Below are 89,284 nucleotides of genomic sequence, written 5' to 3'. Positions count from 1 at the left end.
GACCACCGCAGCGCCATCGACCTCCAGCCGATGCGCCAGCGAGTGACTCCAGCCAAACCCCAGCCCGACATCGATCTCGACCGCACTGGTGCGATACAAGCGGCTGAACTCAAACGGCAGCAGCCCGTCGAGCACACCATCGGTCAGCGTCAGCAGCTCTTCGCCGGTGACCATCGACACCGGACACCCGTTGGTGCAGGTTCGGGATGCACAATCGGCGCTGTCACCGTTGGGATTTTTCGCCTGATCCGAAGCCTCATCGCGAGGCTCATGCCGTTCCATTCGCGTCATGCCGTGGGACTTGTCACGGGCAATGGCCGCCGGATTGGGTACCGTCAGCACCAGCGCATCCACCGTGCGAACTTCAAGCGGAATAGCCGGTGTCGGCCGCAACGGTGCCGGACCTGCATTGACCATCAACGGTTTCAAAGCGCTCGCATGTCGGGTCAGGTCAGGCGCCGAGGTCAGCTCCGCCAGCCGCAACGCCGAAGCCGCCAGCCATTCCCGCGCACGCGGCGACTTGATCTTGCCCAATACCTGGGTGCTTAACCGCAGCGGCACGCCCATGCCACCCGACACACACATCAGCAGAAAACTGACCAGCAGCTCAGCGCGAACCTCGGCCACCACCTCGGCCAGATACTGCGGCGGCAGCATCTTCAGCCAACTGGTAAAGGCCGCCAGATAAATGAACAGCAACGGCTCATCGCTGAGCATCAGCAGACCATTGGCGATGGCCTCGGAGGACGCCTCAAGCAAGGCATCCAGTTCAGCGCTGGACAGATACTGCAGAAGCTTTTCGCTGTTGGCCTGCAAATCGGCGAGCAACGCGAACAGTTGCTTCACGTCATCCCAGACACCATTCAGGGCAGTTTCAAAACCGTGCCAGTCAGCCCGTTGCAACTGCCCGTAACGCTCGGTGAAACCGGCGCTGGAAAACTCCGTCCACTGCGGTTGAAACCCTTTCCATTCCTCACGCAGCCAGCCTTCCAGACCATCAAGAAGACCCTGATACGAGGCGTACAACGTCTGGACATGCGCGGTGGAAACATCGGGAAAGAAGGTGATGCGATAACGCTGGCCCCGGTCGCAATCGTCGACCTTGAGAATGCCGCTGGGGCCGATGGTGTAATGCAGCGGTTCGCCGAAACCCAAAACACCGTCGACATCGGAAATGACCGGTTCAAGAATCACCGGCGTATCACCGATCGGCACAAACCGCGCGGCTTCGAACATGTGCACCAGTGTCAGGGAGCCGCTGGCGGAACACATGGCGACAGAGGAACTGATGGGCTTGCGGCTGGCAACCGGTGCACTGAGCCGGACATCGTTGCCGACCTGGAACACCTGTTCGACATCCAACGCGGTGCCCGTCCAGAACTGCTCGGCCCAGGCGTCATAGTTGTTGAGGCAGAGGCGAAACTCCTGAAACAGTTTTTCGACGTCGGGCTGATCAGGGGGCAGCGCAGCGACCACCAGCAAACCAATGCTGTTGTTCAGTTTCAGGAGTTGGTCAGGTGGAAGCATTCGCAGTCACTCGCGCGCATCAGGGGAATGGCGCGAAACTTTGCGGGGGATCAAACAGGAAAGAAGTCAGCCGAGTAGGCGATGTCTGTAGGGCGATTCTCTAAATGTGGAGGAGGGCGTTCGGCGGACAACCGACATTGCCCGTTGCTCAACCTTGGCCGCGCTCGTTATGCTGCTGAACCCTTTAATCAGATCCGAGCAGCGGCGCTATCCACGTCGCGCGGGATGTCTTTGATAACGGATCCGATGATGAATGCACCGCTGAAGGCGTTTGGCCCGATCAAGGCCGTGATTTTCGACATGGACGGTTTGCTGCTGGACACCGAGGGCATCTACACCGAGGTTACCTCGCTGATTGCCGAGCGTTACGGGCGCACGTTCGACTGGAGCATCAAGCAGAACATCATCGGCCGTGGCGCCGGCGATCTGGCCCGTTATGTGGTCGAGGCGCTGGACCTGCCGATCACCGCCGAAGAATTTCTGGTGATCCGCGAGCCGCTGATGCGCGAGCGTTTTCCCACCGCGCAAGCGATGCCGGGCGCCGAGGAACTGATCCGCCACCTCAAGGCGCACAAGATTCCGATTGCCGTCGGCACCAGTTCGTCCCGTCAGTCGTTCGGGCAGAAAACCACCTTGCACGGCGACTGGTTTGCACTGTTCGACTTCATCGTCACCGCTGACGACCCGGAGGTCGGTGCGGCCAAACCGGCGCCGGACATCTTCCTCACCGCTGCTCGCCGACTCGGTGTTGCGCCGGAAGATTGCCTGGTGTTCGAAGATTCGCCGTTCGGTGTGACAGCCGCGAAAGCAGCCGGCATGACTGCCATCGCCATCCCCGATGCCGCCATGGCCGATGAAAAATACGCACACGCCGACGGGATTCTTCGTACGTTGAAAGCGTTCACGCCGAGTGCTTGCGGGTTGCCGGCGCTCGACTGGGCTTGATCAAATCGCGAACAAAAAAAACGCCGCCCCTCTGTCAAAGGAGGGGCGGCGTTTTTCGTTATCGACTATCCGATCAATCAGGCGCCGAAACCACCGTCGATGGTCAGGCTGGCCCCGGTGATATAACCGGCCTCCGGGCTTGCGAGGTAGGCGACGAAGCTGGCGATTTCCTCGGCCGTGCCATAACGGCCGACGGCCATCAGCGGAATCAGGCTGTCGGCGAACTCGCCGTGGGCCGGGTTCATGTCGGTATCGACCGGGCCGGGTTGCACGTTGTTGATGGTGATGCCGCGTGGGCCGAGGTCTCGGGCCAGGCCTTTGGTCAGGCCGACCAGTGCGGATTTGCTCATCGCATACACGCCACCACCGGCGAAGGGCATGCGGTCGGCGTTGGTGCTGCCGATGTTGATGATGCGCGAGCCTTCACCCATGTGTCTGGCGGCTTCCTGGCTGGCGATGAACACGCTGCGCACGTTGATTGCCAGGGTCTGGTCGAAGTCTTCCAGTTTGAAGTCTTCCAGCGGCGCGACGGCCAGCACGCCGGCGTTGTTGACCAGGATGTCGAGGCGGCCAAAGGCTTCGACAGTGGCGTTCACTGCGTTGCGGATGGCACCGGCGTCGGCGCTGTCAGCCTTGATCGCCAGAGCTTTGCCGCCGGTAGCGGTGATGCTGTTTTGCAGTTCTTCAGCCTTGGCGGCCGAGCTGACGTAGGTAAAGGCAACCGCGGCGCCTTCAGCGGCCAGGCGTTTGACGATGGCGGCACCGATGCCGCGAGAGCCGCCTTGAATCAGAGCGACTTTACCGCTGAGGTGTTGAGTGGTCATGTTCGATCTCCAGAAGTTTCAAGGCAGGCTGCCTTGGTGTGGTGTCGAGTATCTGCCCCTCGCTACCGGGCGAGTAGACCGTGGTTGCTATAGTCTGTGTAAACCAAAAGTTTAGAGTGGCGGTCATGGAAACCTTCAGCAGTATCGAATGCTTCGTGCGCAGCGCCGAAGTCGGCAGCTTTGCCGAGGCCGCGCGACGCCTGAGCCTGACGCCGGCCGCCGTGGGCAAAAGCGTGGCGAAACTGGAAGCGCGCCTCGGCGTGAGGCTGTTCCAGCGTAGCACCCGACGATTGACCCTGACGGAAGCGGGGCAATTGTTTCTGAGTGAGGTCAGCGGCAGCCTGACCACCATCCAGAACGCGGTGAACAATCTGGCCAGTGCCGGCGGTCAACCGGCGGGTACGCTGAAAGTCAGCATGGGCACGGTGTTCGGCCGCTTGTACATCGTGCCGTTGCTGGGGGAGTTCCTGAAAAGATTTCCGGCGATCAACCCGGACTGGCATTTCGATAACCGCCAGGTCGATCTGATCGGCCAGGGTTTCGATGCGGCGATTGGCGGTGGCTTCGAACTGCCCCAAGGCGTCGTGGCGCGCAGGCTCACACCGGCGCATCGGGTGTTGGTGGCTTCCAAGGATTATCTGGATCGATACGCGCCGATCAGCGAGCCGGACGAGCTCAAGCTGCACGACGGCATCCTGATCCGCTCACCGCAGACCGGGCGTGTGCGCTCCTGGCAGTTGACGCATCGCACCCGGCAACACAGCCCGCTGACCCTCAAGGCACGAATGACCATGAGTGATTCCGAAGCCGCCTGCGCCACGGCGGCGCAGGGGTTGGGGATTGCGCTGGTGAGCATGCCGTTCGCCGTCGGCTATCTTGAGGCGGGGACGTTGCAGCGGGTCCTGCCGGACTGGTACGTCGACGACGGCAACATCTCGATTTATTACGCCGAACACAAACTGCTGCCGGGCAAGACCCGGGCGTTCGTCGATTTCGTCATCGAACAGTTTTCAATCCTGGACCTCGCCGAGCGCTTTAACGCGCAAAACGTGCTGGCCAGCCGATGATGGTTTTTGGCCGTGGCGTCGCGTACGTGCGCACCTTGGAGGTCGACAGGCCCAGTCTCACCAGCGATTCGGCGATGGTCACGGCCGCTGTGACGCCATCCACCACCGGCACCCCGGTGCGCTGACGGATCTTCTCATCAAGCCCGGCCATGCCGCCGCAACCGAGGCAGATCACTTCGGCTTTATCCTGAGTCACCGCCAGTTCCGCCTGATGCACGATCGCTTCCAGCGCCCGTTGCGGTTCGTGCTCCAGCTCCAGAACCGCAAGACCACTGGCCCGCACCGAGGCGCAGCGATCCCACAAGCCGGAGAGTTTCAGCCGATCCTCGATCAACGGCACGGTGCGATCCAACGTGGTAACCACCGAATAGGCGTGGCCGAGAAACATCGCGGTGCTGGCGGCCGCGTCGGTGATGTCCACCACCGGCACGTTAAGCAATTCCTGCAAACCTTCGCGACCGTGTTCGCCGTAGCCGGCCTGAATCACCGCGTCGAACGGCTGGTCGTAGGACATCACCCGGTCCATCACGGCGATGGCAGCCAGGTAACTTTCGAAATTGCCCTCGACTGAATCGGCGCCGAAATGCGGCGTCAGCCCGACGATTTCCGTGCCGGGGGAGGCGACAGACTGCGCCGAACGGGCGATGGCCTGGGTGATGGATTCGGTGGTGTTGACGTTGACCACGAGAATGCGCATGGGAAGTCCTTATTACGGTTGGTTCTGCGGCCCCGCGAAGGGCCGCCAAAAGATTCAGTGGCTGAGGTTGTCGACGGCGATGGCTTCACCGTCGACGTCGGCGTAGTGCGGCTGGCGTTTGGCGATGATCAGGTAGAGCATTCCGGCAATGCCGGCACCGATCAGCCAGGAGAAGGGCGAAACGCTGTGGAAGCCCGGCACCAGTGCCAGAACGATGGCGATCAAAGCGGCCGGAATGAACGCCGCCACCGCCCGCAGGTTGACCCCGCGACTGTAGTAATACGCACCGTCAGGGTGTTCGCTGTACAACTGCGGCACGTGGATCCGGCCTTTGCGGATCAGCCAGTAGTCGACCATGATCACGCCGTACAACGGGCCGAGCAGGGCGCCGAGGCCGGACAGGAAGTACACGATCACCAGCGGGCTGTTGTAGAGATTCCACGGCAGGATCAGCACGGCGATGGTCGCGCTGATCAGCCCGGCGCGGCGGAAGGTCAGGTATTTCGGCGCCAGATTGCTGAGCACGAAGGCCGGGGCGACGAAGTTGGCCATGATGTTCACCGCCACGGTGACGATCAGGAACGCCAGGCAGCCGAGCACCAGAAAGAACGTGTTGGGGATCGAGGCGATGATCTCGGTCGGGCTTTCGATGATCCGGCCGTTGATCTGAAATTGCGCACCGCACAGCAGGACAGTGATCCCGGCGAACACCAGAATATTGACTGGCAGACCCCAGAAGTTTCCGACCTTGATTGTCTTGCGGCACGGCGAAGAGCGGGCGAAGTCGCAGAAGTTGAGGATCAGCGTCCCGTAGATCGCCAGCCACAAGGCGCCGCCGGCAAAGATGTTGCGCCACATCTCGCCGCCGGTCAGCGGTTCGCGGATTGACCAGGCGATGGTCGCGTTGGCTTGGGTGTACATCCACGCGGCGAGGCAGGCGACGGTCAGCAGAATCACCGGCCCGGCGAAGGCTTCGTAGCGGCGGACCATTTCCATGCCGTAGGCCAGAATCGCCAGTTGCACGAACCAGATCGCCACGAAACACACCCAGCCCAGGCTCGACAGGCCGAGGATCGAGTTGTGGTCGTAGTCGGCGAAACCGGGATGGATCGCCGTGAGCAACACGCGAAACACCACCGATGCCAGGTACGTCTGAATGCCGAACCAGGCGATGGCGATCACCGCCCGGATCAATGCAGGAATCTGCGCCCCGTGAATGCCGAAACTGATCCGGCTGATCACCGGAAACGGCACGCCGGTTTTCTGCCCCATGTAACCGGACAGGTTCATGAAGAAGTACACCAGCGCCGCGCCGATCCCCAGCGACAGCAGGATCTGCCAGCCGCCCAGGCCCAGGGCGTACAGACCGATGGCAAACGAGTAGTTGGCGATGTTGTGCACATCGTTGGTCCACAGGGCAAAGATGCTGTATTTGCCCCAGCGCCGCCCTTCGACCTTGGTCGGCGCGAGGTCACTGTTGTGCAGACGCGGGCTCAGTTGCAGCGGTTCGGCGATGCCGTCACCGGGCACGCTGTGGTCGAGGGGGGAAGAGGCGGGCAGATTCAGCGCGATGTTGTTATTGGAGAGACTCGTACGCATTCCGGCAGGCTCCTGATGTTCGGGCCGCGATGACTGTGCATGAGCGTTCGGGCTCGGCAGATCTTCGTCGCGGCGGTGAAAACATCACTGGTTACGGGGCATCTGCAGCCTGTACGGGATAGGGCGCTTCAGGCTTGCGGATCGAAAGTGTGGGTTCATGTTTTGCGGTTTTGTATACAAAACATGTATGCACTAAAGCCAGATCTGTGCCAGTCGGCGATCTATGAAAACCATCGCTGATTTCGAAAAGTTATTGAGGCGAGCCAAGTCGTTGAAATACGGGCGATATAAATTGACCGTTCGAACAGGTATTTATTTTTCGGGAGGGATTTCGGCGGGCGCGAGGAGGGAGTGTTTTTGGAGCTTGATGTAACTTTTCGGGGCGCAGAAACGAAAAGTGCACACATAAATGGCACCGATGGTGACATTCGTGTGTACACATTTTTCAAAACGGGTGGTGAACACTGTGGGAGCTGACTTGCTCCCACAGGGCAACAGAGATGCTTATGCCTTGCTGATGATGTTCCCGGCATGCAACCCGCATTCTTTTTGGGTCGCTTCTTCCCACCACCAGCGACCTTCACGTTCGTGCTGGTTCGGCAGGACAGGACGAGTGCACGGTTCGCAGCCGATGCTGATAAAGCCGCGCTCGTGCAGGCTGTTGTACGGCAGCTCCAGCATGCGGATGTAGCCCCAGATTTCCTCGCTGGTCATCTGCGCCAGCGGGTTGAACTTGTACAGGGTGCGCTCCGGGGTGGAGAACGCTGTATCGATTTCCATCACCGCCACGGCGCTGCGGGTGCCAGGGCTCTGGTCGCGACGCTGGCCGGTGGCCCAGGCTTTGACGCCGGACAGTTTGCGGCGCAGCGGCTCGATCTTGCGGATCCCGCAGCATTCGCCGTGACCGTCCTTGTAGAAACTGAACAGGCCTTTTTCCTTCACGAACGGTTCAAGTTTCGTGTAGTCCGGCGAGACCAGTTCGATATCGATCTTGTAGTGCTCGCGCACCTGATCGATGAAACGGTAGGTTTCCGGATGCAGGCGGCCGGTGTCGAGACTGAACACCTTGACGTTCTTGTTCAGCTTCCAGGCCATGTCCACCAGCACCACATCCTCGGCGCCGCTGAAAGATATCCACAGGTCATCGCCGAACTCGGCGAACGCGAGTTTGAGGATGTCCTGCGCGGATTTGTTGGCATAGGTCGTGGCGAGTTCCACGACGTCGAACGTTGGGCTCATCAGGGCGGCTTCCTACAGGTCGGTGGCGCTGGGCGCTCTATATGGCGCGATGGTAACAAAAAGCAACGCGCGCCGGGGCAGCCTCTGCGTTGCGCGCTCCAGGTCGAGCCGCTAGAGTTCGGGCTCGCTCGGCTCAATAAACATTACAAATGGAGTGTCCTGTGGAAATTGCCTGTCTTGATCTTGAAGGGGTGCTGGTACCGGAAATCTGGATCGCCTTCGCCGAAAAAACCGGAATCGAATCGCTCAAGGCCACCACCCGGGACATTCCCGACTACGACGTGCTGATGAAACAGCGCCTGCGCATCCTCGATGAGCATGGCCTGAAGCTTTCGGACATTCAGGAAGTGATCGCCACGCTCAAGCCGCTGGACGGCGCGGTGGAGTTCGTCAACTGGCTGCGCGAGCGTTTCCAGGTGGTGATTCTGTCGGACACCTTCTACGAGTTTTCCCAGCCGCTGATGCGTCAGCTGGGCTTTCCGACCTTGCTCTGCCACCGACTGATTACCGATGACAGCGGGCGGGTGACGAGCTACCAGTTGCGTCAGAAAGATCCGAAGCGGCAGTCGGTTCTGGCCTTCAAGAGTTTGTATTACCGGGTGATTGCGGCGGGGGATTCCTACAACGACACCAGCATGCTGGGCGAGGCGGATGCGGGGATTCTGTTCCATGCGCCGGATAACGTGATTCGCGAGTTTCCGCAGTTTCCGGCGGTGCATACGTTTGCCGAGTTGAAGCAGGAATTCCTCAAAGCCTCGGACCGCGACTTATCCCTTTAGCCACCTGATGATCGTTCCCATGCTCTGCGTGGGAATGCCTCAATGGACGCTCTGCGTCCGCTTTGGGACGCAGAGCGTCCCGGGCTGCATTCCCACGCAGAGCGTGGGAACGATCAACAAACGTCAGAGGTTCTGCAGGGTTTCGAGCAGGACTCTGACCTTGGTGATCGATTCCTGATACTCCGCTTCCCAGTCAGAATCGGCGACGATCCCGCCACCGCCCCAGCAACACACCTGCCCATCCTTCACCAACAGACTGCGGATCGCGATGGAGCTGTCCATCTCGCCGCGCACATCCAGATACAGCAACGAACCGCAATACAAACCGCGTCGGGTCGGTTCAAGTTCGTCGATGATTTGCATCGCGCGGATCTTCGGCGCGCCAGTGATCGAGCCGCCGGGGAAGCTGCCGGCAATCAGGTCCAGGGCGTCGCGATCCTGCGCCAGCTCACCGGTCACGCTGCTGACCAGGTGATGCACGTTCGGATAGCTTTCCAGGCTGAACAGCTCTGGCACTCGCACCGAGCCGATACGGCAGGTGCGGCCCAGATCATTGCGCAGCAGGTCGACGATCATCAGGTTTTCCGCGCGGTCCTTGGGGCTGGCCAGCAATTCGGCGGCGTTCGCTGCGTCTTCGGCCGGGGTCGCGCCACGGGGGCGGGTGCCCTTGATCGGGCGGGTTTCCACCTGGCGCTGGCTGACTTTGACGAAACGCTCGGGCGACAGGCTCAGCACGGCGTTGCCGTCGGGCAGGCTCTGGAACCCGGAAAACGGCGTCGGGCAGGCCTCACGCAGTTTGCAGTAGGCCAGCCATGGATCGCCCTGGCACGGCGCGCGGAAACGCTGGGCGAAATTGACCTGATAGCAGTCGCCGGCCTGAATGTAATGCTGGATGCGTTCGAACGCTTGACGGTACTCGTCGGCTGAGAGATCAGCCGCCATCGGGCTGTTCAGCTTGAACGGGGTCAGTTCCGTGCCCACTGATTGGCTGAATACATCGATCAGCCGCTGTTTCTCGCTGGCGCTGACCGACGGGTGGAACACCAGCTGGCTGGTGGCCGATTGGTGATCGCTGATCAAGGCCCAGTCGTACAGTCCAAAACGCGCATCGGGCAATTGCAGGTCATCCAGGGCCTGACTCGGCAGGTTTTCCAGATGCCGGCCGAAGTCGTAACTCAGGTAACCGATCAGGCCACCAGCGAAGGGCAATTCGTAGTCGTCGGGCAGTTGCGCGTCGCCCAAGCGGGTCAGATTGGTCCGTAGGCGTTGCAGGAAATCTTCCCCGCGTTCGTCCGGCAACACCGCCAGTTGTTCCAGCGGCCAGGCGCTGAGCAAGTCATAACGGCCACGGTCGGCACTCGGCCGGCCACTGTCGAGCAGCACGGCGCCGGGCGCATGGCGGACGGCCGCGAAATAGTCGGCGGGGTTGGCGCGGTAGGGCAGCGGGTGTACGGAACAGGTCAACATGGGCGGGGCAGATCGGCCATCGAGGCGGGGTGGGGATTGTAGTCCCCTCCGGGAATTGCTCCTAGAGGGGATGTCGGGGATTGGCAGATTGGCGGCAGAGCCACGCGACTTGATCGTTCCCATGCTCCGCGTGGGAATGCATCCCGTGACGCTCAGCGTCACAGTGGACGCAGAGCGTCCATGGCGGCGTTACCACGCGGAGCGTGGGAACGATCATGAAAGAGAAGTCAGCCCTCGACCGCCGGAATATGCCCAAATAACTCCTGAGCAAACGCCACGCGCTCTTCAACCGTTTCAGTCACACCACGTGCCTTGAGCTCTTCCAGATGCGCTTCCACCGCATGGGTGCGCAACGTCAGTCCGCAATCGTTGGCAATCTGGATATTCAGCCCCGGCCGTGCATTCAGCTCCAGAATCAGCGGGCCTTTCTCCTGGTCCAGCACCATGTCCACGCCGATGTAACCCAGGCCGCACAGCTCATAGCAACCGGCGGCGAGCTTCATGAATCCGTCCCAGTAGGGCAATTGCACACCGTCCACCGCGTTGGTGGTGTCCGGGTGTTTGGCGATGATGTTGTTCAGCCAGGTGCCGCGCAGGGTCAGGCCGGTGGCCAGGTCGACCCCGACGCCGATGGCGCCCTGGTGCAGGTTGGCCTTGCCGCCGGACTGACGGGTCGGCAGCCGCAGCATCGCCATCACCGGGTAACCCATCAGCACGATGATGCGGATGTCCGGCACGCCTTCGTAGCTGATGCTCTTGAAGATCTGGTCCGGGGTCACCCGATACTCGATCAGCGCCCGGTCGCGGTGGCCGCCCAGCGAATACAGGCCGGTGAGGATGCTGGAAATATGATGCTCCAGCTCTTCGTGGCTGAGGATCTTGCCCGATACCGTGCGATAACGGCCTTCGAAACGGTCGGCGATGACGATGATGCCGTCACCGCCGGCACCCTGGGCCGGCTTGATCACGAAGTCGCTGCGCCCGCCGATGATCTCGCCGAGCTTGTCGATTTCTTTCTCCGTGGAAATCACGCCATACAGTTCCGGCACGTGAATGCCGGCCTTGATCGCGCGCTCCTTGGTGATGATCTTGTCATCGACGATCGGGTACAGGCTGCGCTTGTTGTACTTGAGCACGTAGTCGGCGTTACGCCGATTGATGCCCATGATGCCCCGGGCTTCCAGGGCCTTCCAGGTCTTCCAGAAACCGAACATCAGGCGTCAGCCTTCTTCAGGAAAGCCTTGAAACGCACCAGTTCAGTCAGGCGGTAGCCGCGATAGCGACCCATGGCCAGCATGAAGCCCACCAGAATCAGCAGGATCGCCGGGAAGGTGAACACGAAGTACACCAGCTCCGGAACGGTCATGATCAGGTGCGCCAGGGACGCCGCGAACAGCGTGCCGATCGCCACTTTCATGGCATGGCTTGCACCGCGTTCTTCCCAGGTGATCGACAGGCGTTCGATGGTCATGGTCAGAATCACCATCGGGAACAGCGCCACCGACAGGCCGCGCTCCAGACCGAGCTTGTGACTGAACAGACTGATCGCCGCAATCAGCACCACCACGAAGGTCAGCACCACCGACAGACGCGGCAGCATTTGCAGCTTCAGGTGTTCCAGATACGAGCGCAGCGATAAGCCGAGCGCGGTGATCACGGTAAACAGCAGGATGCCGAAGCCCAGTTGCGTTTCGCGGAAGGCCAGAGCGATCAGCACCGGTGTGAACGTGCCGAGGGTCTGCAGGCCGATCAGGTTGCGCAGGATCAGGATCACCAGCACGCCGATCGGGATCATCACCATGATCATGAAGGTCTGCTGGGTTTGCAGCGGCAGGCCGTACAGCGAGTATTCGAGGAAGTTGGCGTCGGTATTCTCGTCGGTCAGCTTGGCCAGACGAATTGCGTTCATCTCGCTGTTGTTCAGGCTGAAGGTCACGTTGGCTTTCTTGCCGCCGTCGACGGTGATCAGGTTTTCATCACCGCTCCACCACAGCAGGCGATCGGTCGGCAGGCCTTGCTCGCCGGTTTCCGGGTTGAAATACAGCCAGTCGGTGCCATTGAAGCTGCGCAGCCACAGTTCCGGGGTTTGCGGCTGATCGGCGACGAGACGGATGGTGTGGACTTTTTCCACCGGTACGTGGGCGATGGACAGCAGCAGTTCGACGATTTTGGCTTTGTGCGGCGTCGACGGATCGCCGGCCAGCAGCAGTTTCACGTTGTCGTCGTTGACGTTGTTGACGCGTTTGATTGCCTCGCCAATGAAGGTCTCGACGTCGGCCGAGTGCTGGCGGATCGGCGCGAGCAGGGCTTCGGCGGCGATCTTTTCCGGGCCTTCGATGGCCATGCTGTCGCGGAAGGTCGGGCCTTTGACCTTGGTTTTTTCAGCGGTGTAGCGCTTGGTCAGCACCAGACGGTAATAAAGGGTCTGGTTACCCTTGGCCCGGCGTGCCGACCAGGTGACCTTGCGGTTGCCGTCGACACGGTTGACCGCCACGCCATAGTTGTTGGAGATGAAGCTTTCATTGAGGCTGACGTAATCGCGGCTCAGGGGCGGCACGAACATCTGGATCTTCACCGGATCCTTGGTGCTGGCGACGAACTCGACCTTGGCGTCGATGTTCCACAGGTCGTCGGTGGCGTCTTCGGTCACCGGGATGCCGAGCACGAAAATCTGATAGGCCGTAACCGAAACGCCCAGCAACACCAGGATGGTGATCAGGACTTTCAGGTGGAAGGTTAGAGAACGCATGGAAATTACTCGGCGGTATGAGCGGCGATGGCGCAGGCGGGTTTGCCGGCAGCGTATTTAAGACTGGGATCGACCAGCGCATCGAAGCGTTTCAGCGCCTCGGAGCCGATCAAAAGCGGGTATTGGAACGCACTACGGTCGGTCAGGTTCACTTCGATGCTGCGCATTGCCGAACCCATGCAGATGTCCAGCTCGATCACCGGGCGGGCGGTGTACTTCTTGCCTTCTTCCGGGTCGTAGTCGCCGGCGCGGCGCTTGATCTTGCTGACCCGGGCCAGCGGCCGTTCGATCGGGTGCGAATGCGCGGCGTCGATGGCCAGGTAGAAACGTACCCAGGACTCGCCGTTGCGTTTGAAGCGTTTGATGTCGCGGGCGCTCAGGGAGGCGGTTTTCGCCCCGGTGTCGAGTTTCGCCGCCACTTCCAGGTTGATCCCGTCGAGCGCAGCGTATTCGTTGAGGCCGTACACGGTCTTTTCCCCCGCCGCGGCGAGGCCGGGCAGGCAAAACAGTGCAAAGAATGTGGGGAAGGGCTTGAGTCTCATAAATCCTGGCGAGCAGCGTTCCGTTCTCGGTTCAGGGCCATGGCATCAGGAAATCCTGTCTGCCCATGCGCCTTCGTGTGCCTATCAGCTTTTTATGACAAGCCGTGCAAATGACTCGCAAATGCGGGCGGCATTCTAGCACGGTGGTTTTATGGCGCCAGCGCCGGGGGCGGTCTATAACCCTTGGGGTTGATACGCGGGCTTATTAGACGATTGTCGACAATCTGTATTTATCCTTTGACTGATGCGGGCTGATTCGCTAGTTTTTGCCGCATTGGATTTTAAGGTGTCGACAATATGCTGGATCAACTCGATCCTCCGGTGATCAGCGGTGACGATTCCGAGACGCTCTCGGAAAACGTCTTCCGGCGCATTCAGGCGGCCATCGTCAAAGGTGAGATCGCTCCGGGCAGCAAGATCTCCGAGCCGGAACTGGCGCGCACCTACGGCATCAGCCGCGGGCCGCTGCGCGAGGCGATCCATCGTCTGGAAGGCCAGCGCCTGCTGGTGCGCGTACCGCACGTCGGTGCGCGGGTGGTGTCGCTGAGCCACGCCGAATTGCTCGAACTCTACGAAATCCGCGAATCCCTCGAAGGTATGGCTTGCCGTCTGGCGGCCGAGCGCATGAGCGTCGAAGAAATCGACGAACTGCGCCGGGTGCTGGAAACCCATGAACGCGATGCAGCCTTTCAGGCTGGCGTCGGCTACTACCAGCAGGAAGGCGATTTCGACTTTCATTACCGGATCATCCAGGGCAGCGGCAACCGCACCCTCACGCAAATGCTCTGCGGCGAGCTCTATCAACTGGTGCGCATGTACCGCATCCAGTTTTCCACCACGCCCAACCGCCCGCGCCAGGCCTTTGCCGAACACCACCGGATTCTCGATGCCATCGCCGACCGTGACGGCGAGCTCGCGGAATTGTTGATGCGCCGTCACATCGGCGCCTCGAAACGCAACATCGCCCGTCACTACCAGGACGGCGCCGACAATAAGACAGCCACTGAACGAGGTGAGTCATGAGTTCCAGCAAGAGCACTCCAGGCCAGCGTTTCCGCGATGCGGTCGCCAGCGAACATCCGCTGCAAGTGGTCGGGGCGATCAACGCCAACCACGCGCTGCTGGCCAAGCGCGCCGGTTTCAAGGCGATCTACCTGTCGGGTGGCGGGGTGGCTGCCGGCTCCCTCGGCGTGCCGGACCTGGGCATCACCGGCCTGGATGACGTGCTGACCGACGTGCGCCGCATCACCGACGTCTGCGACTTGCCGCTGCTGGTGGACGTGGACACCGGTTTCGGCGCGTCGGCGTTCAACGTGGCCCGCACCGTCAAGTCGATGATCAAGTTCGGCGCGGCGGCGATTCACATCGAAGACCAGGTCGGCGCCAAGCGCTGCGGCCACCGTCCGAACAAAGAAATCGTGACCCAGCAGGAAATGGTCGATCGCATCAAGGCCGCCGTCGATGCCCGCACCGACGACAGCTTCGTGATCATGGCCCGCACCGATGCGCTGGCCGTTGAAGGTCTGGAATCGGCACTGGATCGCGCCGCCGCGTGCATCGAGGCCGGCGCCGACATGATCTTCCCGGAAGCCATCACTGAGCTTGAGATGTACAAACTGTTCGCCAGCCGCGTGAAAGCGCCGATTCTGGCCAACATCACCGAATTCGGCTCGACGCCGCTGTACACCACCGAGCAACTGGCCGGCGCCGACGTTTCGCTGGTGCTGTACCCGCTGTCGGCGTTCCGCGCGATGAACAAGGCTGCGGAAAACGTCTACACCGCGATCCGTCGCGACGGCACTCAGCAGAATGTCATCGACACCATGCAGACTCGCATGGAGCTTTACGATCGCATCGATTACCACACTTTCGAGCAGAAGCTCGACGCGTTGTTTGCGGCGAAGAAGTAAGCCGCAACCGTACTCCCTAATAAATTCAAGATTGGAGACAACAATGGCCGAAGCAAAAGTACTCAGTGGCGCCGGGCTCCGGGGCCAGGTCGCCGGGCAAACCGCACTGTCCACCGTGGGCCAGGCCGGTGCCGGGCTGACCTATCGCGGCTACGACGTGCGCGAACTGGCAGCCGACGCACAATTTGAAGAAGTGGCGTACCTGCTGCTCTACGGGGAGCTGCCGACCAAGGCGCAACTCGCCGACTATCAAGGCAAGCTGAGCAAGCTGCGCGACCTGCCGCAAGCGCTGAAAGAAGTGCTGGAACGCATCCCCGCCGACGCCCACCCGATGGACGTGATGCGCACCGGTTGCTCGTTCCTGGGCAACATCGAGCCGGAGAAAGACTTCTCCGAACAACGCGACAAGACCGACCGCCTGCTGGCCGCTTTCCCGGCGATCATGTGCTATTGGTATCGCTTCAGCCACGACGGCAAACGCATCAATTGCGTGACGGACGAGCAGTCCATCGGCGGCCACTTCCTGCACCTGCTGCACGACAAGAAGCCGAGCGAGCTGCACGTCAAAGTCATGAACGTGTCGCTGATCCTCTACGCCGAGCACGAATTCAACGCCTCGACCTTCACCGCTCGGGTGTGTGCTTCGACTCTGTCCGACCTGTATTCCTGCGTCACGGCGGCCATCGGCTCGCTGCGCGGCCCGCTGCACGGCGGCGCCAACGAAGCGGCGATGGAAATGATCGAGCGCTTCTCGTCGCCGGAAGAGGCGATCAAGGGCACCCTCGGCATGCTGGAACGCAAGGACAAGATCATGGGCTTCGGCCACGCGATCTATAAGGACAGCGATCCGCGCAACGAGGTGATCAAGGGCTGGTCGAAAAAACTTGCCGACGAAGTGGGCGACAAGGTGTTGTTCGCGGTTTCGGAAGCCATCGACAAGACCATGTGGGAACAGAAGAAACTGTTCCCCAACGCCGACTTCTACCATGCCTCGGCGTATCACTTCATGGGCATCCCGACCAAGCTGTTCACCCCGATCTTCGTCTGCTCGCGCCTGACCGGCTGGGCAGCGCACGTATTCGAACAGCGCGCCAACAACCGCATCATCCGTCCAAGCGCCGAGTACACCGGCGTCGAACAGCGCAAGTTCGTGCCAATCGAACGTCGCTGAATGGTGATGGCTAAACACTGATCCAGAGGTTCACCGAGGGCCCTGTGGGAGCTGGCTTGCCAGCGATAGCGGTGGTTCAGTCAGCATCGATGTTGGATGTGACTCAGTCATCGCTGGCAAGCCAGCTCCCACAGGTTTAGGTGTGATTTCAGTATCGGTGTCAGGCCCCACCTTTTTGTTATCACCGTGACCGAGTCCTGACCGATGAACACAGAATTTCGCAAGAACCTGCCCGGCACGCCGCTGGACTTCTTCGACGTCCGCGCGGCTGTCGATGCGATCCAGCCGGGCAGCTACGACACCCTGCCGTACACCTCTCGCGTGCTGGCGGAAAACCTCGTGCGTCGCTGCGACCCGGCCACGCTCACCAATTCCCTGAAACAGCTGATCGAGCGCAAACGCGACCTCGACTTCCCGTGGTTCCCGGCCCGCGTGGTGTGCCACGATATTCTCGGCCAGACCGCGCTGGTGGACCTGGCCGGCCTGCGCGACGCGATTGCCCAGCAGGGCGGCGACCCGGCGCAGGTCAACCCGGTGGTGCCGACGCAACTGATCGTCGACCACTCGCTGGCGGTGGAGGCGGGTGGTTTTGACAAGCAGGCGTTCGAGAAGAACCGCGCCATCGAAGACCGTCGCAACGAAGACCGTTTTCACTTCATCAACTGGACCAAGAAGGCGTTCAAGAACGTCGACGTCATCCCGCCGGGCAACGGCATCATGCACCAGATCAATCTGGAGAAAATGTCTCCGGTGATCCAGGTGCGCGACGGCGTGGCGTTCCCGGATACCTGCGTCGGCACCGACAGCCATACCCCGCACGTCGATGCGCTGGGCGTGATTGCCATCGGCGTCGGTGGGCTTGAAGCCGAGAGCGTGATGCTCGGCCGCGCGTCGTGGATGCGCCTGCCGGAAAGCGTCGGCGTCGAACTGACCGGCAAGCTGCAACCGGGCATTACCGCCACCGACATGGTGCTGGCGCTGACCGAATACCTGCGCAAACAGAAAGTGGTCGGCGCGTGGCTGGAGTTCTTCGGCGAAGGCGCTTCCGCGCTGACCCTCGGCGACCGCGCGACCATCTCCAACATGGCTCCGGAATACGGCGCCACGGCGGCGATGTTCTACATCGACCAGCAGACCATCGATTACCTGAAACTCACCGGTCGCGAAGACCAGCAAGTGCAACTGGTCGAGCAATACGCCAAGCAGATCGGCCTGTGGGCTGACAGCCTGATAGGCGCGCAGTACGAGCGCGGCCTGACCTTCGATCTGTCTTCGGTGGTGCGCAACATGGCCGGCCCGAGCAACCCGCACGCTCGCGTGGCGGTGTCGGATCTGGCGGCCAAAGGCATCGCCGGTCAGTGGGAAGAAGTGCCGGGGCAAATGCCTGACGGCGCGGTGATCATCGCCGCCATCACCAGTTGCACCAACACCAGCAACCCGCGCAACGTGATTGCCGCCGGCCTGCTGGCGCGCAACGCCAACAAGCTCGGGCTGACCCGCAAGCCGTGGGTCAAGTCATCGCTGGCGCCGGGCTCGAAAACCGTGGCGCTGTACCTCGATGAAGCGGGGCTGACCACGGAGCTGGAGCAGCTCGGTTTCGGCGTCGTCGCCTTCGCCTGCACCACCTGCAACGGCATGTCCGGCGCGCTGGATCCGGTGATTCAGCAAGAGATCATCGACCGCGACCTGTACGCCACTGCTGTGCTGTCCGGCAACCGCAACTTCGACGGCCGGATTCACCCGTACGCCAAGCAGGCGTTCCTCGCTTCGCCGCCGCTGGTGGTGGCCTACGCGATCGCCGGCACCATTCGTTTCGATATCGAGAAAGATGTGCTGAGCGTGGTCGACGGCAAGGAAATCCGCCTGAAAGACATCTGGCCGAGCGACGAAGAAATCGACGCGGTGGTGAAATCTTCGGTCAAGCCTGAGCAGTTCCGTCAGGTCTACATCCCGATGTTCGCCATCCATGAAGACACCGGCCCGAAAGTCACGCCGCTGTACGAGTGGCGCGAAATGAGCACCTACATCCGCCGTCCGCCGTATTGGGAAGGCGCGTTGGCCGGGGCGCGTCCGCTCAAAGGCATGCGCCCGCTGGCGGTGCTGCCGGACAACATCACCACCGATCATCTGTCGCCGTCGAACGCGATCATGCTCGACAGCGCTGCCGGTGAGTACCTGGCGAAAATGGGCCTGCCGGAAGAGGACTTCAACTCTTACGCGACCCACCGGGGCGACCACTTGACCGCACAGCGCGCGACCTTCGCCAACCCGAAACTGTTCAACGAAATGGTCGTGGAAAACGGCAAGGTTAAGCAGGGCTCGCTGGCCCGTGTCGAGCCGGAGGGCAAAGTGATGCGCATGTGGGAAGCCATCGAAACCTACATGGAGCGCAAGCAGCCGCTGATCATCATCGCCGGCGCCGACTACGGCCAGGGTTCGTCCCGCGACTGGGCGGCCAAAGGCGTGCGTCTGGCGGGGGTGGAAGCGATTGCCGCCGAAGGTTTCGAGCGCATTCACCGCACCAACCTGGTGGGCATGGGCGTGTTGCCGCTGGAGTTCAAACCGGGCACTGACCGCAAGACTCTGGGCATCGACGGCAGCGAAACCTACGACGTGATCGGTGAGCGCACGCCGCGCGCCGACCTGACGCTGGTGATCCATCGCAAGAACGGCGAACGCGTCGACGTGCCGGTGACCTGCCGCCTCGACACCGCCGAAGAAGTGTCGATCTACGAGGCTGGCGGCGTGTTGCAGCGCTTCGCTCAGGACTTCCTCGAAGAGTCGGCGGTTGCCGTTTAAATCAACTGATGTGGGCATGGGACTTCAAGTCCCATGTCTTCGTTAAGGAGCACCATGGCTCACGCACCGCAAATAAAAATCCCCGCCACCTACATGCGTGGTGGCACCAGCAAAGGCGTGTTTTTCAGCCTCAAGGACCTGCCCGAAGCCGCGCAGATTCCCGGCCCGGCCCGCGATGCGCTGTTGCTGCGGGTCATCGGCAGCCCGGACCCCTACGACAAGCAGATCGACGGCATGGGCGGCGCCACGTCCAGCACCAGCAAAACCGTGATCCTGTCGAAAAGCATCAAGGCCGATCACGACGTCGATTACCTGTTCGGTCAGGTGTCGATCGACAAGCCGTTTGTGGACTGGAGCGGCAACTGCGGCAACCTGTCGGCGGCGGTCGGCTCGTTTGCCATCAGCAACGGTCTGGTGGACGCCAGTCGCATTCCGCACAACGGTGTGGCGGTGGTTCGCGTGTGGCAGGCCAACATCGGCAAAACCATCATTGCCCATGTGCCAATCACCAACGGCGAAGTCCAGGAAACCGGTGATTTCGAACTCGACGGCGTGACCTTTCCGGCCGCCGAAGTACAGGTCGAATTCATGGACCCAGCGGCGGAAGAAGAGGGTGGTGGTGGCTCGATGTTCCCCACTGGCAACCTGATCGACGAGCTGGAAGTCCCGGGCGTCGGCACGTTCAAGGCGACCATGATCAACGCGGGGATCCCGACGATCTTCGTCAACGCCGAAGACATCGGTTACACCGGTACTGAATTGCAAAGCGCGATCAACAGCGATCCGAAAGCGTTACAGATGTTTGAGACCATTCGTGCCTACGGTGCTTTGCGTATGGGGCTGATTTCCAGTCTGGATGAAGCGGCCAAGCGTCAGCACACGCCTAAGGTAGCGTTCGTCGCCAAGCCTGCGGATTACGTCGCGTCCAGTGGCAAACCCATTGGCGCCGGGGATGTGGATTTGCTGGTGCGAGCGTTGTCGATGGGCAAGCTGCACCACGCGATGATGGGCACGGCGGCGGTGGCGATCGGCACGGCGGCGGCCATCTCGGGCACGTTGGTGAATCTGGCGGCGGGTGGTGTTGAGCGGAATGCGGTGCGGTTCGGGCATCCGTCCGGGACGTTGCGTGTTGGCGCAGAAGCTAGTCTGGAAAATGGTGAGTGGGTCGTGAAGAAGGCGATCATGAGCCGCAGTGCGCGCGTCCTGATGGAAGGTTACGTGCGCGTTCCTGGCGACTCGTTCTAATGAACAACCGGTGAGAGCGAGCCCGTTCGCTCTCACCGCCATGCACATTTCAATAAGAAGAAAATTAGCCCTGAACCGAGGTCCCATCAACGAACCACTTTCAAGAGTGAATCGAACATGAGCGCCAACGTCGACCTGAACAACCGCCCCGACTACGACGATGTCCTGCAGGACATCGCCGATTACGTCCTCAGCTACAAAATCACATCCGCCGAAGCCCTCGACACCGCCCGCAACTGCCTGATGGACACCCTGGGCTGCGGCCTGCTGGCCTTGCGTTTCCCCGAATGCACCAAACACCTTGGCCCAATCGTCGAAGGCACCGTCGTCCCATTCGGCGCCCGAGTCCCTGGCACCTCCTATCGCCTCGACCCGGTGAAAGCGGCGTGGGACATCGGCTGTATCGTGCGCTGGCTGGATTACAACGACACGTGGCTCGCCGCCGAATGGGGCCATCCGTCGGACAACCTCGGCGGGATTCTCGCGGTGGCCGATCACCTGTCGCAAAAGCGTCTGGCCAACGGCGAAGCGCCGCTGACCGTGCGCGATGTACTTGAAGCGATGATCATGGCCCACGAAATCCAGGGCGTGATTGCGCTGGAAAACTCCTTCAATCGTGTAGGCCTCGACCACGTCATTCTGGTGAAAGTCGCCTCGACTGCCGTGACCGCCAAGCTGATGGGCGCCAACCGTGAGCAGCTGTTATCGGCGTTGTCCCATGCGTTTGCCGACGGTCAGGCGTTGCGTACTTACCGCTATGCGCCAAACGCCGGCTCGCGTAAATCCTGGGCGGCAGGGGATGCATCGAGCCGGGGCGTGCGGCTGGCGAATATCGCGATGCGCGGCGAAATGGGCATTCCCGGCGTCTTGAGTGCCAGACAGTGGGGCTTTTACGACGTTCTGTTCAGCCACACTAACAACGATCTGGCGCTCAAACCCGAAGACAAACGCACCTTCAGCTTCTCGCGACCGTTCGGCAGTTACGTGATGGAAAACGTGCTGTTCAAGATCAGCTTCCCCGCCGAGTTTCACGCGCAAACCGCCTGCGAAGCCGCCGTGACCCTGCACCCGCAGGTGCGCAACCGTCTGCATGAAATCGACCGGATCGTGATCACCACCCACGAATCGGCGATCCGCATCATTTCCAAGGTCGGGCCGCTGGCCAACGCCGCCGACCGCGATCACTGCCTCCAGTACATGACCGCCGTACCGCTGGCGTTCGGCAATCTGGTGGCGGAGCAGTACGAAGATGATTTCCACAAGGCCCATCCGATCATCGATGTGCTGCGCGAGAAAATGGTCATCGTCGAAGATCCGCGCTTCACCCGCGAATACCTGGAGGCCGACAAACGCTCGATTGCCAACGCGGTGCAGGTGTTTTTCAAGGACGGTTCGAGCACGGAAAACGTGGTGGTGGAATACCCGATCGGCCATCGCCGGCGTCGCGCCGAGGGCATTCCGTTGCTGGAGGACAAATTCCGGGCAAATCTGGCCACCCGTTTCACCGGGCAGCGCAGCGGGGAGATTCTGGCGTTGTGCAAGGATCAGGCGCGGCTTGAAGCCACGCCGGTGAACCGGTTTGTCGATTGGTTTGTTATCTGAGGGACCGCGTTATCGTTCATCGCGGGCAAGCCACGCTCCCACAGGGTTTTGTTGTGAATGCAAAATCTGCGTACACCACAAAATCCTGTGGGAGCTGGCTTGCCAGCGATGGCGGCTGCAAGGGCGCTACAAATCTATTTGAAACGCCGCTCCACACCTTTTTCCACGAGGATCTTCGCGGAAATCTCTTCCACTGAAAAATGCGTGGAGTTGATGTGCGGGATGTTCTCGCGGCGGAACAGGTTTTCCACTTCGCGCACTTCGAACTCGCACTGGGCGTAGCTCGAATAGCGGCTGTTGGGCTTGCGTTCGTTGCGGATCGCGGTAAGGCGGTCCGGGTCGATGGTCAGGCCGAACAGCTTGTGCTGGTGAGCACGCAGGGCGGCCGGCAGTTGCAGGCGCTCCATGTCGTCCTCGGTCAGCGGATAGTTGGCTGCGCGGATGCCGAATTGCATCGCCATGTACAGGCACGTCGGTGTCTTACCACAACGCGACACGCCCACTAGTATCAGGTCGGCCTTGTCGTAATAGTGCGTGCGGGCGCCGTCGTCGTTGTCGAGGGCGAAGTTCACCGCCTCGATCCGCTCCATGTAATTGGAGTTGTGGCCGATGGAGTGGGATTTGCCGACGGTGTAGGAAGAATGCTCGGTCAGTTCCTGTTCGAGCGGAGCGAGGAACGTCGAGAAAATGTCGATCATGAAACCATTGGAGGTTGCGAGAATCTCACGGATGTCCTGGTTGACGATGGTGTCGAAGATGATCGGCCGGAAACCGTCGGTTTCAGCGGCTTTGTTGATTTGTTGTACCATGGCCCGCGCTTTTTCAACGCTGTCGATGTACGGTCGCGTGAATTTGCTGAAGGTAATGTTTTCGAACTGCGCCAGAAGGCTTTGACCCAGGGTTTCGGCGGTGATACCGGTGCCATCGGAGATAAAGAAAGCAGATCGTTTCATTTGCACCTTGGGCCTTAAGCTAATGAGCATTTCTGGATATGATAGGCGCGATTTGCCGGCCGCCATTGGCCCGCATTCTCACTTATTTTCCAGGTCCAGGCCATACAGCCGGCCAACGCTCCCCCGAGCCGCCGGTTTCTGAGCTTTTCCAACACAGTTAGTGGAGAGATCACCTTGGTAGAGTACGTAGTTTCCCTCGATAAGCTCGGCAAACACGATGTTGAGCATGTGGGGGGCAAGAACGCATCCCTGGGCGAGATGATCAGTAACCTGGCCGGTGCCGGTGTTTCGGTCCCCGGCGGGTTCGCCACCACGGCGCAAGCCTATCGCGACTTCCTGGAACTGAGCGGCCTGAACGATCAGATCCACAAGGCCCTCGATGCGCTGGACGTCGATGACGTCAATGCCCTGGCCAAGACCGGCGCCCAGATCCGCCAATGGATCATGGAAGCCGAATTCCCTGAAAAACTGAACACCGAGATCCGCACCGCGTTCGCCGCGCTGTCGGCCGGTAATCCTGACGTGGCCGTGGCCGTGCGTTCCTCCGCCACCGCCGAAGACTTGCCGGACGCTTCGTTCGCCGGTCAGCAGGAAACCTTCCTGAACATCCGTGGCGTGGAAAACGTCATCCGCGCGGCCAAGGAAGTGTTCGCTTCCCTGTTCAACGACCGCGCCATTTCCTACCGCGTACACCAGGGCTTCGACCACAAGCTGGTTGCCCTGTCGGCCGGCGTGCAGCGCATGGTGCGTTCGGAAACCGGCACCGCCGGCGTGATGTTCACCCTCGATACCGAATCCGGCTTCCGTGACGTGGTGTTCATCACCGGCGCCTACGGCCTGGGCGAAACCGTCGTACAAGGCGCGGTGAACCCGGACGAATTCTATGTCCACAAGGGCACGCTGGAGGCCGGTCGCCCGGCGATCCTGCGCCGCAACCTGGGCAGCAAGGCCATCAAGATGATCTACGGCGACGAGGCCAAGGCCGGTCGTTCCGTGAAAACCGTTGATGTCGACAAGGCCGAGCGCGCGCGCTTCTGCCTGACGGACGCTGAAGTCAGCGAGCTGGCCAAACAGGCGATGATCATCGAGAAGCATTATGGCTGCCCGATGGACATCGAGTGGGCCAAGGACGGTGACGACGGCAAGCTGTACATCGTGCAGGCCCGTCCGGAAACCGTGAAAAGTCGCACCCAGGCCAACGTCATGGAGCGTTACCTGCTGAAAGAAACCGGCACCGTGCTGGTGGAAGGCCGTGCCATCGGCCAGCGCATCGGCGCCGGCAAGGTGCGGATCATCAAGGACGTCTCCGAGATGGACAAGGTCCAGCCGGGCGACGTGCTGGTCTCCGACATGACCGACCCGGACTGGGAGCCGGTCATGAAGCGCGCCAGCGCCATCGTCACCAACCGTGGTGGCCGTACCTGCCACGCGGCGATCATCGCCCGTGAGCTGGGAATTCCTGCGGTCGTGGGTTGCGGTAACGCCACCCAACTGCTGAAGGATGGCCAGGGCGTGACCGTGTCCTGTGCCGAAGGCGATACCGGTTACATCTTCGAAGGCGAGCTGGGCTTCGACATCAAGAAAAACTCCGTGGACGCCATGCCGGAGCTGCCGTTCAAGATCATGATGAACGTCGGCAACCCGGACCGCGCCTTTGACTTCGCGCAGCTGCCGAACGCCGGTGTGGGCCTGGCCCGTCTGGAGTTCATCATCAACCGCATGATCGGCGTGCACCCCAAAGCGCTGTTGAACTACGACGGTCTGCCGCAGGACATCAAGGAAAGCGTCGACAAGCGCATCGCCGGTTACGACGATCCGGTCGGTTTCTATGTCGAGAAACTGGTTGAAGGCATCAGCACCCTGGCCGCTGCGTTCGCACCGAAGAAGGTCATCGTGCGTCTGTCGGACTTCAAGTCCAACGAATACGCCAACCTGATCGGCGGCAAACTGTACGAGCCGGAAGAAGAAAACCCGATGCTGGGCTTCCGTGGCGCTTCGCGTTACATCAGCGAATCGTTCCGTGACTGCTTCGAACTCGAGTGCCGTGCGCTGAAACGCGTACGCAACGAGATGGGCCTGACCAACGTCGAAATCATGGTGCCGTTCGTCCGCACCCTCGGCGAAGCCAGCCAGGTGGTGGATCTGCTTGCCGAGAATGGCCTCAAGCGTGGCGACAACGGTCTGCGCGTAATCATGATGTGCGAACTGCCGTCCAACGCGATCCTGGCGGAAGAATTCCTCGATTTTTTCGACGGTTTCTCGATCGGCTCCAACGACCTGACTCAGCTGACACTGGGTCTGGACCGTGACTCCGGGATCATCGCGCACCTGTTCGACGAGCGTAATCCGGCGGTCAAGAAGCTGCTGGCCAACGCGATTGCTGCGTGCAACAAGGCCGGCAAGTACATCGGCATCTGCGGTCAGGGTCCTTCGGACCACCCGGACCTGGCCAAGTGGCTGATGGAGCAGGGCATCGAAAGCGTGTCGCTGAACCCGGACACCGTGCTGGAAACCTGGTTCTTCCTTGCCGAAGGCCAGGCGGCGGAATAAGCCGTGAATGAAGCCTCGGCCCGTTGAACCGGGCCGGGGCTTTAAGATTGAAGTAGGGCGAGCTCTCCGGATGCCGCCCTTTTTTGTGCAAGAGCATTATGCAAAGCAGCAGCAACCTATTTCCTGTCGCCCTGATCAGCGCCGAGCGACGCGGTGATCTGAGCGAAGACGTTTACCGTTTGAAACCGGGCAACAGCCCTGACTGGTCCGTGGAAATCGCGGTGACCCGTCTCGGCATGGCCGATGAGCCGGCGTCGCGCGGCGTGCCGGTGATCTTGCTGCACGGCAGTTTTTCCAACCGGCGCTTCTGGTTTTCGCCAAAAGGCCTGGGCCTGGGCGCCTATCTGACGCGGCTGGGCTTCGATGTGTGGATCCCGGAAATGCGCGGTCACGGTCTGTCCCAGCGCAACGAGGACTACCGCCGCAACCGCGTCGCCGACTATGCCCGTTACGATTTGCCGGCGATTGCTGCGTTCGTCCGTGAGCAGAGCGGGCAGATTCCGCACTGGATCGGCCACTCGCTGGGTGGCATCACGCTGGCAGCCGCGTTGGGCGGCGAGTACCTCGGTGAGCCTGCGGTGGCGTCGGCGGCGTTTTTCGGCACCCAGGTCAGCCGCACCTACTGGCCGTTGAAGATTCCGCCGGTGGAATGGAGCGGGCGCTTCATTCTCAAGCGTTTTGCCCAGTTGTCCGGCTCGCGGCTCAAGCGCGGCCCCGAGGACGAGCCAATCGGTCTGGCGCTGGAAAGCATGCGCTGGTACGGGCTGTTCGGCCGTTTCGGCGACAAGGACAAGGATTGGTGGGCAGGTCTTGCCGATGTGCAGGTGCCGGTGCTGGCAGTGAGCGCGGCGGGGGATCATCAGGATCCGGCCTGGGCCTGCCGGAAGCTGTTCGAACAGATTGGCTCCGAGCACAAGCAGTTCATCAATCTGGGCCGAGAGCAGGGCTTCAACGATCAGTTCGGTCATGTCGAGATGCTGGTCAGCAAGGCGGCGCAGGCTGAGGTCTGGCCGCTGGTGGCGCGCTGGCTGGCAGATCAGCACACGCCATTGCTTGGCGAGAAGCCGGATCTGGCGGCAGCGGTCTGAGCTCGGCGCCCTGAAAAGGGCATTTCGTTCGCGTCGGCTTGCGGCTAAGATATGACGCATTGGACGGTTCTGGTCATATTTAGTGACTGTTTCGCTATTACGTTTCAGCCTGTGTTCAGGTTCGTTCAGCGACCATGACATGGGCTAAGGTAAACAGCGACCGCCGGAACTCGTTTCAAAAGAGTGCGACATCCTTGATCGTCTTCCTTGTTACAGGAGTTTTTCGATGAACCATTACCTTACGCCTGACCTGTGCGACGCCTATCCGGAGCTGGTTCAGGTGCTGGAACCGATGTTCAGCAATTTCGGCGGCCGTGATTCGTTCGGTGGCGAAATCGTGACCATCAAATGTTTCGAAGACAACTCGCTGGTCAAGGAACAAGCCGAGCTCAAGGGCAACGGCAAGGTGCTGGTGGTCGATGGCGGTGGCTCGCTGCGCTGCGCACTGCTGGGCGACATGATCGCCGAGAAAGCCGCGAAAAACGGTTGGGAAGGGCTGGTCATCTACGGCTGCATCCGTGATGTGGACGTCATCGCCCAGACCGATCTTGGCGTGCAGGCCCTGGCCAGCCATCCGAAAAAGACTGAAAAACGCGGTCTCGGCGACCTCAACGTGCCGGTGACCTTCGCGGGTGTGACCTTCCATCCCGGTCAGTACATCTATGCGGACAACAATGGCGTGATCATCTCGCTAAGTCCGCTGAAAATGCCTGAATAAATCGCGGTAATCACAGGGGTGAGGATGTTCGAGGAAGAAAACGCGCAATGGGGGCTGGTGCATGCCCTGGTGCTGGACGGTAAAGGCGGTGCGCGTTCGATAGCCCGGACTGATCTCGACGATCTGCAGCTGCAGGCTCATGAAAGCCTGTGGCTGCACTGGGATCGCAGTCACCCGCAGACCCAGACCTGGCTGCGCAAATCCAGTGGGCTTAACGAGTTCACCTGTGATCTGCTGTTGGAAGAAAACACCCGCCCACGCCTGTTGCCGCTGCCGGATTCCGAGCTGCTGCTGTTTTTGCGCGGGGTCAATCTCAACCCCGGTGCCGAGCCGGAAGACATGGTGTCGGTGCGGATTTTTGCCTCCGCCCAGCGGGTGATTTCCTTGCGCTTGCGTCCCTTGCGCGCCACTGACGAGTTGCTGGTGATGCTGGGCGAGGGCAAGGGGCCGAAAACCTCGTCCGAATTGATGCTGTATCTGGCGCAATTCCTCACCAACAAGGTGCAGGATCTGGTGACTTGCCTCTCCGAAGTGGTCGATGAAGAGGAAGAAAAACTGGATGCCGACGAACGGTATACCCCCGAGCACGGCGCCATTTTGCACATCCGTCGCCGGGCCGCCGGACTGAAGCGTTTTCTGGCACCGCAGCGGGATATTTTCGGACAGCTGACGCGGATAAAACTGCCGTGGTTCGTTGATGACGATGCCGACTACTGGAACGAATTGAACAACAGCCTGACCCGTTATCTCGAAGAGCTCGAATTGACTCGAGAGCGCGTGGGCCTTGTGCTGGAGGCCGAAGACCGGCGCTTGAGCGTGCACATGAATCGCACGATGTATCGTTTCGGCATCATCACCTGCATCTTCTTGCCGATGAGTTTTATTACCGGTCTGCTGGGCATCAATGTCGGCGGCATTCCGTTCTCGAGCAGCCCTTATGGTTTCCTGATCGCTTGCCTGACGGTGCTCGCCCTGGCGTTCGGACAATGGTGGTTGTTCCGCCGATTGCGCTGGGTCTGACGATGCGCCATGTGACCCGACCAAATTTGCCCGCGTCTTTCACAGACATCACGAGAGGTGCGTATGCACGATCCGTTTGAACAGTCTTTGCGCGACATGCTCAACGCCTCGCCGTCCAGCCGCGACGACGATGCCTGTCTGGGCCGCGTACTCAAAACCGCCAACCGCCAGGTTGGCGCCGGCGATCTGTTCAGCCTGCTGGGCCGCTGGCTGCCCGCGCTGATGATCGCCCTGAATAACGGCTCGGCCCATGTCGCGCCGGTCTCCCGTCTCCGTAAACCTACCGCTCGCACTGCTGATAAGGCTGATTGAATATGGAACTTGATCTCTGGACTCAGAGCCTCGTCACTGCAATGACTGCGTTGTGGACCAAAGTCGCTAATTTCATTCCGAACCTGTTCGGCGCACTGGTTGTGCTGCTGTTGGGTTTTGTCGTGGCCAAGCTGCTGGACACCTTGCTGTCCAAATTGCTGGCCAAACTGGGGCTTGATCGCCTGATGGGCGGCACCGGCCTGACCAAATTGATGTCCCGCGCGGGGCTGCAAGTGCCGATCTCCACGTTGATCGGTAAAATCGTCTATTGGTTCGTTCTGCTGATTTTTCTGGTTTCGGCAGCAGAATCCCTTGGACTTGAGCGAGTTTCAGCTACGCTTGACATGCTCGCGCTGTATCTGCCGAAGGTATTCGGTGCGGCGCTTGTGTTACTGGTCGGTGTCCTGCTCGCGCAACTGGCCAATGGCCTGGTTCGCGGGGCGGCAGAAGGCGTAGGCCTGGACTACGCTTCCGGCCTTGGGCGAATTGCCCAGGGCCTGGTGATCATCATCAGCATTTCGGTCGCGATCAGTCAGCTGGAGGTCAAGACCGACCTGCTGAACCATGTGATCGTGATCGTATTGATTACCGTTGGTCTGGCGGTTGCGTTGGCCATGGGGTTGGGAAGCCGGGAAATTGCCGGTCAGATTCTTGCGGGAATCTATGTGCGTGAGTTGTATCAGGTTGGGCAACAAGTGCGTATTGGCGAGGTCGAAGGCCAGATTGAAGAGATCGGCACGGTTAAGACCACATTGCTGACCGATGAGGGTGAGCTAGTCTCTCTCTCCAATCGGATCCTGCTGGAGCAGCATGTGAGTAGCCGCTAACCCGGCAAACCCTGCTAATGTATGCCGCCGCAAAATGCCAGCCATCGCTGGCTGCGGTGGACATTGACCTGACTGTCGGCACGACTTGTTTTGAATAAAGCCCAAACGCTATCCACGCGCTACGACCCCCGCGAGCTCTCTGATGAGGAGTTGGTCGCGCGCTCGCATACCGAGCTTTTTCACGTGACGCGTGCGTATGAAGAACTGATGCGGCGTTACCAGCGGACATTATTTAACGTGTGCGCACGATATCTTGGGAACGATCGCGATGCAGACGATGTCTGTCAGGAAGTGATGTTGAAGGTGCTGTACGGGCTGAAGAACTTCGAGGGGAAATCGAAGTTCAAGACATGGCTGTACAGCATCACCTACAACGAATGCATCACACAGTATCGGAAGGAACGGCGAAAGCGTCGCTTGATGGACGCACTGAGTCTTGACCCCCTTGAGGAAGCGTCCGAAGAAAAGGCGCCGAAACCCGAGGAGAAGGGCGGACTGGATCGCTGGCTGGTGTATGTGAACCCGATTGACCGGGAAATTCTGGTGCTACGATTTGTCGCAGAGCTGGAGTTCCAGGAGATCGCAGACATCATGCACATGGGTTTGAGTGCGACAAAAATGCGTTACAAACGCGCTCTTGATAAATTGCGTGAGAAATTTGCAGGCATTGCTGAAACTTAGTTCGGCGCAAATATCTCTTACGTGTAGGCAAGTTCTGATAGACTTGCCGCCGAGTTGTCCCCCGGTTTGCGGGACTGCTTCACAATCACCAGATGGGGATTTAACGGATGAAACTGAAAAACACCTTGGGCTTGGCCATTGGTTCTTTGATTGCCGCCACTTCTTTCGGCGCTCTGGCACAAGGCCAAGGCGCAGTTGAAATCGAAGGCTTCGCAAAGAAAGAACAATTCGACAGCGCTCGTAACTTCAAGAACAACGGCAACCTGTTCGGCGGTTCGATCGGTTACTTCCTGACCGACGACGTTGAACTGCGTCTGGGCTACGACGAAGTGCACAACGTGCGTGCCGACGATGGCAAGAACGTCAAGGGCGCCAACACCGCTCTGGACGCTCTGTACCACTTCAACAACCCAGGCGACATGCTGCGTCCATACGTTTCGGCCGGTTTCTCTGACCAGAGCATCGACCAGAACGGTTCGAACGGTCGCAACCGTTCCACCTTCGCCAACCTGGGCGCCGGTGCCAAGCTGTACTTCACCGACAACTTCTACGCCCGTGCTGGCGTTGAAGCTCAGTACAACATCGACCAGGGCGACACCGAGTGGGCTCCTAGCGTCGGTATCGGTGTGAACTTCGGTGGCGGCTCCAAGCCAGCTGCTGCTCCAGTTCCAGCACCAGCTGAAGTCTGCTCCGACAGCGACAACGACGGCGTGTGCGACAACGTTGACAAGTGCCCGGACACCCCAGCCAACGTAACTGTTGACGCTGATGGCTGCCCTGCAGTTGCTGAAGTTGTTCGTGTTGAGCTGGACGTCAAGTTCGACTTCGACAAGTCGGTTGTGAAGCCAAACAGCTACGGCGACATCAAAAACCTGGCTGACTTCATGAAGCAGTACCCATCCACCACCACTACTGTTGAAGGTCACACTGACTCCGTCGGTCCTGACGCTTACAACCAGAAACTGTCCGAGCGTCGTGCAAACGCCGTTAAGCAAGTTCTGACCAACCAGTACGGTGTTGAATCGTCCCGCGTTCAGTCGATCGGCTACGGCGAATCCCGCCCAGTTGCTGACAACAAAACTGAAGCTGGCCGTGCTGTTAACCGTCGCGTAGAAGCGCAGGTTGAAGCTCAAGCTAAGTAATTAGCTGCCGCTCCGAGAAAAGCCCGGCTTATGCCGGGCTTTTCTTTGCCTGCGATTTGGTGAAACCGGAGTTGTCAGGCCAGTCGATCGGCTGCCCAGCCAATCGAATCGACCTGGGTCGCAGCCGCTGCAACGGCGCCTATGACCAGAATCGCAGGACTCTTGAGCTGGAAACCAAGGGCATCGTCTTCCATCGCTGTCAGATCACTGCGGCATTCGCGCTGCCCTGGCAACGAGGCATTCTCGATCATCGCCACTGGCGTATTCGCCGCCATACCGCCTGCCAGCAGTTGTTCGCGAATCTCGCCGAGCTTCGCCACTCCCATGTAAATCACCAGCGTCGTCCCGCCTTGCGCCAGCGCCCGCCAATTCAACTGGCTGTCGTCCTGGGTGTGGGCCGTGACCAGCGTCACGCCCCGGGCCACGCCGCGTAGCGTCAGCGGAATATCACACTGGGTCGCGCCAGCCAGTCCGGCGGTGATGCCATTGACCAGTTCCACCTTGACCCCGCGCTCGCGCAACCACTGTGCTTCCTCACCCCCACGCCCGAAAATGCACGGATCGCCGCCCTTGAGCCGCACCACGCATTTGCCCTGACGGGCATAACGCAGCATCAGCCGATGGATGAACGCCTGGGGCGTCGAACGACAGCCACCGCGTTTGCCGACCGCGATGATCCGTGCAGCAGGGCAGTGCTCAAGTACCGCCTCATTGACCAGATCGTCGATCAGTACCACCTCGGCCTCGCGCAAGGCACGTACGGCTTTTAACGTCAGCAGTTCAGGATCACCGGGGCCCGCGCCCACCAGCCAGACTTTCGCGTTCATGGTGTTTTCCTCTTCAGATAACGGCGACCGGACGCACTTCGGCGGTCAGCAAACGCTTGATTTCCGGGACGCAGGAGCCGCATTGCGTGCCGCATCCCAATGTATTTTTCAAACCCTGCAGATCCAGCCCTTCACGAATACCGGCGCAGACCGCGCTGTGGCTGACGTTCTTGCAGTTGCACAGGGTTTTGTCCGCCACAACCTGCGCCCCGGCATTGCCCGGCGGTGCACTCATCGGCGCCAGCAGCCAGCGCCGCAGTTGTTCGTCGGCACGACCTTCCAGCCACAGGCCTTGCAACCAGTGCTGAGCGAGGGTTTCGCCAGCGAGGCGGATCGCAGTGATGCGCCCGTTTTCGATGCGCACCCGTTTACCGATGGCGCGACGAGGATCGTCATAAGCCAGCACCGGCCCGTCGATCAGGGCCAGGCACTGGTCGATTTCACGCAGCAATTGCGGCTCCGGCGCCACGGCGCTGGCTGCGCGTATCAGCAGCGCAGGCCGTTCACGTCCGACAAGGCTGAGACTTGCGTAGGAAAACGCCTCACAGAGCGGTCGAAGCGCCTCGAAATGCCGTTGAACATCGCCCTCGATCAGTGCGAACAGTTGCCATGGCAAACTCACCGGTTCCAGCCTTACACCGCTGTGCTTGAGTTCCGGCTGTTTCGACAAAGGATCGAAGGCGGGCAGGGTCAGGCTGTTCACGCCGCCCTTGAGGAAACGATCACCCCAGTGCATCGGCAGGAACGCCTGGCCCGGACGCACGCTGTCATCGCTGGCGACCGCCACAATCACTGCGCCCCGACGACTTTTCAGATTCACCAGATCCCCCGATTGCAAGCGGTGACGGCGCAATTCGTCAGGATGCAGGCTCAACACTGCTTCGCTGACATGGCCGAACAACTGCGCAGCCGTACCCGTGCGGCTCATACCGTGCCATTGATCTCGCAGGCGACCGGTGATCAGGGTCAGGGGAAAGCGCGCGTCGCGCTGTTCCTTGGCGGCGCGATAGGGATCGGCAACGAACTGCGCGCGCCCGTTCGCTGTAGGAAAGATACCGTCGCCATACAGCCGGGCTGTACCTTGGCGAGCACCGACGGGGAAGGGCCATTGCTGTGGCCCCAGTTCATCAATCAACCCATGGCTGATCCCGGACAAATCCAGATCGCGTCCCCGGGTCAGTTGTTTGTACTCGTCAAACAGCTGCGCCGGTTGTTCGAACGCAAACAGCCCCGGCTGCTGCGGGCGCAGACGCTTCTCCAGGCGTTGTGCGAAATCTACGGTGATCGCCCAGTCCGGTCGTGCTTCACCCGGTGCGGCAATGGCCTGGCGGACGTGGGAAATCCGCCGTTCGGAGTTGGTCACCGAACCTTCCTTCTCGCCCCAACTGGCCGCCGGCAACAGCAGATCGGCAAACGCTGCGGTTTCGGTGGTACGGAATGCCTCCTGCAAAACCACGAACGGACAAGCCTCCAGCGCGGCGCGCACAGCGGTCTGGTCCGGCATCGATTGCGCGGGATTTGTGCAGGCAATCCACAACGCCTTGATCTTGCCGCTGCGCACTTGTTCAAACAGTTCGATGGCGCTGAGCCCGGTGTTTTCCGGCAGCTTATCCACACCCCAATACGCCGCGACTTCTGCGCGATGCTCTGGATTGGCGACTTCACGATGGCCTGGTAACAGATTGGAAAGGCTGCCGGTTTCGCGCCCGCCCATGGCATTGGGCTGACCGGTCAGGGAGAAAGGTCCTGCACCCGGCCGGCCGATTTGCCCGGTGGCCAGATGCAGATTGATCAGCGCGCTGTTCTTCGCACTGCCGGCGGTGGACTGGTTCAGGCCCATGCACCACAGCGACAGGAAACTCGGCGCGGTGCCGATCCACTCGGCGCATTGCTGCAACTGCTCGACGCTGATCCCGCACAGCTGCGAAACCATCGCCGGGGTGTAATCGCGCACCAGGCTTTTCAGCTCGGCGAGGCCTTCGGTGTGGGCCTTGATGAAGTCGCGGTCGATCCAGTCTTCCCACAACAACAGATGCAAAATTCCATGGAACAACGCGACATCGGTGCCCGGCAGAATCGCCAGATGCAGGTCGGCCAAATCACAAGTGTCGGTGCGCCGTGGATCAATGACGACGACTTTCATCTGCGGGCGGCGGGATTTTGCTTCTTCGAGGCGGCGAAAAAGCACTGGATGCGCGTAGGCCATGTTACTGCCGACGATCACCACGCAATCGCTCAACTCCAGGTCTTCATAGCTGCATGGCGGTGCGTCGGCGCCGAGGCTGCGTTTGTAGCCGACCACTGCCGACGACATGCACAGCCGCGAATTACTGTCGATGTTATTGGTGCCGACCAGCGCTCGCGCCAGTTTGTTGAAGGCGTAGTAATCCTCGGTCAGCAATTGCCCGGAGATGTAGAACGCCACGCTGTCCGGGCCATGTTCGGCGATGGTTGCGGCGAATACGTTGGTGGCGTGATCCAGCGCGGTGTCCCAGTCGCAGCGACTGCGCGCCAGGCCTTTGCCCAGGCGCAATTCCGGGTACAGCGCTCGGGCCGCCAGGTCGCCGGTCAGGTGCAGGGTCGAGCCTTTACTGCACAGTTTGCCGAAGTTGGCCGGATGCGCCGGATCGCCGCTGACGCCGAGGATGCGCTCGCCGTCATGTTCGATCAGCACGCCGCAGCCGACCCCGCAATAGCAACAGGTCGAGGCGGTCGTCTGGCGGTTCATCAGACGGCGTCCCGCAGGGCCAGTTGCACGCGGCCGTTTTCCACTCGGGCCGGGTGATGGTGCGCGCAGCCGACGTCCGGCGCCTGGGCTTCGCCGGATTGCAGGTCGATCTGCCAGTTGTGCAGCGGGCAGGCGACACGTTTGCCGTAGATCAGGCCTTGGGACAGCGGGCCGCCCTTGTGCGGGCAGCGGTCATCGAGTGCGAAAACTTCGTCGTCGCTTGTGCGAAAGATCGCGATGTCGCCTTTGGGCCCGGCGATGATCCGCGAACCGAGGGCATTGATCTCTTCCAGGGCACAGATATCGAGCCAGTTCATGCCGGCACCTCCAGGTTTTTCACGGGGATCACGTCGAATTCTTTCTTCAGTTGCGGCTGCGCGAGGCGCTCTTTCCACGGGTCCTGTTCGAACGACAGGGAGAATTGCAGGCGCTCGTTCAGAGCCTTGCGGCGCTCGGGGTCTTCCAGTACGGCTTTCTTGATGTGCTCCATGCCGACCCGTTGCAGGTAATGCACGGTGCGTTCGAGGTAGAAGGCTTCTTCGCGGTACAACTGCAGGAACGCGCCGTTGTATTCGCGCACTTCTTCGGCAGTCTTGAGCTTGACGAAGAACTCGGCGACTTCGGTCTTGATCCCGCCGTTGCCACCGATATACATCTCCCAGCCGGAATCGACGCCGATGATTCCTACGTCCTTGATTCCTGCTTCCGAGCAGTTGCGTGGGCATCCGGAGACCGCCAACTTCACTTTGTGCGGCGACCACATGTTGAACAGGTCATGTTCGAGGTCGATGCCCAACTGGGTCGAGTTCTGCGTGCCGAAGCGGCAGAACTCGCTGCCGACGCAGGTTTTCACGGTGCGGATCGATTTGCCGTAGGCGTGGCCGGATGGCATGTCGAGGTCTTTCCACACACCGGGCAGATCCTGTTTCTTGATCCCCAGCAAGTCGATGCGCTGGCCGCCGGTGACCTTGACCATTGGCACCTGATACTTGTCCGCCACGTCGGCGATCCGCCGCAGTTCCGACGGGTTGGTCACGCCGCCCCACATCCGTGGCACCACCGAATAGGTACCGTCCTTCTGGATGTTGGCGTGGGCCCGCTCGTTGATCAGGCGCGACTGCGGATCGTCCTTGGCTTCGCCGGGCCAGGTGGAAATCAAGTAGTAGTTGAGGGCCGGGCGGCAGGTAGCGCAGCCGTTCGGAGTGCGCCAGTTGAGGTAGCTCATGGTGCCGGCAATGGTCAGCAGGTGCTGCTCGCGAATGGCCTGGCGAATCTGGCCATGGTTGAGATCGCTGCAACCGCAGATGGCTTTTTCGCTTTTCGGTTTGACGTCCGCCGCGCCGCCGACGGTGTTGATCAGGATCTGTTCGACCAGCCCGGCGCAGGAGCCGCAGGAGCTGGCAGCCTTGGTGTGTTTCTTCACTTCGTCGACGCTGAACAGGCCATGTTCCTGAATCGCCTTGACGATGGTGCCCTTGCACACGCCGTTGCAGCCGCAGACTTCGGCATTGTCGGCCATGCTCATGGCTTTGTCCTGGCCCTGATGTCCTACGTCGCCAAGTGCGTTTTCTCCGAACATGAGGTGATCGCGGATCTCGCCGATGGCGTGATTCTCACGAATCTGCCGGAAATACCAACCACCATCTGCCGTATCGCCGTACAGACAGGCGCCGACCAGCACGTCATCCTTGATCACCAGTTTTTTGTACACCCCGCCGATCGGGTCGGAGAGGGTGATGGTTTCGGTGCCTTCGCCGCCCATGAAGTCGCCAGCGGAAAACAGATCGATGCCGGTAACCTTCAGTTTGGTCGACGTCACCGAGCCCTGATAACGGGCGAAACCCAGTTGCGCCAGGTGGTTGGCGCAGACCTTGGCCTGTTCAAACAGCGGCGCCACCAGGCCGTAGGCGATGCCACGGTGGCTGGCGCATTCGCCGATCGCATAGATGCGTGGGTCGTAGGTTTGCAGGGTGTCGTTGACCAGAATCCCGCGGTTGCACGGGATACCGGCCTTTTCTGCCAGTTCAGTGTTGGGGCGGATGCCGGCGGCCATGACCACCAGATCGGCGGGGATGATGTCGCCGTTCTTGAATTGCACCGAGCCGACCCGACCATTGCCGGCGTCGTGCAGGGCCTGGGTCTGTTCGCACAGGCGAAAGTGCAGGCCGCGGGATTCGAGGGCGGTTTGCAGGAGTTGGCCGCTGGTCTTGTCCAGTTGCCGCTCCAGCAGCCATTCACCGAGGTGCACCACGGTGACGTGCATGCCGCGCAGCATCAGGCCGTTGGCCGCTTCGAGACCGAGCAGGCCGCCGCCGATCACCACGGCGTGCTTGTGGGTCTTGGCAGTGTCGATCATCGCCTGGGTGTCGGCGATGTCGCGGTAGCCGATCACGCCCTGCAAGGTGTTGCCGGGGATCGGCAGGATGAACGGGGTCGAACCTGTGGCGATCAGCAGGCGATCGTATTCGGCCTCGGTGCCGTCCTCGGCGATCACTCGGCGTTTGACCCGGTCGATCTCCACCACTTTGCGGTTGAGCAGCAGTTTGATGCCGTTTTCCAGATACCAGTCGAGGTCGTTGAGCACGATTTCTTCGAAGGTCTGTTCGCCGGCCAATACCGGCGACAACAGGATGCGGTTGTAGTTGGTGTGCGGTTCGGCGCCGAAGACCGTGATGTCGTACAGCTCGTTGCTCAGCTTGAGCAGTTCTTCCAGGGTACGAACCCCGGCCATGCCATTGCCGATCATCACCAGTTTGAGTTTTTTCATCAGGTTCTCCGGGAGCATCGGGCTTGCCTCTTGTGGGCAGTCAGGCCTTGCTCGACAAAAATGGCGCAAACAAAAAAGGCGTCCCGCCAGTTACCTAGCGAGGACGCCTTTGTCCTTGTCCCGTTCTCTCGGGAAGCCTGGCCTTCGTCGTTGAAGGTCGGGCTTTATGTCAGTTGAAAACGTTAATGCAGTGGTTGTGCCAAGTCGCGGCGGGCCGCGAATTTACTGGGGTAGTGCTGGAATTGGCCAGATGTTCGTTGTGGTTTTTGCACTGAATGGAAGCGGCACGCCCGTTAATGGAGCGCCGCATCAGCCATGAAACAGCAGGAACAGCAGCACCAGATTGCCCAGCAGCGCCAGTAATGCCAGTGTCCGCCAGACCTTCAGCGGCTCACGCTCCAGCAAGGGGCGAGGGCGCACATTCAGGCTGCGGCGCTCACCTTGCTCCAGAATCAGCAGCCATTCCTCGGCGGTTTCATAGCGTTGCAAAGGATCGGCCGCCACACCGCGCTCCAGGCACTGCGCCAGCCATTCCGGCAGATCCGGGCGATAGCGACCGGCACTCACCGGCACCCCGAAACGCGGGCGCTGGAAGGCTTCGATCTCGCCGTAGGGAAAATGTCCGGTGAGCAGGAAATACAAGGTCACGCCCACCGCATACAGATCCTGGTGTGTGCTGGGCGCCGCGCCTTGAAAGGCTTCTGGCGCGATGAAGCTCGGGGTTCCGGGCAAGGTCGATGGTGCGTCCTGCGACAGACCGGGGCAATACGCCAGACCGAAATCCAGCAGGCGCAACTCGCCGTCGTCCCCCAGGTGCAGGTTTTCCGGTTTGATGTCGCGGTGCAGGATCTGCCGTCGGTGTAACAGGCCGACTGCCCGCAGCAGACGTTCGGCCAGATCCTGCCACTGAGCCAGTGGCAGCGGGCCGCTTTGTGCGAACAACTGCGCCAGGGTCGTCCCTGAATATTCACGCATCACGTAGTACAAATGCTGACGCTGACCGGCGCTATGGACTTCGGGAAAGTGCCGCCCGGCGACGCGTTTGAGAAACCATTCCTCCGCCAGCAAGGCCTGACCAGCCTGGGCATCGTCTGCCAGTTGTGCAGGCAAAGTCTTCAACAGCCAGGCTTGGCCCTGACCATCGAGCACGCGATACAGCAACGATTGCTGGCTCTGACCGACGGTTCCTTGCACCTGCCAGCCTTCGAATGCCTGACCCGGTTTCAGCGGCGGGGGCAGCGGCCATTGCTGCAAATGAATCAGCGCATCGCCAAGACTGGCCTCGCCAACAGCATCCACCCGCACCAACAGCGCACTGGCATTGTCCTGACTGCCGGCCAGGTGCGCAGCGTTGACCAGCGTTTGCGCCGCACTGTGCAGATCCGGTTGATCGCGCAGGATTCCGGCAATGGCGGTATCGCCGAGCGCCGCCCAAACGCCATCACTGAGCAGCACAAAACATTCGCCGTCACGCAGTTCGCCATCGAGAAAATCCAGCACCAGATGCTGATCCAGCCCCAGGGCGCGCTTGAGCACGTGCTGCATGCCCGGTTGATCCCAGACGTGATCCTCGCTGATCCGTTGCAAGGTCTCGGCGTGCCAGCGATAGACCCGGCAATCACCGACGTGCGCCAGGGTAAACCGCCGGCCGCGCAGGACCAGCGCGCTGACGGTGGTGAGCAGCGGCTGGCCGCCACCGTTGGCCTGCAACCAGCGGTTTTGCGCGAGCAGCAGACGATCGAGGGCCTGGGCCACGCTCCAGGTTTCCGGAGTGGCGTAATAGTCCAGTGCCAGCGCCTGCAAGGTCGAACGTGCGGCCAGCCCGCCATCGGCGCACTGGCTCACGCCGTCGGCGATGGCAAACAGAAAGCCTTTGCTGGCAGCCAGCGCCGGGGCCGGCGTGACCAGGCGCAAGGCGTCCTGATTTTCCGCGCGGGGGCCGGTGGCGCTGGCTTCGGCGAAGCTCAGTTGCAGAGCCATTCGGGCCTCAGACCCGGGCAGCGGTCACGGCCGCCGAACCCCAGGTGGTTCTCCAGCGACGTTTGACCCCGTGCAGGCCGAACCACGCCAGCACGCCAAGGCTGGCGAACAGCCACAGCGCCAGTTGATAGCTGCCGGTGCTCTGTTTGATCGCGCCCATGCCTGCCGCCAGGGCAAAACCGCCGATGCCGCCGGCCATGCCGATCAGCCCGGTCATCACGCCGATTTCGCGCCGGAAACGTTGCGGCACCAGTTGGAACACCGCGCCATTACCTGCGCCGAGACCGAGCATGGTGCAGACGAAAAGTGCCAGCGCCGCGTAGGAACTTGGCAGGTTGAAACCGACCGCCGCGATACAAACTGCGGCGACCGTGTACATCGCCAAAAGCGTGCGAATACCACCGAATCGGTCAGCCAGTGCGCCACCGAGGGGACGCATCAGGCTGCCGCCGAAGACGCAGGCGGCGGTGTAGTAACCGGCGGTCACCGGGCTCAGGCCGTATTGATCGTTGAAGTAGCCGGGCAGGGCGCTGGCCAGGCCGATGAAGCCGCCGAAGGTGACGCTGTAGAAAAACATGAACCACCAGCTGTCGCGATCACCCAAAGCCTTGAAGTAGTCGGCCATGGCTTTGGCTTTTGGTCGCTCCGGCGCGTTTTTCGCCAGCCAGGCGAACAGCACCAGGGTCAGGATCAACGGGATCAGGGCGAACCCGAATACATTGCTCCAGCCAAACGCCGCCGCCAGCACCGGGGCGATCAGTGCCGCGAACACAGTCCCGGAATTGCCGGCCCCGGCGATGCCCATCGCCTTGCCCTGATGTTCCGGCGGATACCATTGCGAGGCCAGCGGCAGGGCCACGGCGAAAGAAGCGCCAGCCATACCGAGGAACAAACCGAGCAGCAGGGCCTGTTCGTAACTGTGGATGCCCAGTTTCCAGGCACCGAACAGTGCGCAGATCACGATCACCTGGCCGATCAGCCCGGCGGTTTTCGGCGACAGGCGATCGGCGAGCATGCCCATCGCAAAACGCAGTACCGCGCCGGCCAGAATCGGCGTGGCGACCACAAGACCGCGCTGCTGGGTAGTCAGGTGCAGATCGCCAGCAATCTGCACCGCCAGCGGGCCGAGCAGGTACCAGACCATGAAGCTCAGGTCGAAATACAGGAAGGCCGCGAACAGGGTCGGGGTGTGGCCGGATTTCCAGAAGCTTTTATTCATCGCGCACCTCAGCTGTAGAGAATCTCGAGAAGGAGTCAGAACCAGCACAGTGGGGCGCCGCCACGGCCGCACCACCGGCCCCGTTCGATGGGGCCAAAACGCAAAAACGCCGCTACCCGGATCGCCGAAAGGGGCGAAGAAGGTGAGCGACGTCTTTGTCGTAGGTGGGGCAACCGCCGTTGGTTACCTGTAGGGATTACTTAGCGAGATTTGTGCCAATAGTCTGAAACCGCGTTGCGGCCAATCGCGGCCAAGCCCGCTCCCACAGGTTCTGCATTAATCACAGACACTGTGTACGACAAGGAAACCTGTGGGAGCTGGCTTGCCAGCGATGGGGCCTTCAGAGGCTCCACGAAACTTCAGCCGAGCAACTCGCTCATCGCGATGATCTGCTCCGCCACCTGAATCAGTTTCTGCTGGCGGCTCATGGCCTGGCGGCGCATCAGGGTGTAGGCCTCTTCTTCGTTGCAGTCCTTCATTTTCATCAGCAGCCCTTTGGCCAGTTCGATGCGCTTGCGCTCGGCCAGTTGCTGGTCGCGGGCCTGAAGCTGGGCGCGCAAGGCCTGGTCGCTTTCGAAACGGGCCATGGCCACGTCGAGAATCGGCTGCAGACGTTGTGCGTGAATGCCCTCGACGATGTAGGCACTGACCCCGGACTTGATCGCCTGACGCATCACGCCGGGGTCATGTTCGTCGGTGAACATCACGATCGGCCGGGGCTGGTCGCGGCTGACCAGCACCACTTGCTCCATCACATCGCGGCTCGGTGACTCGGTATCGATCAGGATCACGTCCGGACGCACCGTTTCGACGCGCGCCGGCAGGTCGATGGTCAGGCCCGACTCGTCGATCACCTCGAAACCGGCCTCGGTCAGCGCGGCTTTCAGGCGTCCGACTTTTTTCGCGGTGTCGTTGATCAGCAGAATGCGCAACATATTCGCGGTCTCCTGTCAGCGCTGGGCGAGAAGGGTGGCGCTGTCGCTCAGCGCGTGGAGCTTGAAGCTTCGGGCGTAGGCGGCAGGATCGCTGCCGTCCCAGATTTTGCCGTCGATCAACTGGCTGCTGCGCATGTCCTTACCCCAGGCTGCGACGCCCACAGCAGTCGCCGCGTCGCGATAGATCTCCAGTTGTTGCACCTGCCGGGCGACGGCGAGGTAATCCGGGTCATCGCGCAGCAAACCCCAACGGCGGAACTGGGTCATGAACCACATGCCATCCGAGAGGTACGGCAGATTCACCGCGCCATCGCCGTGAAAGCGCAGGGCGTGCGGGTCCTGCCAGCGATTGCCCAGTCCATCGTCGTAATCGCCGAGAAAGCGCGGTTCGATGCAGGACACCGGGGCGTCGAGGTATTCCGCAGCGCTCAGCAACTGCGCGGTGCTGCGGCGGTTTTCCGGGCTTTCTTCAATGAAGCGGCTGGCTTCGAGGATCGCCATCACCAGCGCGCGGGCGGTGTTGGGGTATTGCTCGACGAACGCGCGGGTGCAGCCGAGGACTTTTTCCGGGTGATCGGGCCAGATGGTCTGGCTGGTCGCCAGCGTGAAACCGAGATCCTGCTGCACGGCGCTGGCCGCCCACGGTTCGCCGACGCAGAGGCCATCAATGCGTCCGGCCTGCAAGTGCGCGACCATTTGCGGCGGCGGCACCACCACACTATCGACATCCTGCAAAGGATGAATGCCCTGGCTCGCCAGCCAGTAATACAGCCACATGGCATGGGTGCCGGTCGGGAAAGTCTGGGCGAAGGTCAGTTTTGCGCGGGTTTGGTGCACATGGTGGTGCAGCGCTTCAGGACCGGTCACGCCCAGGCCCTGCAAACCGTGGGACAGGTTGAGGCTCTGGCCGTTCTGGTTCAGACCCATCAGCACCGCCATGTCGGTCGGCGCGACGCCGCCGATGCCCAGGTGCACCGCGTAAATCAGACCGTAAAGGCTGTGGGCGGCATCGAGTTCACCGCTGACCAGATTGTCCCGCAGGTTGGCCCAGGAACTCTGGCGTTTGAGATTCAGGGTCAACCCGTAAGGCTGGGCGAAGCCCTGGGTGGCGGCGACCACCAGCGAGGCGCAGTCGCTCAGAGCCATGAAGCCCAGGTTGATCGCACTTTTTTCCGGGGCATCGCTGCCGTTGACCCAGGCCAGCGGCCCGGCGGAGGTTTGAGTCATGAAAGCCACCCTCAAAAAAAACGCCGTCCCAGGCTTTGCCCGCGCAAAACCGAGAGACGACGCCATTGTCCTTGCCTGCACGCCACCATTGGCCTGCAGGCTGATGCCGAGGAAGGTGCAAGGCATATGCCATGCGCACCGATTTACCCGTGCGCCTCGCGCGGTGGGGCGATGCCCGGCTATAATCGCCGCCTCTTTTCGCCGCCCGAGTCATAGCCGCCCATGTACACCCTGGCCCGTCAGCTGTTGTTCAAACTTTCCCCGGAAACCTCCCACGATCTGTCGCTGGATCTGATCGGCGCGGGCGGGCGTTTGGGCCTCAACGGCCTGCTGTGCAAGGCCCCGGCGTCGCTGCCGGTGAGTGTCATGGGTCTGCAGTTCCCGAACCCGGTGGGTCTGGCGGCCGGTCTGGACAAGAACGGCGCGGCCATCGACGGCTTCGCGCAACTGGGTTTCGGTTTTGTCGAAATCGGCACCGTGACTCCGCGCCCGCAGCCGGGCAACCCGAAACCACGGATTTTCCGTCTGCCGGAAGCCGAGGCGATCATCAACCGCATGGGGTTCAACAACCTCGGTGTGGATAACCTGCTGGCGCGGGTGGCGGCGGCCAAATACAAGGGCGTGCTGGGGATCAACATCGGCAAGAACTTCGACACCCCGGTCGAGCGCGCTGTAGACGACTACCTGATCTGCCTGGACAAGGTCTACGCCCACGCCAGTTACGTCACGGTCAACGTCAGCTCGCCGAACACTCCGGGCCTGCGCAGCCTGCAATTCGGCGATTCGCTCAAGCAATTGCTGGCGGACCTGGCCACGCGCCGCGCCGAACTGGCCCTGCGCCACGGCAAGCATGTACCGCTGGCGATCAAGATCGCGCCGGACATGACCGACGAAGAAACCGCGCAAGTCGCCCAGGCGCTGATCGAAACCGGGATGGACGCGGTGATCGCCACCAACACCACCCTCAGCCGCGTGGGCGTCGAAGGCATGGAACATGGTGACGAGGCGGGCGGTCTGTCCGGCGCGCCAGTGCGTGAAAAGAGTACCCATACCGTGAAAGTGCTGGCATCCGAGCTGGGCGGCAAGCTGCCGATCATCGCGGCGGGCGGTATCACCGAAGGCAAGCATGCGGCCGAGAAGATCGCTGCCGGCGCGAGCCTGGTGCAGATCTACTCCGGCTTCATCTACAAGGGCCCGGCGCTGATCCGCGAGTCCGTGGACGCGATCGCCGCCAAACGCTGATTGGCCGGCATAAAAAGGCAGGCATAAAAAAGGGCTCCTCGAAGGAGCCCCTGGGCCGTAGCCCGCCGTCCGGGAAGGACGTGCATGGTGATCAGGTCGTTACGAAATCAGATTGTCGTGTCGCAATAAGTGCCCTGTGTCAGCCGACGGCGTGAAGTTCGTTGAGTCTGTGGATTCCCGCAGTGCCGGTCATACCGTCCCAGTTGTCGCCGCGTCCTTCTCGCCAGCCGTTGATCCAGGCTTGACGTACCGACGGTAGAGTAAATGGGCAAAGCTCACGGGATTTGCCACCAACGCCATATTGATATCCGCGCAAAAATGCTCTTTCCAACGGATCACGCTTAAGTCTTCTCATAGGGTGTTTCCCTCACTTGTTGACTGTTTTTGTCGCGTCGACCTCAACTGAGGTCTGGCAGAAAAACTCTGCCGTTGGCGGCTCGCTGCCGGCGTGGCGAGCCAAGGTGTTGACGCCGTTGCGACGTCAACCTGTGTCCAGTTCTAACCAATGAGTCACATCGATGGAATGACCGTTTTGTCATAAGGACGTAACGAAAAAGATGCTATGGCCATAAGTAACCGCGTATTTATCCAGCGTTTGTTGGCCAAACCCCGGTATGATCGGCCCCGCGCTGGATGATGAGGTTAATCCTTTAGTGAGAATGACCCACGTTTACACTGGGGTACTATTCGACGAAGGGTTGCTTTGAGTCATTTTGTTGCTTCAACTTTTTTCTCTGTCCCGGCATCTAAGCTCTTTTAACCCGAGCAGCGGGGATGGAACGGCACACCTTCGTGCCACGCGGGCGCTCTTGTAGAAAAGCGCCTGATTGAAAACCGGATCGGCAATGCGTTGCCGGTTCATCAGCCAAAGGCTCTGGAAAAACCATGTCCGACCGTTTCGAACTCTTCCTCACTTGCCCCAAAGGCCTTGAAGGCCTGCTCATCGAGGAAGCCGTCGGGCTTGGCCTTGAAGAGGCCCGCGAACACACCTCCGCCGTGCGTGGCATGGCGACCATGGAAACCGCTTATCGCCTGTGCCTCTGGTCGCGTCTGGCCAACCGGGTGCTGCTGGTGCTCAAGCGCTTCCCGATGAAAAACGCTGAAGACCTGTACCACGGCGTACTCGACGTCGACTGGCAGGATCACATGCTGGCCGACGGCACCCTCGCCGTGGAATTCAGCGGCCACGGTTCGGGCATCGACAACACTCACTTCGGCGCCCTGAAGGTCAAGGACGCCATCGTCGACAAACTGCGCACACCGCAGGGCGACCGCCCGAGCATCGACAAACTCAACCCGGACCTGCGCATTCACCTGCGTCTGGATCGTGGCGAAGCGATTCTGTCCCTCGACCTCTCCGGCCACAGCCTGCACCAGCGTGGTTACCGCTTGCAGCAGGGCGCTGCGCCGCTGAAGGAGAACCTTGCAGCCGCGATCCTGATCCGTTCCGGCTGGCCGCGCATTGCCGCCGAAGGTGGCGCGCTGGCTGACCCGATGTGCGGTGTCGGCACGTTCCTGGTCGAAGCCGGTATGATCGCCGCCGACATGGCGCCGAACCTGCGTCGCGAACAGTGGGGCTTCACCGCCTGGCTCGGTCACGTGCCGGCGCTGTGGAAAAAACTGCATGAAGAAGCCGTCGAGCGTGCTGCTGCCGGTCTGGCCAAGCCGCCGCTGTGGATTCGCGGTTATGAAGCCGACCCACGGCTGATCCAGCCGGGCCGCAACAACGTCGAACGCGCCGGCCTGAGCGAGTGGATCAAGATCTATCAGGGCGAAGTGGCGACGTTCGAACCGCGTCCGGATCAGAACCAGAAAGGGCTGGTCATCTGCAACCCGCCGTACGGCGAGCGTCTGGGCGATGAAGCCAGCCTGTTGTACCTCTACCAGAACCTCGGCGAGCGTCTGCGTCAGGCCTGCCTGAACTGGGAAGCGGCGGTGTTCACCGGCGCGCCGGATCTGGGCAAGCGCATGGGCATCCGCAGCCACAAGCAGTATTCGTTCTGGAACGGCGCGTTGCCGTGCAAGCTGCTGTTGATCAAAGTCCTGCCGGATCAGTTCGTCACCGGCGAGCGCCGCACCCCGGAACAACGTCAGGCCGAGCGCGAGCAAGCCGCTTACGACCAGACGCCGAACGAGCCGCAGGAGCGCAAGTTCAACAAGAACGGCAACCCGATCAAACCGACGCCGGCCCCGGCGCCAGTGATCGAGCAACCGCGCCTGAGCGAAGGCGGGCAGATGTTTGCCAACCGCCTGCAAAAGAACCTCAAGGCCATGAGCAAGTGGGTCAAGCGTGAAGGCATCGATTGCTACCGCGTCTACGATGCGGACATGCCGGAATACGCCATGGCCATCGACCTGTACCACGACTGGGTGCACGTTCAGGAATACGCCGCGCCGAAGTCGATCGACCCGGAAAAGGCCTCGATCCGCATGTTCGACGCCCTGGCGGCCATTCCGCAGGCGCTGAACATCGACAAGAGCCGCGTGGTGGTCAAGCGCCGCGAGCGTCAGAGCGGCACCAAGCAGTACGAGCGTCAGGCGGCCCAGGGCAAGTTCAATGAAGTGACCGAGGGCGGCGTGAAGTTGCTGGTCAACCTCACCGACTACCTCGACACCGGACTGTTCCTCGATCATCGGCCGATGCGCATGCGTATCCAGAAAGAGGCCGCCGGCAAGCGCTTCCTCAACCTGTTCTGCTACACCGCGACCGCCAGCGTGCACGCGGCCAAGGGCGGCGCGCGCAGCACCACCAGTGTCGACCTGTCGAAAACCTACCTCGACTGGGCGCGCCGCAACCTGTCGCTCAACGGTTTCTCCGACAAGAACCGTCTGGAGCAGGGCGACGTGATGGCGTGGCTGGAAAACTCCCGCGACGAATACGACCTGATCTTCATCGATCCGCCGACCTTTTCCAACTCCAAGCGCATGGAAGGCATCTTCGACGTGCAGCGTGACCAGGTGCAGTTGATCGATGTGGCCATGGCCCGTCTGGCGGCGGGCGGGGTGTTGTACTTCTCCAACAACTTCCGCAAGTTCCAGCTCGAAGACAACCTGGCCGAGCGCTACGCGGTCGAGGAAATCACCGCCAGCACCATCGACCCGGATTTCGCCCGCAACGGCAAGATCCACCGCGCCTGGAAAATCACGGCTCGTTGACACTTTGCAAAATTGGATCCACAGAGCCTTGATTTTTAAAGGCTCTTGGATCCGTTCAGAGCTAGCCAAATTAGTGGCTAATAGCTATAACTCACACACGGCCGATGGGGTTTTTCCCGCAGATGCTGACGTAGTGAGTGGCTTTTATGTCGTTGCACCCCGTGCGCCCGAAGATATTGGGTTTTATCAGCGAAGACGTCTCGGCCTGGCTGGTCGGGGTGCTGGTATTGCTCGCCGGCGGAATTCTCACGGGGCTGCTCGCCTGGGGCACCCTCAATCAGTTTCACAGCCAGTTGCGCCAACGCTTTCAGCTGCTGGCCAACGAACGCTATAGCCGCATCGAAGAACGATTTCAGGATCAGGAGCAACGTCTCGATGGCCTGCGCCGGTTCTTCGCCAACTCCGAATCGGTGTCCCGTGCCGAATTCGACGGTTACACCCATCCTCTATTGCTGCGCACCCAGGCTTATTCGTTTGCCTTGCGGGTGAGCGGTGCCGAACGTGCCGCCTTCGAGCAGCGCGTGCGAGATGAGGGCCTGAGCACCTTCAGCGTGCGCGAACTCAATGCGCGCGGCGAACTGCAACTGGCCTCGGCCCGCGATGAGTACGTCGTCGTGGTGTACAGCCAGACCCAGAGCCGGCTCGGTTCTCCGCTGGGTTACGACTTGCTGGCTCAGCCGTTGCGCCGCTCGACCCTGGAGCGCGCCGACCAGCTTCGCAGTCTGGCAGTGTCGCAGCCGATGCATCTGGTCGGTATCGAGCCGGCATACGCACGCGGCGTATTGTTGGTGGCACCGGTTCTGCGCGAAGGCGAGCCCAGATCATACGGCTACGTAATGGCTGTCATCAGCATGCGTCAGCTGCTGGCAGACGGCTTGCCGGATGCATTTCATGACTATCTGTCGGTGCGCATCCTCGATCTGTCCACCACTGATCAGCATGAAGTGCTGTTCGAATCGACCAATGAACCGGCGCAGAGTGATCTGTCGGCGACCCGGCTGGTGCGCATGGCTGATCACGACTATCAGGTAGATATCCTGCCCAGCGAAGCGTTCATGCAGGCCAACCATTCGTCGGTGGGCAGCGTGGTGGTGCTGGGCGGGTTGCTCAGTCTGCTGTTGAGCGCGCTGCTTTATGTGCTGGTCAGTCAGCGCCAGCGAGCGTTGCGCATGGTCGAGTTGCGCACTCAGGAGCTGCATGAGCGCGAGCAGGAACTGCGCGGCACCCACGGTCAGTTGCGCGGGGTGCTCAACGCGGCGACCCAGGTTGCAATCATCGCCACCGACCTGCGCGGCGTGATCAACACTTTCAACCCCGGTGCCGAGCAGATGCTCGGTTATCACAGCAACGAAGTGGTCGGCCACATGACCCTGGAAAACCTGCACTTTCCCCGGGAACTGGTGGCCCGCGCGGCGGAGCTCAGCGCCCGCTATGGCAAAACCATTCCGACCTGCCAGGCGATGCTGGTGGAGGGTGGCGAAGTCGGTGGGCACGAGGCGCGGGAGTGGACGCTGGTGCGCAAGGACGGCAGCCACATTCCAGTGAACATGCTGGCCACGCCGGTGCTGGACGAGCAGGGGCTGTGGGTCGGGCACCTGGCGATCTGCATCGACATCACCGAGCGCAAGCGCGTGCACGAAGCGCTGGCCGCGCGGGATGTGCTGTTGAAGAAGCTCAGCGCCCATGTTCCCGGCGGGATCTATCAATTCAAGATGGAGTTCGACGGGCGTTTCAGCGTGATCTACGCCAGCGACGGCATCCGCGAGATCTACGAGCTGGAGCCGGACGTGCTGCTGCTCAACGCCGAGGCGATCTTCACCCGTATCCACCCGCAGGACGTCAGCCGCGTGCGCAAGTCGATCCGTGCTTCGGCGGACAATCTCAGCCCATGGCGTGAGGAGTATCGTGTGCAATTGCCCGAGCGTGGCCTGCGCTGGGTTCGCGGCGAGGCGACGCCGGAGGAACTGCCGGGCGGCGGGGTGCTGTGGCATGGCTATATTTCGGATATTTCCGACCTGAAACGGGTGGAAGAAGAGCTGCGCGCGCTGTCGGTGACCGATTCCCTGACCGGCATTCACAACCGGCGCTATTTCCAGGAGCGCCTGACCACCGAAATGGCCCGGGTCGAGCGCGGCGGAGGCGAGTTGTCGGTGATCATGCTCGACATCGACCACTTCAAGCGGATCAACGATCAGTACGGTCACGCGGTAGGCGACCGCGTGTTGCAGGCGGTCTGCGAGCGCATCGGTCACCGGCTGCGGCGTACCGACGTGTTCTGCCGCTTGGGTGGCGAAGAGTTCATGGTGTTGTGCCCGGACATCGACGGCGATCACGCCCACATGCTGGCCGAGGAGTTATGGCACAGCCTGCGCAGTGCGCCGATCGACGTGGTGGGGGTGGTGACGGCCAGTTTCGGGATTGCCAGCTGGCGACCGGGTGAGGGCGCGGACGCGCTGTTGCTGCGGGCGGATTCGGGGGTGTATGCGGCGAAGCAGGGCGGACGGGATCGGGTCGAGCGGCAGATGAACTGAGCCCCTCTGCCACCTGATCGTTCCCACGCTCTGCGTGGGAATGCCTCCGGGGACGCTCCGCGTCCAGTGACGCAGAGCGTCACGGGCTGTATTCCCACGCGGACGGTTCGACGCCTCGACGTGGGAACAATCATTTAATGGGTTACAGAACCGAAGCAGTCTGCGGCGTCCGCGGCTGTTTGTAGAGATCCAGCAGTACCTGATCCAGCACCGACGACGCGCCGAACGGGGCCTTGTCGTTGAGGATCGCCACCACCGCCCAGGTGTTGCCGTTGACGTCGCGGCTGAAGCCGGCGATTGCCCGCACGGTGTTCAGCGTACCGGTCTTGACGTGGGCTTCGCCGCGCATCGCGGTGGTCTTGAGGCGTTTGCGCATGGTGCCGTCAGTGCCCGCGATCGGCAGTGAACTGATGTACTCGGCAGCATATGGGCTGTGCCAGGCCGCTTGCAGCATGTTGGCCATTTCCCGGGCGCTGACCCGCTCGGAACGCGACAGACCGGAGCCGTTCTCCATCACCAGATGCGGCGCGGTGATGCCTTTCTTCGCCAGCCACTGACGCACCACCCGTTGCGCGGCTTTGGCGTCATCGCCGTCGGCGTCGTTGCGGAATTTCTGGCCCAGGCTCAGGAACAGCTGCTGAGCCATGGTGTTGTTACTGTATTTGTTGATGTCGCGGATGATTTCCGCCAGATCCGGCGAGAACGCACGGGCCAGCACTTTCGCGCTGCTCGGGGTCGGGGCCAGACGATCCTTGCCCTGGATGCTGCCGCCCAGTTCCTTCCAGATCGCCCGCACGGCACCGGCGGTGTAGGTCGCGTGGTCGAGCAGCGACAGGTAAGTCTGCGAGCTGCAGCCTTCGCCCAACTGGCCGGCCACGGTCACGGTCACGCTGCCATCGGCCTGCGGCACCGGGTTGTAGCGCACGCCGCCGGTGCATTGTTTGGAGTTGAGCGCTTTGACAGTGTTCTCGATGTTGATGCTGGCAATCGGCGGTTCGACCGAGATCAGCACCCGGCCATTGTCGTTGCGGGCCACGAAACGCAGGGCCTTGAGGTTGACCAGCAGCGAATCCGGCTTGACCAGGAACGGCTTGTTCTCGTCGTTGCCGTCATCGTTGAATTCCGGCAGTTGCGGCTGCACGAAGAAGCTGCGATCGAGCACCAGATCACCGGTGACCTGGGTCACGCCGTTGGCGCGCAGGTCGCGCATCAGCAGCCAGAGTTTTTCCATGTTCAGCTTCGGATCGCCGCCGCCCTTGAGGTAGAGGTTGCCGTTGAGGATCCCGCCGTTCAGGTCGCCGTCGGTGTAGAACTCGGTTTTCCACTGATGATTGGGGCCGAGCATTTCCAGCGCTGCGTAGGTGGTGACCAGTTTCATGGTCGAGGCCGGGTTGACCGACACGTCGGCGTTGTACACGGTCGGCGTGCCCGGGCCGTCCAGCGGCACCATCACCAGCGACAGGGCAGTGGGCTGCAGCTTGCTGGCCTTGAGGGCTTTTTCGACGTTGGGGGTCAGGGCGGTGTTGATGGTGGCAGCGGAGACGGGCAAGGCCAGCGGCAGAAGAAGACCGGCCAGGAGCAGAGGACGCAACGATTTGATCATATGAAATAAAACCCTACAGCCGAGGGGAAAAAAGACGAGGACATGGATGAAAAGGCCCTCAGTGGTCATGAAAGTGTCGGCATTATGCCCCAAGGTGCAACAGCTTGGGCCTTTCGCAAGGGCGCCAATTCGTTATTTTTTTACAGGCGGTCGCACGCACGTCCCGGATAGGCGGGCAATCGCCGGCTTAAACTGGTAAAGTGCCGGCCGTAATTACTTAAGAGGATTGTTCCAATGGCGACTAACCGTTCCCAGCGTCTGCGCAAAAAACTGTGCGTCGATGAATTTCAAGAGCTGGGTTTCGAACTGAACCTGGGCTTCAAAGAAGACCTGTCCGAAGAAGCCATTGACGCTTTCCTCGAAGCATTCATCAAAGAAGCCATGGAAGCCAACGGTCTGGGCTATGTCGGCGGCGACGACTTCGGTCTGGTTTGCCTGCAGAAGCGTGGCTCGGTCACCGAAGAGCAGCGCGCTGCTGTTGAAGCCTGGCTGAAAACCCGCTCCGAGCTGACCAGCACTGAAATCAGCCCGCTGCTGGACGTCTGGTATCCGGAAAAGCCGATCAACGCGGCCAAGTGATACTGAAAAAAACGGTGACCTGAGGGTCGCCGTTTTTTTATGCCTGCTTTTTAACGAGGCCTCAAGCCTTGCGCCAGTTGAGGATCAGCAAGGTCAACACCCCCGCGACAATCCCCCAGAACGCCGAACCGATGGAAAACAGCGTCAGCCCCGACGCCGTGACCATGAAGGTGATCAGCGCCGCTTCCCGTTCCTTCACCTCGGTCATGGCAATGCTCAAGCCGTTGATGATCGAGCCGAACAGCGCCAAAGCAGCAATCGACAGCACCAGTTCCTTGGGCAGCGCGGCGAACAGCGCCGCCAGCGTGGCGCCGAACACCCCGGCAATCCCGTAGAAAATCCCGCACCACACCGCAGCGGTGTAGCGTTTGTTGCGATCCTCATGGGCATGGGGCCCGGTGCAGATCGCCGCGCTGATGGCCGCCAGGTTGATGCCGTGGGAACCGAACGGTGCCAGCAGCAAGGACGCGATGCCGGTCGCGGTGATCAGCGGCGAGGCCGGGACGTTGTAGCCATCGGCGCGCAACACGGCGATGCCGGGCATGTTTTGCGAGGTCATCGCTACCACAAACAGCGGAATGCCGATGCTGATAGTCGCGGCCAGAGAAAAGTGCGGCGTGGTCCAGACTGGTGTCGCCACTTCCAGATGAAAACCGCTGAAGTCCAGCAGCCCCATGAAACCCGACAGCGCGGTGCCGATCAGCAGCGCGGCGAGCACCGCATAGCGTGGCGACAGGCGTTTGACGATGAGATAAGTGAAGAACATCCCCAGCACCAGACCGGTGCGATGTTGCGCGGCGACGAAGATTTCGCTGCCTATCTTGAACAGAATCCCCGCCAGCAGCGCGGCGGCGAGGGAGGCCGGAATCTTTTTCACCAGCCGTTCGAAGCTGCCGGTCAGGCCGCAAATGGTCACCAGCACCGCGCAGGTGATGTAGGCGCCGATGGCTTCGCCGTAGGTAACGCCGCCGAGGCTGGTGATCAACAGCGCCGCGCCGGGCGTTGACCAGGCAATGGTGATCGGCGTGCGATAGCGCAGCGACAGGCCGATCGAACACACCGCCATGCCGATGGAAATCGCCCAGATCCACGACGAAATCTGCCCGCTGGTCAGGCCCGCCGCTTGTCCGGCCTGGAACATCAGCACCAGCGAACTGGTGTAGCCGGTCATCATCGCGATGAACCCGGCGACGATGGCGGAGGGCGATGTGTCCGCCAGCGGGCGCAGTCGGGTGTGGGTGATTTCGTTCATGACAGGGGTATTCCTTGTACCAATGAAGATATTTGCTGCTACGCGAAACCCTTGTGGGAGCGGGCTTGCTCGCGATGACGGCGGAACAGTCGACATTGGAGTTGAATGTCCAACCGCTATCGCGAGCAAGCTCGCTCCCACAGGGATCGCGGATTCTGCGATCAAGCCTAAACTCAAACGTAACGGAGCGTTGCAATACAGCCGTAGCCGCAAACAGCCGTACAGTCGTGTTGCCACCTTCCATTGTGTACAATCGCGCTGTTTTTTACGCGATACTTGCCAGCGACCCACTGTGCCGTATTACAGTCACGGTCAATTCGCCGCGTTCTTCCCGACTCGAGTGCCCATGAACGAACAGTTGCAACCCCTCAAGAAACAACCGCGAGCAGGCAAAGCCGGCCGCAGCGGAACCCAGGACGATATTGTCTATGCGCATATCTTCGAGGCCATCCTCGAACAACGCCTGGCGCCCGGCACCAAGTTGAGCGAAGAAGCGCTGGGGGAAATTTTCGGGGTCAGCCGCACCATCATTCGCCGTGCGCTATCGCGTCTGGCCCATGAAGGCGTGGTGCTGTTGCGGCCGAACCGTGGCGCGGTAGTGGCCAGCCCGAGCGTCGAAGAAGCGCGTCAGGTGTTCCTCGCCCGGCGTCTGGTGGAACGCGCGATCACTGAACTGGCGGTGCAGCACGCCACCGCCGAGCAGATCGCTGAATTGCGCCAGATGGTCAACGACGAACGCGACAGCTTCTCCCGTGGCGATCGCGGCGCCGGCATCCGTCTCTCCGGCGAATTCCACCTGAAACTGGCCGAAGCGGCGAAGAACGCGCCGTTGATCAGTTTCCAGCGCAGCCTCGTTTCGCAGACCTCGCTGATCATTGCCCAATATGAAAGCGGCAACCGTTCGCACTGTTCCTACGACGAGCACACTCAGTTGATCGACGCCATCGAAGCGCGCAACGGCGAGCTGGCAGTGGACCTGATGATGCATCACATGGACCACATCGACAGCAAGCTCAACCTCGACGAGGAAAGCGCTTCGGACGATCTGCATGCAGTGTTCTCGCATCTGTTGCAGACCAAGAAGCCGGGGCGGCCTGCGGCCAAGCTCTAAGTCAGACCGCGTCGACCCCAATCGCTGGCAAGCCAGCTCCCACAGGATTTGCGATGTGACGCAATTCTGGTGAACACCATAAAACCCTGTGGGAGCTGGCTTGCCAGCGATAGCAATCTGACAGGTAATAAAAATCCCCCGGACTGAAAAGTACCGGGGGATTTTTTTGCTCTCCTGATCGTTCCCACGCTCTGCGTGGGAATGCAGCCCGTGACGCTCCGCGTCACTGGACGCGGAGCGTCCCCAGAGGCATTCCCACGCAGAGCGTGGGAACGATCGAGCAATCAGTTAGCGCTGGTGCACCAGCGCACCCGCCGCATAGGTCTGGGCCACAGTGCGGTCATCGCCCAGGGTCATCAGCACAAACAACGTTTCGGCAATATTGTTGGCCTGCTTCAAGCGGTAGCTCAGCAGCGGCGTGGCGTTGTAGTCCAGCACCAGGAAGTCGGCGTCGGAGCCCGGTTGCAGGTTGCCGATCTTGTCTTCCAGGCGCAGTGCCCGTGCGCCGCCGAGGGTGGCGAGGTACAGCGACTTGAACGGGCTCAGGCGCGCACCTTGCAGTTGCATCACCTTGTAGGCTTCGTTCAGGGTTTGCAGCAGCGAGAAACTGGTGCCGCCGCCGACGTCAGTCCCGAGGCCGACGTTCAGTTTGTGCTTCTCGGCCATCGGCAGGTTGAACAGGCCGCTGCCGAGGAAGAAGTTCGAGGTCGGGCAGAACGCGACCGCCGAACCGGTCTGCGCCAGGCGCGCGCATTCGTCGTCGCACAGGTGCACGCCGTGGGCGAACACCGAGCGCTCGCCGAGCAATTGATAGTGATCGTAGACGTCCAGATAGCCCTTGCGCTCCGGGAACAGCTCCTTGACCCATTCGACTTCCTTGAGGTTTTCGCTGATGTGGGTCTGCATGTACAGATCCGGGTATTCGCTGAGCAACTGGCCGGCGAGCGTCAGCTGTTCCGGGGTGCTGGTCGGGGCGAAACGCGGGGTGACCGCATAGTGCAGACGACCCTTGCCGTGCCAGCGCTCGATCAGCGCCTTGCTGTCGACGTAGCTCGATTCCGGGGTGTCGGTCAGGTAGTCCGGCGCGTTGCGATCCATCATCACCTTGCCGGCGATCATCCGCAGATCCAGCTTCTCGGCCGCTTCGAAGAACGAGTTCACCGACTGCGGGTGCACGCTGCCGAACACCAGCGCGGTGGTGGTGCCGTTGCGCAGCAGTTCCTTGATGAAAATGTCCGCCACTTCATCGGCGTGGGCCTTGTCGGCGAACTGGCTTTCGCACGGGAAGGTGTAGGTGTTCAGCCAGTCCAGCAGTTGCTCGCCATAGGCGCCGACCATGCCGGTCTGCGGCAGGTGGATGTGGGTGTCGATGAAGCCCGGGGTGATCAGCGCATCCTTGTGATGGGTGATCTCGATGTCCGCCGGCAGCGTCGGGAGCAGTTCGCTGGCGTGGCCGAGGGCACTGATCTTGCCGTCATCGACCACCAGCAGGCCGTCCTCGAAATACTCGTAGGAGGCTTCGATGCCGACCTCGGCAGGATCGGCGATGCTGTGCAGGATGGCGGCGCGGTAGGCTTTGCGAGTCAGAGGCATGAGGGTTCTCTAATCAGTTTGAGGCTTTGAGTGTGGCGGCCTGACTGCGGCGCGAAACCGGCAGCAGTTTGGCAATCGGTTCGGCACTGGCGGTGTGCTGGCCGAAATTGGCGTTATAGGTGGCGATGATTTCGCCGGCGATGGAGATGGCGATTTCCACAGGCAACTTGCCTTTGACTTCGCCGATGCCCATCGGGCAGCGCATGCGTTGCACGACACTGGCGTCGAAACCACGATCACGCAGGCGATGTTCGAACTTGGCCCGTTTGGTTTTCGAACCGATCAGGCCGAACCAGGTAAAGTCGTTGCGTTTGAGGATCGCGGCGGTGAGTTCCAGATCCAGCTGATGGTTGTGGGTCATGACGATGCAGTAGCTGCCGGCGGGCAGGTCGTCGATTTCATCCACCGGTTCCTCGGCGACGATCTTGCGCACGCCGTGGGGAATCTGTTCGGGGAATTCTTCTTCCCGTGAATCGATCCAGCGCACCCGGCAGGGCAGGCTGGCGAGCAAGGGTACCAGCGCACGGCCGACATGACCGGCGCCGAACACCGCGATCTGCGCCTGCACCTGGCCCATCGGTTCGAACAGCAGCACCGTGGCGCCGCCGCAGCACTGGCCCAGGCTGGCGCCGAGGCTGAAGCGCTCCAGATGGGTGTCCTGCCTGCCGCTGGCGAGCATGTCGCGGGCGATCTGCATGGCTTTGTACTCCAGGTGCCCGCCACCGATGGTGTCGAACGTCTGGCGGGCGCTGACGACCATCTTTGAGCCGGCATTGCGCGGCGTCGAGCCGAGTTCTTCGATGATCGTCACCAGAACGCAGGGTTCGCCCTGGTTCTGCAGGTCGGCGAGGGCGTCGATCCAGTTGTACATATCTCACCTCTCAGATCGTTCCCACGCTCTGCGTGGGAATGCATCACTGGACGCTCCGCGTCCGCTGTTCAGGATGCGACGCAGAGCGTCGCGGGCTGCATTCCCACGCAGAGCGTGGGAACGATCATCAAACAACCTCGGTTTCAGCTTCGACGGCTTTCACCGCTTTGAGCTGGCGCATCTGCTCGCAACCCCACAACACCCGCTCCGGGGTCGCCGGCGCGTCGATCTTCGGCTGATGCTTGTAGTCGCCAAGGCTGGCCACCGCATCCTTGATCGCACACCACGCGGCGATGCCGAGCATGAACGGCGGCTCACCCACAGCCTTGGAGTGGAACACCGTGTCCTCCGGGTTCTTGCGGTTTTCCACCAGCTTCACCCGCAGGTCCAGCGGCATGTCCGCCACGGCCGGGATCTTGTAGCTGGCCGGGCCGTTGGTCATCAGCTTGCCCTTGTTGTTCCAGACCAGTTCTTCCATGGTCAGCCAGCCCATGCCCTGAACGAAACCACCCTCGACCTGGCCGATATCGATGGCCGGGTTCAGCGAGGCGCCGACGTCGTGGAGGATGTCGGTACGCAGCATCTTGTACTCGCCGGTCAGGGTGTCGACGATCACTTCGCAGCACGCCGCGCCGAAGGCGAAGTAGTAGAACGGCCGGCCACGGGCCTGGCTGCGGTCGTAGTAGATTTTCGGGGTCTTGTAGAACCCGGTGCTCGACAGCGACACCTGATTGAAATACGCCAGCTGGATCAGCGCTTCGAAGGTCAGGATGTGGTCACGCACCCGTACGTGGCCGTTGTGGAATTCCACGTCCTCTTCGCTGACCTTGTAGTGCCGCGCGGCGAATTCGACCAGCCGCTGCTTGATTGTTTCGGCAGCGTTCTGCGCCGCTTTGCCGTTGAGGTCGGCGCCGCTGGAGGCTGCGGTCGGCGAGGTGTTCGGCACCTTGTCGGTGTTGGTCGCGGTGATCTGCACGCGGTCCATTTCCACCTGGAACACTTCAGCCACGACCTGGGCGACTTTGGTGTTCAGGCCCTGGCCCATTTCCGTGCCGCCGTGGTTCAGGTGGATGCTGCCGTCGGTGTAGACGTGCACCAGTGCACCGGCCTGATTGAGGAAGCTGGCAGTGAAGGAAATGCCGAATTTCACCGGGGTCAGCGCCAGGCCTTTTTTCAGGATCGGACTGTTGGCGTTGTAGCGACGGATCGCTTCGCGGCGCTCGGCGTACTGGCTGCTTTCTTCCAGTTCGGCGGTCATCTCTTCGAGCATGTTGTGCTCGACGGTCTGGTAGTAATGGGTGACGTTGCGCTCGGTCTTGCCGTAGTAGTTGGCCTTGCGCACGGCCAGCGGATCGAGGTTCAGGTGACGGGCAATGGCGTCCATCACTTCTTCGATCGCGACCATCCCTTGCGGCCCGCCGAAACCACGGTACGCGGTGTTCGACGCGGTGTTGGTCTTGCAGCGGTGACCGTTGATGGTCGCATCGCCCAGGTAATACGAGTTGTCTGAGTGGAACATCGCCCGGTCAACGATCGAGGCCGACAGGTCAGGCGAGCAGCCGCAGTTACCGGCCAGATCCATCGCGATGCCGTGCAGGCGCCCGGTGCTGTCGAAACCGACGTCGTACTCGACGTAGAAAGGGTGACGCTTGCCGGTCATCAGCATGTCTTCGACACGCGGCAGGCGCATCTTGGTCGGCTGGCCGGTGAGGTGCGCGATCACCGCGCACAGGCAGGCCGGGCTCGCGGCCTGGGTTTCCTTGCCGCCGAAACCACCGCCCATGCGGCGCATGTCGACCACGATCTTGTTCATCGACACGTCGAGGACTTCAGCCACCAGTTTCTGCACTTCGGTGGGGTTCTGGGTCGAGCAGTAGACGATCATGCCGCCGTCTTCGGTCGGCATCACCGAGGAGATCTGGGTCTCCAGATAGAAGTGTTCCTGGCCGCCGATGTGCAGCGTGCCTTGAATGCGATGCTCGGCCGTGGCCAAGGCGTTGGCGGAATCACCACGCTGATGAGTGTGGCTGTCGAGTACGAAATGGCGTTTGCGCAGGGCTTCGACCACGTCCAGCACCGGTTCCAGATCTTCGTATTCGATGATCGCGGCCATGGCGGCCTTGCGTGCGGTTTCCAGGTCTTTCGCGGCCACGGCCAGCACCGGCTGACCGACGAACTGCACGTCATCAATGGCCAGCAGCGGATCGCCCGGCAGCAGCGGGCCGATGTCTTTCAGGCCCGGCACGTCTTCGTGAGTGATGGCGATGCGCACGCCTTCGAAGGCGTAGCAAGGCTGGGTGTCGATGCTGATGATTTTCGCGTGGGCGCGATCCGATAACCGCGCGTAAACGTGCAACTGGTTGGGGAATTCCAGGCGGTCATCGATGTACTGCGCTTCACCGGACACATGCTTGGCGGCGCTGTCGTGCTTGACGCTGCGGCCGACGCCGGTGGTCAGGTCCTTGGCGAACAATTCAGCCAGTTCAGCTTGCGTTTTCTCTACGCCGTGATGGTTAGACATAAGCGGTCACCCGAGTCTCGATGTGCGGTGTTTGCAGTTCGATGAAGTATTTGCGCAGCAGGTTCTGCGCGCTGAGCAGGCGATATTCCTTGCTGGCGCGGAAGTCCGAAAGCGGGGTGAAATCCTCGCCCAGCGCGGTGCAGGCACGTTCGATCACAGCGTTGTTGAACGGCTGACCGAGTAGCACGGCTTCACAGTGAGCGGCGCGTTTCGGGATCGCGGCCATGCCGCCGAAGGCGACGCGGGCGTCGGTGATTACGCCGTTCTCGACCCGCAGATTGAACGCGGCGCAGACGGCAGAGATGTCGTCATCCAGACGCTTGGAGACTTTGTAGGCGCGGAAACGCTGCTCGGCCGTGGCGCGAGGCACGATGATCTTTTCGATGAACTCGCTTTCCTGACGCGCAGTGACCCGGTAATCGATGAAGTAATCCTCGAGCGCCAGCGTGCGGCGGGTCTCGCCCTTGCACAGCACGATCTGCGCGCCGAGGGCAATCAGCAGCGGTGGCGAGTCACCGATCGGCGAGGCGTTGCCGATGTTGCCGCCGAGGGTGCCCTGGTTGCGGATCTGCAGCGAGGCGAAGCGGTGCAGCAGTTCGCCGAAGTCCGGGTACTCGGCGTTCAGCGCTTCGTAGCAGTCGGAGAGGGCGGTGGCAGCGCCGATTTCAATGCGATCCTCGAAGTGCTCGATGCGCTTCATTTCGGCGACGTTGCCGACGTAGATCATCACCGGCAGGGTGCGGTGGAACTGCGTGACTTCCAGCGCCAGATCGGTGCCGCCGGCCAGCAGGCGGGCCTGTGGATAAGCGTCGTAGAGATCGGCCAGGTCGGCCACGGTCAGCGGCACCAGGCAGCGTTTGTCGCCGCTGTTGAGTTCGCCGATCGACGTCGGGGCAATGGCTTTGAGGCGGGCGATGGTTTCGGCTTCGCGGGCGTCGAACTGATCCGGTTGCTTGCCGCAGCAGGATTGTTCGGCGGCGGCCAGGATCGGCCGGTAGCCGGTGCAGCGGCAGAGGTTGCCGGCCAGCGCTTCGTGGGCCTTGGCCTGATCCGGTGCATCGCTGTTCTTTTGCAGGGCGAACAGCGACATCACGAAACCGGGGGTGCAGAAACCGCACTGCGAACCGTGGCACTCGACCATGGCTTTCTGCACGCTGTGCAGTTCGCCCTTGTGCTTGAGGTCTTCGACGCTGATCAATTGCTTGCCGTGCAGCGACGAAACGAACGTCAGGCACGAGTTGAGGCTGCGATAGCGAATGTGCTCGCGGCCATCGTCATCCGTCTGCAACTCGCCGACCACCACCGTACAGGCGCCGCAGTCTCCGCTGGCGCAGCCTTCTTTGGTGCCGGATTTACCCACGTGTTCACGCAGGTAGTTGAGCACAGTCAGGTTCGGGTCCAGGGCGTGCTCGCTACGGAGTTCCTGGTTAAGTAAAAACTGGATCACGGAAGGCCTCGCAGACTCATTATTGTTGTTGAGCGACTTGAGCCGAATTTAGCAGGTCTGACTTTTCGGTCAATGGTTTTCTGACTTAAAGGTCAGGAAAAGCCGTTTTGTCGCTCAACCTCGTGTCTCTTCAGTATTGACCCTCATTGGATCAAGCGCTTTTTTGCGGGATTCGTGCCAAAAACCGCTGTGCGGGCACTCCGCCATGACCGCGCATTGCGCTACACTGCGCCGCTTGTGCAGATCGAAGAGTTTGAAGGACAACCATGACGTTCAAGGCGCCGGACAGCCTCGCCGAGCAAATCGCTCACCACCTCGCCGAACGGATCATTCGCGGCGAAATGAAGCCGGGAGAGCGCATCCAGGAACAAAAGGTCACGCTGGCGCTGAACGTCAGCCGCGGCTCTGTCCGCGAAGCTTTGCTGATCCTCGAGCGCCGTCACCTGATCGCGATCCTGCCGCGCCGCGGCGCCCACGTCACCGAACTGACGGCGCACAAGGTGCAGAGCCTGTGCACGTTGATGAGCGAGTTGTACATCCTGCTCGGCAACGCCGTGGCCAATGGCTGGCAGACGCAGGCCGACATGGCGCCGTTCGTGCAGATCCAGCAACGCCTGACCGCCAGCTACGAGCGTCAGGACATCCGCACCTTCGTCGACGACAGTTTCAACGTGATGCGCGCCGCGTATCCGTTCGCCAACAACCCGTACCTGCAGGAAACCGTCGAGAACCTGCAACCGGCCATGAGCCGTGCGTATTTCCTCGCGCTGGAACAGCGCAAGGCCGAGATGAGCGAATTCCTCGAACTGTTCGAACGCCTGCTCGCCGCCGTCCTCGCCCGTGACCTGCCGCAGATCCGCATCGTGCTGACGGCTTACGCCCAGCGCAGCTGCGATCTGGTGGTGTCCGCCCTGACGGTTGCCTGACCTTGCGGCTCAAGTGCATCAAGCTGGCGGGGTTCAAGTCCTTCGTCGACCCGACCACGGTGAACTTCCCCAGCAACATGGCGGCGGTCGTCGGGCCGAACGGTTGCGGCAAGTCGAACATCATCGACGCCGTGCGCTGGGTAATGGGCGAAAGCTCGGCCAAGAACCTGCGCGGCGAGTCGATGACCGACGTCATCTTCAACGGCTCGACCAGTCGCAAACCGGTGAGCCAGGCGAGCATCGAACTGGTGTTCGACAACTCCGACGGCACGCTGCTGGGCGAGTGGGCCGCTTATGCGGAAATTTCGATCCGCCGCAAAGTGACCCGCGACAGCCAGACGACTTATTACCTCAACGGCGCCAAATGCCGTCGTCGCGACATCACCGACATCTTCCTCGGCACCGGCCTCGGTCCGCGCAGCTACTCGATCATCGAGCAGGGGATGATCTCCAAGCTGATCGAGTCCAAACCCGAAGACCTGCGTAATTTCATCGAAGAAGCCGCCGGCATCTCCAAGTACAAGGAGCGCCGGCGCGAAACCGAAAACCGCATTCGCCGCACTCACGAAAACCTTGCCCGCCTCACCGACCTGCGTGAAGAGCTTGAGCGCCAGCTCGAACGCCTGCACCGGCAGGCCGAGGCCGCCAAGAAGTATCAGGAATACAAGGCCGAAGAACGCCAGCTCAAGGCGCAACTGTCGGCCTTGCGCTGGCAGGATCTGAACGATCAGGTCAGCCAGCGTGAATCGATCATCGGCAACCAGGAAATCAGCTTCGAAGCGCTGGTCGCCGAGCAACGCAACGCCGACGCCGCCATTGAACGCCTGCGCGACGGTCACCATGACCTGTCCGAGCGCTTCAATCTGGTGCAGGGGCGCTTCTATTCGGTCGGCGGCGACATCGCCCGGGTCGAGCAGAGCATCCAGCACGGTCAGCAGCGCTTGCGCCAATTGCAGGACGATCTGAAAGAAGCCGAGCGCGCACGCCTGGAAACCGAATCGCACCTGGGGCACGACCGCACCTTGCTGCTGACCCTCGGCGAAGAACTCGATCAACTGACCCCTGAGCAGGAAATCACCAACGCCGCCGCTGAAGAAGCCGCCGCGGCGCTTGAAGATTCCGAAACCGTCATGCACGGCTGGCAGGAGCAGTGGGACGCCTTCAACCTGACCGCCGCCGAACCGCGTCGTCAGGCCGAAGTGCAGCAGTCGCGCATCCAGCAGCTGGAAACCAGCATGGAGCGTCTGGCCGATCGGCAAAAGCGCCTGAGTGAAGAGCGGGCGCTGCTGTCGGCCGATCCCGAGGATGCGGCGATCATGGAGCTCAGCGAGCAGCTCGCCGAGTCCGAAGCCACCCTTGAAGATTTGCAGACCAGCGAAGCAGCCCAGGTCGAAAAACTTGAGCAACTGCGCCAGGAATTGCAGCAGGCGCTGACCGCGCAGCAACAGGCGCAGGGCGATTTGCAGCGCCTCAATGGCCGACTCGCATCCCTCGAAGCCTTGCAGCAGGCTGCGCTCGATCCGGGCACCGGCACTGCCGAATGGCTGAAAGAACACAACCTCGCCGAACGCCCGCGTCTGGCCGAAGGCCTGAAGGTCGAGGCCGGTTGGGAGCTGGCGGTGGAAACCGTACTCGGCGCCGACCTGCAAGCGGTGCTGGTGGATGATTTCGACGGCTTCGATCTGTCCGGTTTTGCCCAGGGCGATCTGCGTTTGCTCAGCCCCGGTAATGACGGTGTACGCGTGGCCGGCAGCCTGCTGGACAAGGTCGAGGCGCAGGTGGACTTGTCGCCTTGGCTCGCCCAGGTCAAACCGGTCGACAGCCTTGAACAGGCGCTGGCCCTGCGTGGCCAACTGGCTGCCGGGCAGAGCCTGATCAGTCGTGACGGTTACTGGGTTGGCCGGCACTTTCTGCGGGTGCGCCGCGCCAGCGAAGCCGAAAGCGGCATGCTCGCGCGCGGCCAGGAAATCGAATCGCTGCATGCGGAACGCGAAGAGCGCGAAGCCACGGTCGAGGCCATGGAAACCCGTTTGCAAACCCTGCGCGCGCAACAGCGTCAGCAGGAAAACGGTCGCGAACATTTGCGTCGACTGTTGCAGGATGAAGCCCGTCAGCAAGGCGAATTGAAAGCTCAGCTGTCCGCTGGCAAAGCCAAGGCCGAGCAGTTGAACCTGCGTCGTACCCGCCTCGACGAAGAGCTGGTCGAACTCGCTGAACAGCGCGAGCTGGAACACGAAAACATCGGCGAAGCGCGGATCCAGTTGCAGGATGCTCTCGACGCCATGGCCCTCGACACCGAGCAGCGCGAATTGCTGCTGGCCCAGCGCGACAGCCTGCGCGAACGGTTGGATCGAGTGCGTCAGGAAGCCCGCCAGCACAAGGATCACGCCCATCAATTGGCCGTGCGTCTTGGCTCGCTGCGGGCGCAGCATGATTCGACCCGTCAGGCCCTTGAACGTCTGGAAATGCAGGCCGAGCGCCTCACCGAAAAACGTGAACAGCTCAGCCTGAATCTGGAGGAGGGCGAAGCGCCGCTGGAAGAACTGCGCCTCAAGCTTGAAGAATTGCTCGACAAGCGCATGAGCGTCGACGACGAACTCAAGACCGCGCAGATCGCCCTCGAAGATGCCGATCGCGAACTGCGCGACGCGGAAAAACGCCGGACTCAGGCCGAACAGCAATCGCAATTGATCCGTGGCCAGCTCGAACAGCAACGCATGGAATGGCAGGCCCTGACCGTGCGCCGCAAGGCCCTGCAGGATCAATTGCTGGAAGACGGCTACGATCTGCACGGCGTGCTCAACACCTTGACTGCCGAGGCCAGCGAGAAGGCTGCCGAGGAAGAGCTTGAACGCATTGCCGCGCGCATTCAGCGCCTGGGCGCGATCAACCTCGCGGCGATCGACGAATACCAGCAACAATCCGAGCGTAAACGTTATCTGGATGCCCAGGACGCCGATCTGGTCGAAGCACTGGAGACCCTGGAAAACGTCATCCGCAAGATCGACAAGGAAACCCGTAACCGTTTCAAAGATACCTTTGATCAGATCAATGGCGGTTTACAGGCACTTTTCCCGAAAGTTTTCGGTGGCGGGCGGGCGTATTTGGAACTGACGGGCGAAGATCTACTCGATACAGGGGTGACGATCATGGCGCAACCGCCCGGGAAGAAGAACAGCACCATCCATTTGCTCTCCGGTGGCGAGAAGGCCCTGACCGCGCTGGCACTGGTTTTTGCGATCTTCAAATTGAATCCGGCGCCGTTCTGCATGCTCGATGAGGTTGACGCACCACTGGATGACGCTAACGTTGGACGCTACGCACGATTGGTCAAAGAGATGTCGCAGACCGTGCAGTTCATCTATATCACCCACAACAAGATCGCCATGGAAATGGCTGACCAGTTGATGGGCGTGACGATGCACGAGCCGGGTTGTTCGCGACTGGTAGCCGTGGATGTCGAGGAGGCGATGGCGATGGTGGATGCCTGAGCCGGCGCTGTCGGAAAAGGTATTTGTAGTCTGTAGGACATATTTACCGGCTTCGACTTGCTGGCCAATCGACATAATCGCGCAAGCCAATGAGACAGACGGTGTAAAGTTGTCTTTGGTCGTGCTAGTTTAATGTCAATTTTTCGTATACGTGGGCAAAACGCCTGTCAGAACATAGAGTTGGCGCCACGTTTTAAAGCGGTTTGCACAGTGTAAACCCCTTATTTTTCAGCATTTTTTATAGAGGCACGGGATTACATGGAAATCGGTCTGCGCGAGTGGCTGATCGTCATCGGCATCATTGTGATAGCCGGTATTCTTTTCGATGGCTGGCGCCGTATGCGCGGTGGCAAGGGAAAACTGAAATTCCGTCTTGACCGAAGTCTGTCCAACCTGCCGGACGAGGACACCAGCGCCGAGCTGTTGGGCCCGGCCCGCGTGCTGGATACCCATAAAGAGCCGCAACTGGACGAACACGATCTGCCATCGGTGAGCATGCCGGCCCGCGAAGCACGCGAGCCTCGCGAATCCGGTTCCAAGCGCGGCAAGCGTGGCAGCAACGGTCCGGCCCAGGGCGACCTTAACCTCGATCTGGATCTGGACGGCGGCCCGAGCTTCAGCAGCCGCGACGATGATTTCGTAGAGCCTGCCGCCAAGTCGTCGCCTGCAGTTGCCGATAAAGATCAGCCGCAAGCCGAAGAAGTGCTGGTGATCAGCGTGATCTGCCGCGATCCGGCCGGCTTCAAGGGCCCGGCACTGCTGCAGAACATTCTGGAAAGCGGTCTGCGTTTCGGCGAGATGGATATCTTCCACCGTCACGAAAGCATGGCTGGCAACGGTGAAGTGCTGTTCTCCATGGCCAACGCGGTCAAGCCGGGCATCTTCGATCTGGACGACATCGACCATTTCAGCACCCCGGCGGTGAGCTTCTTCCTCGGCCTGCCAGGCCCGCGTCACCCGAAGCAGGCCTTCGACGTGATGGTCGCGGCAGCCCGCAAGCTGTCCCAGGAACTGAACGGTGAATTGAAAGATGACCAGCGCAGCGTCCTGACCGCGCAGACCATCGAGCACTACCGTCAGCGCATCGTTGAATTCGAACGTCGCGCCCTGACCCAGAAGCGTTGATTGAAAAAGGTTGCCTCGCAATAAAGGGGCAATCGGCAAAATAGATTGAGCAGCCTCGGCTGCTCTTTTGCTTTATGAGAGAACACCCATGACTGCCGCCAAAGACCGCATTCTAGAGCTGCGCGCTGAACTCGATCAGCACAACTACCGTTACCACGTCCTCGATGAACCGAGCATTCCGGATGCCGAGTACGACCGGTTGTTCCACGAGCTCAAGGCGCTGGAAGCGGCCAACCCGGAACTGATCACCAGCGACTCGCCGACCCAGCGCGTCGGCAGCGTGGCGCTGACCGCGTTCACCCAGGTGCGTCACGAAGTGCCGATGCTCAGCCTCGGCAACGCCTTCGAAGAAACCGACATGCGCGAGTTCGACCGCCGGGTGACCGAAGGTCTGGATCTGCCGGCCGGCGATCTGTTTGGTGGTGGCGCGGCGGTAGAATACAGCTGCGAGCCGAAACTCGATGGTCTGGCGGTCAGCCTGCTGTATCAGGACGGCGTGCTGGTGCGCGGTGCCACGCGCGGCGACGGCACCACCGGCGAAGACATCAGCGTCAACGTGCGCACCGTGCGCAACATTCCGCTGAAGCTGCACGGCACGGGCTGGCCGGCGACGCTGGAAGTGCGTGGCGAAGTGTTCATGTCCAAGGCCGGTTTCGAACGCCTCAACGCCTCGCAACTGGAAGTCGGCGGCAAGACTTTCGCCAACCCGCGCAACGCCGCCGCCGGCAGCCTGCGTCAGCTAGATTCGAAGATCACCGCCAACCGGCCGCTGGAATTCTGCTGCTACGGCATCGGCCAGGTGTCCCACGATATTTCCGACACTCACATCGGCAACCTCAAGCAACTGCAAGCCTGGGGCATGCCGATCAGCCACGAATTGAAACTGGCCAAGGGCATCGGCGAATGCCTGGATTATTACCGCGATATCGGTGAGCGCCGTAATTCGCTGGCCTATGAAATCGACGGTGTGGTGTTCAAGGTCAACAGCATTGCCGATCAGCGCGAACTGGGCTTCCGCGCCCGCGAACCGCGCTGGGCCATCGCCCACAAATTCCCGGCCATGGAAGAGCTCACCGAGCTGCTCGACGTGGAATTCCAGGTCGGCCGCACCGGCGCCGTCACCCCGGTGGCGCGCTTGAAACCGGTCAAGGTCGCTGGCGTCACGGTGGCCAATGCCACGCTGCACAACATGGATGAAGTCGCACGATTGGGTCTGATGATCGGTGACACGGTGATCATTCGCCGCGCCGGTGACGTGATCCCGCAAGTGGTGCAAGTGGTCATGGAGCGTCGTCCGGAAGACGCGCGCCCTGTGCAGATTCCCGAAAGCTGCCCGGTCTGCGGATCCCACGTCGAGCGCACGCAACTGGTCAAACGCAGCAAGGGCAAGGAAACCATCAGCGAAGGTGCGGTGTATCGCTGCGTCGGCCGACTGGCCTGCGGTGCGCAGCTCAAACAGGCGATCATTCACTTTGTCTCCCGTCGGGCGATGGACATCGAAGGCCTCGGCGACAAGAGTGTCGAGCAATTGGTCGATGAGGGGCTGGTCAGTTCGCCGGCTGATCTTTATGCGCTGAAGTTCGAGGACATTGTCGATCTGGAAGGCTTTGCCGAAGTGTCGAGCAACAAGTTGCTGACCGCTATCGAAGACAGCAAGAAGCCTGGTCTGGCGCGCTTCATCTATGCGCTGGGCATTCCGGATGTCGGCGAAGAGACGGCCAAGGTGCTGGCCCGCTCGCTGGGGTCGCTGGAGCGCGTCCAGCAAGCCTTGCCGCAAGTACTGACGTATCTGCCGGACATCGGCCTGGAAGTGGCGCACGAGATTCACAGCTTCTTCGAAGATGCGCACAACCGGCAGGTGATCACCGAGCTGCTGGGTCATGGTTTGCAGATTCAGGATCAGGGCGAGCTGGGCGCCGAGTTTGCCGCGAGCACCACGCTGGGCGGCTTCCTCGACAAGCTGCACATTCCCTCGGTGGGCCCGGGCGGGGCGCAGAAGCTGGCGGACAAGTTCGAATCGCTGGAAGGGGTGATGAACGCGGACTGGCTGGACATGCGCCAGGCATTGCCGGAGAAACAGGCCAACTCGGTTCGCGAGTTCTTTGCCTTGCCCGAGCATCGTCAACTGGCTGAAGACGCCGAGAAGCAATTGCGCGATTTCGGCATGCACTGGCAGAGCGAAAAGAAAGTCGTCGAAGGCCTGCCATTGGCCGGGGAGACCTGGGTACTGACCGGCAAGGTCGAGCTGATGAGCCGCGACGTGGCCAAGGAACACCTGGAAAGCCTCGGCGCCAAGGTCGCCGGTTCGGTGTCGGCCAAGACCCATTGCGTGGTCGCCGGACCGGGTGCGGGGTCGAAACTGACCAAGGCCAACGAGCTGGGCGTGAAAGTGATGGATGAAGAGGCGTTTATCGCGTTCCTGAAAGGACACGGTATCAGCGCCTGATGATCGTTCCCACGCTCCGCGTGGGAATGCCGCCCCGGACGCTCCGCGTCCGCTGTGACGCAGAACGTCACGGTATGCGTTACCACGCGGAGCGTGGGAACGATCTGCGTGCAGGAATGATCTAGTCTTGGCAAGCCCAAGGGAGAGATCGCCATGTACCGCTTTTTCGAGCAGCTCAGTTCCCGCATCGTCGCGCCGTTAATGGGCGAATTCTCGCGCAACAGCAAAATCTGGCCGTGCCGTTGCGGCCAGTCGCTGTTCTTTCGCAACAGTCAGTGCCTGGCCTGCAACGCGGCGCTGGGCTATCAACCGGAATACAGTCGGCTGACCTCGCTGCAACCGGGCCCGCAGGAGGGCACCTGGACGCTGGATGTCGATCCCGAAGCCGGGTTGTTCCGGCGCTGCGCCAACCTCGATACTCCTGCGGCCTGCAACTGGCTGCTGCCCGCCAACGATCACGCCAGCCTGTGCGCGGCGTGCGCTCTGAACCGCACCATCCCCGATTTGTCCGTCCCGGAAAACCCCGAACGCTGGCGCAAGGTGGAAATCGCCAAGCGGCGGCTGGTGGCGCAACTGATCAGCCTCGGCCTGCCGGTCGTCCCGAAAACCGTCGACGAAGCCACCGGCCTGGCCTTCGATTTCATCGGCGTCGATCTGGAGGGCAATGCGCCGATGACCGGTCACGCCAACGGCCTGATCACCCTCGACATCGCAGAAGCCGACGACGCCCACCGCGAGCGGGTCCGGGCGCAGATGCACGAGCCCTATCGCACGTTGCTCGGGCACTTTCGTCACGAGGTCGGGCATTACTATTGGGATCGCCTGATCGACAACGGCCCGTGGCTCGGTTCATTCCGCAATCTGTTCGGCGACGAGCGCGCCAGTTATGCCGAGGCGCTGGAACGGCATTATCAACAGGGCGCGCCGGCGGACTGGTCGCAGCACTACGTCAGCGCCTACGCCACCATGCACCCGTGGGAAGACTGGGCGGAAACCTGGGCGCATTACCTGCACATGATGGACGCGGTGGACACGGCGCTGGGCTTCGGCATGAGTGCCCGGGAGATGGACCTCGACTACCAGCCGTTTCCGTCGAGCACGCTGTACGACCCCGAACATCCCGGCGGCGCGGCGTTCCTGTCGTTCGTCAATGCGTGGATCGAACTGGCCGGCATGCTCAACGAACTGTCGCGCAGCATGGGTCAGCCGGATTTCTATCCGTTCGTCCTGCCGCCGGCGGCGATCGCCAAGCTGCACTTCATTCATCTGGTGATCCAGCAAGAGGGCGGCCGCGCCGACGAGGTGCTTCAGGCGCAATAGCAAGTGCTTGAAGCCCTTCATATTTTTAATCTGCAACCAGCGGTTGTAACTTCGTCTCAGATAGGTACAATGGCGCGGCTCGCCGACAGGCGAGTGTCGTTATGGTGACCCTATCGGTCCCCCCGCAACGATTACCCGTGAACCTGGTCAGAGCCGGAAGGCAGCAGCCACAGCGGGAACATTGTGTGCCGGGGTGTGGCTGGTAGGGTTACCACCTTAACGAACATCGAACGATTCAACACCGAACTGCATGGGTTTCACCCACTGCGGTTTTTTTATGCCTGCGATTTGTCGTTCGAGTCAGCACACCCTGTGGGAGCGAGCCTGCTCGCGATGGCGTCGACACGGGGTAATCATTTGCTCTTCAATCCCGCATACTCGCCACCAACGAAATAAATGAAGAGTCTGGCCAGGATCGACCTTGCAAGGTCTGCGCCCTGGCCGCGAGGTTTTATGCTCCCGGAACATTCCGATTTATCCATCCCTGTGTTCTTGCCCGTCACGGATGAAACCTGCGCGAACCTGTTGCAGGCGAGTGGCGCCAAAGCCCTCGAAGCCCTCACTGATCCCGAGTTGGCGGCAGTGTTGGTTATCCAGAATCTGGTGCAGACGAAAGAGCAGGATCTCGGCGCCGTGGCGGCTGAGAAAATTCTGGCCAAACTTTTGTCTTGGGCTGCCGAAAACCGACAGTCAGCGACTGCGAGCCTGCTGTCCGAAGCGCAGCGATTGTTCGACCCGCGCAAACTGTATTTCGGTCTGAAGGTCCTGAACCCTCTGAACCTGCGTTTTCTGTTGGCCGAAGAAATATCGGCCCGCGACTACTTGTTGTCCGATGGCCAGTGGGATTTTGAATACAAAGTCCGGCGCCATCGCAGCCATGACCCGTTCAGCCAGCCGATCGTGACGCCCCGGCAACGCGAGCGTTGGTTGAGCCCGGCGCAGGACAAGCTGGTCAGAACCTTCCGCGCCAACCTGGACGAAGACCTGCACGTTCAAGGCTACGCGGGGATCGGCAAAAGCCATCTGCTGGTCGCTTTGCTGGAGCACTTGCGCCCGGAAAAGACCTTATTGTTGGCGCGCACCCCGGCCAAGCTGGAGGTCCTTCGCCAGCGCATGACAGGACCGAGCGAGAAGAAGGCCGGCAAGACCTTCCTGGCGTTTGCACAGTCACTGATGCTCGGGCGCAGGCCTCAGGCTGAAGGGGCGACTCGGATTCTGAGTCGACAGGCGCTGGCGCAGGAACTGAAAATCTACGGTTTCCACCACCACGATGGACAGGCGACCCTTGAACTCTGCCTCAAAGTGATCGAGCGCTATTGCCGCTTCCGCGATCACACCTTTTCGGCGAAGCATCTGCCGCATTTCAACCAGCCGCTCTCCAGCGTCGACGCTCAAGTGTTGCTGGAGTATTCGAGCCGGGTGTGGGGCTATCTCGAACTCAACCCGGCGTGGGGCAGCCAGACCGGGTTCGAAGCGCTACTGATGATCAAGCGCGCCTGCATCGCCGGTTGCGTGGTGCCGGCGCGCTACACGCACGTGTTGATCGATGAGAGCCAGGACATTCCCGGCTCGCTGTTGCAGATCATCGAACGCGGCCGCCAGGTGCTGATCACTCTCGGCGACGAGTACCAGCAGGCCAGCGGCGTACCGGTCAAGCGGCACCGCGAGGTTCGCCAGAGCGATATCAGCTATTCCGTGCGCTCGGGCCGCAACGTCGAGCGGCTGGTCAATCCGCTGATCGCCCGGCATTCGCAGAAGGGCAAGATTCCGTTCGAGGGCGCCAGTGATGCTGACGTCATCATCAAGGAATATCCGGAAGGTTTCGTGCCGCCCGAGGGCTGCGTGGTCCTGACGGCATCGCTGTGGGACACGATGATCTGGGCCATCCACCTGCACGACTCCAACTGCAAGTTCAGATTTCCGGACAAGCGAACCCAGCAAGACCTCAAGCATTTCATGGCCACCGCCATCGAACTGTTCAAACCTGACTTCTACCGTTCCGAATTCAGCGAAAACGGCGTGCATCCGTACTTCAGCGACCTGCCAGACTGGCAGGCCGTGTGCGACGCCAACCGGTTTGACGAGTCGTTTCTGCGGGTCAAGGCCAAGCTGGAAAACGGTTTCATGATTGCCGACCTGACGCGCCTGAACCGAATGATCGACAACGCCGGCAACGGCTGCCTGCTGATGCTCGCGGAAGAGGCGGGGGGCATGGAGTTCGACAAGGTGCTACTGACACCGGGGTTGTTGACCAACGAGAAATTCAAGGACGCCTACGCGTTCGATCAGCGGATCTGCGCCGTGTACATCGCCATCTCTCGCGCCAGACTGAAGCTTTACGTGCCGTACGATGTGGTTGAGTGGGTCGAGTATCACGAGTACCAGCGGTTTCGTGATACGGCGGGGCATTGAGGTTCGGGCTTACGGTTCGCCGCCCGCGCTGCCGGTATACAACCGGATAATGTCATCAATCTCCCCTGACATTTTCATCCGCAGCAACGTCCTCAATATCTGCTGCACCGGCACGTTCGGATCATTGCGTACATAGCAGCCAACCTTCTGCTCCTGCAACACCGCCACCGCCTGCAGTTGCTGCCCGGGGAGCAGGCGCTGGTTGAACCAGTCCAGCGTCCATTGATTGCTCACTGCGTAGCGATACCGGCCGGCCAGCAGTTTGTCGAGCACCTGCTCCTGATTGCGCGCGTCTTCGCGCCAGAGTCGATCGGCGTCGAATATCGGTTGGAGCGTGGGATAGCTGTAGCCAAGCACGGTGCCGATCGACTGGCGGGGCAGGTGGGCCGGATCGGCGTTGGGTAGTTGGTCCTGGCGGCTGATCAGCAGGTCACGCTGGAAGAACAGCGGAAGGCTCCAGATGTAATCGCCGGACAGGTTCGGCAGCCAGGATTGTGCGGCATAGCAGCGCACGTCGACTTCGCCGTGTTCCATGGCGTTCTGCACCCGGGCGCGGGGCAGGACGTGAAATTGCGCCGGCACGCCGACTTGGGTCGCCAGGCTGAGCATCATGTCGTAGAGGATGCCCTGGGTCGGGCGGCCGCGTTCGATCTGCACCATCGGCATCGCCCAGCTGTCGGCAACGGCGAAGCGCAGCGGCGGTTGCGACGCCATCGCGCTCAGGCTGATTCCCAGTATTGCCCCCACGGCCCACCGCATAAACGCTCCGGTAATTCCCGATCCCGAACCGATAAAAGCCCCTGCCCATGCAGCTTAGCCAGAATAGACGAGCACACCGGATGCAATTTTGCCCTTGCTCCGCTAGCATTAGCCGCTTCTGCTTCCTTTGCCGCGACGGTTTTCGATGAGTTATCAGGTTCTTGCACGTAAATGGCGTCCGCGCTCGTTCCGCGAAATGGTCGGCCAGACCCATGTGCTCAAGGCTCTGATCAATGCCTTGGACAGCCAGCGCCTGCACCACGCCTACCTCTTCACGGGTACGCGGGGCGTCGGCAAGACCACGATTGCGCGGATCATCGCCAAATGCCTGAACTGTGAAACAGGTATCACTTCAAGCCCGTGCGGCGAGTGTTCGGTGTGCCGCGAGATCGATGAAGGCCGTTTCGTCGACCTGATCGAGATCGACGCCGCGAGCCGGACCAAGGTCGAGGACACCCGCGAGCTGCTCGACAACGTGCAGTACGCCCCGAGCCGCGGGCGCTTCAAGGTCTACCTGATCGACGAAGTGCACATGCTCTCCAGCCATTCTTTCAATGCGCTGCTGAAAACCCTCGAAGAGCCGCCGCCCTACGTCAAGTTCATCCTGGCGACCACCGACCCGCAGAAACTTCCGGCAACGATTTTGTCGCGATGCCTGCAGTTCTCCCTGAAGAACATGACGCCTGAGCGGGTCGTCGAGCATCTGACCCACGTTCTGGGCGCCGAAAACGTCCCGTTCGAAGACGACGCGCTGTGGCTGCTCGGCCGCGCGGCGGACGGTTCGATGCGTGACGCCATGAGCCTGACCGACCAGGCCATTGCCTTCGGTGAAGGCAAGGTGTTGGCCGCCGATGTGCGGGCGATGCTCGGTACGCTGGATCACGGCCAGGTTTACGACGTGCTGCACGCGCTGATCGAAGGTGACGCCAAGGCGTTGCTCGAAGCCGTGCGCCACCTGGCCGAACAGGGCCCGGACTGGAACGGCGTGCTCTCGGAAATTCTCAACGTGCTGCACCGTGTCGCCATCGCCCAGGCCTTGCCGGAAGGTGTCGACAACGGCCACGGCGACCGTGACCGGGTGCTGGCCCTGGCCCAGGCCTTGCCGGCCGAAGACGTGCAGTTCTATTACCAGATGGGCCTGATCGGTCGCCGCGACTTGCCGCTGGCGCCGGACCCGCGAGGCGGTTTCGAAATGGTGCTGCTGCGGATGCTGGCCTTCCGGCCGGCAGACACGGCGGACGCCCCGAGGCAACCGCTAAAGCCAGTGGGGATCAGCCAGGCCACAGTTGATTCCGCAAACTCAGTGGCTGCCGCGCCGAAACCTGCGCCGGTAGTTGCTGCGGCTGTTGCGCCGGCGCCAGCTCCCGAGCCTGCACCGGTTGCCCCGGTGATTGCGCCTGAACCCGTTCCTGAGCCCGTTCCTGAGCCCGAGCCCGAGCCGGTCGCCGTCGAAGAAGTCGTCGATCTGCCGTGGAATGACCCGGTAGAGCCGGCGCCTGTGCAGCAGCCAGCGGTCGAGCCGGTGCTGGAAACCACCGCCGAGCAGCCGGACCTGCCGCCAATGCCGCTGCCGACCCCGGACAGCGTCGTGCCGGACGCACCGGAGTGGGCCGCCGCGCCGATCCCCGAGCCATCGGTAGCCGACGTCGATGCCGCCACACCGGGCATGGACATGGACGACGAGCCGCCGCTCGACGAGGATTACATCGAGCCGGACATGGATTCGGCCTACAGTTACCTCGACGATCTGGCCAGCGAGCACGCCGCAGAGCCAGCCCCCGAACCCGAGCCGGAACCCGCCGCCGCGCCGGCCACCGGCCTGGCCCTGCAATGGCTGGAGCTGTTCCCGCAACTGCCGATCTCCGGGATGACCGGCAGCATCGCCGCCAACTGCACGCTGATCGCGGTCGATGGCGACAACTGGCTGATGCACCTGGACCCGGCCCACAGCGCCTTGTTCAACGCCACCCAGCAACGTCGTCTGAACGATGCGCTGAACCAGTTCCACGGGCGCACGCTGACCCTGACCATCGAGCTGATCAAGCCCGAGCAGGAAACCCCGGCCCAGGCCGCGTCCCGGCGCCGTGCCAACCGTCAGCGCGAGGCGGAGGAGTCGATCCACGGCGATCCGTTCATCCAGCAGATGGTGCAGCAGTTCGGTGCGGTCGTGCGACACGATACTATTGAACCTGTCGACGCCCTGGTCAGTCAGGGCTAATAACTGAGGGCGTCCGGCCTGTATGGCCGGGCGTTGTTTTGATCCAAGTACTTTTGAGGTGATTCCCATGATGAAAGGTGGCATGGCCGGCCTGATGAAGCAGGCGCAGCAGATGCAGGAAAAAATGGCCAAGATGCAGGAAGAGCTGGCCAACGCCGAAGTCACCGGCAAAGCCGGTGGCGATCTGGTCACCGTGGTGATGACCGGTCGTCATGACGTGAAGAAAGTCAGCATCGACCCGAGCGTACTGCCGGGCCTGGACGAAGATGACCGCGAAGTGGTCGAGGATCTGGTGGCCGCTGCCGTCAACGCCGCTGTGCGTCAGATCGAAGCCAACAGCCAGGCGAAAATGGGCAGCATGACCGCGGGCATGAACCTGCCGGCCGGTATGAAACTGCCGTTCTGATTCGCCTTTGCGGGTTGGATGAGCTACAAAAAATGCCAGGCATCGCGCCTGGCATTTTTGTTTCCGCCCGATCGTTCCCACGTCGAGGCGTCGAACCGTCTGCGTGGGAATGCAGCCGGGGACGCTCCGCGTCCCAAATCCAACGCCGTACACGGAGCGTCCGTTAAGCTATTCCCGCGTGGGCAGATCGAGACCTCGAACGGGCAACGATTATCAAGCGGAACGCACCATGCCCACCAAGGTCTGCTTCCTATACCCTCGAATTCATCATTCACAGGAGACGCTGACATGTCCGACCCTCTGACCCTCAATCAACGCTTCGTGCTGGCCTCGCGTCCGGTGGGCGCGCCAACGCCCGAGAACTTCCGTCTGGAGCGCGAGGCGCTGCCGGACCTTGAAGATGGCCAGGTGTTGCTCAAGACCCTGTATCTGTCGCTCGATCCCTACATGCGCGGGCGCATGAGTGACGCGCCGTCCTACGCGGCGCCGGTACAAATCGGCGAAGTGATGACCGGCGGCGCTGTCAGCCGGGTCGAGCAGTCACGTCATCCGAAATTCCACCCCGGCGATCTGGTGGTCGGTGCCACCGGTTGGCAAAGCCACAGCATCAGCGATGGTCGCAATATCATCCCGATCCCGTCCGGCCTGCCGAGTCCGTCGATGGCCCTCGGCGTGCTGGGCATGCCCGGCATGACCGCGTACATGGGGCTGATGGACATCGGCCAGCCAAAAGAAGGGGAGACTCTGGTAGTTGCCGCTGCTTCCGGCGCAGTGGGCTCGGTGGTCGGTCAGGTGGCGAAGATCAAAGGCCTGCGCGCCGTCGGCGTGGCCGGTGGTGCCGAGAAGTGCAAATACGTGGTCGAGGAACTGGGCTTCGACGCCTGTATCGATCACAAGGCACCGGACTTCGCCGAGCAACTGGCCAAGGCCTGCCCCAATGGCGTCGACATCTATTACGAAAACGTCGGCGGCCACGTCTTTGATGCGGTCGTGCCGCTGCTCAATCCCAAGGCGCGGATCCCGCTGTGCGGCCTGATTGCCGGCTACAACGCCTCGGAAGCGCCGAAAGGCCCGGATCGCTTGCCCGCCTTGCAACGCACCTTGCTGACCAAACGCGTACGGATTCAGGGTTTCATCGTGTTCGACGACTACGGCGACCGTCAGCCGGAATTCATCAGCGCCATGGTGCCGTGGGTACGCGATGGCAAGGTGAAGTTCCGCGAGGATGTGGTCGATGGCCTGGAGCAGGCGCCTGAGGCGTTTATCGGGCTGCTGGAGGGGCGCAACTTCGGCAAACTGGTGGTGAAGGTCGCCCAGGACTGAGGATTTGACGCTGGCCGGAGGCGCGGGTATAAACCGCGTCTCGTTGTTTTGTCGGACTTTTTCCCCATGAGCTTCAGCCCTTTGATTCGCCAACTGATCGACGCCCTGCGAACTCTGCCGGGCGTGGGTCAGAAAACTGCCCAGCGTATGGCGTTGCAGTTGCTCGAACGTGACCGCAGCGGCGGTACGCGCCTGGCCCAGGCCTTGAGCCAGGCCATGGAAGGGGTCGGACACTGCCGCCAGTGCCGCACGCTGACCGAAGACGATCTGTGCCCGCAATGCGCCGACACCCGCCGCGACGACACGCTGCTGTGCGTGGTGGAAGGGCCGATGGACGTCTACGCGGTCGAGCAGACCGGATTCCGCGGTCGCTATTTCGTGCTCAAGGGGCACCTGTCGCCGCTGGACGGGCTTGGCCCGGAGGCCATCGGCATTCCGCAACTGATGGCGCGGATCGAAGAGGCGGGCACCTTCACCGAAGTCATCCTCGCCACCAACCCGACCGTGGAAGGTGAAGCGACCGCCCACTACATCGCCCAGTTGCTGCAGAACAAAGGCCTGATCGCCTCACGCATCGCTCACGGTGTACCACTGGGCGGCGAACTGGAGTTGGTGGACGGCGGCACGCTGGCTCACTCGTTTGCCGGGCGTAAACCGATTTCCCTCTGAGCCACACAATCCTGTTGAAAACCAAGCAAGCGCTCGGTTAAGTTCGGCGAACCCTTCCATGGAGTTCGCCGATGCCCGCCTTCCAGGAATACTTCGACCCCAGCCACCAAATGGTCCGTGACAGCGTCAGACGTTTCGTCGAGCGCGAGATCCTTCCGGACATCGATGCGTGGGAAGAAGCCGAAAACTTTCCCCGTGAGCTGTACCTCAAGGCCGGTGCGGCTGGCATTCTCGGCATCGGTTACCCCGAAGCGCTGGGCGGCAGTCACGAAGGTGACCTGTTCGCCAAGATCGCCGCCAGCGAAGAACTGATGCGTTGCGGCTCCGGCGGGCTGGTGGCCGGGCTCGGTTCGCTCGACATCGGTTTGCCGCCGATCGTCAAATGGGCCCGGCCCGAAGTCCGCGACCGCGTCGTCCCCCAGGTGCTCAGCGGCGAGAAGATCAGCGCCTTGGCCGTCACCGAGCCGGGCGGCGGTTCCGACGTCGCCAACCTGCAGACCCGCGCCGTACGCGATGGCGATCATTACCGGGTCAGTGGCAGCAAAACCTTTATCACCAGTGGCGTGCGCGCCGACTACTACACCGTCGCGGTGCGCACCGGTGCGCCTGGTTTTGGCGGCATCAGCCTGCTGCTGATCGAGAAGGGCACGCCAGGTTTCACTGTCGGCCGGCAACTGAAGAAAATGGGCTGGTGGGCGTCAGACACCGCTGAATTGTTCTTCGACGATTGCCGGGTGCCTGTAGGAAACCTGATTGGCGCGCAGAACATGGGCTTTGCCTGCATCATGGGCAACTTTCAGAGCGAGCGTCTGGCGCTGGCGCTGATGGCCAATATGACCGCGCAACTGGCGCTGGAAGAGAGCGTGAAGTGGGCGAAGGAACGCGAAGCGTTCGGCAAACCCATCGGCAAGTTCCAGGTGATCAAGCATCGCCTCGCGGAAATGGCCACGGCGCTGGAAGTCTCGCGGGAGTTCACCTACCGGCAGGCGGCGAAGATGGCGGCGGGGCAGAGCGTGATCAAGGAGATTTCCATGGCCAAGAACTTCGCCACGGACACTTCGGACCGCATCACCAACGAAGCGGTGCAGATTCTTGGCGGGCTGGGTTATATGCGCGAAAGCCTGGTGGAGCGGCTGTACCGGGATAACCGCATCCTGTCGATTGGCGGCGGGACGCGGGAAGTGATGAACGAGATCATCAGCAAGCAGATGGGACTCTGACTGATCGTCCCTACACGGAGGACTGATCGTTCCCACGCTCTGCGTGGGAATGCCTCAACGGACGCTCCGCGTTCGGCTTTGGAAGGGACGCGGAGCGTCCCGGGCTGCATTCCCACGCAGAGCGTGGGAACGATCGGGCGCTGGGTTTTACTTGTCAGTCAACGCAAACTGCGTCAGGCAGAACGTCGGAATCCCCATGTCCTCAAGACGCTGCGAACCACCCAACTCTGGCAGATCAATGATCGCCGCTGCTTCATGAACCCGGGCGCCCATGCGGCGGATCAGGTTGGCCGCTGCGATCAGCGTGCCGCCGGTGGCGATGAGGTCATCGAACATCACCACCGAGTCGCCTTCACACAGGCTGTCGGCGTGCACTTCCAGAAACGCTTCGCCGTACTCGGTCGCGTAACCTTCAGCCAGCACGTCCGCCGGCAGCTTGCCCTGCTTGCGGAACAACACCAGCGGCTTGTTCAACTGATAGGCCAGCACCGAACCGATCAGGAAACCACGCGCATCCATCGCGCCGATGTGGGTGAAGTCGGCTTCCACGTAGCGATGGGCGAAGCTGTCCATCACCAGGCGCAAGGCCTTGGGCGACTGGAACAGCGGGGTGATGTCGCGAAAGATCACGCCCGGTTTCGGGAAGTCGATCACAGGGCGGATCAGGGATTTGATGTCGAAGGAGTCGAAGACCATCGTCGAAGTGTCCTGGCAGGGCTGCAAACAGCGCAGTATACCCGCGGCTGAAACGATTCGCTCGGCCGCGGGTCGAGATCAGACTTCGAGCGAGCCGCCGGCCAGGGCGCAGAGCTGGATCGGGTCGAGGATATGGATTTCCTTGCCTTCGGCGGCGATCAGTTCGTTCTGCTGGAAGCGGGTGAAGACCCGGGACACGGTTTCCACTGCCAGCCCCAGATAGTTGCCGATTTCATTGCGCGACATGCTCAGGCGGAACTGGTTGGCCGAGAAACCGCGAGCGCGGAAACGCGCCGACAGGTTGACCAGGAAGGTGGCGATGCGCTCGTCGGCGGTTTTCTTCGACAGCAGCAACATCATTTGCTGGTCGTCGCGGATTTCGCGGCTCATCACGCGCATCAACTGACGGCGCAGTTGCGGCAATTGCAGGGCCAGTTCGTCGAGGCGTTCGAACGGAATCTCGCAGACCGAAGTGGTTTCCAGGGCCTGGGCGGAAACCGGGTGTTTCTCGGTGTCCATGCCGGATAGCCCGACCAGTTCGCTCGGCAGGTGGAAGCCGGTCAGTTGTTCTTCGCCGGTATCGCTCAGGCTGAAGGTCTTCAGGGCGCCGGAGCGTACTGCATAAACGGAATCGAAGGTGTCGCCCTGGCGGAACAGGAACTCACCCTTTTTCAACGGGCGACCCCGTTTAACGATTTCGTCCAGCGCTTCCATGTCTTCCAGATTCAGCGAAAGTGGCAGGCAGAGAGGGGCCAGGCTGCAATCCTTGCAATTAGCCTGGTTGTGAGCGCGCAGTTTAACTGGCTCGGACATTTCTTGGATCCTTGTGGGAAAACACACATAAGGCGTAAGGGTAACCCAGCGGAGGACATTCAGGCCAGCCTGTGGCGAGATTGCCCCCACGGCATAAAGCCGCAGGGATGACGGCCGATAAACAGGTATCTGACGGCATGCAAGGAACCGCTTCGATGACTGCTATTGGTACGCTGACCCCCGGTAACAGTGGCGTTGCGTCGTTGCTGGAAAGTTCTGAAACCTCCGTTGATGATGAGTCCGGCACAGACGCGGCATCATTGGGAAGCCCGACCTTGGTCGAGGGCATCAAAGTGTCGCTGTCCGGTGCCGCCATTGCTAAATCCGCCGGTGCCGGCGGGAAAAACCGCGATATCGAAGAAAGCGACCTGCCGGAAAACGTCCAGCAATTGCTGAAGATGATTCGCAAGTTTCGCCAGCAGATCGCCGAGAAGAACGCCCAGATCAACGCGCTGATGGCCAACAAGACCCTTTCCAATGAAGAGCGGTTCGCCAAGATCGCTGCCCTTAAAGGTGCCATCTCCGCCCTCAACAACGGTCTGATCACCGCCAATCTGTCTCTGGCCAAGGTCATCGACCAATCAAGCCTGACCGCTGAACAGAACCTTAAAACCAACTCGCTGCTGATGAAGAGCTAAATCACCCGCGAAAAACGCTGGCGATTTTGCTGTTCCAGGTAGGCGTCGAACACCATGCACACCGAGCGCACCAGCAGTCGTCCCGCCGGCAGCACGGTGATGCGTTCGCGATCCAGTTCGATCAACCCGTCCTGCGCCATGCCCTGCAATTGTGGCCAGAGCGCGCCGAAGTAGCCCTGAAAATCGATGTTGAAGCTGCGCTCGATCTCGGCGAAATCCAGGCTGAAGTTGCAGATCAGTTGCTGAATTACCGCGCGGCGCAGGCGATCGTCAGCGTTGCACACCAGGCCCCGGCTGGTTGCCAGTTGCGCGCCGGCCAGAGTGTTCTGGTAGTGATTGAGGTCGCTGCTGTTCTGGCAATACAGGTCGCCGATCTGGCTGATGGCCGACACGCCCAGGCCGATCAAGTCGCAATGGCCGTGGGTGGTGTAGCCCTGGAAATTGCGTTGCAGGGTCGACTCTTCCTGAGCAATCGCCAGTTCATCGTCGGGCAGGGCGAAGTGGTCCATACCGATGTAGCGATAGCCGGCGGCGGTCAGTTGTTCGATGGTGCGTTGCAGCATTTCCAGTTTCTGCGCCGGACTCGGCAGTTCGTTGCCATTGATCCGCCGCTGCGGCATGAAGCGTTCCGGCAGGTGCGCGTAGTTGAATACCGAGAGCCGGTCCGGTTGCAGGCTGATGACTTCCTCGACGGTGCGGGCGAAGTTGTCAGGGGTCTGCTTGGGCAGGCCGTAGATCAGATCGATGTTGATCGAGCGAAATTGCAGGGTGCGCGCCGCGTCGATCACCGCGCGGGTTTCTTCCAGGCTTTGCAGGCGATTGACCGCCCGTTGCACCGCCGGATCGAGATCCTGCAGGCCGATGCTGACCCGATTGAAACCCAGCTCGCGCAGCAGGCCCATGGTCGACCAGTCGGCTTCGCGCGGGTCGATTTCGATGCCGTAGTCGCCGGAATCGTCATCCAGCAGATTGAAATGCTTGCGCAGGTGCGCCATCAACTGGCGCAATTCATCGTGGCTAAGAAAGGTCGGCGTGCCGCCGCCAAAGTGCAGTTGCTCGACTTTCTGCGCCGGGTCGAGGTGGCAGGCGATCAGCTGGATTTCCTGCTCGAGCCGTTGCAGATACGGCAACGCGCGGCCGCGATCCTTGGTGATGACCTTGTTGCAGGCGCAGTAGTAGCAGATGTTCGCGCAGAACGGCACGTGCACGTACAGCGACAACGGGCGCAGGGCCTTGCGGCTGTCGCGCAGGGCGTGGAGCAGGTCGAAGGTGCCGACCTGACTGTGAAATTGCACGGCCGTCGGGTACGAGGTGTAGCGCGGCCCCGCCAGGTCGTAGCGGCGGATCAAATCAGTGTCCCAACGAATGGCGTCGAGCATGCGGGCATTCCCCCGGATAGGCTGGCAGTGTGCCGAGTCTAGGGGAGGGCACAAAAAGGCATCTTGATTTGCATCAACGGGATCAGTGGCCCATCAGCCAGTGCTGGTGCGGCCCCGGCAGGGTCCAGATGCCGAACAGGATCACCAAAAGACCGCCGGCCATGCGCACGCTGCGTTTGCGCAACAGTGCAGTCACTCGTTCCGCCGCGAGTCCGGTCGCCAGCAACACTGGCCAGGTGCCGAGCCCGAAGGCGAGCATCAGCAACGCGCTGTCCAGCGCATTGCCCTGACTGGCCGACCACAGCAACGTGCTGTAAACCAGCCCGCACGGCAGCCAGCCCCACAGCGCGCCAAGCAGCAAGGCGCGGGGCAGGCTCGACACCGGCAGCAGACGATTGGCGACCGGTTGAATGTAACGCCACAGTCCGCGACCGAGGCTTTCAATGCGTGTCAGGCCGCTCCACCAGCCTGCCAGGTACAGGCCCATGGCGATCAGCAGCAAACCCGCGATCACGCGCATGAACAGCGCGGCTGGACTGTTGGCCACCGCCCATCCTGCCAGCCCGATCAGCAACCCGGCCGTGGCATAGCTGAGAATTCGCCCGAGGTTATAAGCCAGCAGCAATCGAAAGCGTCGGCTGCGTTGTTCCTTGGGAATCGCCAGGGTCAGCGCGCCCATCAGACCGCCGCACATGCCCAGGCAATGCCCGCCGCCGAGCAGGCCGAGAATCAACGCAGACACCAGCAGTGGCGCCAGTTCAAGCATGGGGTGGCGCCTTGTCGTCCGGTTTGGCCGGGTTGGCTTCGTCCACAGCGGCGGTGTGGTTCGGGTCCTGATCGTCGAACAGGATGCTGTGGGCCGGGCCGTCGAGGTCGTCGTACTGGCCGCTGTCCACCGCCCAGAAGAAGATGTAGACGGCGATGGCCACGATCAGCAGCGCGGCCGGAATCATCACGTAGAGAGCTGGCATCTGTACTCCATGTCCGCGCGGCTCAGGCCGGCAGCGGGCGGGTTTCTGACGTGGCGCTGACGGCCGGCGCACTCGGCAGGCGAGTCAGGCGCAGGGCATTGAGCACCACGGTCAGCGAACTGATCGACATGCCGACGGCGGCCCACACCGGAGTGATCCAGCCGAGGGCGGCGAACGGCAACATGAGGCCATTGTACAGCGCGGCCCACAACAGGTTCTCGATGATCACCCGGCGAGTGCGGCGGGCCAGCGTGAAGGCTTGTACCAAGGCGTCGAGACGGTTGGACAGCAACACGGCGTCGGCACTGGTTTTTGCCAGATCGGTGGCCGAACCCATGGCCACGCTGATGTCCGCAGCGGCCAGTACCGGCACGTCGTTGACCCCGTCGCCGAGCATCAACACCTTGCGGCCGTCCCTGTGCAGTTGTTGCAGCACTTGCAGCTTGTCGTCCGGACGCAGACCGCCCCGGGCTTCGTCGATGCCCAGTTCGGCGGCGACACTGGCGACCATTGGCGAACTGTCGCCCGACAGCAGCAGCGTGCGCCAGCCGCGCGCCTTGCACGCCGCGAGCAGGGCCGGGGCGTCATCGCGCAGACGGTCGTCGAGGGCGAACCAGGCCAGCGGTCCGTGACTGTCACCGAGCAGCAACCATTGCCCCGGTTCCTTCGGCATCGACGGCACAGGCGCGCCGCTGAGATCACAGACAAAATCCGCCTGGCCGATGCGCAAGCGTTGTTCGCCAACCAACCCTTCAAGCCCCAGGCCGGGCGTGCTGTGGACGTCTTCGGCAGCCAGCGGCGCGCGGCCGAAGGCGCGGGCAATCGGGTGTTCGGAACGGTTTTCCAGGGCGGCGGCGAGGCTCAGGCATTGATCGCTGTCGAGGGCGCCGAGCGGGCGGATCGAGCGCAGTACCAGTCGGCCTTCGGTGAGGGTGCCGGTCTTGTCGAAAATCACCGTGTCGATCTGGTTCAGACCTTCCAGCACATGGCCGCGGGTCAGCAGCAGGCCGAGTTTGTGCAGGGTGCCGGTGGCGGCGGTGAGGGCGGTCGGTGTCGCCAGCGACAGCGCGCACGGGCAGGTCGCCACCAGCATGGCGAGGACGATCCAGAACGCCCGTGACGAATCCAGTTCCCACCACAGCAAGCCGATGGCGGCCGCCGCGATCAACGACAGCAACAGGAACCATTGCGCGGCGCGGTCGGCGATTTCCGCCAGCCGTGGTTTTTCTGCCTGGGCGCGATCCAGCAGGCGGACGATCGCCGAGAGTCGCGTGTCCTGGCCGAGCGCCTGCACCTCGACGGTCAGCGCGCCTTCCACGTTCAGCGTGCCGGCGGTGACCGCATCGCCCTTGGCACGCGGTTGCGGCAGGTATTCGCCGGTCAGCACCGATTCGTCGATGCTCGACTGGCCATCAAGAATCTTGCCGTCCGCCGGCAGCACCGATCCGGGTTGCACCAGCACCCGATCACCGAGGCGCAGTTCGCTGAGCAGGATCCGCTCGCTCTGGCCGGCGTCGTCGAGGCGCAGGCACGAGGCGGGCAGCAGATTGACCAGTTGCGCGGTGGCGGCAGCAGTGCGCTCGCGGGCGCGGCGTTCGAGGTAGCGCCCGGCGAGCAGGAACAGCGCGAACATGCCCACCGCGTCGAAATACAGCTCGCCGACCCCGGTAATAGAGGTCCAGATCCCGGCGACGTAAGCCGCGCCGATCGCCAGCGACACCGAGACGTCCATGGTCAAATGACGGGTGCGCAAGTCGCGCATGGCGCCTTTGAAAAACGGCGCGCAGCTGTAGAACACGATCGGCGTGGTCAGGAACAGCGCGACCCAGCGCAGGATCGTATGCAGCTCCGGGCTGAGGTCGATGTTGAATTCCGGCCAGGTCGCCATGGTCGCCATCATCGCCTGGAACCACAGCAGCCCGGCGACCCCGAGCTGGCGCAGGGCCAGGCGGTTTTCACTGGCCAGTTGTTCGCTGGCGCGGTCGGCCTGATATGGGTGCGCGGCGTAGCCGATGTGGCGCAGTTCGCCGAGGATCTGGCTCAGCGGCAACTGAGCGTCAGCCCAGCGCACATGCAGGCGATGGTTGGACAGGTTCAGCCGCGCCTCGGCCACGGCGGGCAGGGTGCGCAGGTGTTTCTCGATCAGCCAGCCGCAGGCGGCGCAACTGATGCCTTCCATCAACAGCGTGGTCTCAGCCAGTTCACCTTCGTGACGGACGAAGGGTTGCTGCACATCGGCGCGGTCGTACAGCGCCAACTCGTCCACCAGTTGCACCGGCAGCGCTTCGGGGTTGGCCGAGGCTTCGCTGCGATGCTGGTAATAGCTTTCCAGACCACCGGCGACGATGGCTTCGGCCACGGCCTGGCAGCCGGGGCAGCAGAACTCGCGGGACTCCCCGAGCACGACGGCGGTGAAGCGGCTGCCGGACGGGACGGGCAGGGCGCAGTGGTAGCAGGGGATTGGAATGGTCATGAGGCGTTCCGATGATCGTTCCCACGCTCCGCGTGGGAATGCCTCCCTGGACGCTCCGCGTCCGCTTCGGCTGGGACGCGTAGCGTCCCTGGCTGCGTGCCCACGCAGAGCGTGGGAACGATCAGAGTAAGGCTTATTTCTTCAGGTCTTCTGCACCCTGCAACGGCTCATCACCCAACAATAAATCCTTGTCATGGCTGACCAGCTCTTCCTCGAACATCCGCCACACGTGATCGTCCTGAGTACCCAGCAACTCCACAAAACGCCGGCCTTCGATCTTGTCGCTCAACTGGCCGATGTAGCGGCCGGTTTCAGTCTCGCTGCGGGCCAGGACGATCTTGCGATCCTTCTCCGGCTGGGTCGGCGAGATCAGGTTCAGTTCCAGGGTCTTAGGCTGGCTGTCGCCGCTCAGGCGCAGGTCGACCTCGCCAGTGACGTCGTCCAGATGCACGGCCGCGCGCATCTTCAGGGTCTGCGCCAGCAGCTCGCGATCCAGCGAACGGTTGATGCCCTTGCCGGCCTCGTAGTAGTTGTCGTTGACCAGATTGTCCGGGTTGTTCACCGCGATGGTCACCATGGACAGCGTCAGGGTCACCGAACAGGCCAGAATCCCGATGATGATCCATGGCCAAAGGTGCTTGTACCAGGGACTTGCGGCGTTTACTGCGGGCATGTTCAGTTCTCTCAACGATTCTGTGGGCCGATGAACCGGCTCTTGGCTTCTACGTGGACGCTGTCGTCATCGGCATCCTTGAGGATGAATTTCACCTCGTTGGTGCTCGATGGCAATTGTTCAGGCGCGCTCGACAGCTCGACCGGCATGCTGAAGATTTCCCCGGCCGGGACCTTGATCTCGCGCTTGCCTTGCAGGCGCAGATCCGGCAAACCGGCGGCTTCCAGGACGTAGGTGTGGTCGCGCTGATCCTTGTTCATGATCTTCAGGCTGTAGACGTTTTCGATCCGGCCTTCGGCGTTTTCACGGTACAGCACGCGGTCCTTGCTGACGTCGAAACCCACCAGCGAACGCATGAAGAAGGCTGTCACCAGCAGGCTGATCATCGTCAGCAGCACCACGGCATAACCGATCAGGCGTGGCCGCAGTTTATGGGTTTTCTGCCCGGACAAGTTGTGTTCGGTGGTGTAGCTGATCAGCCCGCGAGGGTAATCCATTTTGTCCATGATGCTGTCGCAGGCGTCGATGCATGCGGCGCAACCGATGCATTCGATCTGCAGGCCGTCGCGGATGTCGATGCCGGTCGGGCAGACCTGGACGCACATGGTGCAGTCGATGCAATCGCCCAGGCCCTGAGCCTTGTAGTCGACGCCTTTCTTGCGCGGGCCACGGCTTTCACCGCGACGCGGGTCGTAGGAAACGATCAGCGTGTCCTTGTCGAACATCACGCTCTGGAAGCGTGCATACGGACACATGTAGATGCACACCTGCTCGCGCAGCCAGCCGGCGTTGCCGTACGTGGCGAGGGTGAAGAAACCGACCCAGAAATACGACCAGCCATCGGCCTGGCCGGTGAAGAATTCGATTACCAGTTCGCGGATCGGCGAAAAGTAGCCGACGAAGGTCATGCCGGTGACGAAACCGATCAACAGCCACAACGCATGCTTGGCGAATTTGCGCAGGAACTTGTTGGCGCTCATCGGCGCCTTGTCGAGTTTGATGCGCTGGTTGCGGTCGCCTTCGGTGACCTTCTCGCACCACATGAAAATCCACGTCCACACGCTTTGCGGGCAGGTGTACCCGCACCAGACCCGCCCGGCATACACGGTGATGAAAAACAGACCGAACGCGGCAATGATCAGCAGGCCCGACAGCAGAATGAAATCCTGCGGCCAGAACGTGGCGCCGAAGATGAAAAACTTGCGTTCCGGCAGGTTCCACCATACGGCTTGATGGCCGCCCCAGTTCAGCCACACCGTTCCGAAATACAACAGGAACAGCGCCGCGCCGCCCATCATCCGCAGATTACGGAACAGGCCGGTGAAAGCACGGGTGTAGATTTTTTCTCGAGAGGCGTAAAGATCGACGCTGTTGTTCGCGTTCTTGCTGGGTGGCGTGACGTCATGTACCGGAATCTGGTTGCTCATCATTGCATCCCACGGCAGTGGAAAAATGCCTCGGTCGATACGTGCCGGCCGGGGTCAGAAAGGGTGTTGCAGTGGCCCAATGATACGCCTGTACTACCGACGAACGGGTGCGACCTTTGGTCGCGTTGGGCAAAATCAATTGATGGTGTAATGACTTGAATCAATTGACTTGTGCGGGATCACCATTTTTTTGCTCGGTCGATGAATGAGTCTAGGCGATTCGTTGCCGTTGCGCTGCCGGGTGATCCGCATGGCCGAAAACCGGCCCTTCGTCGTCCGGTTTCCGTAATTGAACTTAGAGGGGTCCTTACTTGAAGTTAGGGGCTCTGTTTTCTGCTGTTCTTGTATTTGAAACAAGTTTATTTAATTGCTCATGTTGTCGGCTTTGAAAGTTTCCGTTTGATCGAATATGTTTGCGTCTGGCGAAATTCAGTTGCTAGTCATTATTCAAGTTAAATGGAGTTTCAATGTTATGGATTTAAATGGAGTTGTAAAGTTTCTGCTGGGTATCTGTTTATTATCTTCTGTCACGCTGGCTCATGCCGTCGAGGGCACGCCACGGCATATGGTGTTCGCATCCGATACGCAGTATCCCTGGACTGACAATACCGATAGTGGAGCGCCGGAATCCGATGCGGACTTTGAGAAACGTGCCAAGTGGCTGGTGGACAGCCAACTGGGCAGTATCGCCGAATTTCGAAATGCCCACGGTGGGCAGGCGGCAATCCCGTTGATGATCAATGGCGACATTACTGCTTTTGGCCATGGTTGGCAGCGCTCGTATATGAAGTCGGCCCTTGAGAAATACTTCAAGGGTGATTACCTGTATGGCTTGGGTAATCATGACTACGAAAATA

Annotated in this window: 69 protein-coding genes and 1 other RNA gene (1 of these 70 cut by a window edge); 36 read left to right on the top strand and 34 right to left on the bottom strand. The window is 61.3% G+C overall.

What is annotated here, in order from left to right; genetic code table 11:
- Nucleotides 1–1,527 (bottom strand): DUF6531 domain-containing protein (locus CAF77_RS16835; RefSeq protein ID WP_256577984.1); only part of this gene is annotated, 1,527 nt, incomplete at its 3' end.
- 249 nt (nucleotides 1,528–1,776) lie between these two features.
- Between CAF77_RS16835 and CAF77_RS16830 the strand changes: the two genes are divergently transcribed.
- Nucleotides 1,777–2,472 (top strand): HAD-IA family hydrolase, encoded by a 696-nt coding sequence (locus CAF77_RS16830; protein WP_085655259.1) that lies wholly within the window; start codon nucleotides 1,777–1,779, stop codon nucleotides 2,470–2,472.
- Between the two features lie 77 nt (nucleotides 2,473–2,549).
- Here CAF77_RS16830 and CAF77_RS16825 read toward each other — a convergent pair whose 3' ends face one another.
- Nucleotides 2,550–3,296: a 3-oxoacyl-ACP reductase family protein gene (locus CAF77_RS16825; protein ID WP_085655258.1), complete on the bottom strand. Its 747-nt coding sequence runs from the start codon at nucleotides 3,294–3,296 to the stop codon at nucleotides 2,550–2,552.
- 125 nt (nucleotides 3,297–3,421) lie between these two features.
- Between CAF77_RS16825 and CAF77_RS16820 the strand changes: the two genes are divergently transcribed.
- Complete coding sequence (locus CAF77_RS16820) at nucleotides 3,422–4,363, top strand: LysR family transcriptional regulator (protein ID WP_085655257.1); 942 nt, start codon at nucleotides 3,422–3,424, stop codon at nucleotides 4,361–4,363.
- On the opposite strand, the gene CAF77_RS16815 is transcribed toward CAF77_RS16820, so the two are convergent.
- The 3 genes from CAF77_RS16815 to CAF77_RS16805 form a co-directional block, all read right to left on the bottom strand.
- Entirely contained in the window at nucleotides 4,332–5,060 is a 729-nt protein-coding gene (locus CAF77_RS16815) for an aspartate/glutamate racemase family protein (protein ID WP_085655256.1), read from the bottom strand. The genes CAF77_RS16820 and CAF77_RS16815 overlap by 32 nt on opposite strands.
- A 54-nt stretch (nucleotides 5,061–5,114) precedes the next feature.
- On the bottom strand, nucleotides 5,115–6,659 hold the full coding sequence (locus CAF77_RS16810; protein WP_085655255.1) for an NCS1 family nucleobase:cation symporter-1: 1,545 nt from the start codon (nucleotides 6,657–6,659) through the stop codon (nucleotides 5,115–5,117).
- 504 nt (nucleotides 6,660–7,163) lie between these two features.
- Nucleotides 7,164–7,898: a phosphoadenylyl-sulfate reductase gene (locus tag CAF77_RS16805; protein ID WP_007960132.1), complete on the bottom strand. Its 735-nt coding sequence runs from the start codon at nucleotides 7,896–7,898 to the stop codon at nucleotides 7,164–7,166.
- Between the two features lie 161 nt (nucleotides 7,899–8,059).
- Here CAF77_RS16805 and thrH point away from each other — a divergent pair, with 161 nt between their 5' ends.
- Nucleotides 8,060–8,677 carry a bifunctional phosphoserine phosphatase/homoserine phosphotransferase ThrH gene (gene thrH / locus CAF77_RS16800; protein WP_064378738.1) on the top strand — a complete coding sequence of 206 codons (618 nt, stop codon included), beginning with the start codon at nucleotides 8,060–8,062 and terminating at the stop codon, nucleotides 8,675–8,677.
- A gap of 123 nt (nucleotides 8,678–8,800) precedes the next feature.
- On the opposite strand, the gene pabB is transcribed toward thrH, so the two are convergent.
- From pabB to CAF77_RS16775, 4 genes are all read right to left on the bottom strand, one after another.
- Nucleotides 8,801–10,144 carry an aminodeoxychorismate synthase component I gene (pabB, locus tag CAF77_RS16795; RefSeq protein ID WP_085655254.1) on the bottom strand — a complete coding sequence of 448 codons (1,344 nt, stop codon included), beginning with the start codon at nucleotides 10,142–10,144 and terminating at the stop codon, nucleotides 8,801–8,803.
- A gap of 227 nt (nucleotides 10,145–10,371) precedes the next feature.
- Entirely contained in the window at nucleotides 10,372–11,358 is a 987-nt protein-coding gene (locus tag CAF77_RS16785; protein ID WP_064378740.1) for an alpha-L-glutamate ligase-like protein, read from the bottom strand.
- Nucleotides 11,358–12,893 carry an inactive transglutaminase family protein gene (locus tag CAF77_RS16780; RefSeq protein ID WP_039769978.1) on the bottom strand — a complete coding sequence of 512 codons (1,536 nt, stop codon included), beginning with the start codon at nucleotides 12,891–12,893 and terminating at the stop codon, nucleotides 11,358–11,360. The genes CAF77_RS16785 and CAF77_RS16780 overlap by 1 nt, the downstream gene beginning before the upstream one ends.
- Nucleotides 12,894–12,898: 5 nt before the next feature.
- Nucleotides 12,899–13,435 (bottom strand): ATP-dependent zinc protease, encoded by a 537-nt coding sequence (locus CAF77_RS16775; protein WP_011333239.1) that lies wholly within the window; start codon nucleotides 13,433–13,435, stop codon nucleotides 12,899–12,901.
- Between the two features lie 300 nt (nucleotides 13,436–13,735).
- Between CAF77_RS16775 and CAF77_RS16770 the strand changes: the two genes are divergently transcribed.
- The 6 genes from CAF77_RS16770 to prpD all read left to right on the top strand — a co-directional run bounded on the left by CAF77_RS16770 (nucleotide 13,736) and on the right by prpD (nucleotide 22,162).
- On the top strand, nucleotides 13,736–14,458 hold the full coding sequence (locus CAF77_RS16770) for a GntR family transcriptional regulator (RefSeq protein WP_169432611.1): 723 nt from the start codon (nucleotides 13,736–13,738) through the stop codon (nucleotides 14,456–14,458).
- Nucleotides 14,455–15,345, top strand: coding sequence for a methylisocitrate lyase (gene prpB, locus CAF77_RS16765; protein WP_064378741.1), 891 nt, complete (start codon nucleotides 14,455–14,457; stop codon nucleotides 15,343–15,345). The genes CAF77_RS16770 and prpB overlap by 4 nt, the downstream gene beginning before the upstream one ends.
- 43 nt (nucleotides 15,346–15,388) lie before the next feature.
- Nucleotides 15,389–16,516, top strand: a complete 1,128-nt coding sequence (prpC, locus tag CAF77_RS16760) for a 2-methylcitrate synthase (RefSeq protein ID WP_064378742.1) — start codon at nucleotides 15,389–15,391, stop codon at nucleotides 16,514–16,516.
- A gap of 204 nt (nucleotides 16,517–16,720) precedes the next feature.
- Nucleotides 16,721–19,315 carry a Fe/S-dependent 2-methylisocitrate dehydratase AcnD gene (acnD, locus tag CAF77_RS16755; RefSeq protein WP_064378743.1) on the top strand — a complete coding sequence of 865 codons (2,595 nt, stop codon included), beginning with the start codon at nucleotides 16,721–16,723 and terminating at the stop codon, nucleotides 19,313–19,315.
- A 54-nt stretch (nucleotides 19,316–19,369) separates the two neighbouring features.
- The gene (prpF, locus tag CAF77_RS16750) at nucleotides 19,370–20,560 is read left to right on the top strand and encodes a 2-methylaconitate cis-trans isomerase PrpF (RefSeq protein WP_064378744.1); all 1,191 of its coding nucleotides are present in this window, start codon (nucleotides 19,370–19,372) and stop codon (nucleotides 20,558–20,560) included.
- Between the two features lie 117 nt (nucleotides 20,561–20,677).
- Entirely contained in the window at nucleotides 20,678–22,162 is a 1,485-nt protein-coding gene (gene prpD / locus CAF77_RS16745) for a 2-methylcitrate dehydratase (RefSeq protein WP_064378745.1), read from the top strand.
- Nucleotides 22,163–22,296: 134 nt separating this feature from the next.
- Here the strand turns inward: prpD and CAF77_RS16740 are convergent, their stop codons facing one another.
- Entirely contained in the window at nucleotides 22,297–23,115 is an 819-nt protein-coding gene (locus tag CAF77_RS16740; protein ID WP_011333245.1) for a pyruvate, water dikinase regulatory protein, read from the bottom strand.
- 174 nt (nucleotides 23,116–23,289) lie between these two features.
- Between CAF77_RS16740 and ppsA the strand changes: the two genes are divergently transcribed.
- The 8 genes from ppsA (at nucleotide 23,290) to CAF77_RS16700 (ending at nucleotide 31,453) form a co-directional block, all read left to right on the top strand.
- Nucleotides 23,290–25,665: a phosphoenolpyruvate synthase gene (ppsA, locus tag CAF77_RS16735; protein WP_064378746.1), complete on the top strand. Its 2,376-nt coding sequence runs from the start codon at nucleotides 23,290–23,292 to the stop codon at nucleotides 25,663–25,665.
- A 98-nt stretch (nucleotides 25,666–25,763) separates the two neighbouring features.
- Nucleotides 25,764–26,753 carry an alpha/beta fold hydrolase gene (locus CAF77_RS16730; protein WP_011333247.1) on the top strand — a complete coding sequence of 330 codons (990 nt, stop codon included), beginning with the start codon at nucleotides 25,764–25,766 and terminating at the stop codon, nucleotides 26,751–26,753.
- A 226-nt stretch (nucleotides 26,754–26,979) separates the two neighbouring features.
- Nucleotides 26,980–27,471 (top strand): ribonuclease E activity regulator RraA, encoded by a 492-nt coding sequence (gene rraA, locus CAF77_RS16725; protein ID WP_064378747.1) that lies wholly within the window; start codon nucleotides 26,980–26,982, stop codon nucleotides 27,469–27,471.
- Nucleotides 27,472–27,495: 24 nt separating this feature from the next.
- A complete protein-coding gene (locus CAF77_RS16720) occupies nucleotides 27,496–28,491 on the top strand; it encodes a zinc transporter ZntB (protein ID WP_011333249.1) in 996 nt (331 codons plus the stop codon).
- Between the two features lie 63 nt (nucleotides 28,492–28,554).
- Nucleotides 28,555–28,803 carry a hypothetical protein gene (locus CAF77_RS16715; protein ID WP_007951986.1) on the top strand — a complete coding sequence of 83 codons (249 nt, stop codon included), beginning with the start codon at nucleotides 28,555–28,557 and terminating at the stop codon, nucleotides 28,801–28,803.
- 2 nt (nucleotides 28,804–28,805) lie between these two features.
- The gene (locus tag CAF77_RS16710; protein WP_007951987.1) at nucleotides 28,806–29,630 is read left to right on the top strand and encodes a mechanosensitive ion channel domain-containing protein; all 825 of its coding nucleotides are present in this window, start codon (nucleotides 28,806–28,808) and stop codon (nucleotides 29,628–29,630) included.
- Between the two features lie 90 nt (nucleotides 29,631–29,720).
- A complete protein-coding gene (gene sigX / locus CAF77_RS16705; RefSeq protein WP_011333251.1) occupies nucleotides 29,721–30,311 on the top strand; it encodes an RNA polymerase sigma factor SigX in 591 nt (196 codons plus the stop codon).
- Between the two features lie 107 nt (nucleotides 30,312–30,418).
- On the top strand, nucleotides 30,419–31,453 hold the full coding sequence (locus CAF77_RS16700; protein WP_011333252.1) for an OmpA family protein: 1,035 nt from the start codon (nucleotides 30,419–30,421) through the stop codon (nucleotides 31,451–31,453).
- 74 nt (nucleotides 31,454–31,527) lie between these two features.
- Here the strand turns inward: CAF77_RS16700 and cobA are convergent, their stop codons facing one another.
- From cobA to CAF77_RS16660, 8 genes are all read right to left on the bottom strand, one after another.
- Nucleotides 31,528–32,280, bottom strand: coding sequence for a uroporphyrinogen-III C-methyltransferase (gene cobA / locus CAF77_RS16695; protein WP_085655252.1), 753 nt, complete (start codon nucleotides 32,278–32,280; stop codon nucleotides 31,528–31,530).
- Nucleotides 32,281–32,293: 13 nt separating this feature from the next.
- On the bottom strand, nucleotides 32,294–35,008 hold the full coding sequence (locus CAF77_RS16690; protein ID WP_085655251.1) for a nitrate reductase: 2,715 nt from the start codon (nucleotides 35,006–35,008) through the stop codon (nucleotides 32,294–32,296).
- Nucleotides 35,008–35,325: a nitrite reductase small subunit NirD gene (gene nirD / locus CAF77_RS16685; protein WP_007951992.1), complete on the bottom strand. Its 318-nt coding sequence runs from the start codon at nucleotides 35,323–35,325 to the stop codon at nucleotides 35,008–35,010. Before nirD ends, CAF77_RS16690 begins: the two co-directional genes overlap by 1 nt.
- Nucleotides 35,322–37,775, bottom strand: a complete 2,454-nt coding sequence (gene nirB, locus CAF77_RS16680; protein WP_064384028.1) for a nitrite reductase large subunit NirB — start codon at nucleotides 37,773–37,775, stop codon at nucleotides 35,322–35,324. The genes nirD and nirB overlap by 4 nt, the downstream gene beginning before the upstream one ends.
- A gap of 309 nt (nucleotides 37,776–38,084) precedes the next feature.
- Nucleotides 38,085–39,755 (bottom strand): bifunctional protein-serine/threonine kinase/phosphatase, encoded by a 1,671-nt coding sequence (locus CAF77_RS16675; protein ID WP_085655250.1) that lies wholly within the window; start codon nucleotides 39,753–39,755, stop codon nucleotides 38,085–38,087.
- 7 nt (nucleotides 39,756–39,762) lie between these two features.
- Nucleotides 39,763–40,974, bottom strand: a complete 1,212-nt coding sequence (locus CAF77_RS16670) for a NarK/NasA family nitrate transporter (RefSeq protein WP_064378752.1) — start codon at nucleotides 40,972–40,974, stop codon at nucleotides 39,763–39,765.
- Nucleotides 40,975–41,333: 359 nt separating this feature from the next.
- Nucleotides 41,334–41,909, bottom strand: coding sequence for an ANTAR domain-containing response regulator (locus CAF77_RS16665; protein WP_007916390.1), 576 nt, complete (start codon nucleotides 41,907–41,909; stop codon nucleotides 41,334–41,336).
- 15 nt (nucleotides 41,910–41,924) lie between these two features.
- A complete protein-coding gene (locus CAF77_RS16660; RefSeq protein WP_085655249.1) occupies nucleotides 41,925–43,136 on the bottom strand; it encodes a CmpA/NrtA family ABC transporter substrate-binding protein in 1,212 nt (403 codons plus the stop codon).
- Between the two features lie 222 nt (nucleotides 43,137–43,358).
- Between CAF77_RS16660 and CAF77_RS16655 the strand changes: the two genes are divergently transcribed.
- Nucleotides 43,359–44,378 carry a quinone-dependent dihydroorotate dehydrogenase gene (locus tag CAF77_RS16655; RefSeq protein WP_085655248.1) on the top strand — a complete coding sequence of 340 codons (1,020 nt, stop codon included), beginning with the start codon at nucleotides 43,359–43,361 and terminating at the stop codon, nucleotides 44,376–44,378.
- Nucleotides 44,379–44,517: 139 nt separating this feature from the next.
- Here the strand turns inward: CAF77_RS16655 and rmf are convergent, their stop codons facing one another.
- Entirely contained in the window at nucleotides 44,518–44,733 is a 216-nt protein-coding gene (gene rmf, locus CAF77_RS16650) for a ribosome modulation factor (protein WP_003223300.1), read from the bottom strand.
- A gap of 530 nt (nucleotides 44,734–45,263) precedes the next feature.
- Between rmf and rlmKL the strand changes: the two genes are divergently transcribed.
- Nucleotides 45,264–47,534 carry a bifunctional 23S rRNA (guanine(2069)-N(7))-methyltransferase RlmK/23S rRNA (guanine(2445)-N(2))-methyltransferase RlmL gene (gene rlmKL, locus CAF77_RS16640; protein WP_085655247.1) on the top strand — a complete coding sequence of 757 codons (2,271 nt, stop codon included), beginning with the start codon at nucleotides 45,264–45,266 and terminating at the stop codon, nucleotides 47,532–47,534.
- A gap of 146 nt (nucleotides 47,535–47,680) precedes the next feature.
- Complete coding sequence (locus CAF77_RS16635; RefSeq protein WP_085655246.1) at nucleotides 47,681–50,065, top strand: diguanylate cyclase; 2,385 nt, start codon at nucleotides 47,681–47,683, stop codon at nucleotides 50,063–50,065.
- 142 nt (nucleotides 50,066–50,207) lie between these two features.
- On the opposite strand, the gene dacB is transcribed toward CAF77_RS16635, so the two are convergent.
- Entirely contained in the window at nucleotides 50,208–51,668 is a 1,461-nt protein-coding gene (dacB, locus tag CAF77_RS16630; protein ID WP_039770010.1) for a D-alanyl-D-alanine carboxypeptidase/D-alanyl-D-alanine-endopeptidase, read from the bottom strand.
- Between the two features lie 234 nt (nucleotides 51,669–51,902).
- On the opposite strand from dacB, the gene CAF77_RS16625 reads away from it, so the two are divergent.
- The gene (locus CAF77_RS16625; RefSeq protein ID WP_039770011.1) at nucleotides 51,903–52,247 is read left to right on the top strand and encodes a YggL family protein; all 345 of its coding nucleotides are present in this window, start codon (nucleotides 51,903–51,905) and stop codon (nucleotides 52,245–52,247) included.
- 61 nt (nucleotides 52,248–52,308) lie between these two features.
- Here the strand turns inward: CAF77_RS16625 and CAF77_RS16620 are convergent, their stop codons facing one another.
- On the bottom strand, nucleotides 52,309–53,499 hold the full coding sequence (locus CAF77_RS16620) for a benzoate/H(+) symporter BenE family transporter (RefSeq protein ID WP_039770013.1): 1,191 nt from the start codon (nucleotides 53,497–53,499) through the stop codon (nucleotides 52,309–52,311).
- 346 nt (nucleotides 53,500–53,845) lie between these two features.
- On the opposite strand from CAF77_RS16620, the gene CAF77_RS16615 reads away from it, so the two are divergent.
- Nucleotides 53,846–54,610 (top strand): GntR family transcriptional regulator, encoded by a 765-nt coding sequence (locus CAF77_RS16615; RefSeq protein WP_064378756.1) that lies wholly within the window; start codon nucleotides 53,846–53,848, stop codon nucleotides 54,608–54,610.
- Between the two features lie 288 nt (nucleotides 54,611–54,898).
- On the opposite strand, the gene guaD is transcribed toward CAF77_RS16615, so the two are convergent.
- The 4 genes from guaD to xdhA all read right to left on the bottom strand — a co-directional run bounded on the left by guaD (nucleotide 54,899) and on the right by xdhA (nucleotide 61,042).
- Entirely contained in the window at nucleotides 54,899–56,203 is a 1,305-nt protein-coding gene (gene guaD / locus CAF77_RS16610; protein ID WP_085655245.1) for a guanine deaminase, read from the bottom strand.
- A gap of 13 nt (nucleotides 56,204–56,216) precedes the next feature.
- Complete coding sequence (xdhC, locus tag CAF77_RS16605) at nucleotides 56,217–57,074, bottom strand: xanthine dehydrogenase accessory protein XdhC (protein WP_085655244.1); 858 nt, start codon at nucleotides 57,072–57,074, stop codon at nucleotides 56,217–56,219.
- 127 nt (nucleotides 57,075–57,201) lie between these two features.
- The gene (gene xdhB / locus CAF77_RS16600) at nucleotides 57,202–59,595 is read right to left on the bottom strand and encodes a xanthine dehydrogenase molybdopterin binding subunit (RefSeq protein ID WP_011333267.1); all 2,394 of its coding nucleotides are present in this window, start codon (nucleotides 59,593–59,595) and stop codon (nucleotides 57,202–57,204) included.
- Entirely contained in the window at nucleotides 59,588–61,042 is a 1,455-nt protein-coding gene (gene xdhA, locus CAF77_RS16595) for a xanthine dehydrogenase small subunit (protein WP_085655243.1), read from the bottom strand. The genes xdhB and xdhA overlap by 8 nt, the downstream gene beginning before the upstream one ends.
- Before the next feature lie 266 nt (nucleotides 61,043–61,308).
- Here xdhA and CAF77_RS16590 point away from each other — a divergent pair, with 266 nt between their 5' ends.
- The 7 genes from CAF77_RS16590 (at nucleotide 61,309) to CAF77_RS16560 (ending at nucleotide 72,762) form a co-directional block, all read left to right on the top strand.
- The gene (locus CAF77_RS16590) at nucleotides 61,309–61,968 is read left to right on the top strand and encodes a GntR family transcriptional regulator (RefSeq protein ID WP_011333269.1); all 660 of its coding nucleotides are present in this window, start codon (nucleotides 61,309–61,311) and stop codon (nucleotides 61,966–61,968) included.
- A gap of 2 nt (nucleotides 61,969–61,970) precedes the next feature.
- Entirely contained in the window at nucleotides 61,971–65,459 is a 3,489-nt protein-coding gene (gene smc, locus CAF77_RS16585) for a chromosome segregation protein SMC (protein WP_064378761.1), read from the top strand.
- Nucleotides 65,460–65,717: 258 nt separating this feature from the next.
- Entirely contained in the window at nucleotides 65,718–66,584 is an 867-nt protein-coding gene (zipA, locus tag CAF77_RS16580; protein ID WP_064378762.1) for a cell division protein ZipA, read from the top strand.
- 88 nt (nucleotides 66,585–66,672) lie between these two features.
- Nucleotides 66,673–69,030: an NAD-dependent DNA ligase LigA gene (ligA, locus tag CAF77_RS16575; protein ID WP_064378763.1), complete on the top strand. Its 2,358-nt coding sequence runs from the start codon at nucleotides 66,673–66,675 to the stop codon at nucleotides 69,028–69,030.
- A 153-nt stretch (nucleotides 69,031–69,183) separates the two neighbouring features.
- Nucleotides 69,184–70,350, top strand: coding sequence for a putative zinc-binding metallopeptidase (locus CAF77_RS16570; RefSeq protein WP_085655242.1), 1,167 nt, complete (start codon nucleotides 69,184–69,186; stop codon nucleotides 70,348–70,350).
- A gap of 111 nt (nucleotides 70,351–70,461) precedes the next feature.
- Nucleotides 70,462–70,558: signal recognition particle sRNA small type (ffs, locus tag CAF77_RS16565), an RNA gene on the top strand.
- A gap of 245 nt (nucleotides 70,559–70,803) precedes the next feature.
- A complete protein-coding gene (locus tag CAF77_RS16560) occupies nucleotides 70,804–72,762 on the top strand; it encodes a hypothetical protein (RefSeq protein WP_085655241.1) in 1,959 nt (652 codons plus the stop codon).
- A gap of 9 nt (nucleotides 72,763–72,771) precedes the next feature.
- Here the strand turns inward: CAF77_RS16560 and CAF77_RS16555 are convergent, their stop codons facing one another.
- Nucleotides 72,772–73,521 (bottom strand): ABC transporter substrate-binding protein, encoded by a 750-nt coding sequence (locus CAF77_RS16555; RefSeq protein ID WP_085655240.1) that lies wholly within the window; start codon nucleotides 73,519–73,521, stop codon nucleotides 72,772–72,774.
- Nucleotides 73,522–73,666: 145 nt separating this feature from the next.
- Here CAF77_RS16555 and dnaX point away from each other — a divergent pair, with 145 nt between their 5' ends.
- The 5 genes from dnaX (at nucleotide 73,667) to CAF77_RS16530 (ending at nucleotide 79,357) form a co-directional block, all read left to right on the top strand.
- On the top strand, nucleotides 73,667–75,739 hold the full coding sequence (gene dnaX, locus CAF77_RS16550; protein ID WP_064378767.1) for a DNA polymerase III subunit gamma/tau: 2,073 nt from the start codon (nucleotides 73,667–73,669) through the stop codon (nucleotides 75,737–75,739).
- A gap of 67 nt (nucleotides 75,740–75,806) precedes the next feature.
- Nucleotides 75,807–76,145 (top strand): YbaB/EbfC family nucleoid-associated protein, encoded by a 339-nt coding sequence (locus CAF77_RS16545; RefSeq protein ID WP_007951650.1) that lies wholly within the window; start codon nucleotides 75,807–75,809, stop codon nucleotides 76,143–76,145.
- Between the two features lie 288 nt (nucleotides 76,146–76,433).
- Nucleotides 76,434–77,468 carry an NADP-dependent oxidoreductase gene (locus tag CAF77_RS16540; RefSeq protein WP_085655239.1) on the top strand — a complete coding sequence of 345 codons (1,035 nt, stop codon included), beginning with the start codon at nucleotides 76,434–76,436 and terminating at the stop codon, nucleotides 77,466–77,468.
- A 66-nt stretch (nucleotides 77,469–77,534) separates the two neighbouring features.
- Entirely contained in the window at nucleotides 77,535–78,137 is a 603-nt protein-coding gene (recR, locus tag CAF77_RS16535) for a recombination mediator RecR (protein ID WP_007951652.1), read from the top strand.
- Between the two features lie 71 nt (nucleotides 78,138–78,208).
- Nucleotides 78,209–79,357, top strand: coding sequence for an acyl-CoA dehydrogenase family protein (locus CAF77_RS16530; RefSeq protein ID WP_085655238.1), 1,149 nt, complete (start codon nucleotides 78,209–78,211; stop codon nucleotides 79,355–79,357).
- A gap of 147 nt (nucleotides 79,358–79,504) precedes the next feature.
- Here the strand turns inward: CAF77_RS16530 and CAF77_RS16525 are convergent, their stop codons facing one another.
- Nucleotides 79,505–80,053, bottom strand: coding sequence for an adenine phosphoribosyltransferase (locus CAF77_RS16525; protein ID WP_003223345.1), 549 nt, complete (start codon nucleotides 80,051–80,053; stop codon nucleotides 79,505–79,507).
- Between the two features lie 78 nt (nucleotides 80,054–80,131).
- On the bottom strand, nucleotides 80,132–80,866 hold the full coding sequence (gene fnr / locus CAF77_RS16520; protein ID WP_039770035.1) for a fumarate/nitrate reduction transcriptional regulator Fnr: 735 nt from the start codon (nucleotides 80,864–80,866) through the stop codon (nucleotides 80,132–80,134).
- Between the two features lie 155 nt (nucleotides 80,867–81,021).
- Between fnr and CAF77_RS16515 the strand changes: the two genes are divergently transcribed.
- Nucleotides 81,022–81,504 carry a hypothetical protein gene (locus CAF77_RS16515; RefSeq protein ID WP_064378771.1) on the top strand — a complete coding sequence of 161 codons (483 nt, stop codon included), beginning with the start codon at nucleotides 81,022–81,024 and terminating at the stop codon, nucleotides 81,502–81,504.
- Here CAF77_RS16515 and hemN read toward each other — a convergent pair.
- The 6 genes from hemN to ccoG all read right to left on the bottom strand — a co-directional run bounded on the left by hemN (nucleotide 81,501) and on the right by ccoG (nucleotide 88,427).
- Nucleotides 81,501–82,883 (bottom strand): oxygen-independent coproporphyrinogen III oxidase, encoded by a 1,383-nt coding sequence (gene hemN, locus CAF77_RS16510; protein WP_085655237.1) that lies wholly within the window; start codon nucleotides 82,881–82,883, stop codon nucleotides 81,501–81,503. The genes CAF77_RS16515 and hemN overlap by 4 nt on opposite strands.
- An 82-nt stretch (nucleotides 82,884–82,965) precedes the next feature.
- Nucleotides 82,966–83,649, bottom strand: coding sequence for a sulfite exporter TauE/SafE family protein (locus CAF77_RS16505; protein WP_064378773.1), 684 nt, complete (start codon nucleotides 83,647–83,649; stop codon nucleotides 82,966–82,968).
- On the bottom strand, nucleotides 83,642–83,854 hold the full coding sequence (ccoS, locus tag CAF77_RS16500; protein WP_007951659.1) for a cbb3-type cytochrome oxidase assembly protein CcoS: 213 nt from the start codon (nucleotides 83,852–83,854) through the stop codon (nucleotides 83,642–83,644). The genes CAF77_RS16505 and ccoS overlap by 8 nt, the downstream gene beginning before the upstream one ends.
- A 22-nt stretch (nucleotides 83,855–83,876) precedes the next feature.
- Complete coding sequence (locus CAF77_RS16495; protein ID WP_085655236.1) at nucleotides 83,877–86,327, bottom strand: heavy metal translocating P-type ATPase; 2,451 nt, start codon at nucleotides 86,325–86,327, stop codon at nucleotides 83,877–83,879.
- A gap of 133 nt (nucleotides 86,328–86,460) precedes the next feature.
- Nucleotides 86,461–87,000 carry a FixH family protein gene (locus CAF77_RS16490; protein WP_064378776.1) on the bottom strand — a complete coding sequence of 180 codons (540 nt, stop codon included), beginning with the start codon at nucleotides 86,998–87,000 and terminating at the stop codon, nucleotides 86,461–86,463.
- A gap of 11 nt (nucleotides 87,001–87,011) precedes the next feature.
- A complete protein-coding gene (ccoG, locus tag CAF77_RS16485; protein WP_064378777.1) occupies nucleotides 87,012–88,427 on the bottom strand; it encodes a cytochrome c oxidase accessory protein CcoG in 1,416 nt (471 codons plus the stop codon).
- A gap of 472 nt (nucleotides 88,428–88,899) precedes the next feature.
- Between ccoG and CAF77_RS16480 the strand changes: the two genes are divergently transcribed.
- A protein-coding gene (locus tag CAF77_RS16480) for a metallophosphoesterase (protein WP_064378778.1) crosses the window boundary here: on the top strand, nucleotides 88,900–89,284 show its 5' end (the start). Its footprint extends 620 nt past the window's final position; only the first 385 of its 1,005 coding nucleotides appear in the window; its start codon is at nucleotides 88,900–88,902; its stop codon lies beyond the right edge, outside the window.

The sequence above is a fragment of the Pseudomonas sp. R15(2017) genome (genome assembly GCF_002112685.1).
Lineage (GTDB): Bacteria > Pseudomonadota > Gammaproteobacteria > Pseudomonadales > Pseudomonadaceae > Aquipseudomonas > Aquipseudomonas glycinae.
The sequence above is the reverse complement of the archived record's forward strand: the minus strand, read 5'-3'. Positions and strand labels throughout refer to the sequence as shown.

What these genes read in the sequence shown, in the direction of transcription:
- ccoG (WP_064378777.1), bottom strand. Translation starts at nt 88,427, where the DNA reads ATGAGCAACCAGATTCCGGTACATGACGTCACGCCACCCAGCAAGAAC.
- hemN (WP_085655237.1), bottom strand. Translation starts at nt 82,883, where the DNA reads ATGCTCGACGCCATTCGTTGGGACACTGATTTGATCCGCCGCTACGAC.
- CAF77_RS16490 (WP_064378776.1), bottom strand. Translation starts at nt 87,000, where the DNA reads ATGCCCGCAGTAAACGCCGCAAGTCCCTGGTACAAGCACCTTTGGCCA.
- prpC (WP_064378742.1), top strand. Translation starts at nt 15,389, where the DNA reads ATGGCCGAAGCAAAAGTACTCAGTGGCGCCGGGCTCCGGGGCCAGGTC.
- CAF77_RS16515 (WP_064378771.1), top strand. Translation starts at nt 81,022, where the DNA reads ATGACTGCTATTGGTACGCTGACCCCCGGTAACAGTGGCGTTGCGTCG.
- CAF77_RS16810 (WP_085655255.1), bottom strand. Translation starts at nt 6,659, where the DNA reads ATGCGTACGAGTCTCTCCAATAACAACATCGCGCTGAATCTGCCCGCC.
- rmf (WP_003223300.1), bottom strand. Translation starts at nt 44,733, where the DNA reads ATGAGAAGACTTAAGCGTGATCCGTTGGAAAGAGCATTTTTGCGCGGA.
- prpD (WP_064378745.1), top strand. Translation starts at nt 20,678, where the DNA reads ATGAGCGCCAACGTCGACCTGAACAACCGCCCCGACTACGACGATGTC.
- fnr (WP_039770035.1), bottom strand. Translation starts at nt 80,866, where the DNA reads ATGTCCGAGCCAGTTAAACTGCGCGCTCACAACCAGGCTAATTGCAAG.
- guaD (WP_085655245.1), bottom strand. Translation starts at nt 56,203, where the DNA reads ATGCCTCTGACTCGCAAAGCCTACCGCGCCGCCATCCTGCACAGCATC.
- ccoS (WP_007951659.1), bottom strand. Translation starts at nt 83,854, where the DNA reads ATGCCAGCTCTCTACGTGATGATTCCGGCCGCGCTGCTGATCGTGGCC.
- CAF77_RS16635 (WP_085655246.1), top strand. Translation starts at nt 47,681, where the DNA reads ATGTCGTTGCACCCCGTGCGCCCGAAGATATTGGGTTTTATCAGCGAA.
- CAF77_RS16700 (WP_011333252.1), top strand. Translation starts at nt 30,419, where the DNA reads ATGAAACTGAAAAACACCTTGGGCTTGGCCATTGGTTCTTTGATTGCC.
- CAF77_RS16690 (WP_085655251.1), bottom strand. Translation starts at nt 35,008, where the DNA reads ATGAACCGCCAGACGACCGCCTCGACCTGTTGCTATTGCGGGGTCGGC.
- rlmKL (WP_085655247.1), top strand. Translation starts at nt 45,264, where the DNA reads ATGTCCGACCGTTTCGAACTCTTCCTCACTTGCCCCAAAGGCCTTGAA.
- CAF77_RS16775 (WP_011333239.1), bottom strand. Translation starts at nt 13,435, where the DNA reads ATGAGACTCAAGCCCTTCCCCACATTCTTTGCACTGTTTTGCCTGCCC.
- CAF77_RS16675 (WP_085655250.1), bottom strand. Translation starts at nt 39,755, where the DNA reads ATGGCTCTGCAACTGAGCTTCGCCGAAGCCAGCGCCACCGGCCCCCGC.
- CAF77_RS16540 (WP_085655239.1), top strand. Translation starts at nt 76,434, where the DNA reads ATGTCCGACCCTCTGACCCTCAATCAACGCTTCGTGCTGGCCTCGCGT.
- dnaX (WP_064378767.1), top strand. Translation starts at nt 73,667, where the DNA reads ATGAGTTATCAGGTTCTTGCACGTAAATGGCGTCCGCGCTCGTTCCGC.
- acnD (WP_064378743.1), top strand. Translation starts at nt 16,721, where the DNA reads ATGAACACAGAATTTCGCAAGAACCTGCCCGGCACGCCGCTGGACTTC.
- CAF77_RS16625 (WP_039770011.1), top strand. Translation starts at nt 51,903, where the DNA reads ATGGCGACTAACCGTTCCCAGCGTCTGCGCAAAAAACTGTGCGTCGAT.
- CAF77_RS16785 (WP_064378740.1), bottom strand. Translation starts at nt 11,358, where the DNA reads ATGTTCGGTTTCTGGAAGACCTGGAAGGCCCTGGAAGCCCGGGGCATC.
- CAF77_RS16590 (WP_011333269.1), top strand. Translation starts at nt 61,309, where the DNA reads ATGACGTTCAAGGCGCCGGACAGCCTCGCCGAGCAAATCGCTCACCAC.
- xdhC (WP_085655244.1), bottom strand. Translation starts at nt 57,074, where the DNA reads ATGTACAACTGGATCGACGCCCTCGCCGACCTGCAGAACCAGGGCGAA.
- recR (WP_007951652.1), top strand. Translation starts at nt 77,535, where the DNA reads ATGAGCTTCAGCCCTTTGATTCGCCAACTGATCGACGCCCTGCGAACT.
- dacB (WP_039770010.1), bottom strand. Translation starts at nt 51,668, where the DNA reads ATGATCAAATCGTTGCGTCCTCTGCTCCTGGCCGGTCTTCTTCTGCCG.
- CAF77_RS16560 (WP_085655241.1), top strand. Translation starts at nt 70,804, where the DNA reads ATGCTCCCGGAACATTCCGATTTATCCATCCCTGTGTTCTTGCCCGTC.
- zipA (WP_064378762.1), top strand. Translation starts at nt 65,718, where the DNA reads ATGGAAATCGGTCTGCGCGAGTGGCTGATCGTCATCGGCATCATTGTG.
- ligA (WP_064378763.1), top strand. Translation starts at nt 66,673, where the DNA reads ATGACTGCCGCCAAAGACCGCATTCTAGAGCTGCGCGCTGAACTCGAT.
- cobA (WP_085655252.1), bottom strand. Translation starts at nt 32,280, where the DNA reads ATGAACGCGAAAGTCTGGCTGGTGGGCGCGGGCCCCGGTGATCCTGAA.
- CAF77_RS16805 (WP_007960132.1), bottom strand. Translation starts at nt 7,898, where the DNA reads ATGAGCCCAACGTTCGACGTCGTGGAACTCGCCACGACCTATGCCAAC.
- CAF77_RS16495 (WP_085655236.1), bottom strand. Translation starts at nt 86,327, where the DNA reads ATGACCATTCCAATCCCCTGCTACCACTGCGCCCTGCCCGTCCCGTCC.
- prpB (WP_064378741.1), top strand. Translation starts at nt 14,455, where the DNA reads ATGAGTTCCAGCAAGAGCACTCCAGGCCAGCGTTTCCGCGATGCGGTC.
- CAF77_RS16545 (WP_007951650.1), top strand. Translation starts at nt 75,807, where the DNA reads ATGATGAAAGGTGGCATGGCCGGCCTGATGAAGCAGGCGCAGCAGATG.
- CAF77_RS16710 (WP_007951987.1), top strand. Translation starts at nt 28,806, where the DNA reads ATGGAACTTGATCTCTGGACTCAGAGCCTCGTCACTGCAATGACTGCG.
- CAF77_RS16570 (WP_085655242.1), top strand. Translation starts at nt 69,184, where the DNA reads ATGTACCGCTTTTTCGAGCAGCTCAGTTCCCGCATCGTCGCGCCGTTA.
- CAF77_RS16825 (WP_085655258.1), bottom strand. Translation starts at nt 3,296, where the DNA reads ATGACCACTCAACACCTCAGCGGTAAAGTCGCTCTGATTCAAGGCGGC.
- CAF77_RS16820 (WP_085655257.1), top strand. Translation starts at nt 3,422, where the DNA reads ATGGAAACCTTCAGCAGTATCGAATGCTTCGTGCGCAGCGCCGAAGTC.
- nirD (WP_007951992.1), bottom strand. Translation starts at nt 35,325, where the DNA reads ATGAACTGGCTCGATATCTGTGCCCTGGAAGAGATCAATGCCCTCGGT.
- CAF77_RS16655 (WP_085655248.1), top strand. Translation starts at nt 43,359, where the DNA reads ATGTACACCCTGGCCCGTCAGCTGTTGTTCAAACTTTCCCCGGAAACC.
- CAF77_RS16525 (WP_003223345.1), bottom strand. Translation starts at nt 80,053, where the DNA reads ATGGTCTTCGACTCCTTCGACATCAAATCCCTGATCCGCCCTGTGATC.
- CAF77_RS16660 (WP_085655249.1), bottom strand. Translation starts at nt 43,136, where the DNA reads ATGACTCAAACCTCCGCCGGGCCGCTGGCCTGGGTCAACGGCAGCGAT.
- prpF (WP_064378744.1), top strand. Translation starts at nt 19,370, where the DNA reads ATGGCTCACGCACCGCAAATAAAAATCCCCGCCACCTACATGCGTGGT.
- CAF77_RS16530 (WP_085655238.1), top strand. Translation starts at nt 78,209, where the DNA reads ATGCCCGCCTTCCAGGAATACTTCGACCCCAGCCACCAAATGGTCCGT.
- CAF77_RS16670 (WP_064378752.1), bottom strand. Translation starts at nt 40,974, where the DNA reads ATGAATAAAAGCTTCTGGAAATCCGGCCACACCCCGACCCTGTTCGCG.
- CAF77_RS16665 (WP_007916390.1), bottom strand. Translation starts at nt 41,909, where the DNA reads ATGTTGCGCATTCTGCTGATCAACGACACCGCGAAAAAAGTCGGACGC.
- pabB (WP_085655254.1), bottom strand. Translation starts at nt 10,144, where the DNA reads ATGTTGACCTGTTCCGTACACCCGCTGCCCTACCGCGCCAACCCCGCC.
- CAF77_RS16505 (WP_064378773.1), bottom strand. Translation starts at nt 83,649, where the DNA reads ATGCTTGAACTGGCGCCACTGCTGGTGTCTGCGTTGATTCTCGGCCTG.
- CAF77_RS16740 (WP_011333245.1), bottom strand. Translation starts at nt 23,115, where the DNA reads ATGAAACGATCTGCTTTCTTTATCTCCGATGGCACCGGTATCACCGCC.
- CAF77_RS16830 (WP_085655259.1), top strand. Translation starts at nt 1,777, where the DNA reads ATGAATGCACCGCTGAAGGCGTTTGGCCCGATCAAGGCCGTGATTTTC.
- CAF77_RS16715 (WP_007951986.1), top strand. Translation starts at nt 28,555, where the DNA reads ATGCACGATCCGTTTGAACAGTCTTTGCGCGACATGCTCAACGCCTCG.
- CAF77_RS16615 (WP_064378756.1), top strand. Translation starts at nt 53,846, where the DNA reads ATGAACGAACAGTTGCAACCCCTCAAGAAACAACCGCGAGCAGGCAAA.
- CAF77_RS16815 (WP_085655256.1), bottom strand. Translation starts at nt 5,060, where the DNA reads ATGCGCATTCTCGTGGTCAACGTCAACACCACCGAATCCATCACCCAG.
- CAF77_RS16720 (WP_011333249.1), top strand. Translation starts at nt 27,496, where the DNA reads ATGTTCGAGGAAGAAAACGCGCAATGGGGGCTGGTGCATGCCCTGGTG.
- nirB (WP_064384028.1), bottom strand. Translation starts at nt 37,775, where the DNA reads ATGAAAAAACTCAAACTGGTGATGATCGGCAATGGCATGGCCGGGGTT.
- CAF77_RS16620 (WP_039770013.1), bottom strand. Translation starts at nt 53,499, where the DNA reads ATGAACGAAATCACCCACACCCGACTGCGCCCGCTGGCGGACACATCG.
- CAF77_RS16730 (WP_011333247.1), top strand. Translation starts at nt 25,764, where the DNA reads ATGCAAAGCAGCAGCAACCTATTTCCTGTCGCCCTGATCAGCGCCGAG.
- rraA (WP_064378747.1), top strand. Translation starts at nt 26,980, where the DNA reads ATGAACCATTACCTTACGCCTGACCTGTGCGACGCCTATCCGGAGCTG.
- xdhB (WP_011333267.1), bottom strand. Translation starts at nt 59,595, where the DNA reads ATGTCTAACCATCACGGCGTAGAGAAAACGCAAGCTGAACTGGCTGAA.
- CAF77_RS16555 (WP_085655240.1), bottom strand. Translation starts at nt 73,521, where the DNA reads ATGCGGTGGGCCGTGGGGGCAATACTGGGAATCAGCCTGAGCGCGATG.
- CAF77_RS16780 (WP_039769978.1), bottom strand. Translation starts at nt 12,893, where the DNA reads ATGCGTTCTCTAACCTTCCACCTGAAAGTCCTGATCACCATCCTGGTG.